We start from the raw sequence: 110,699 nt of genomic DNA on the forward strand, positions 1-110,699 counted from the left end.
CCCCGAAAGTGGCACTGGCCGCCACCGCCGAACTGTCCGGACAGGAGGCCGAGCGGCCTTTCTATCGGACGGTGTGGAACACCGACAACGGCATCATCTCAGCCGGTTTCGGTCAGGCCCGGGCGCAGGCGCTGGCCGGCGACCGGGAGGCCGCGGTGCACACTCTCGATGAAGTTCCGGCCACCTCAAGGCATTTCACGACGGCGCGACTGACCAGCGCCGTCACCCTGCTGTCGGCGCCGACCACCGCCGAGATCACCGAACGCCAAATCCGTGACGCCGCAAGGCGAGTGGAGGCGTTGCCGGAAACCGAACCGCGTGTGCTGCAGATCCGGACACTGGTCCTCGGCACGGCTCTGGACTGGCTGGCCGACCACACCGCCAGCACCAATCACATCCTGGGTTTCCCGTTCACCGAACACGGTCTCCGTCTGGGTGTGGAGGCCTCCCTGCGCGGGCTGGCCCGCGTGGCGCCGACCAAGGCGCACCGCTACGCGCTGGTGGATCTGGCCAACAACGTGCGGCCGATCAGTACGTTCTAGGTTGGCGTTGCACAGCAGCGTGATCGGGCGCCGGGTCACCGGTAACGGTCACGCAGCTGGGGATCGTTCTGCCACCAGAGTCCGCTCGACGGCGCCTCGAGTGCCAGCTCGGGAGCGTCCAATTCGGCATCGACCTCAGCCGCCTTGCGTCGTTCGTCAGAGCCCAGGGCGCGCATCAGCAGCAGGATGAACGGCACGCCCACGACGTCACCCAGAATCCACAGGATTCCGGCACCGTAGCTCTGGTCCTGGCGGATGGTCGGTCCGGAGTCGCGGTGCAGGCCGGCGTAGTAGTCGTGGGCGATCACCGGGCCCAGCCACAACACCAGTCCGAGAATGCCGTCACCGAGCCCTTCGGCCACGCTGATCCCGATGGACAGCAGCGGCGGGTAGCGCCGCGGCACCGGGTCGACCTGCAGGCGGGCGTAGAAGTAGCCGAACCCGATGCCCAGCAGGACAATTCGCGTCAGCGACGCGAGCGGACCGGTCATCGAGGCGACGTACCACGGCGTCAGATACAGCAGCCACGGCGTCACCAGCATCAGCACCGAGGTCACCGGCGGTGACAGGAGTACGCGCGCGACAACGGAATTCAGCACCGGGTCGAGTACTGCGCCCACCGTCGACACCGGCCGGCTCAGCGCCAGGAAGAACGGCACCACGTACAGCAGGAGCAGGACCTGCAGCGCGCGTACCCAGAACAGCAACGGCGCATAGACCGCGACGGCGCCGAGGGTCGCCACCGCCCAGACCGCGATGGCGATGCCGAAGCACCACCGCTGGGCCCGCGACATGCGTCGGCGCAGCCGCACCAGCGCACCGACGCCGAGCAGCATCAGCACCACGGCTACGGGGTCGAACGTCCCGGTCAGTAAGGGCACGAGCGCAAGCTACGCCCCCACCCTGGCAGGTTCCTTCAGTCCACCTGGCAGACGTCGGCGCAGGCCCGAGCGATGGCCAGTTCTTCATTGGTGGGAATGACCAGCACACTCACCGGCGAGGTGTCGGAGGAGATCCGCCGGGCGCCGCGGTTCGGGGAGAGGTTGCGCTCCTCGTCGACCTCGATACCGAGTGCCAACAACCCGGCCAGCGCATCGCGGCGGACCGCGGCGTCGTTCTCCCCCACCCCGGCGGTGAAGGTGATGACGTCGGCTCCACCCAGCAGCGCCAGGTATCCGCCGATGTACTTGCGCAGCCGGTGGATGTAGACGTCGTACGCCAGCTGGGCCGCACCGTCACCCGCATCCATCCGCTTGTGCAGCTCGCGGAAATCGGTGGCGCCACCCAACCCCGATACGCCCGAGTGGCGGTTCAGCAAGACGTCGATGTCCTCGACCGACATCCCGGCGGTGCGGGACAGGTACATGATGATGCCGGGGTCGACGTCGCCGGAGCGCGTCCCCATCACCAGACCCTCCATCGGCGTCATCCCCATCGAGGTGTCGATCGGCCGGCCACCGGCGATCGCCGACGCCGACGCGCCGTTACCCAGGTGCAGGACAATCTGATTCACCGATTCGAGGGGCAGGCCCAGGAACTGCGCGGCCTGCTCACTGACGTACTGATGCGACGTGCCGTGGAAGCCGTACCGGCGGATGTGCCACTTCTCGGCCACCTCCCGGTCGATCGCGTACTCGGCGGCGGCCGCGGGCAGGTCGTGGAAGAACGCCGTGTCGAACACCGCGACGTGCGGGACGTCGGGCAGCAGCTTGCGGGCCGCGTTGATGCCCAGCAGCCCCGGCGGATTGTGCAGCGGCGCCAGCGGGGCCAGCTCTTCGAGTTCGGCGACCAGCTCGTCGCCGATCAGGGTCGGCCGGTAGAACCGCCGGCCACCATGCACAACGCGGTGTCCGACGGCTGCGACCTCGTCAACCGAAACCCCGGCCGCGCTCACCGCATCGAAGACCTCCTGCAAGGCCTTCGGGTAGTCGTCCACCCGCTCGATCACGCCGTCGGCCAGCGACTCACCCGAAGCCGGTTGCACCAACCGGTATTTCACCGACGACGAGCCGCAGTTGAGTACCAGTACCGGCCCGCTCATTTCGCTCCTTGAGCCTGAATCGCCGTGATGGCAACGGTATTGACGATGTCCTCGACCAGCGCACCACGGGACAGGTCGTTCACCGGCTTGTTGAGCCCCTGCAGCACGGGGCCGATCGCGATGGCCCCGGCGCTGCGCTGCACGGCCTTGTAGGTGTTGTTGCCGGTGTTCAGGTCCGGGAAGATCAGCACCGTGGCACGGCCGGCGACCGGTGAATCCGGCATCTTGGTCGCGGCCACCGACGGCTCGACCGCGGCATCGTATTGGATGGGCCCTTCGACCAACAGCTCCGGCGCCCGCTTGCGGACCAGTTCCGTTGCCGCCCTGACCTTGTCGACGTCGGCACCGGTCCCCGAATCGCCCGTCGAATAGGACAGCATGGCCACGCGCGGCTCGATGCCGAACTGCGCGGCGGTCTGCGCCGAGCTGATCGCGATGTCGGCCAGCTGCTCGGACGTCGGATCCGGCACGATGGCGCAGTCGCCGTAGGCCAGGACCCGATCCGCCAGGCACATCAGGAAGATGCTCGACACCGTCGAGATGTCGGGTGCGGTGCGGATGATCTCGAATGCCGGCCGCACCGTGTGCGCCGTGGTGTGTGCGGCGCCGGACACCATGCCGTCGACCATGTTGTTGTGCACCAGCATGGTGCCGAAATACGAGACGTCGTGGATGATCTCGCGGGCCTGCTCGAGGGTCACGCCCTTCTTCTTGCGCAGTTCGGCGTACTGCGCCGCGAACTGGTCGCACAGCTCGCTGGTACGCGGATCGAGCACCACGGCGGCCGACAGGTCCAGGCCCAGTTCGGCGGCCCGCGCCCGCACCGCCGACTCATCGCCGAGGATCGTGAGGTCGGCAACGGAACGGGCGAGCAGCCGGCTCGCCGCGCGCAGAATCCGGTCATCGTCGCCTTCGGGCAGCACGATGCGCCTGCGGTCCGCGCGGGCCCGGTCCTGCAGCTGGTGCGTGAACATCTGGGGCGTGACGACCGATGGGATCGGAACCGCAAGCTGGGCAAGCAGATCCGCGACATCCACGTGCTCGTCCATCAAGGCCAGCGCGGTGTCGACCTTGCGCAGCGACGTCGCCGTCACCCGGCCCTTCGCCGTCGACGCGGCGCGGGCGGTGTCATAGGTACCCAGATCCGTGGCCACGATCGGCAGCCGCAGACCAAGGCCCGCAACCAGTTTGGCGATCGACGGGTGCAACGGCAGCCCGCCGTTGAGGATGAGACAGGAGATCGACGGAAAGCCGTCCGCCGCATGGGCACTGGCGATGGCCAGCACCACATCGGAGCGGTCGCCCGGCGTGATGACGGCCATGGAATCCCGCAGCCGCTCCAGACAGTGTTCGGCCGTCATGCCGGCGACCATCATTCCCATGACCTCGCGGGTCAGCAGCTCTTCGTCACCGCTGATCAACGTCCCCTGCACCGCATCGCGCAGCTCCGCGACCGTCGGCGCCGCCAGCAACGGCTCCTCCGGCAGCACATAGCTTTTCGGCGTGAACCGCTGCAGCGCGGCAGCGACATCGGCGAGCTCATCCGGAGCGCAGCGGTTGGCGACCACCGCAGCGGTGTGCGCGTGCTGAGCCGCGAGCTCGGCCAGGCACAGCTCGACCACGTGGGCCACCTCGGCGGGTGTGCGATCAGCGGCACGCACCGAGAGCAACACGGGCGCACCGAGATTCACGGCGATGCGCGCGTTCATCGACAACTCGCTGGGCGAGGCGACGTCGGTGTAGTCGCTGCCGACGATCACCACCGCTCCGCACTTGTCCGCGACGCGGTGGTAGCGGTCGACGATGTCGGCGATCGCCGCATCGGGATCGTCGTGCAACTGCTGGTAGGTGACGCCGGCACAGTCGTCGTACTCCAGGCCTGCGGTGCTGTGCGCGAGCAACAGCTCCAGGATGTAGTCGCGGTCGGACCCCGCGCGCACGATCGGGCGGAAGACCCCGACATTGGCGACCGTGGCCGCCAGTCGGTGCAACAGCCCTAGCGCGATGGTCGACTTGCCGGTGTCGCCTTCGGGTGAAGCGATATAGATCGCGGATGAGCGCTCGCGCGAAGACCATGTTCGGGTGGCGTCTGGCACTGAGTCAGCCTATCGAGCCCGGCCGCGCGTCAGCCGAGTTTGCGGAGGCGCGGCTCCAGGTCGGTCTTGAACAGCTCCAGGAAGCGGCGCTGGTCCTGCCGCGGGTCATGGAACACCAGGTGGTTCAGGCCCCAGTCGACGTACTGCTTGACCTTCTCGACGGCTTCGTCGGGGTCAGACGCCACGATCCACCGCTTGGCCACCTGCTCGATGGGCAGCGCGTCGGCGGCTGCCTCCATCTCGATCGGGTCGTCGATGGAGTGCTTCTGCTCGGCGGTCAGCGACAGCGGCGCCCAGAACCGGGTGTTCTCCAGAGCCAGTTCGGGATCCGGGTCGTACGAGATCTTGATCTCGATCATCCGGTCGATGTCATCGGGGTTCTTGCCCGCCGCCTCGGCACCCTCGCGCATGGCGGGGATGAGCTTGTCCTTGTACAGCTCCTCACCCTTGCCCGAGGTGCAGATGAAGCCGTCGCCGGCGCGGCCGGCGTACTTGGCCACCTGCGGCCCGCCCGCGGCGATGTAGATCGGGATACCACCCTCGGGCACGTCGTAGATCGAGGCGCCCTTGGTCTTGTAGTACTCGCCCTCGAAGTCGACGCGGTCGCCGAGCCACAGCTCACGCATCAGGCGCACCGACTCACGCAGCCGCGCGTAGCGCTCCTTGAACTCGGGCCATTCGCCTTCGTAGCCGGTGGCGATCTCGTTGAGCGCCTCACCGGTGCCGATGCCCAGGAAGATGCGGTCCGGGTACAGGCAGCCCATGGTCGCGAACGCCTGCGCGATGACCGCCGGGTTGTAGCGGAACGTCGGGGTCAGGACCGAGGTGCCCAGGACCAGCCGCTCGGTGCGCTCGCCCACGGCGGTCATCCAGGCCAGGGAGAACGGGGCGTGGCCGCCGGTGTGGCGCCACGGCTGGAAGTGATCACTGACGGTGGCGCTGTCCATGCCCGCCGCCTCGGCGGCCACCGCCAGCTCGACGAGTTCACGCGGGGCGAACTGCTCCGCCGACGCCTTGTATCCCAGTCTGAGTTCAGCCATGAGTCCCGTTCCTGTTCGTCGCCTCTGCCGCGGCCCTTTGCGCCTCGCGGGCGCAATTTCATTTCTACTCTGCCTACACTCGCGTCATGGCGGCAGCCCTGAGCGCGATCTCCGACAACATCCACTTCGCCCAGACCGACCTGGTGAACTGGACCCTGGTCAGCGATGACAGCGGGGTGATCCTGATCGACGCGGGTTTCCCCGGCCAGCGCGACGACGTCCTGCGTTCCCTGCGTGACCTGGGCTTCGAAACCGGCGATGTACGGGCGATCCTGCTCACCCACGCGCACGTCGACCACCTCGGCTCGGCCATCTGGTTCGCCAAAACCCATGGGACGCCGGTGTTCTGCCACGGCGCCGAGGTCGGCCATGCCAAACGCGAGTTTCTGGAACAGGTTTCACCGACGGATCTGCTGGCGCGCGCCTGGAACCCGCGGTACCTGGCCTGGTCCATGAAGATCATCGGCAAGGGCGCGCTGGTGCGCGAGGGCATCCCCACCGCACAGGCACTCACCGAGGACGTCGCGGCGACGCTGCCGGGCAGCCCGCAGGTGATCCCGAGCCCGGGGCACACCGGCGGGCACTGCTCGTACGTGTTCGGCGACGTGCTGGTCGCCGGCGACGCCGTGGTCACCGGTCACCCGCTCATCACCAAGGGCGGCCCCCAGCTGCTCCCGCACATCTTCAATCACGACGACGCGGCGTGTGAACGCAGCCTGTCGGCGCTCGGCCTGCTGGACACCCAGGTGCTGCTGCCCGGCCACGGACCGGCGTGGCGGGGACCGGTGCGGGAGGCGGCTGAACTGGCGTTGCAGCGGGTCTGACGCCGCCGGCGTCAGACGCCGTGTTTGACCAACTCCAGGAACAGCACGAACAGCCCGGCCAGGAGCAGCCCGCCGGCGACGACGACGGCGGGCAGGAAGAGCATGTGATCGAGCTCTTCGTCGTCAAAGGTGTTGTTGCCCTGGGCATCACGGTTGATGGGGCCGTAGAACACCTTCCCGAAAGTGGACCAGCGCACCGCGCGTGCGCGCCGGCGATGCGGGTGATCCTGAGGCGTCCTGCCGACATACGTGCGCGCCGCCATGCCGGTCCCCAACACCAGTACGGCGGCGACCAGCAGCAGACACCCGACGGCCCAACCGGTAAGCACCGATCAAGCGTATCCACCTGGTCGCCGGTGCGACCCGGATTCTGCCGCCTCTAGTGGATGTCCGGGGTGCGCACGTGCTCGGGACGGAAACCGCGGCCGACGAGCAGCGGCGGAATGTATTGCAGCGGGCCCTTTCCCACGAACGACGGCACCTTGATCGGCGACAGGTCGCCGGCCAGGTTGGGTTCGATGAACTGGTCCTGCGCCAGCACCTGGCCGGCCTGGATGATGCGGGTCGGCAACTCGCGGCGGCGCTGCACCTTGGCCAGGTCGGCATCGGCGAGCAGGCCGTTGCGCAGCGGGCCGCACAGGATGTTGGCGGCGGCGACCGCGTCGGCCACGGCCAGGTTGATGCCGACGCCGCCGGCCGGCGACATCGCGTGCGCGGCGTCGCCGATGCACAGGAGCCCCGGCCGCCACCAGGTCTCGAGCCGGTCCACCCGCACGTCGAGGTGGCTGGTGTCGTCCCAGGACTTCAGGTCGGCGACGTGCTCACGGAGTTGCGGGCGCACCGACACCAGCCTGGCCTTGAAGTCGTCGAGTGAGCCGCCCTGCGGATTGGCGCCCTTCGGCATCAGGTACGCGACCTGCCAATAGTCGCCGCGGTAGATCATCGCCATCAGCAGGCCCTTGCGGATGATCCCGAACAGCTCCTGCGGGTCGCCGGGGCGCCAGCCCAGCCGGAACCACAGCACGTCCATGGGGCTGTGCGCGCTCGCCATGGCGAGCCCGGACGCCTCGCGCACCGCGGACTTGCGGCCGTCGGCGGCCACCACCAGATCGGCGCGCACCTCCAACTCCGGTGTCCGCACTCCGGCGACGCGGCCGCCCTCGGTGATCAGGTCCGTCACCTCGGCGTTGCGGATCAACGTGAATTCCGGGTAGGCGGAAGCCTTTTCGGCGAGGAAGTCCAGGAAGTCCCACTGCGGCATGAGCGCGATGTACGGCTCGGGGAACCGCAGCGCCTTCAGCGCGCCGAAACTGCCGAAGGTCCGGAGGGTGCCGTCGGCGTCCATGCAGACCCGGGTGATCTTGGTGTGCGGCAGCTTCAGGAACTCGTCGATGAACCCCAGCTCGTGCATGACGCGCAACGTGGTGGGGTGGACGGTGTCGCCGCGAAAGTCGCGGAGGAAGTCGTTGTGCTTCTCCAGCACCACGACGTTGATCCCGGCGCGGGCCAGCAGTAGTGCATGCACCAGACCCGCGGGTCCACCACCGGCTACACAAACCTGAGTCCGCAGCGCGCGCGTCATGCCCCCGACAGTAGCCCGCCGAGAGGGCCGGATCAGGGCTTCATTTCAAAACTTGACACGTGTAAAGTTTGCGGCCATGGACAACATCCACGGCAAGACCATTGCGATCACCGGGGCCGCACGAGGTATCGGCTACGCCACCGCCAAAGCCCTTCTCGCCCGCGGCGCGCGGGTCGTCATCGGCGACCGCGACGTCGCAGTACTCGAGTCGGCCGTCTCTGAGCTGGTCAAACTGGGTCCGGCCACCGGATACCCGCTCGACGTCACCGACCGCGAGTCCTTCGAGGTGTTCCTGGACAAGGCCCGCAGCGACGGCGCCGGCCACCTCGACGTCCTGATCAACAACGCCGGCGTCATGCCCATCGGCCCGTTCCTCGACGAGACCCAGCAGTCCATCCGGTCGGCGATGGAAGTCAATCTGTACGGCGTCCTCACCGGGTGTCAGCTGGCCCTGCCGGAGATGGTCGCGCGCCGCCGCGGTCACATCATCAACATCGCGTCGCTGTCCGGCCTCATCCCGTTGCCGGGGCAGGTCGTCTACAACGCAACCAAGTTCGGCGTCGTCGGACTGACCACCGCGCTGGCCGACGAAGTCGCGCCGCACGGGGTCGAGGTGTCGGTGGTCATGCCGCCGTTCACCCGGACCGAACTGATCTCGGGCACGTCCGAGACCATGGCGGTCAAGCCCGTCGAACCCGAGGAGATCGCCGCGGCCATCGTCAAGACCCTGAACAAGCCCAAGACGCACGTCTCGGTGCCGGCCGCGCTCCGGTTCACCGCGCAGGCCGCGCAGCTGCTGGGCCCGCGCGGCCGGCGCTGGATGAACAAGAAGCTCGGTCTCGACACCGTCTTCATGACGTTCGACGCCGCCAAACGGCAGAGCTACACCGACCGCGCGCACGCCGCGCAGGGCGTCATCGAGAAAGACTGACCGCACCGCCGAGACTGAGGTTGTGTGCCAAATCCCTTGCGGTATCGACACATAACCTCACTTTCGACGCGCGCCGGCAAGCCTGCGCCGCTGAGACCTACAACTCCCTCAGTGCCTCAAGGGCTTTCGCGGAATCGCTGCCTGGCTCGGCACGGAACGTGATCACGTGCTGCCCACCGGAATGCGGCAGGTTCAACCGGTTGCGGCGCAGGAAGAGCTCCCCGACCACCGGATGGCGCACGTGCGTGACACCGGCCCGGTATCCGACGTCGGCCCGCGACCACAGTTCGCGGAATCGCGCACTGGCAGCAGACAGTTCACTGACCATGCGCTGCAGGTACGGATCGTCGGGATGACCACCGGTCACCTCGCGCAGACCACCGACCGCGATCTCCGTCGCCTCGTCCCAGTCGACGAAGAAATCCTTGGCCGCCGGGTCCAGGAGCCGCCACGCCAGAATGTTCTGTCCCGGACGGAAACCCGGCGCCAGCGCACATGCGAGTTGGTTGGCGGCGAGCACCACCTGGTAGCGATTGGCCACGAACGCGGGCATCGGGAACTGATCGATCAACTCGTCGAGCTCGTCGGCGACCTGCTCCAATTCTGATTTATCCCAACGGATTCCGGTGGGATTGGCCAGCTTGTGCAGATACTCCGTGCCGTTGATGTCGAGCTGCAGCGCACGGGCCAAGGCATCGAGAACCTGCGGCGACGGGTTTGTGTCGCGGCCCTGTTCGAGTCGCAGATAGTAGTCAGAACTGATGCCGGCCAGCAGCGCCAGCTCCTCACGGCGCAGGCCGGCCACCCGGCGGCGGCTGCCGGCGATCAATCCGACGTCCTCGGGACGGACCTGTTCCCGCCGAGACCGCAGGTAGTCGCCCAGCGCGTTCCCCTTCGCCATCGCTCGAGCCTAACCCTGCTAATACCAGGATCGCGGCGGCGTTCCTACAGAACTTGTCCCGGCCTGATGGTGGATATCAGCAGACAAGGAGCGTGGACCATGAAACGACAGGACGCCGAATTCACCGCCGCCGACGGAGTGACGCTGCGCGGCTGGCTGTTCGTTCCGGACGGCGCGGGTCCGCACCCCGCGATAACGATGGCACATGGCTTCGCCGGCGTGAAGGAACACGGCTTGGCGCGGTTCGCCGAACTGTTCACCGACGCCGGATTCGTCGTCCTGGTGCACGACCACCGGGGTTTCGGCGCCAGTGACGGGATGCCGCGCGGCGACGTCGACCCGTGGGTGCAGATCGCGGACTGGCGGCGCGCCATCTCGTTCCTGGAAAGCCACCCGTGGGTGGACCCGACGCGAATCGGCTTGTGGGGCACCAGCTACGCCGGTGGGCACGCGATCGTGCTGGGCGCCACCGACCGTCGGCTACGGGCCGTCGTGGCGCAGGTCCCGACCATCAGCGGCTATCAGCAGAGCCTGCGGCGTGTAGCCCCGGAACATGTGGCGGCACTGGAGGCCGCTTTCATCGACGACGACCGTCGCCAGTTCCGTGGCAAGGCGCCGGCCGTGCAGGCCGTCGTCGGTGACGACCCGGCGGTGCCGGCGGCGTACCGGTCCGCGGAGGCCATCTCGTTCTACACCCAGCCGGTGCCGGACGGGGTGTGGGACAACACGATGACGGTGCGGTCGTCGCGGGCCGCGCGCATGTACGAGCCGGGTACCTGGATCGCCCGGGTTTCGCCCACACCGCTGCTCATGGTCGTCGGGCTGCGCGACACCGTCACCATGACCGACCTGGAACTACAGGCCTACGAGCAGGCACTCGAGCCCAAGAAGCTCGTCACCGTCGACGGCGGGCACTTCGCCCCCTACCTCGACCAGTTCCCCACGGCCGGCGGCGCCGCCCGCGACTGGTTCACCGAACACCTCGCCTGAAAGGACCTAAGCATGACCGCCCTCAACTACAACGTGCTGGTGCACGACGGACTGCGCCGCCACCGCGAACAACGCCTGCCCGACGGCAGCCCCATCGTGTCTTCCCCGGTGTCATCCACGCTCATCTTCGGCGAGCACGACGCCGTCCTCGTCGACCCGCCGTTCACCCACGAGCAGATCAGCCGCGTCGGCGATTGGATCGAGCACTCCGGCAGACGTCTGACCGCGGTCTACGCCACGCACGGCCACGGCGACCACTGGTTCGGTACCGATGCTCTGCTGCAACGCTTTCCGGATGCCGTGGCCTACGCGACCGCGGGCACCATCGGCAAGATGCACGAGCAGGCCGTGGCGGGCCGCGCCCAGATGTGGGACGTCGACTTTCCCGGCATGATCCCGCCCAGCCCCGTTGTCTACCAAGAGGTTCCCGCCGACGGGTTCGAGTTGGAAGGTCAGCGCCTCGTGCCGATCGAGGTGGGCCACACCGACACCGACGACACCACCGTGCTCCATGTGCCGTCGATCGGCCTGGTCGTCGCCGGGGACGTCGTCTACAACGGCGTGCACCAGTACCTGCTGGAAAGCGACCACGGTGGCATCCACTCCTGGCTGCGCGCGCTCAACACGGTCTCGGCACTACAGCCCCGCGCCGTGGTGGCGGGACACAAGAACAAGCACCTGCCCGACGATCCCGCGGCCATCGACCAGACCCGTGACTACCTGCTCGACGCCCAGCGCCTGCTGGCCGGAAAGCCCAGTCCGCGTGAGTTTTTCGACTACATGATCCGCCTGTATCCGGACCGGCTCAACGTCGGGCCGGTCTGGTACAGCGCCCTGGCCCTCCTGTCCTGAAAGGCATGCCACCATGGTCATCGATCCCGCCGACCTCGATCCCACCTCGAGCTACAAGCTCCTGATCGGCAGCGTCCTGCCCCGGCCCATCGCGTGGGTCAGCACCACGTCGACCGAAGGCGTGGGCAACATCGCGCCCATCTCGTTCTTCACCGTCGTGGGCCGCTTACCGCCGGTGCTGTCCATCAGCCTGCAACCGCGGTCCGACGGCATGACGCTGAAAGACACGTTCGTCAACATCCGCGACACCGGCGAGTTCGTCGTCAACATCGCGACCATCGACAACGCCGATACCGTGCACCGCTCCGCGTTCGAATTCGACCATGACGTCGACGAATTCGACGCCCTCGGCCTGCACAAGGCCGCGTCGGAGACCATCGCGGCGCCGCGTATCGCCGAGGCGCCGATCTCGTTCGAGTGCGAGGTGGACCGCATCATCCCGATGCCGCCCCTGCCCGACCACGTCGTGTGGGGACGGGTGACGAAGATCCACATCCGCGACGAGCTCTATCTGCCGAACGGACGCATCGACGTCGGTGCGCTGGGCGCGTTCGGCCGCCTGGCCGCCGAATACTCGTTGATCGACAACATCTTCACGACGCCGCTGCCCGAAGACGTCGTGAAGACGCTCAGCACCCGGCGGGCCGCCCGCCTCGACGGGAAGCCGACCGACTTCTCCCCCATCGACACCGCGGCCTGGTCCGCGTCAGGAGCAACGAAATGAGCGGCTGGCAGGACGGTTTCGCACAGCAATCCCAGACCACGTTCGCGGCTGAGTTCGCCGACGACATCGTGCTGGACGCCACCGCTTTGGCGGCACCCGTCCAGGGCAGAGACCTCGTCGCCACGGTGATGGCCACCGCGAGCTCGATCTACGAAACCCTGGAGTTCACCGAGTCCGCGCAGGCCGGCTCGACGAGCTATCTGCAGTGGCGGGCAACGGCTTTCGGCGGCATGCAGATCCGCGGCGTGACCATTCTTGACCGCGACGCCGCGGGCAAGATCACCACCGCCGCCATCCATCACCGGCCACTGCCGGCGGTGTTGCGGTTCTCCGCGGAGATCCAGGATCGGCTGTCCGGCGTCCTTTCGGCCGAACATTTCATCGCGGACGCACCGTGACCGCTCCATTGCAGCACCAGACCTACGTCACCGCACAAATCCCGCAGTCGGGGCGCGGACCACTGCCCGACGGCAGCCCCCGGATGTGGTCGCCGATCACGTCGACCCTGGTGTTCGGTGCGCGCGACGCGGTACTTGTCGACCCGCCCCTGACCAACGCCCAGGCCGCCGAGGTCGGCGACTGGATCGAGGAAGCCGGCCGTCGATTGTCCGGCATCTATGTCACCCACGGCCACGGCGATCACTGGTTCGGCGCCATCCCGCTGCTGCAACGGTTTCCGGAGGCGACGGTATTCGCCACCGCCGGCACGGCCGCCCACATGTCGGCACAGAATGCCCCGGCGTTTCGCGAGTCATTCTGGGACAAGGTCTTTCCCGGGCAGCTGCCGGCGGGCCGCGTGGGGGTCTGCATCGTCGACGAGAACGGTTTCGAGTTGGAAGGCGTGCCGCTGCTCCCGATCGAGGTGGGGCACACCGACACCGACGCCACCACCATGCTGCACGTGCCCGCCACCGGTCTGCTGGTCGCCGGCGACGTGGTCTACAACGGCGTGCACCTGTACCTCACCGAGTCCGGCGGGGTCGCAGGCATCGACGAATGGCTCGCCGCGCTGGACATCGCCGAGTCCCTGCAGCCCGACGTCGTCATCGCCGGCCACAAGGATCCCGCTGCCGCGGACAAGCCGTCCCAGATCGCGGCGACCCGCGGCTATCTCACCGACGCCCGCGAACTGCTCACCACCGCCGCCGGGGCCGATGAGTTCTACGACGCGATGCTGGCCAGGCACCCCGGCCGCATCAACCCCGGCGCCTTGTGGGGCGCGGCCATCACACTGTTCCCCGCCGGCTGAGCCGTCTGCGAGGCAATTCCTCACAGCTGCAAGGAGACCGGTCCTGGCGAGCAAGAGCCGGAGCCACGCACCATGGGGCATGCCCACGTCCGCCTGGCTCTCGATCGCCCGCGCCGCGGCAGCCCTGGCCGCGGCGATGGGCATCGGCCGGTTCGCCTACACGCCGATTCTGCCGCTGATGACGGGCCACGCCGGCCTCACCGCGCAGGCCGCGGGGCAGCTGGCCACCGCCAACTACGTCGGTTATCTGATCGGCGCGGTGGGCGCCGCGGTCTCGCCGCGGCTGGCCCGGTCCGTTGTCGTGTGTCGGGCGTCGCTCGTGATCCTGGTCGCGACGCTCGCGGCAATGACGCTGAGCACCAACGTCATCGAGTGGGGCGCCCTGCGACTGGTGGCCGGTATCGCCAGCGCGCTGGTGTTCGTGATCGCCGTCAACACACTGATGGATCACGGGCATCGGGCCCACCACGCCGGCTGGGCGTTCAGCGGCGTCGGCATCGGCATCGCCTTGTCCGCGGCCCTGCCCGCCACGAAAGACTGGCACGTCGCCTGGTGGGCGGCGGCGGGCTTGGCGGCACTGCTCAGTGCGTTGGCCTGGCACCTGCATCCGGGCACCTCCGGCGACACCACGAAAGCACCTGCCGGGCAACAGGGCAGCGCCCGCGGTCCGCTGGCGTTGCTGATGGCGAGCTACAGCCTCGAAGGCGTCGGCTACATCATCGCCGGCACCTTCCTGGTCGCCGCAGTCGCGCAGCAGGCACCGGGCGGACTCGGCAGTGCGGTGTGGCTGCTGGTCGGTCTGGCTGCCGCGCCGTCAGCCGCACTGTGGGCGCGGTTCACGGGCCGCTTCTCGTATGCCGCACTGCTCGTCGCCGCGTTGGTGCTGCAGGCCGCCGGGATTGCTGGGGCGGGCCTAGGAAACGAGGCAACAGCACTATTCGGCGCCATCCTGTTCGGCGGCACCTTCATCGGCATCAGCACCCTGGCGCTCGCCGCGGGCCGTGCGCTGCAGTTTCCCGGCGCCGTCGCGCTGCTGACGACAGGTTACTCCGTCGGCCAGATCGTCGGCCCGGTCGCGGTGGCGCCCCTGCTGCACAACGGTTTTCAGCAGGCGCTGCTCGCCGGCGCCGCCGTCGTGCTAGTGGCGGCCCTGGCCGCGCTGTTGATGTGGATCAGTGGACGGCAGCCACGCCGCGTCGTCGATCCCCAGGACGGCGGCGTCCCGCGTGAGCGCCTCGACGACAGCGTGAACGGCAGGGTTGTCTTCTCCCCGCCGCCACACGAGTGACCACGTCCACAGCGGCGTCGGCTGAATCACCGGACGGCGCACCAGGTCTCGCGGCAGGGCATCCGTCTGCCCTCTGGGGTTGTTGAGCACCGGACGGCCCAGCTGGCGGACATGCTCGAAGAACGTCGGACCCGTGACGCCGCCGTCGTCGGTGCGCATCACCCGCGCACCGGTGTCCGCGGCGAACTGTTCGCCGTAGCGGTTCCACGACTCCCAGCTCGCGGTGTCCGAATCCACCAGCACCAGGGTGTCTTTCGCGTGCACGGGTGAGTCGTCGGTACCGACGCACAGCGCGAACAGCCGGTCCACCCCCATCAGCCGGGCTTCCAGTTCGAGCCCGGCCAGATCGTCGGTCTGCACCCAACAGATGGCCAGATCGAGGATGCCCTCGGCAACCCGGGCCGCCTGCGCGTGCGACGGCATCACCCAGGTATCCACGCGCAGCTGCGCGACGCCGGCCGCACGTTCGGCCAGGTCGGTCGGGCACCAGTTGACATAGCCGATGCGGATCGGTTCGGAGTTCGACAAACCGATTGCCCGCCTGCGGAATTCGTCGGCCTCGGCCACCAGGGACCGGGCGTGCGGCAACAACGACGCACCCGCCGCGGTGAGGCGCACCGACCGGCGGTCGCGATCGAACAATTCCACCTTGAGATCACGTTCGAGCGCCTTGATCTGCTGGGACAGTGACGGCCCGGCGATGTGCAGGCGTTCGGCCGCCCGCCCGAAATTCAGCGCATCGGCAACGGCAACGAAGTACCGAAGTTGCCGCAGCTCCATGTCGACAGCGTAGTAGGCACAGCCTCTCAGCAGAAAGCGAACAAGTCCCGGAGCGGCGGCATCGATGCGGCCCGGCCGAGGTTGTGAAGGGCAGCAACGTCAACCGAAAGGAACCACCCCGATGAGCACCACAACCCGCGTCGCGATCGTCACAGGCGCATCCCAGGGCATCGGCGAAGCCCTGGTGGCCGGCTACCGCAAGCTGGGCTACGCCGTCGTCGCCAACTCCCGGACCATCGCCGAGAGCGACGATCCCCTGGTCCTGACCGTCGCCGGCGACATCGGCCGTCCGGGCGTCGGACAACAGCTCGTCGACGCCGCGGTCGAGCACTTCGGGCGCGTCGACACCGTCGTCAACAATGCCGGCATCTTCATCGCCAAGCCGTTCACCGAGTACACCGACGCGGACTACGACGCGATCACCGGCGTGAACTCCCGCGGCTTCTTCGAACTGACCCGCGCCGCCATCAGGACCATGGAAGCCCAGGGCGACGGCGGGCACGTCGTCACCATCTCGACCAGCCTCGTGGATCAGGCCAACTCGCAGGTGCCCTCGGCCCTGGCGTCACTGACCAAGGGCGGCCTCAACGCCGCGACGCGCGCCCTGGCCGTCGAGTACGGCAGCCGTGGCATCCGCGCCAACGCCGTCGCGCTCGGCATCATCCGCACCCCGATGCACGCACCGGAGACCCACGAGTTCCTGTCGGCGCTGCACCCGGTCGGCCACATGGGCGACATCTCCGACGTCGTCGACGGTGTCCTGTACCTGGAGAACGCCAAGTTCGTCACCGGCGAGATCCTGCACGTGGACGGTGGTCAGAGTGCCGGGCATTGAGATGATCGACGCGGTTCATAGCGTTTTGGACCGGTGGCAGGCGGGCATCGCCGCCCACCGGCCGGACCAGGTCGCGGCGGTCTTCACCGACGACGCGATATTCCAGGGGCTTCGGCCCTACACCGTGGGGCGCCAGGGCGTCTTCGACTACTACGAGTCCCAGCCCGTCGGCCTGACGGTCGACTACCGCATCAACGAGATCCGGGAACCCGCCGCCGGCGTCGTGCTCGCGTACACCCGGGCCGACTTCACCCGCCCCGATGGGGAGGTGATCAGCCTGAACCTGAGTGTCCTTGTCACACGCGGCGATAGCGGCTGGCAGATCGCGCACTATCAGGTCTCGCCCGTCGGCTGACGGTCGAAATCAGAACTGCGGCGTGGGCTCCCCGACGCGGTAGGCCTCGATGACATCCAGGTTCGCCATCAACTGCTCGACGGTGAAGCTGTAGATCTCGCCGTCCTCTTCGGTGCCGACGAGGATGAGCTGCGGCCGGTCCGGATCGGAGACCCAGATCCTCGTCACCAACTCACGCGGATCGTCCTCGGTGGATTCGAAGCCCGACGGCGGGTAGTACCAGATGAGGTACTCGTCGTTGGAGTAGTCCGAATCGAAAACCCAACCGCGCGGCAGGATTTCGCCCGCGATCCGCCCGACAGCCTCGACTTCGGCATGCACCTCGTCGGGCAGCCAGTTGGCGTTGCGCGTGGTCTGCCGCTTCTTGCGACGGGCTTTCTTGGCCGCGGTCTGCTTGGACATCCGGCCCCCTAGCTCAGCGCCTGGTCGAGATCAGCCACGAGATCTTCAGTGCCCTCCAGCCCGACGGAAATCCGCACGACGCCGTCGCCCAGCCCGATCGCGGCCCGGCCCTCCGGCCCCATCGCGCGGTGCGTGGTGGTGGCCGGGTGGGTGATCAGCGTCTTGGAATCGCCGAGGTTGTTGGAGATGTCGATGACCTGCAGCTTGTCGAGCACCTCGAACGCCCGGTCCTTGCCGCCGTCGAGCTCGAAGGTGACGACGGTGCCGCCGCCGCGCATCTGCCGCTTGGCCAGGTCGTGCTGCGGATGTGACTGCAGGAACGGGTATTTCACCCAGTTCACGCCGCGCACACCTTCCAGGAACTCGGCCACCCGCTGCGCGGAACGGTTCGAGTAGTCGACCCGTATGGCCAGCGTCTCAAGGCCTTTCAGCATCGTCCAGGCATTGAACGCGCTGATCGCCGGGCCCGTGTGCCGCATCAGCTGCTGCACCGGCCCGGAGATGTACTCCTTGTCGCCGAGGATCGCACCACCCAGCACGCGGCCCTGGCCGTCGATGTGCTTGGTGCCCGAGTACACGACGACATCGGCGCCCAGTTCCATTCCCTGCTGCAGCAGCGGTGTCGCGAAGACGTTGTCCAGCACCACCTTTGCGCCGGCGGCGTGCGCCAGCTCCGACACCGCGGCGATGTCGACGAGCGACTGCATCGGGTTGGACGGCGTCTCGAAGAACACCGCGGTGGTCGGCACCGACAGTGCCTCCTCCCACTGCGACAGGTCGTCGCCGTCGACGAAGACGGTCTCGACGCCCCAGCGCGGGAGAATCTCGTTGCACACCACGAAGCAGGACCCGAACAGGCTGCGCGCCGCGACCAGCCGGTCGCCGGCGGCGAGCAGCGCACCCAGCGCGGTGAACACCGCCGCCATACCGGTGGCCGTCGCGAATGCGGCCGGCGCCCCTTCGATGAGACGCAGCCGTTCCTCGAACATCTGGATGGTCGGGTTGCCGTAGCGCGAGTACACGTACCGGTCGATCTCGCCGGTGAACGCCTGCTCCGCGGCCGCTGCCGACTCGTAGACGTAGCCCGAGGTCAGGAACATCGCCTCGGCGGTCTCCTCGAACTCGGACCGCAGCAGGCCGCCGCGCACGCCGATGGTCGCCTGGCTGACGCCATCGGGCAGCGGCGCGGGGACCCGGACGGAGGGGACGCCGTCGGCGTTCACGCCTCTCACGACTGCACCCACGGCAGTCCGATGGCGCGCCAGCCGCTGCCACCGCGATGCCCATGCTCGTCGAGGTGCCCCTCGAAGCCGTCGAGCACGTTGTATGACGGGCCGATGCCGGCTGCCGTCGCCGCCTCAGCCGCACCGATCGAGCGGTTACCCGAGCGACAGAGGAACACCACCGGCCGCTCGCCGGGCGTCACACCCGCGGCCAGCAGGTCGTCGACGAAGCTGGTGTTGCGCTTGCCGTCGTTCGACACCCACTCGATGTACACAACGTCCCGCCCGAGGCTGGAGATGTCGGGCACGCCCACCCAGCGCCATTCGGCGTCGGTCCGGCAGTCGACAAGCACCGCCTCGGGGTTCTCACTGAGCAGGTCCCAGGCCTGCTGCGGCGTGATATCTCCCGCGTAGCTCACGGATGCGAGTCTGTCACAAACTAGCTCGGGACCGGCGAGCACACCTTCCATGCGCTGTCCTCGTTCACCAGCACCACCGGCGCCGTGGGCTTCTGATCCGGTGTCTTGTCGAAGTGGTACACCAGCACGGCGGTGGCCTTCTGGCCGTCGAACTTGATATCCCGCACCTCGTCGACGTAGCGCTGCCCGTTCTTGGCAGCCGAATCCTCTTGTTTGGCAAGCACATCCGCCTCGGTGCCGGCCTGGGCCTTGCAGGTGTACGTCTGGAAGCGCGCGTAGTCCTTGCGCTGCAGCCCGTCGTTCTGGCCGACAACCGCGGTGCGCACCAGCTGCTCCGGCGTCGGATCATTGCGGCCGAACACCCCGATCGCGTTCAGGACGGCGATTATGACCACGAGGACCACAATCAACCCCAGCGCGGCCAGGAACGGCCCCAGCGTCTGCCGCGGCTGCGATTCCGAATCGGTCATGGTCACGTCCCTGTCTGGTTGATCGCGGCCGAGTGGTTGAGCACGGCGGCCACCTGATGCGCGCGGTCACGCGCCCGCACGACGTCCGGCGCCGTCGCCAATGCCACGCACACCTCGCCGGAGAGCCGCACGTCGCTCTCGGCGATGGCCAGCGCATCCGGCAGTGCGCGCGCGAGTGCGGCCCGGTCCGACGCCGGGCGGCTGACCTCGCCGGCCGCCGGCGAGATCATGATGGTGTCGACCGGCAGTCCGAGGATCGCCCGCGCGTGCAGGTCGAACTGCGACAGCCGCTGCGAGCGCGTCGTCACGAAGCCGGCGCCGGTCAGCATCGGATGGACCGTCGCGAAGTACACCTCCTCGGCCCCCGACTCCGGGTCGGCGCCGAGCAGCAGGTCGACCGTGAACAGCCCCGTGCCGCCGAGCTTGCCCGCGATCCGGGCCGCGATCGAGCGCGCCGCGTCCAGCGCCGATTCCGACAGCTGATGCGGCTGCCACAACTCCAGCGGACCGGCTGCCGAGAACGACGTGTCGCGGCGGTGTCCGATCGGCTCACAGAACTGCACCACCGGACCCGCCTGGCCCTGCGTCCGCACCGTCAGCATGGTGAACTCGGCCGCCACGTCGACAGCCGTCTCGGCCATCACGCGCTCACCGCCCGCCGCCACCGCACGGTGCCACGCGACGTCGACGTCCTCGAGGCGCGACAGCACCGAACGGCCCGCCCCCTCGGATCCGGGATGCGTCACCGGCGTGATGGTCAGCGGCAACCCGGCGTGCTCGGCCACCGCGGTGAGTTCGTCGACCGATCCGGCGAACCAGAACGGGGCCGTCGGCAGCCCGAGCTCGTCGGCCGCCAGGGTGCGCAGTGCCTCGCGATCGGACGCGAGCCGCAGGGCGGCCGGCGTCGGGAACACCGCGACTTCGTCGAGCCCGGCCAACGCCTGCACGACGTCGGCGCCGAGGTCCACAGCCGGGGTCTGCACCACGACCACCTGCGGGGTGTGCCGGCCGATCAGGGTCCGCAACGCATCCCCGCCGGCGGGCGCGGGCACCGCGGTCGCCCGCGTCCCCAGCCGCTGGAAGGACAGCACCAGTTCACTGCTCAGTTCACCGGTGCCGAGTACCAGAACCGTTGTCCGGTCTACCAAGTCACCAACCTCCCCCGTCGTCTGCTCGCCCCGTCGGCCAATCTCCCGTCAACCCAATCTGATGTCGACGTAGCACCACCGCCAGCTCTCCCCCGGCTCGACCGACCGCATCACGGGATGGCCCGTGCGACGGTAGTGCTCGTTGGCGTGTTGGTGCGGACTCGAATCACAACAACTGACCTGTCCGCAGGTCAGGCACATCCGCAGGTGTGCCCACGTATCCTCCCCAAGTGCCGCACAGTCACCACAGCGCCCGGGTGTCTGCGGCTCCGGTTCAGCTTGGCCGGCGGCGTCGGCGAGGTGCGTGCAGGTGGTCGGGGAATTTTCTTCACGCGGTCGCGTTGCCCGTGACTGCATCCATTTCCCCAGCATGTTGAACAAGGATAGGGCTGGCTGACCGAGGAGGTTCGAGGACGTGGGTGCCCCACTGCTGGCAGTGCTGGTGGCCTCGGTGTTGTTGGCCGCGCTGGCCCGCCGATACGACGTCTCCGCGCCACTGGGACTCGTCGTCGCCGGACTGGCCGTCGGGCTGATCCCCGGTGTGCCGGCCATCGAGATGCAGCCGCAGTTGGTCATGTTCGTGGTGCTGCCGCCGCTGCTGTGGTCGGCCGGACTCGAGAGCAGCTATCTCGCGCTGCGCAAGAACGTCCGCCCCATCGGACTGCTCGCGGTGGGGCTGCCGCTGGCCACCACGTTGGTGGTGGGCTTCGTCGCGTTTCACACCGTCCCGGAGCTGACGGTCGCCGCTGCCCTCACCCTGGGCGCCATCGTCGCGCCACCCGATGCGGTGTCCGCCGCGGCCATCGGCCGGCGACTCGGACTGCCGCGCCAGATCATGACGCTGCTCGGTGGCGAGAGCCTGCTCAACGACGCCACGGCACTGACGGCGTACAAGGTCGCGCTGGCCGCTGCCGTCGGCGCGGCGGCGACATGGCAGGGCGCTCTCGGCACGTTTGCGCTCGCCGCCCTGGGCGGGGTCGTGATCGGCGGCCTGATCGGCTGGCTCATCGAGTTCATCCGGACGTGGCTCGACGACCCGCTGGTGGAGAGCGCCATCGGGCTCGTCGCACCGTATTTCGTCTACTGGCTGGCCGAGGAGGCACACGGCTCCGGCGTGATCGCGGTGGTCGTCGCCGCACTGTTGCTCGGACAGCGCGCGACCCGGGCGTCGTACGCCACCCGGCTGCAGGACGACGCGGTGTGGAAGTCGATCCAGCTGGTGCTGGAGTCGTTCGCGTTCCTGATGATCGGCCTGCAGCTGCCGACGGTCATCGACGAGCTGACCGGCATCCGCGCCGTCACCCTGGCCGTGGCGTCGGCCGCGGTGCTGGCGACGGTGATCGCGGTCCGCATCGCCTGGGTGTACGTCATGGCCTACACGCCGCGAATGCTGTTCCGTGGCATCCGGAATCGCGAGCCCACGCCGACCCCGTCGCAGGTCTTCATCGTCGCCTGGGCGGGCATGCGTGGCGTCGTGTCACTGGCCGCGGCATTCGCCGTGCCTATGACGACGCTCGCCGGCGAGCCTTTCCCGGGCCGGCCGCAGCTGGTGTTCCTGACGTTCGTCGTGGTGATCGGGACGCTGCTGTTGCATGGCCTGACACTGCCGTGGCTCATCCGCATGCTCGACGTGCGCAGCGAGGCCGAGGCCCATCAGGATGCCCTCGAGCAGGCCGCGGCCTCGAGCCGCGCGGCGCAGGCGGCGGCCGACCGGCTCGACGAATTGCTGTCGCGCAGTAGCGATTCCAGCGCCCAACAGCATGTCGGCGAGGTACTGCGGAGCTGGAACGACAGGCGCCGCAACGCGGTGTGGGAGCGACTCGGCCGCAGCGACGAGGACATCGGCGAAAGCCCGGCGTCGGCCATGCGCCGGCTGCGCCTCGAGATGCTGGCGGCCGAGCGCGAGACATACATCGCCGAACGCGATGCCGGGAACATCGACGACGAGGTGCTGCGGTCGGTGTTGCACGGGCTGGACCTGGAAGAAGCGGCGCTCAACCGGGAGTAGGGCTCGGGCCCCGCGCCGAGAGTGCGGGAAATGGCCTACATCTCGGCGAATTCACGGCCATATCGCACACTGTCGAGGCGACCCTGCGCCCTGAGTTCAGGGTCACCGAGGTCGAGCCGCCGATTCAAGTTGAGCCTGTAGTGAGGGCGCAACCTACTCGCACAAGTAAGCCCTAGGTACAGGATCAACCGGTCTGCACTCCGATCCCAGGTTGAGCCTGTAGTGAGGGCGCAACCTACTCGCACAAATACGCCCTAGGTACAGGATCAACGGGCCACCGTGCACTTTCGACGCAACCAGCCCTTGACGCCGCCACGACGCCGACCTAACCTACAACCAAATGGTTGTAGATACTTACCCCGCGGCATTCACCGATGCGGAGATCGACCGGATCTTCCACGCATTGGCGGACGCCACCCGCCGCGACATCGTCGCCCGCACGATGCGCAGCGACCAGTCGGTCAGCGCGCTCGCCCGCGGCTATGACATGAGCTTCGCGGCGGTGCAGAAACACGTCGCGGTACTGGCCGGCGCCGCGTTGGTGCATAAAGAGCGGCGCGGCCGGGAACAACTCGTGCGTGCGGTGCCCGAAACCCTGCACCGGGCGGGCGTGCTCCTGGAGCGGTACGCGGCGCTCTGGCACGACCGTGCCGCGAGCATCGAGGCGATCCTCGCCGAAGACGGTTATCCACCCCACGAAAAATCAAGCAGCACAAGACGAAAGGACCACCGATGACGGTGATCAGCAGCGCCGCCGACCCGCAAGCCCTCACCATGACCTTCGTGGCCGAGTTCGCCGCGCCGCCGGCCCGGGTCTGGCAGGTGTGGGAGGACCCCCGGCAGCTGGAACGCTGGTGGGGTCCGCCGACCTGGCCGGCCACCTTCACCCGCCATGAGCTCACCCCGAGCGGGCAGTCGCGCTATCACATGACCGGACCCGAGGGCGAGAAGGCGCCGGGCTGGTGGACCACGCTCGAGGTCGACGCACCGTCGCGGCTTCTCATCGAGGACGGCTTTTCGCAGCCCGACGGCGAGCCCGACCCCGAGATGCCCACCATGCGCCTCGAGGTGTCGTTCGACGCGATCGACACCGGCACGCGGATGACGATCGTCACCCGGTTCACCGACCTCGAACAACTCGAGAAGGTGACCGCGATGGGCATGGTCGAGGGCATGACCGGCGCCCTGGGTCAGATCGACGCACTGCTGGCCGCCTGAACGAAAGCGACTGAAAGACAAGGAGAACGACGTGCCGACCGCCATCCAGCCATGTCTGTGGTTCAACGACCAGGCCCGCGAGGCCATGAACTACTACGTCGAGGTGTTTCCGAACTCCCGGATCGTCTCGGTGGAGGAGTACCCGGACGAGGCCCTCGACGAACATTTCAAAGGCATGGCCGGCAAGGTGCTCAACGGCCGATTCAATTTGAACGGTGTCGATTTCGTCTGCCTCGACGGCGGGCCGATGTTCACCTTCAACGAATCCATCTCATTCGTCGTCGAATGCGCCGACCAGGACGAGATCGACCATTACTGGTCCAAACTCTCGCACGTACCCGAATCGGAGCAATGCGGTTGGTGCAAGGACCGATTCGGGGTCAGCTGGCAGATCATCCCGGCCAAGATGGATCAGCTACTGGGCCGGCCCGAACAGATCCAGACGATGATGCGGCAGAAGAAGATCGTCATCGCCGAGTTGGAGAACGCCTGACCGAGCCCGGCCGCGAAATCGCGCTATCGTGGAAAGTGCCCTTCGACACAGACTGTGAACGAGAATCAAAGCGGGACAAGACCTCTACGGTAGAAGGCGAGGATTCGCTATGAACGCGGCGGGCAAACCCGAAGCACTCGGCGAGGTTTACGAGCAGGCGGGTGCGATCGCCACGGCGACGCATGACGCCGACGGACGGTTGCAGTGGACGGTGCAGTCGCACGACGGATCCAGCGCCGACACAAAGGCTTTGGCGAGCACGACGAGCTGGACGCCCGTGAATCCGGAGACAGTGCTGTGACCCTGTACGGACCGGACACGTCGAACAACAACTTCCGCTCGGCCGCCGATGCCATCGCCTTCGTCTCCCAGCTACCCGGCCAGGGTTTCTCCTGGATCGAGCAGAAGGTGTCCGAAGGCAGTTACTACCGGGATCCGTATTGGCCGGTGATCGCACAGTGGTGCCGGGACAACCACTTTCCGCACATCGGCTATCACTACGTCACCACCAACAGCCCGGCAGCGCAGGCCCAAACGTGGCTGAGCAACAACGGCGGCAAATACGCGATGTTGGACTTCGAGGCGAATTCCGGTGACATCCACAACTTCTGGGCCGTGGTCAATGCCTTCAACGCCGTCGGGGTGACGATCTCGCTGTCGTACATACCGCACTGGTACTGGCAACAGATCGGCTCGCCCGACATCTCTCAGGTACCCGGCCTCATCGCATCGAATTACGTCAACGGCACCGGCTACGCGTCAAACCTCTACCCCGGCAACGACAATCAGCGGTACTGGTTCCCCTACGGCGGTGCCACGCCGCAGATTCTGCAATTCACCGATGCCGCACTGGTCGGGAATCTGTCGGTGGACTGCAACGCGTTCCAGGGCACGCTCGACCAACTCATCGCACTGCTGAACGGAGGAACCGTGACTCAGCCCGACCCGACCACCGCAACCCTCAATCAGATCCTGGCCATCGTGCAGGACATCCAGACCCAGTTGCGCGGGCCGAACCTCAACGGCTGGCCACAGCTCGGCCAGAACGCCGCCGGCCAGAACCTCACGATCGTGGACGCAGTGGCCGCACTCCGGGCGGACGTGTACGCCCTCAAGGCCGCCTCGTCCGTGTGATCACGGCTCGCCGGGAGCGGGTTCGGCACGGAACGCCCGCATCGCACCGGTGAGCGCCACGAAGACGCGGTGCGCCGCTTCGAGGTCGGCGTCGGGCAGGTCGGCCAGGGCCCGCGTGTTGAGCTGAGCCAGCGGGCTGAAGAACTCCCGGCCGACGTCCAGCCCCTTGGCGTCGTTCCGCAGGATGACCTTGCGCCGATCGGCGGGATCGGCGTCGCGGCGCAGATGACCCGAGTTGATCATCCGCTCCACCAGGTACGTGATGGCCGCGCCTGATGTGCCCATCAATTTGCGCAACTCGCCCGCCGTCAGCGGCGTGCCGGCGGACTCGGCGACCATGACATGTAGCAGGGCGCGAAAATCATTGGCGCCCAGATCGTTTTCCGTCGCAAACACCCGCCCGATCTGGTCGGATTCAGCCGTCAGCGCGCGCACGTCAGCGGCGATCTGCGCCTCCAGTTCGGCACGGTCCAGCGGCGGCTTTGGCACGCGGAGAGCATAGCGCCCGCGATGTTCAGTTGATTAATAGTTAAGTATCTGAAATATTTTCCAGGTGTCCACTCGAGTCGCCTGGGCCGTGGCCCTGATCGTCCTGATGCTCTCCGGCGCCGCCATGGCGTTGTTCGGCGCCGGAGATTCGGCATCGCAGTCACCGGTGGCCGTGCCGGCCGGCGCGGAATCCGCCCGCGCCGACGCACTACGCGCACAGTTCCCCGGTGGTGAGACCGCGCCGGCGATCGTCGTCGTCTCCCGTACGGACGACGCGCCCTTGACCCCGGCCGACATCTCCGCGGCCGGAGCGGGTGCCCGGGTATCCGCAGACGGCAGAGCGGCAGTGCGGGTGGCGCCGCTGGCGGCCAACCTGTCCGGCTTCGGTCTCCGCGACGCCGTCCACGAGTTGCGGTCGCAGGTATCGGCCGCACTGCCCGAGGGATTGCGGGCTCAGGTGACGGGCGGGCCGGCGTTCGGCGCCGACATCGCCAATTCCTTTGCCGGAGCGAACTTCACGCTGCTCGCGGTGACCGCGACGGTCGTGGCGCTGCTGCTGATCGTCACGTACCGCTCTCCCATCCTCTGGCTGATCCCACTCTTGGTCATCGGGTTCGCCGATCAGGTGGGCGCGGTCGTCGGAACCGCGGTGGCCACAGCGACGGGCCTGAACCCGGATGGTTCGACGGCGGGTATCACCAGCGTGCTGGTGTTCGGCGCGGGCACCAACTACGCGCTGCTGCTGATCTCGCGGTACCGCGAGGAACTGAGCCGGCGCAGCGATCACCGGGACGCGCTGCGGGTGGCGTGGCGCGCCGCAGCCCCAGCGATCATCGCCAGCAACGCCACCGTCGTGTTGGCCCTACTGACTCTGCTACTCGCCTCGGCGCCGAGCAACCGCAGCCTCGGAGTACAGGCCGCGTCAGGCCTCGTGGTCGCCGCGGTGTTCGTCCTGTTGGTGCTGCCGCCGCTGCTCGGATTGTTCGGCCGCCGGCTGTTCTGGCCCTTCATCCCCGAAACCGGTTCGCACGCCATGCCGCTCACCGAGAGCGGCGTCTGGCACCGCGTCGCAGCAGGCGTGTCCCGCCGGCCGGGCCGCGTCGCCACCGTGGCGCTGGCGGGCTTGGCCGCGCTGTGCGTCGGGCTGGTGAATCTGCCCATCGGGTTGTCCCAGACCCAGCAGTTCCGGGTGCAGGCCGAGTCCGTAGCCGGCTATGACACCCTGGCCGCGCACTTCCCCAGCGGCCTGACGAATCCCACGACCGTCATCGCAGCGGACCCCGCGGTCGCCGACGTCATCACCCACTCCCCTGGCGTGGTGTCGGCGACGCCGGCCGGGCGCTCGGCGTCGGGCCTGACGCAGTGGTCGGTGGTGCTGGCTGCCGCGCCTGCTTCCCCGGAGGCATTCAAAACGATTGACGCCCTTCGCGACTCGGTGCACCAGATCGATGCGCAAGCAGTCGTCGGCGGCCCCGACGCACAGGCCCGCGATGCCGCGGCGGCAGCGCAACACGACCGGAAGATCGTCATCCCGGCGATCCTGCTGGTCGTCCTCGTCGTGCTGTACGTGCTCCTGCGCTCGGCCCTGGCCCCGCTGCTGCTCGTAGCGGTGACGGTGCTCAGTGCGCTGGCCGCGCTGGGCCTCGGTGGCTGGGCCAGCGTCCACCTGTTCGGATTTCCCGCGCTGGATAATGGGACCCCGCTGTTCGCGTTCCTGTTCCTGGTCGCGCTCGGTGTGGACTACACGATCTTCCTGGTGACCCGGGCCCGGGAAGAGACGCCCGAGTTCGGCAACCGGCAGGGCATCGTGCGCGCGGTGTCGGCGACGGGCGCGGTGATCACCAGTGCCGGCATCGTGCTGGCCGCGGTGTTCTGCGTGCTCGGCGTGCTGCCGCTGATCGTGCTGACGCAGCTCGGCATCATCGTCGGCCTGGGCATCCTGCTGGACACCTTCGTGGTGCGCACCGTGATCATCCCGGCGCTGTTCACACTCATCGGGCCCCGCATCTGGTGGCCCGCGCTGCGCGCCGAACCTTAGGGCTGGCCGGGCAGCAGGCTGACCATCAGGCCGTTGGCCTCGGCCAGCAGGTTGCCCTCGGGGTCGAACAGTTCGGCCGCGACGAACGTCTTACGGCCGTCGACCTCGGTGACGTGGGCCTTGGCGGTCAGCACCGTGTCGATCGGCGTGACCTTGCGGTAGTCGACGTGCAGGTACGCCGTACGGCTCATCGGTCGATTGACGGCGTGGATCAGCATGCCGAAGGCCTGGTCGAACAGCAGCGGCAGCACCCCGCCGTGCACGGCGTAGTTGCCGCCCACGTGGTACCGGCTGAACTCGACCTCCATCTCGACGCCCTCGGGCGAGAACTTGGTGACCGTCCACGGCGGCATCAGCAGACTGCCGGCACCCGGCAGCGACGGCACCCGGATGGCCGGGCCGACACCTTCGGCCGCCTCGAACGGCTTCAGCAGCTTGACGAGTTCCTCGACGCGATCGGCGGCGTCGTCCCAGGTGTCGCTGTCCGGGTTGGCCGAGACCGCCAGGTCCTGCAGCCGCCGCATGCCCTCGAGGAAGCGGCCGAAGCCGGGACCGGGGTCGGCAACCTCGAATCGTGGGAATCCGCCGTGCTGGTCGATGAAGCCTTCGGTTTTCCCCGTCGCTTCGCTCGCCCCGTGGGTCACCCGAGGATGTCCCGGCGCACGATCGTCTGATCCCGGCCGGGACCGACGCCGATGCACGACACGTGGGCGCCCGAGAGCTCCTCGAGCCGCAGGACGTAGTCCTGCGCCTTGGCCGGCAGATCGGAGAACTCGCGGGCCCCGGAGATGTCCTCCCACCAGCCCGGCAGTTCTTCGTAGATCGGCTCGGCGCGGGCGATGTCGGCCTGCGTCATCGGCATCTCGTCGGTGCGCTTGCCGTCGACGGTGTAGCCGACGCAGATCGGCACCGTCTCCAGGCTGGACAGCACGTCGAGCTTGGTCAGGAAGTAGTCGGTGATGCCGTTGACGCGAGTCGCGTACCGGGCGATGACGGCGTCGAACCAGCCGCAGCGCCGGGCCCGGCCGGTCGTCACGCCGACCTCGCCGCCCGTCTTGGACAGGTAGGCGCCGTACTCGTCGAACAGCTCCGTCGGGAACGGACCCGAGCCCACACGGGTCGTGTAGGCCTTCAGGATGCCCAGCACCGTCGTGATGCGGGTGGGGCCGATGCCCGAACCGACGGCCGCGCCGCCCGCCGTCGGGTTGGACGACGTCACGAACGGGTAGGTGCCGTGGTCGACGTCGAGCAGGGTGCCCTGCGAGCCTTCCAGCAGCACGGTCTCACCGCGTTCCAGCGCCTGGTTGAGCAGCAGCCGGGCGTCGGCGATGCGGTGCTTGAAGCCCTCGGCCTGCTGCAGCAGGCTCTCGACGACCTCGGCCGGGTCGAGCGCCTTGCGGTTGTAGATCTTGACCAGCACCTGGTTCTTGAACTCCAGCGCGGCCTCGACCTTGGCGGCCAGCTGCTCCTCGTCGAGGACGTCGGCGACCCGGATACCGATGCGCGCGATCTTGTCCTGGTAGCAGGGACCGATGCCGCGACCGGTGGTGCCGATCTTCTTGCTGCCCGCGTACCGCTCGGTGACCTTGTCGATGGCCACGTGGTACGGCATGAGCAGGTGCGCGTCAGCCGAGATCATGAGCTTCGAGGTGTCCACACCGCGGTCCTCGAGCCCGGAGAGCTCACTGAGCAGCACACCAGGGTCGACCACGACACCGTTGCCGATGACGTTGGTGACCCCGGGTGTCAGGATGCCCGAGGGGATGAGGTGGAGCGCGAAGTTCTCCCCCGTGGGCAGTACCACCGTGTGCCCGGCGTTGTTGCCGCCTTGGTAGCGGACCACCCATTGCACACGTCCACCGAGTAGATCGGTGGCCTTACCTTTGCCCTCGTCACCCCATTGGGCCCCGATGAGCACGATTGCCGGCATCGTTTTGCCTCCCGCATTACCTGCCTGAATACAGTGGCAGCCGGTGAGCAACCTTATCCCAGCAGGACGAGAGGAGAGGCCTTGACCGCCAGAGAGGCCTCCGGCGAGGTTTCCGGCCGGGTCGTGGCGCTGGTCTTCGGCGACCGCCGGACACCCCGCGCACTGGCGGATCTGACGGCTCTCCAGGTGCCCCCGGACGGCGCTCCGACGATCCCCGACGGCACGGTCCGGATCATCGTCGTCGGCGACCACGCCGACCTGTCGGCCACCCTGGCCCGGCTGTTGCGCGACGACCGGCTCGACGTCGAGGTCGGCTTCGTCCCACCCCTGACCCGCGGTGGGCTCGGTGCCGCGCGCCGCGCCAGAGACGGTGTCGCCCAACGCGTTCCGCTCATCCGCGACGAGACCGGCGCGGTGATCGTGCGGTCCGCGCGGTGGCTGCCGTCGGGCGGCGACGCCATCACCGGAGAGGCCGTCGTCGACGACACCGTGCTGTTCGACGGCGAGTCCGCGGGCGTCGTCATCGAACCCCTGCCCGGCATGCCGGGGCTGCGCGCGCGGGCCCTCGGGGCCGGGCGTTCGGGGCCGGGGCGGGGCTGGGTCGCCGGTCGTGCCGCGCAACTCGGCAGCACCGGAGTTTTGGTTGAGCGCGACGGCGTGGCGGCCGCCCGTCCGGCGCGCCGGTCGGCGTTCTACCGCCATATCCAGGGTTGGCTGCGGGTCGGCTAGTTTGCAGTCATGACCATGCCTGTGCGGCGCGCCGTCCGTCCCAGCCCTGTCTTCTGGGCGATCGTGGCCCTGACCGTCGCCGGTGGCGCTCTGGCCTGGTTCTGCGGCGCCGAGGTCCGGCCGCTGGCCTATGCCGGCGTCTTCGTGTTCGTCATCGCGGGGTGGACGGTCTCGCTGTGCCTGCACGAATTCGGCCACGCCTACACCGCCTGGCGGTTCGGCGACCGCGATGTCGAGCTGCGCGGCTATCTCACGCTCAACCCCGCGAAGTACGCCAGCCCGCTGCTGTCACTCGGGCTGCCGGCACTGTTCATCGCCCTCGGCGGCATCGGCCTGCCCGGCGGCGCGGTGTACGTGCGCACCGAGTACATGACGCCCCGGCAGCGCACGCTGGTCAGCCTGGCCGGTCCGTTCGCCAACCTGGTGCTCGCCGTCATCTTGCTGGTCGCGACGGCGGTGCTGTTCGACAACGACCATCCGGTGTTCTGGGCGGGGCTGGCCTTCCTGGGCTTCCTGCAGGTGACGGCGCTGTTCCTGAACCTGCTGCCCATTCCGGGGCTGGACGGCTACGGCGCGCTGGAACCGCACCTGAGCGCCGACACGCAACGCGCGTTGCTCCCCGCTCGGCAGTGGGGCTTCCTGATCCTGATGCTGCTGCTGATCGTCCCCGAGCTCAACCGGCTGTTCTTCAACGTCGTGTACTCCGCCGTCAGCCTCACCGGCGTGCCGCCGCGCCTGGCGATGATCGGCAGCGCCCTGACTCGCTTCTGGTCCGCCTGGTAGCAGGGATTTGTGCACGATTTTCCGCGCTGACCGCGGAAAATCGTGCACAAATCCCAGGGCGCCTTGCGACATATGCAGAGTTCTGCATATATTGCTGGCATGGGTGCCGGACACGACCACAGCCATGGCTCGAACGCACGCGCCAGCCGCATGATCATCGCCGCAGCCGTACTCAGCGTCTTCTTCGTCATCGAGCTGACCACCGCGCTGCTGATCAACTCGATCGCGCTGCTGGCCGACGCCGGCCACATGCTGACCGACCTGGTCGCGATGTTCATGGGCCTGGGCGCCGTCCTCCTCGCCCGCCGCGGGTCGACGTCCGCCGCCCGCACCTACGGCTGGCACCGCGCCGAGGTGTTCACCGCGGTCGCCAATGCCGTCCTGCTGATGGGCGTCGCGGCGTTCATCCTCTACGAGGCCGTCGAGCGCATCGGCAACGCGCCGGGGATCCCGGGTGTGCCGATGATCGTCGTCGCCCTCGCGGGGCTGCTCGCCAACCTGGTCGTGGTACTGCTACTGCGCTCCGACGCCGACAGCAGCCTCGCCGTCAAGGGTGCCTACATGGAGGTCGTCGCCGACACCGTCGGCAGCGTCGGCGTCCTGATCGCGGGCATCGTCAACGTCACCACGGGGTGGCCGTACGCCGACGTCGTCGTCGCCGTCCTGGTCGCGCTGTGGGTGTTGCCGCGCGCCATCGCGCTGGCCCGCGCCGCGCTGCGGATCCTGTCCGAGTCCTCACCCCGCCACATCGACGTCGACGAGCTGCGCGAAGCGCTGGCCGCCGTGGACGGCGTCACCGATGTGCACGACCTGCACGTGTGGACCCTGGTGCCCGGCAAGGACATGGCCACCGCCCACCTGACGTCCGCGGCGGATTCGGCACGCGTCCTCGAGTCGGCGCGCGCCGTGCTGGCCGCCCGCGGGCTGGACCACGCCACCGTTCAGGTGGAGCCGCCGGCCGGCGACTGCCACTGCGAGATGGACTAGTCAGAGACCCAGCTCGGCGCGCGCCGCGGGATCGCAGTCGTCCAACAGGTCCAGGCAGCGCAGGTACTCGTCCTGCTCGCCGATGGATTCCGCCGCCTTCGCCAGCACTGCCACGCAGCGCAGGAAGCCCTGGTTCGGTTCGTGCGCGAACGGCACCGGGCCGAAACCCTTCCAGCCGTTGCGACGCAGCTGATCCAGGCCGCGGTGGTAACCGGTACGCGCGTAGGCGTAGGCAGTGATGGTCTGACCGTCGGCCAGCGCGGCCTCGGCGAGGGCGGCCCACGCGACAGAGGCCGTCGGCTGCGCCGCAGCAACGTCGGTCGGCGATTTACCGGCGGCGAGAGCGTCCTCGGCCTCGAAGTTGGCAGGCAGCAACACCGGCTCCGGACCCAGCAGATCACCCATTCGCGTCATGAACGCCATTGTGCCGTGCGGCCGCTCACGGAGATCCCGCAGGCGGGAGATTAAGCTCCAGGTAGGACGTCGCGGCCTGCTCCAGGACGCATCGGCCCCAGTGCGCGATCTGATCTCGGGAGGACAGTCACCCCCATGTCGAACCCAGCCGCCATGTCGAACCCGACGGGACCGGACGGCCGTCGTGATGCCGATCAGCGCGCTGCCTCGACAGGCGACGACGCCGCGGCGGCAACCGAGATCTTCGAGCCCGCAGATCCAGCGACCGACCCGACGATCCCGGTGCGGCGCTTCACCGCGCCGTCGGGCTTCGACGGCAAGACGCAGATCATCACGCCGCTGCCGGATCCGGAAACCGAACTGATGCCGCCCGCCGCGCCGCAGGTGATCCCCGGCGCCGTCAAGCCACCGAAGGACCGTCGCAGCTGGGGCTGGGTCATCGCACTGGTGCTGGTGATCGCGGCCATCGCCGCCGTCGCGGTGCTGGGCACGGTGCTCCTCACGCGCGGCCACTCGGCCATGAACGCCGAATGGCCGGTCACGACACAGGGTTTCGCGATTCCTGCGTCATGACCGGCCAGTCGGCGGTGTCCAGCTTTGGCTACTTGCCGAGCCCCGCGGAGACGCTGCGGCCCGTGCTGTGCAGGTCGTTGCACGCTTCGATGACGCGCTGGGTCATCGAGGCCTCGGCCTTCTTCAGGTAGCTGCGCGGGTCGTAGACCTTCTTGTTGCCGACCTCGCCGTCGATCTTCAGGACGCCGTCGTAGTTGGTGAACATGTGCGCCGCCACCGGACGGGTGAACGCGTACTGGGTGTCGGTGTCGACGTTCATCTTCACGACGCCGTAGCGCAGCGAGTCCTCGATCTCGGACTTCAGCGAGCCCGAGCCACCGTGGAACACGAAGTCGAACGGCTTGGAGCCGGCGGGCAGACCGAGCTTGGCGGCGGCCACCTTCTGCCCCTCGGCCAGCACCTCGGGCTTGAGCTTGACGTTGCCCGGCTTGTAGACACCGTGGACGTTGCCGAAGGTGGCGGCCAGCAGGTACTTGCCGTTCTCGCCGGAACCCAGCGCGTCGATGGTCTTCTCGAAATCTTCGGAGCTGGTGTACAGCTTCTCGTTGATCTCGGCCTCGACGCCGTCCTCTTCACCGCCGACGACGCCGATCTCGACCTCGAGGATGATGTTGGCGGCCGACGTCAGCTTCAGCAGCTCCTGCGCGATCTCCAGGTTCTCGTCGATCGGCACCGCGGAGCCGTCCCACATGTGCGACTGGAACAGCGGGTTCTCGCCGCGGGCGACGCGCTCGGCCGAGATGGCCAGCAGCGGCCGGACGAAACCGTCGAGCTTGTCCTTGGGGCAGTGGTCGGTGTGCAGCGCGACGGTGATGTCGTATTTGGCAGCGACGACGTGGGCGAACTCGGCCAGCGCGACGGCACCGGTGACCATGTCCTTGATTCCGAGACCGGAGGCGAATTCGGCGCCGCCGGTGGAGAATTGGATGATGCCGTCGCTACCGGCGTCGGCGAAACCTTTGATCGCCGCGTTGACGGTTTCCGACGACGTGCAGTTGATGGCCGGGAACGCGAAGGAGTGTTCCTTGGCGCGGGCCAGCATCTCCGCGTAGACCTCGGGCGTGGCGATGGGCATGTTTTTCCTCTCGGCGAACCTGCAGTCTGGGCCAGTATGTCAGTCACGCGAAGCTGAAGTGCGGCACCGGGGGACACCCGACAGCTCATGCGGTCAGACGGTCAAGACCATCCGGTAGCGCGCGTGGCCGCTGTTCATCCGGTCGAAAGCTTCGGCGGCCTGCGCGAGAGGCCGTTCCTCGATGACGGCGCGCACGCCCGTCAGCGCGGCGAAGTGCAGCGTCTCCTCGATATCGCGTGAGGTGCCGGACGGATGCCCGATGACCGAGAAGCCACCGTTGATGAGGTCGAGCGGGCTGATCGGCAGGGCCTCGGGCGTGACACCGACCGTCACGAGCTGCCCCTCGGGCGCGAGCCCGGCAACCGTGGCGGCCATTGCCGTCGAGCTCGCGGCGGTCGCGAGCACGACGGTCGCCCCACCGAGGCGCCGCAGTTCGGCGGCGACGTCCGAGGCGTTCGAATCGATGTAGTGATGGGCGCCGAGCTCCTTGGCGGCGGCCTCACGCTCCGGCCCGCGCGCGATCGCGACGGTCTCGAAGCCCATCGCCCGGGAGAACTGCACGCCGAGGTGGCCGAGGCCACCGATCCCGATCACCGCGACCAGGTCGCCGGCCTTGGCGCGCGTCTTGCGCAGCCCGTTGAACGTCGTCACGCCCGCGCAGCCCATCGGGGCGGCCTCGGCGAACGAGAACTCGTCCGGGATTCGGGCCAGCGCGGTCGCGGGCGCCGTGACCGATTCGGCGTATCCGCCGGGGTAGTGCCAGCTCGGCACCTCCATGCGTATGCACTGCATGAAATGGCCCTGTCGACATGGGACGCAGCGGTTGCAGTTGCCGCCGAACCAGCCCACCGCCACCCGGTCGCCGACGACGAAGTCTTCGACGCCGTCGCCCAGTTCAGCGACGGTGCCGGCGATCTCGTGGCCGAGGGTGATCGGCCACGAAAGTCCCGGGAAGTGCCCCGCGTGGAACTCGCGGTCGGTGCCGCACACCCCGCACGCGGCGACCTCGATGCGGACGTGGTCGCGCGGCGGCGAGACGGTGTCGACGTCAGCGAGTGCGAGCGGGCCGTCGGCTTGCGCAACGTGAACTGCCCTGTGAGTGGCCATGCGCCGACCTTATGGGCGATGTGCGGTTAAGGGAACAGCCAACACACACCGGTATGTTGACCCCATGATCAGCACGCTGTCGCTCATGCCGGACTTCATGGATCCGGTGAAGCTCATCGCCTATTTCGGCACGTGGGCGCTGGTCGGACTGCTGGTCGTCATCTTCGTCGAGTCGGGCGTGCTGTTCCCGATCCTGCCCGGCGACACCCTGCTGTTCGTCGCGGGCATGCTGGCCGCCGGCACCGCCGCCCAGGCCGAGGTCGCCGCCCAGGCCAACTTCAACATCTGGCTGCTGATGGTGACCATCCCCGTTGCGGCCATCCTCGGCGGGCAGGTCGGATACTTCATCGGACGCTTCCTCGGTACCTCGATGTTCAAGCCCGACGCCCGCGTCCTCAAGCAGAAGTACCTCGATGAGGCGCACACCTTCTTCGAGGAACGCGGACCGTTCGCGATCCTGCTGGCCCGCTTCGTGCCGATCGTGCGCACCCTGGCACCCATCACCGCCGGCGCCGCCCGGATGGGTTATGGCGCCTTCACGCTGTACAACGTGATCGGCGCGATCGTGTGGGGCTGCGGCATCACGCTGCTGGGCTACTGGCTGGGGCAGTTCCCGATCGTGCAGAAGCTGCTCGAGCCGATCTTCATCCTGATCCTCGTCGCGTCCATCACGCCGATGATCTGGGAGTGGTACAAGCGGCGCAAGGCCGCCGCGACGGAGGGCTGAGCCGGCCCGACGGTCGGGTTCGAAAAACTTTGGTCACTTTGTTAGCGCTGGTCACGGTAGGTAACTAGCGTCACATTTCCGGCGGCTTCTTGTCGGTGATTCGAACTAATGTTCGATGTATGGGATTGACCGATCCAGCCGCTGTCGAGGAGGCGTACGCCGCCTACGAGGCGGCGCACGCGCGGCTCGCATCCCTGGACTACACCGGCCTGGACGTGGCGACATTGTTGGAATTGAAGTCCCGCCGCGAGAGGTTGAGGTGCGCCGCCGAGGCGGTCGATCACCGGATCTTGGTTGCGGCGCAGTCTCAGGTCACGGCCCGAGAACTGGGCGCGAAAAACTGGGCCGAGGTGCTGCGCATCCGGCTGCGCCTGGACACCACCGAAGCCCACCGCCAGGTCCGCGACGCCCAGCATTTGGCGGCCCGCACCGGGCTGACCGGCGAACCGCTGCCGCCGCTGTGGGAGTTCGTCGCCGCGGCCCAGGCCGACGGCGCGATCAACACCGAGCACGTCAAAGTGATCGGCCAGTTCATCAACAAACTCCCCGGCTGGATCGACCCCACCACCAGTTCACAGTTCGAACAGTCCCTCGTCGCTGGGGCGCGGCACCAGACCCCCGAAGAACTGCGCGCCGCCGCCGAGGCCCTGCTGTACCTGCTCGATCAGGACGGCCCCCTGCCCGATGACGCCGAACGCGCCCGCAAACGCAGCTTCCGCATCGGTAAACAACAACCCGACGGCATGTCCAAAGTGGACGGCTGGCTCGACCCCGAAGCACGCGCCACCCTCGAAGCAGTCCACGACAAACTCGGCGCCCCCGGCATGTGCAACCCCGCCGACCCCACACCCTGCCAATCCGGCACCCCCACCCAGGCCCAGATCGACCACGACACCCGCAGCACCGACCAACGCAACCACGACGCCCTGGCCGCCATGGGCCGCATCGCCCTCGGCACCGACCTCGGCGACCACAACGGCCTACCTGTGGCCATCGCGGCCACCTGCACCGTCGCCGACTTGGAGCGCGGCACCGGCCACGCACTCACCCTCACCGGCAGCCGGTTACCGATCCGCGATCTCCTCCGCATGGCTGCCCGCGGCGCCGACCACTACCTCGTCGTCTTTGACGACCACACCGAACAACCGCTGTACCTGGGCCGAGCGCGTCGCACCGCCACCGTCGCCCAACGATTCGCCCTCTTCGCCCGCGACCTGGGCTGCACCAAACCCAACTGCACCGCCCCCGCCACCCGCTGCCAAGCCCACCACGTCGACACCGACTGGCGCGATGATGGCCCCACCGACATCACCAACCTCGCCCTGGCCTGCGGCTGCGACAACCGCCTCGCCGACACCGGCGGCTGGCACACCACCATGGTCAACGGCCGCGCCCACTGGACCCCACCACCACCACTGGACGTCGGCCAACCCCGAACCAACCACTACTGGCACCCCACCCTCTACCCACAGGAGAGTGGCGATGATGGCGGCGAAAGTGACTGTGCAACAAACTGATTGGCCGACGCAGCAGAAACCCTTCGCTGCGGCGCTGATGGTCGCCTTACCGGGGACGGACTGAAGCGCACCCTGGCAGGCCGGTCCAACCGGCAGCCGACCTACAGCCCCAAGGCTGCGGCCAGCTCGCGCAGGCCCGGCCGCGGGTCGGCGGTCGGATGCTCGCCGAGCATCTGCACGACGACGTGGTCGGCGCCGGCATCGAGGTGCGCCTTCACCTTCGCCGCTGCGTCCTCGACGCTACCCATCCCGACCAGCGCGCGGGCCAGTCGTTCGGATCCGCCACGGACCAGATCGCTCTCGTCGAAGCCCTGGCGCAGCCACGAGTTCCGGTAGTTGGGCAGGCCGCTGTAGACGTTCAGGTGATCGTGCGCGCGGCGCAGCTGTTCGGCGTCATCACCGCCGACGACGACGGCCTGCTCGGAGACGATCCACTTGTCCTGCCCGAGGATTTCCCGCGTCGTGGCAGTGGCCGACGGCAGGACCAGGTACGGATGCGCACCGTCGGCCTGGCTGCCCGACAGCTCGATCATCTTGGGGCCCAATGCCGCAAGCAGTCGGGGCGGCCGGCCCACCCCGGGTTCGATGACCTCCGGCACGGCGGCCATGCGCTCCAGGTAGCTGCGCATCGTCGCGAGCGGCTTTTCATAGGTGCCGCCCATCCCCCGCTCCACCAGCGGGCCGTGACTGACGCCGAGGCCCAGCACGAACCGTCCCGGGTACAGCGCGGTCAGCGTGCGGGCACCGGCCTCGGCGGCCGACGGCAGGCGCACGTGAATGTTGGCAATGCCCGTACCGACCACCAGCCGGTCGGTGGCCGCGAGGAACGCCGCCGATTCAGTGAGGCATTCCTTGCCGACGGTTTCGGGCAGGAACAACGAGCCGTAGCCCATGGCTTCGATGTCGCGGGCCACAGCCTGAGCGTCCGGCATGGCCCAGCTGTCGCTGGCCCACCAGACGCCGATGCGGGACGGAAAGTCGATGCGCGCGCGTTCAGTCACCAGTCCACAATCGCCTACCGCCACCCGGACGGCGACGCGGGGTCACCCCTGCAGCCGACCCGACAGCTCGTGAGCCTGCTCGAGAAGCAGCCGCCCCAGTTCACGTCGACGCCCGGCACGGAACCGGGTCTCGACACCGGTGAGGCTCAGGGCCCAGCCGGGCAGGCCACGTCGGTCGAACACCGCGGCCGCCATGCCCCAGCTGCCTTCCACCAGGAGCGCGGGATTGACGGCATAGCCGGCGCGCCGGGTCTGCTCGATGCGCTTGCGGATGGCCGCTTCGGAATGATTTGGCCCCCAATTGGTTTCCGGCTGTTCGCGGGAGAAGTAGTCGTCGACGTCCGCGGCCGGTAGGTGGCTGAGGATCGCCAGCCCGGCGCTGGCCACCCCGAGCGGAAACCGGATACCGACCTGCAGGACGTGCGAGCGCAACGGGAAGCTGCCCTCCTCGCTCAGTACGCACACGGTCTGATCGCCGCGACGGGCCGAGAAGAACGCACTCTCGCCGGTCTCGCGTGCCAGCCGCGTCACCACCGCACGCGCCTGATCGGTCACGTCGTGGTGTTGGGCCGCACCGACCCCGAGCAGATACAGCTCGGGTCCGAGTGACCAGCGGCCGGTCTTCTGATCCCGGCTGACCAGATGTTCGTCGGCCAGCGCCGTGAGCAGCCGGTGTGCCGTCGGCCGGGCCAGCCCCGCCAGTTTTCCGAGCTCGGTGGTGGAGGCGCCTTCGGGTTCGGCCGTGGCCACTGCCCGCAGCATCGCCCCCACGCGGGCGACGACATTCGGACCGGTCATCACCACATCCTAGGCGTTCATCCAGTGAACGCACATGGCGTCAATGCTCACCATGTGAACACATTCGACCAGCTTCGAGCAGAGACTTGCCTTGTCAGCGGCGTGCCGTGTTGAGTGGGTCACGCGTTTACTGGATGAACGGAGTGTCATGACCTCGAAGGTGTACGCCTCGGCCGCCGCAGCGGTCGCCGACATCGGTGACGGCGCCACGCTGGCTGTCGGCGGATTCGGTTTGTGCGGCATCCCCGACCAACTCATCGATGCCATCGCCGCGTCGAGCGCCACCGACCTCGAGGTGTTCTCGAACAACTGCGGCGTCGACGGCGTCGGCCTCGGCGTGCTGCTGGGCCTCGGCAAGGTCCGTCGGGTCACCGCCTCGTACGTCGGCGAGAACAAGGAGTTCGCCCGCCAGTACCTGTCCGGCGAGCTCGAGGTGGAGCTCACGCCGCAGGGCACCCTGGCCGAGCGGATGCGCGCCGGCGGTGCCGGGATCCCGGCGTTCTACACCCCGGCCGGCGTCGGCACCCCGGTCTCCGACGGCGGTCTGCCGTGGCGCTATGCGGCCGACGGTTCCGTCGCTGTTGCCTCGCCGCCCAAGGAGATTCGCGAATTCAACGGCAAGCGCTACGTGCTCGAGGAGTCGATCAACGCCGACTTCGCGCTGGTGCACGCGCTGCGCGCCGACACCGCGGGCAACCTGGTCTTCAACAAGACCGCACGCAACTTCAACCCGCTGGCCGCGATGGCCGGGCGGATCACCATCGTCCAGGTCGAGGAACTGGTGCAGCCCGGGGAGATCGACCCCGACGACGTCCACCTGGCAGGCGTGTTCGTACAGCGCATCGTGCACACCGGACCGCAGGACAAGCAGATCGAGAAGCGCACGGTGCGAGAGGATGCCAAATGACCGGCTGGAACCGTGACCAGATGGCCGCGCGGGCCGCGGCCGACATGATCGACGGCGAGTACGTCAACCTCGGCATCGGCCTGCCGACGTTGATCCCCGGCTTCCTGACGGGCGACGTGCACGTCACGCTGCACTCGGAGAACGGCATCCTGGGCACCGGCCCGTACCCCACCGAAGACAACGTCGACCCCGACCTCATCAACGCCGGTAAGGAAACCGTGACGGTGAATCCCGGTGCGGCGTACTTCGATTCGTCGCTGTCGTTCGGGATGATCCGCGGCGGCCACATCGATACCGCGGTGCTCGGCGGCATGGAGGTCTCGCGCACCGGTGACCTGGCCAACTGGATGGTGCCCGGCAAGATGGTCAAGGGCATGGGTGGCGCCATGGACCTGGTGCACGGCGCCTCGCGCGTCATCGTGCTCATGGAGCACACCGACAAGGCCGGCAACCCCAAGATCGTCCCGGTCTGCACACTGCCGCTGACGGGTCAGGGTGTGGTCGACCGGATCATCACCAACCTGGCCGTCATCGACGTGCCCGGCGACGGCACGCTGATCCTGCGCGAGACCGCCCCCGGCGTGAGCGTCGACGATGTCATCGCAGCGACCGGCGCCGAGCTGACAGTGCAGCTCGACTAGGTAGTCAATTACGCCGTTCGGCTGATGTGTTGTCGCCCTCCTCGGCCCGATAGTGACTTCTATCGAAACCGAGGGAGACATCGATGACCATCGCCGCCAGCCATCCTGTCAGCGTCTTGGACGCCGGCCTTCCGGTCATCGACTACGAAGCCGTCGACGACCCGGCAACCGCACACCGGATGATCAAAGAGGTCCGCCGGCAGGGAGCCGTGGCCACCGGCCCGCACGCACCTGAGGTACTGAGCTACGAATTGGTCCGTACGGTGCTGCGCGACGCGCGCTTTCATGAGCCCGGCGTGCGCGGGCTGGTCCCGCGCGGCGTCACCGGCGGTCCGCTCTGGGACCGCATCGGCAGTGCGCTGCTCAGTCTCGACGGCGAAGAGCACACGCGGCTCCGGAAGCTGGTGTGCAAGGCCTTCACCAGCAAGGCCGTCGGCCGGCTGGATCCGCTGATCGACGCCGTCCTGGCCGAGTTGGTCGATCCCGTTGCCGCCGTGGGCAATTGCGACATCGTCGCCGACGTCGCCCAGCCGTACCCGATCCCGGTGATCTGCGCGCTGCTCGGCGTGCCGCGCACCGACTGGCGGATGATCTCGGATTGGACCGACGACATCTTCAAGATGTTCTGGTGGGATGTGGCCGCACACGAATCGGAAATCCTCACGGCCTGGCAGAAATTCGACGACTACATCGACGCGATGATCACGGAGCGTCGCACCACGCTGACCGACGACCTGCTGTCCGCCCTCATCCGCGCGGAGGACGACGGCGACCGGCTCAGCCATCCCGAATTGCTCATGCTGTCCATGGGAATCCTTGCGGCGGGCACCGATACCACGCGCAATCAACTGGCCGCTGCCGTGGACACCTTCTGTGATCACCCCGACCAATGGGCGCTACTCGCCACGCATCCCGAGTTGGTGCCCCAGGCAGTCGATGAAGTCATGCGGTTCGCGCCGATCGTCCTCAATGTGCCGCGATATGTCACCGAAGATGTGGAGCTGGCGGGGTACTTCTTCCCGCGGGACTCACTCGTCGTCGCCAATACCGCTGCGGCGAACCGGGATCCGCAGGTATACGAAAATCCCGATCAGTTCGACATCACCCGGCGTGATGCGCAGCCGATGCTCACCTTCGGCGGCGGCGTGCACTACTGTCTCGGCTCGCATCTGGCGCGGTTGGAACTGGTCAGAGCGCTCACGGTGCTGACGCAGCGGATGCCGAACATTCGCCGCACGGGTCCGGCGCCATGGAAGCCGCTGATGGCGGTCAGTGGGCCGCAGACGCTGCCGGTGGAGTTCGACGCCGGGCACTGATCATGTGAGTGGTTGCGATTCTTCCGCGCGGGTACTCCGAGTTCGGCAGGCTGTCAGGAGCCGGGGTCGGGGTCACGACGCAGAAGAGGAGCACTTCATGAGGATCGGCATCATCGTGGGATCGATTCGGGATGGGCGCAGCGGTGCCGGCGTCGGCGACTGGGTGGCCGAGCAGGCCGCCCACCGCGACGACGCCCAGTTCGAACTCATCGACCTGAAGACCTTCGACGTGCCGCTGCTCACGGCTGCGACGGTGCCGGCCGCGGCCAAGAAACAGTACGAGTCCGAGAACGTGCAGCGGTGGAGCGCGGCGATCGACGCCTGCGACGGGTTCATCTTCGTCACCCCGGAGTACAACCATGGCGTCCCGGGCGCATTCAAGAACGCTGTGGACTCCCTCGGTTCTGAATGGTTCGGCAAGACAGTGGGTTTCGTCTCCTACGGCGCCGACGGCGGGGTGCGCGCCGTGGAGCAGTGGCGACAGATCGTCGCCAACTTCCAGATGCTCGACGTCCGTGCCCAGGTGTCGTTGTCGCTGTTCACCGAGTTCGGCGCCGATGGCTTCACCCCGCTGGAGCGGCGTGCCGGAGAACTGGCAGGGCTGTTCGACCAGCTGATCACATTGACCGCGAAAGTGGCCGGCTGAACTCAGCCCGCCGCGCCCTGCAACACTTCTCGGCCCGGCGCCGTGCCGGCGATCAACGGCACGTCCCGCCGCGGTCGCGACGGCCGGCGCGTGAACGTCCGGGACACCACGCCACGCACCAGCGGAACCGGCGACCACCAGAACCACCGCCCGAGCAGCCCCGCGATGCCGGGCACCACGAACGTCCGCACGATCAGGGTGTCGATCAGCAGTCCGACGCCGATGGTGGTGCCGACCTGTTCGATGCTCAGCACGTCGCTGGACAGCATCGCGAACATGGTGATGCCGAAGACGATTCCGGCCGTGGTCACCACGCCGCCGGTACCGCCGAACGTCCGGATCATGCCCGTCTTCAAACCCGCGTCCGGCCGACTCACCTCTTCGCGCAGCCGCATGGTCAGCAGCAGGTTGTAGTCCGCGCCGACGGCCACCAACGCGATCAACGCGATCGACGGCACCGCCCAGTGGAGGTCTTTGCCCAAGAGGTCCTGCCAGATGAAGCTGCTGACCCCGAGCGCCGAGGCGTAGGACACCACGACGGTGCCGATCACCACCGCGGCCGCCACCGGGCTGCGCAGCATGATCAGGATGATCAAGAACACGAGCGCCAACGCGACAGCCGCGAGCAACAGGAAGTCGTCCGACACATAGCCGCGAAGCTCCGCCGTGCCGGTGCCGAAACCGGTGACAAAGACCGTGTTTCGGACCAGCGTGCCCTCTTTCGTGGCCTCCCGGACCGCGGTCAGGATTTCGGGCGAGCGCAGCGCGCCGTCCGTGCCGAACACCTTGCCGTCACCGTAGACGAGCAGGCGCGTCGACCGGCCGTCGGGCGCGAAGTACAACCCGGCCGCGCGCTGGAACCGCGGGTCCTGCCACGCGCGCTGCGGCAGGTAGAAGCCGCCCGAGCCACTGTCCTGGAAGTCGGCCCGCACCCCGCGCAGGTAGTCCGTCAGCCCGGAGAACATGCCCCGGGTCTCGCCCACCGTCTTGGTCAATTGTGTTGTGACGGCGCCGAGTTGGTCGACGGCGGCGCGCATCGAGCGCACCGACGCCTGCGCACCCGTCAGCGACCTGGCCATGTCCGTGGTCCCGGCGCCGAACTGCCGCGTGCTGTCGGTCAGGGTGCCGGTGGCCGCCACCACCGAATCCATGGGCTCGACCACCTTGAGCACCAGCGAGCAGATGGCATCGGCCGCGCAATTCGGGTTGGCGTTCGTGAAGCCGCGCAACGGATCCATGTACTGCGACACCGAGGTGACGTTGTCCCGCAACTGCTGCATGCCGCCGTGCATGGCGTCGATCCCCGAGCCGAGTTGCCCGAGACCGCGGACGCTGCCGCCCAGCCCGTTCTGCAATTGCGTTATCGCCGAGGAGAACTGGTCCAACGTCGCGGACAGCTGGTTGACGGCGCCGAGCCGCTTGCTCAGCTGGGCCACCCCGTCGTCGAGCTGGTCGGCGATGGTGCCGGCCTGGTCGGTCAACGCTGCCTGCTCGGGCACCGACCCCGCCGGCCGTGACGCCGACTGCACCATGCGAATGCCGGGAATCTCCATGATCTTCCGCGTCACCCGTTCGACCGCGATGACGCCCGCCGGGTTACGCAGGTCGTGATCGGTCTCGATGGACACGATCTCGGGCAGCAGCCGGTTGGGCGGGAAGTGCCGGTCCATGGCCTGGTAGCCCCGGTTGGCGTGGGTGGAATCAGGTTGTGCGGCAAGCTCATCGAAGCCCAGCCGGATACCGGCGAGCGGGATGGCGCAGACCAGGAGAATCACCGACGAGGCCACCAGTACCGGTCCCGGCCACCGGGCGACGACCGTCCCGACCCGGCGCCAGCTCCGGCCGGGCACCTTGGCCGCGGCACGGCTTCGCGGCTGCGCCAGGCCATGCCGGCCGGCCAGCCCAATGAACGCCGGCAACAACGTCAGCGATGCGAACATCCCGGTGAGAATGCCGATGGCGCAGGGTAATCCGGCGCTGCGCAGCATGCCGACCTGGGCGAACAGCAGGCATGACAGCGCCGCCGCGATGGTCAGACCTGACGCGGCGATCACCGGCGCGACGCTGCGGTTCGCGATCACCAGCGCGTCCTCGTGGTCGACCCCGGCGCGGCGCTGTTCGTGGTAGCGGCCCAGCAGGAAGATGCCGTAATCCGTTGCCGCCCCGAGCACCATCGCGGCCAGGAGCGACACCGAGAAGATCGACACCTCGATCACGTCCCGCTCCCCCAGGAACGCCACGACACCCCGCGCGACCCCGAGCCCCAGGCCGACGGTCAACAGCGGGATCGCCGACGTGATCACCGAGCGGTAGACGACGAACAACAGCACCGCGATCAGCACCACCGTGACACCGGTGATCATCAGCATCTGCTTGTCGATCGCGCTGAGCTCGTCGGCGATGGTGGCGCCGGGTCCGGTGACGTAGGCGTGCAGGCCCGCGGGTGCCGGCGCAGCCGCGACGATCCGCCGCACCGCATCCAGCGCGGCGTTCGCCTTGGCGGCGCCGAGCTCGCCGCGAATCCGCAGCATCGTGTAGACAGCCTTGCCGTCGGTGCTCTGCGCGCCGGCCGCCGTCACCGGGTCGGACCACAGGTCCATCACCGAATCCACATCCTCGGTGTCGGCGCGCAACGTGCTCAGCAGGCGGTCGTAGTAGGCCCGCTCCGGCGCACCGAGCGGGCGATCACCCTCCAGCACCAGGTAATTGAGATTGCCGCCGGATCCGTCGTGGAACTGCTCGTCCATCTGGACGCCGGCGAGGTTCACCGGGGCATCGGCGGGCAGGAAGCCCCGCGCGTGATTGTGCGCCGTGCTTTCCACCTGCGGGACAAGCAGATTGCCTGCCGCCGCGGCCAGCACCCACAATCCGATGATCAGGACCGCGAAGCGGCTGCAGAATCTTGCGATGACGTCCCACATGCGTCCGAAACTACGAGCGACCAGGGCCCGTAAACGTCGTGCTGCGGACGAGACCGGGCCTCCTACCGTGGTAGGAGGCCCGAGCCGTCCCGCGAATGATGTGTAAAACCCGGCACCGGCTCTACGCTGGCGGTATGGGCCGGCTCCGTGACTTCGCGCTGCGTCGGCGCGCCCTTGTGCCCTACGACTACCCCTTCACCGTGCCGGTAGTGATGTACAGCGGCACCCTGATGGCCCTCGGCGCCGCAGCGGTGCAGCGTGACTTCACACGTCCGTGGCTGCTCGTCGTCGCCAGTTTGCTTGCCCTGGCCCCGATCGTGGTGTTCATCTTCATCGGTGTGAAACCGCCCCCGTTGGCCGCCGCGGCCTTCGGTTTGTCCGCAGTGGCAGTACTGATGTCGTGGCCGCCGGTCAGCAACGACACCGCGCCGTGTCTGCTGCTGTTCGTGCTCGGCGAGATTTTTGCCCTCAGTTCGTGGCGAGACGGTCTCATCGTCGCCGCAGCATCTGCGGTGCTATTGCTCGTCGCATCCCACACCGGCCACCTCGTCACACCGCTGCTCTATGTCGCGTTCCTGCCGCTGGCCGCAATGATCGGCCGAATCCTGCAATTGCAACAGCGACTGGTCCTGCACGAACGCGAGCGCCAAGTTGCCCTCGCCGAGCAGGCGGCGGCAGACGAGCGCCGACGGATCGCCCGCGAGGTACACGACGTGATCGCGCACTCGCTGTCGGTCACGATGCTGCATCTGACCGGTGCCCGGCGCGCCCTGCAAGAGGACAACGACATCGACGACGCCGTTGACGGCCTGCTCGACGCCGAGCGCCTGGGACGACAAGCCATGTCGGACATCCGGCAGACTGTCGGTCTGCTCAGCGCAGGCGACATCACACCACTACGCGCCACACCCGAGCCCGGGCTGTCCGATATCCCTGAGCTCGTCGAGAGTTTCGCCTCGGCGGGCCTGCGCGTCGACTCGCGTCTGGAGGCCGACGAGGCGGACGTCACCGCGGGAGTCGGGCTGGCGCTCTTCCGGGTCACACAGGAGTCGTTGGCCAACATCGCTAAACACGCACCAACTTCGGCCGTTGAGTTGCGGCTCCGCCTCGATGAAGGTGTCGCCGATCTGTCGGTGCGCAATTCCCTGCCAGGCCCCGTGGCCGCGGTGAAGCAGGGCGCAGGGCTGCCCGGCATGCGGCAGCGCATCGAAACCCTCGACGGGCAGTTCGAAGCCGGCCCTGGACCGCAAGGCTGGACCGTGCAGGCCCGCGTGCCGGTCGCACCCGCCACCACCGGGCACTGCGCCATGCACCGAATCCTGATGCCACGCACCGAGGTTCGTCATGACTGACGGTGCGGTACTGAAAGACGGTGCCACCGTCGACGTCCTGCTGGTCGATGATCAGGAACTCGTCCGCTCGGGCCTGCGCCGGATCCTGCGCCGCAAGGACGGCTTCGCCATCGTCGGTGAATGTGCCGACGGCGACGAGGTGCCGCGCGAGGTGCTCCGGTGCCGTCCCGACGTGGTGGTGATGGACCTGCGGATGAAGCGCGTCAGTGGTGTCGACGCCATCCGCGCCTTGCGCACAGGCGGCGGTCCACCGGCCTTGGCGCTCACCACTTTCGACGACGACGACCTGTTGTCCGCGGCGCTGCGCGCGGGGGCGTCGGGCTTCGTCCTCAAGGACTCACCGGCCGAGGAACTGATCCGGGCCGTGCACGCCGTCGCACGCGGTGAGGCGTACCTGGACCCGGCCGTCACCGCCCGGGTGCTGAACGGTTACCGGCGCGCGCCCGGCGCACCGTCGGACGACGTGGTCGACCGGCTCACCGCTCGCGAGCTCGACGTGCTGCAGCTGATCGGTTCCGGCGCGACCAACGCCGAGATCGCCGACCGCCTGGTCATCTCAGAGGTGACGGTGAAGAGCCACATCGGGCGCATCTTCACCAAGCTCGACCTGCGGGACAGGGCGGCCGCCATCGTCTACGCCTACGACCACGGCGTGGTGGCGCCGAAGTAGCGGCTACTCATCTACCCGGCGGCGAATTCCTTCAACTTCGCATCCAGCTGGTCTTTATCGGGGTAGCCGTACATTTTGTGGTTCGAGCCGTTGTACAAAGCCACTACCGGGCAGCTGGTCGAAGGGCCTCTCACCGAACCGAGACTCTTGATTCGCTTGCCAGTTTTGGCCTCGCGCAACTCCACTTCGTAGTCGACCGAGTAGCGACTCACGCGGTCCTTGTCGCCCCCGCTGTCGTATTCGCAGGTGCCCTCTTTCTTCTCGGTAGCCGACTGCCGCGACAGGCACGCGACGACATTGATCGACGAAGGCGGCAAATTGGCCCCGGAATAGTCTGCTCCGGCCCCCAGCAAGGTCACTGCCGACCACCCGGTCACCGACTCGTAGAACGTGACGACCTTGTACGGCTTTTGGTAGTCGGCGGCATTGCTCACCGAACCGTTCTTACAAACGGCCTTGAAATCGTCGGCCGTGTTCGCAGTAATCGGCGGTTCGCCCCGAACGCCCGCTGTGATACCGACAATCGCCGCGATGACCACCGGTATGGCGAAGATCGCGGCGACGACACCGATAATGCGGCCGGTGGTCTTTTTGGGCGGTGGCGGATAGTGCGACCACTGGCCCTGCGGGACGTGACCGTACGGCGCCTGGCCATACGGAGCTTGCCAATAGGGTTGCGGCCCTTGATTACCGGCGCCCGGCTGTGCCGCCGCCGGCCACTGCGGAGCCGGCGGCCCGTACTGCTGTCCAGGCCCTGGATAGCCGGGCGGCGGGTACGGGGGCTGCGTCATTCGTCGATCGTAAGCACAGCCAATGCCGGGGTTTGACGCCAAAAACCGGCCACGGGCCCTGCGCGGACGCCGGGTACGGCCTCAGTCGGCGAACACCCCGCGCATGGCGTCGGCGCCGAACATCGGTTCCATCATGGCCGAGAAGTCCGGGCCGCGGCGCAGCTTCTGACCACCGTCGACGTTGATCAGCTGACCGGTGATCCATTGCGATGCGTCGCTGAGCAGGAACAGCGCCAGGTTGGCGACGTCCTCGACCTCACCGGCCCGGGGCAGCGGTGTGCACTGCTTGTAATCCTCACGCAGCGGCTCGAATTCGAAGATGCTGGCCGCCACCAGATCGGTGCGGATCAGGCCAGGACGGATGCTGTTGGCCCGCACCCAGGACGCACCGAGCTCGTCGGCCGCGAGCTGCACGAGGTGATCGAGCGCCGACTTGGTGACGCCGTACGGCCCGAACCAGCGGTGGGTGTTGCTCGCCGCGATCGACGAGATGCCGACGAACGAGCCGCCGCCACCGCGCACCATTTCCCGCGCGGTGTGCTTGACGACGTACATGCTGCCGTTGACGTTGAGGTCGACGGTCTGGCGCCACATCTCCGAATCCAGGTGAGTGACGGGCCCGACGGTCAGCGAGCCACCGGCACAGTGCACGGCACCGGAGAGCTTGCCGTTCCACGCGGCCGCGGTCGCGACGGCGCTGGCGACGTCGTCCTCGTTGGTGACGTCGGCGGTCTGGAAGCGGATGGCGCCCGGTCCCCCGGAGGCGGAGATCTCGTCGACGGCGGACTGCAACGTGGCCTCGGTGCGGCCCACGATGAGCGCGTTGCCGCCGGCGGCCACCACTCCTTGCGCGATGGCCTTACCGATGCCGCTGCCACCGCCGGTGATCAACACCGTCCGATCTGTCAGCCAACCCTGGACTGAAAACTGCACCGACGTACTCCTCTGGACAGATCAACGGGGAACACGTCTTGTATACACTTTTCAAAAGTTGTACACAACGCTGGTCGAGCGGCCAATTTTCCCGTTCGCGGCACAGCACGCGGGCGTACGCTGAAATTTTCGCCAACGAAAGCGTGACGCGATGAGCATTCAGATCCAGCGACGCCTCCTGGTGGCCGGCGGCTTCGCCTTCGCGACAGTCGCCGCACCCGCCGTATTCGCCCTGAGCGGCCCCGTGCCCGCCGCACTGCTCGGGGAGACCAACTGCCCGCCCGGCATGACGGAAAACCCCGTCAGCGGCTCCTGTTTCGAGGGCGGCAACGACCAGGCGCCGCCGCCGGTACAGGCGCCGACGAACCAGCTCGGCGAGATCAACGGCATTCCCTGCACCGGCCACAACACCGGCGAATGCATCGGCCTCTCGGAGGAACAGGTGCCCGAGGTACAGCCGCACTCGTCGGTGAGTTCCAGCCCGTAACAACAGTCGCCTAAGGTTGTGTAATGCCTGCAAAAACTGATCCCGCCGATATCGGCGACGTGGAGCCCCTGGCCGACAGCACCGCCCGTCAGGCCCGCCGCGTCGTGGCCGCGTACGCCAACGACGCCGACGAATGTCGCATGTTCCTGTCCATGCTGGGTATCGGGCCCACGAAGCTCGACGCGTGACGGCCCGCGGAGGCAACGACGCTTCTGCGGCGTCCACCGCGAGTCCCAAATCCTCCAAGGGCGGTAAGTCCGCCGCGAAGCCCGTGGGCAACTCCGACTTCGTAGTGGTCGCCAACCGGCTGCCCGTCGACATGGAACGGCTCCCCGACGGCTCCGTCACCTGGAAACGCAGCCCCGGCGGGCTCGTCACCGCACTGGAGCCGCTGCTGCGCAAGCAGCGCGGCGCCTGGATCGGCTGGCCCGGCGTCGCCGACAGCGACGAAGAGCTGATCGTCCAGGACGAGCTGACGATGTGCCCGGTCAAGATGTCGGCCGACGAGATCGCCGACTACTACGAGGGTTTCTCCAACGCGACGCTGTGGCCGCTGTACCACGACGTCATCGTCAAACCCATCTATCACCGCCACTGGTGGGACGCCTACGTCGCAGTCAACCAGCGCTTCGCCGAGGCCACTGCGCGCATCGCGGCGAAGGGCGCGACGGTCTGGGTGCAGGACTACCAGCTGCAGCTGGTCCCCAAGATGCTCCGGGAGCTGCGTCCTGATCTGACCATCGGCTTCTTCCTGCACATCCCGTTCCCGCCCGTCGAGCTGTTCATGCAGATGCCGTGGCGCACCGAGATCATCGAAGGCCTGCTCGGCGCCGACCTGGTGGGCTTCCACCTGCCCGGCGGCGCGCAGAACTTCCTGGTGCTGGCCCGTCGACTGCTCGACGCCAACACATCGCGTCACACCATCGGTGTCCGGTCCCGGCTCGGCGAGGTGAGCCACGACGGCCGCACGGTCAAGGTCGGCGCGTTCCCCATCTCGATCGACTCGGCGGCGTTGGACGCGCAGGCCCGCAGCCGCACCATCCGGCAGCGCGCCCGTCAAATCCGCGATGAGCTGGGCAACCCACGCAAGATCATGCTGGGCGTGGACCGGCTGGACTACACCAAGGGCATCGACGTGCGGCTGCGCGCGTTCTCGGAGCTGCTCGCCGAAGGCCGGGCCAACCGGCACGACACCGTACTGGTCCAGCTGGCCACTCCGAGCCGCGAGCGCGTGGACAGTTACAAGGTCATGCGCGAAGACATCGAGCGCCAGGTCGGGCATATCAACGGCGAGTACAGCGAGGTCGGTCACGCGGTGGTGCACTACATGCACCGGGCGATCGGCCGCGAGGAACTCATCGCGTTCTTCGTCGCGGCCGACGTCATGCTGGTGACGCCGCTGCGCGACGGCATGAACCTGGTGGCCAAGGAGTACGTGGCGTGCCGCAGCGACCTCGGCGGCGCCCTCGTGCTGAGCGAATTCACCGGCGCCGCAGAGGAATTGCGGCAGGCATACCTGACCAACCCGCACCACCTGGACGGGGTCAAGGACGCCATTGCCGACGCCCTGACCCAGTCCCCCGAAGAGGGACGACGTCGCATGCGCGCGCTGCGTCGGCAGGTTTTGGCCCACGACGTCGACCGCTGGGCCCGGGCGTTCCTCGACGCCCTGTCGCACACCCGCGACTGACGCACCAAGATTTCAGGCCCCGGAGCAACCGCTCCGGGGCCTGAATCATGTTGGGGTACTTAGAAGATCGGCGTCATCTCGTCGATCAACCACTTGCCGTCGATCTTGCGGTAGTCGACCTTCAGCCGGCTGCCCTCGTAGTTGGGCTGCTTGCGCTCGTCGGTGATGACCCGGTTCACGAAAGCGAGAACTGTGCCCGAGTCGCGGTGCGACGAGATCATGCCCGCGCCAACGACATTCACCTGACTGATGAGCTTGCGCTTCACCGCGTCGTTGAAGATGTTGTTCTTGGCCGTCAGTTCCTCGTACCGCTTCCGGAACGCCGGCGTCATCAGCGTCAGCGCCTGCGTCGTGGACCGCTGCACGCTGCTGTACTCATAGCCAAGGATCTGTGGGATCTGGGACCTGGCCAGGCTGGGCAACTCGTCGGCCGTCGCCTGTTCGCCGGAAAGCTCCACGTGATTCCAGAACGCCGACCCGCCGAGCGCCCCGAGCGCCACCACGGCGACCGCCAACAGTGCGCCGAGCGCCACCAGCAACCGGTTCATCAGTTGCCTCCGTCCGGGTACTTGATGTCATAGGCACTCATGTGGCCGCTGTCGTCCTCGCGGATGAACACCCGCTGCCGGTACGGCGTCGACGGCTGGTTCACCCCGTTCATGTCGGACAGCGTCACGCGGACCGTCACCAGCACCTTCGCGATGTTGGAGGTGTTGTCGATGCTCTCCAGCGCCGCCGCGGTGATGACGGCCTCCGAGTTGGCCTGCGTCTGCTTGAACAGGTACTTCAGATTGTCGGCGTTGTTGCTCTGGTTCATCATGTCGCGCAGCGGGCCGGGGCCGATGCCATTGACGAAGCGGTTCACGCTCTCGTCGACGGTGTTCTGCGTGTAACTGAACATGTTGACCACGGTCTGCTTCGCGGTGTCGACGAACCGCTGATCACGGTCCTGCGTCGCCTCGATCTGCCCGTTGCCGTGCCAGAGGAACCAGGTGCCGCTCGCCAGTGCCGCCACGAGCACGGCGACGACCGCCAGGCCGATGGTCATGACCAGCGACCGGTGCGGTTGCCGTCGCGGTGCCTGGATCGCGGGCCGCGCCTTGGTGGTCACCGATTCGGTTGATGATGTCTTGCTCGCGGTCGACGGAATCGCCACGTCGAGCACTGTTGCCTCTGCTGAACCGGCGGTGCCGGCGGGCCGTGAGGCCCGCCGCCGCGCGCGGCTCACCGGCGGCTTCGACGTCTCGTCCGTCGCAGCCGGTTCGTCACTCATTAAACCTGCCTTGGATCCTTCATCAGGTCGACCCAGGACTCGCCTGCGTCGCCGTTACTCGAGCCGGCGTTGAACACTCCCGTACCGCCGGCAGGGTCAGCGAAGACCCCGGTATTCGCATCGTACGTCGTGCTCTGCGGCCCCTTCGGCCCGCTTGCCTGCGGCTGGCCCTCGGGGCCGGGCGCCGGCGGGTTGTTGATCGCGTACGGCGGAGTCACCTGATCCGGCGGCGCGAAGAACGGCCAGGGCAGCGGCTGCGGACCCGGATCGCTCGGCGGGTACGGCAGCGGGAACGGCGCGTTGGGCGCAGGTCCCGGCCCGGCGGGCACCCCCGGCGGCAATTGCACCGACGGCGGGCCCGGGTCGTAGTCGGCGCCCGGCGGGATCATCGGGAACCGGTTCGGCGGGGTGATGTTCCGCGGGTCGTTGATCGGGGTGTCGTACGGCACTGGCGGACCGCGCCACGGGTTGCTGCCGAGCGGCACGTAACCACGCGGGTCACGGCAGATCTGCACCGTGGGGGCGCGCTTGCCCGGGTACTCCATGCACGGGTAGTTGCGGGCACCGCGGACGGTGCTCGGATCGCTCTGCGCGGTCTTGCAGTAGAGGTCCTTCGGCAGGTCGCGCACGGTGGTGTCGGCCGGTGTGCGGTTCTCCGGTGCCGGGATGAAGCCCGTCGAACATGCCGGCTGGCCGAGGCTGATCTTGAAGTCCAGCTTCGCACCTTCGTCGATGGGCACGCCACCGGCGTCGGTCAGTAGCGCCGCGATCAAGGCCGGGAAGATCACCAGCGCCTGCTCGATCGACTTGTGATAGATCACGCCGATCCGGCCGAAGTTGGCGAGGTTGGCCGCCAGCACCGGGAACGTCGGGCGGATGCCGTCGAACGTCTCGTTGACGGTGTCGACGGCGCCCGGGACGGTCTTGAGCACCGACCGAATCTGCGGGTCGGCCTGTGCGGCTTCACCGGTCAGCGTCGCGAGGCTGCTGGCCATGGTCTTGAGATCCGCGCCGGCGCGGATCTGCGCCTTCAGCAGCGGGCCGGCCTGATCGAGCAGCTTGTTGATCTCGTTGGTATTGGCGTTGGCCTCGTCCACCAGCAGCCGCGACGACTGGATCATCCGCGACAGCTCCGGACCCGATCCGTTGAACGCCTTGAACGACTCGCGCAGCAGGTCCTGCAACCGGGTGTTGCTGATGCTGCTGACCAGACTCTGGGCCTGGTTGAGCAGGTCCACGATGTCCTGTCCGACCGCGGTCCGGTCGACGCCGATGGTGGCGCCGTCCTTCAGCATGTTCTTCGAGGCGCTGGCGGGCGGCACCAGGTCGATGTACTGCTCACCGATCGCGGACACGCTCTTGACCGTGGCGGTGACGTTCTCCGGCACCGGGGTGTCGGTGTTGAGCCGCATCCGGGCCGTCACACCGTTGTCGGTCAGGCCGACGTTCGTCACGCGGCCGACCGTCACGCCGCGGTAGGTGACGTTGGCGTTCTGGTAGATGCCGCCACCGACGACGAACTTGGCGTCCACGTTGTAGACACCGAGACCGACAGCGGCCGGGAGGTGCAGGTAGGACGTCGTGATCAGGGCGAGGCAGATGACGGTGACGACACCGAAGATCGCCAGCTGGAAACGCGCAAGACGGGTCAACAACATTACGGCTTCGCCCCTCCATGTTGCGTCGCTGTGCCTGCTGGAATCTTGAACGGGTCGGCGGCCTGTCCGGACAGGTTCGCCAGCGCGCCCAGCAGGAAGTCCGGCGGGTTGATCACTTCGTCCAGGTGCCTCATGTTCGGGTCGAGACCCCCCGAGGTCGCAAAGATGGTCTCACCGAGGCGTCGCAGCGTCAGGTCGAACGTAACGTAGACGTTCAGGTAGTCACCGCGCACCGCGTTGCGGAAGTACTTGTTGGAGAACGGGAATGTGGGCAGCAGGTCCAGGTCGTGGATGAATTCGTCGGCGTTGTCGTTGAACGCCTTGATCACCGGGAAGATGTCCTTGAAGTCCGCGGCGAAGTCATCCTTGGTTGCGGACATGACCTTCGCGCCGACCACCGCGAGCTTCCGGAGCGCGGTGAACGCATCTACGATGTTCTTGCGGTTGTCGTTGAGGACCTTGATAGCACCGGGCAGCGTGTCCAGCGTGCGGCCAAGGCTGTCCGTGCTCTTCGCCAGGATCGAGGCGAAGCGGTTCAGCCCGTCCATGGCCCCGATGATGTCGGTGGTCTGCTTGTCCAGGGACTGGGTGAGCTCGGCCAACCGCGGGATGAAGTCGACGAACTGCCCCGCCCGGCCGGCGACCGCGGCATAGGCCTCATCGGTGATGTCCTGCAGCGCACCGAGATTGCCCTTGTTCACCACCAGGCCCAGCGACGACAGCACCTCTTCGGTGGTCGGATACCGGCCGGTGTGCGCCAGCGGAATCTCCGAGCCCTGCTTGAGCCGGCCCTGCGGCGCTTCCCCGACAGGTTCCGACAGCTGCACGTGCTGCGAGCCGAGCAGCGAGGTCTGGGCGACCTTCGCCCGCGCGTTCGCCGGCAGCTTCACATCGCCGTTGATCGACAGCTTCGCCGCGGCATAGAACGTGCCGTCCGCACGCTGGACCGCGTCCAGGCCCGACACGCTGCCGACGGTGACGTCGTTGACCATCACCGGCGAGTTCTGCGGCAACGTCGCGACGTCCGGCAGCTGCACCGTGACGGTGTAGGAACCGGCGCCGTGGCCCTGGGTACCCGGCATGTCCAGCGAGTTCAGGCCACCGAACTGGCAACCGGCGAGCACCACGGCACTCGATCCGAGTGCCAGGACTTTTCCAACCGTCTTCATCAGTTGCCTCCGGCTTCAGCGGGCAGCGGTGCGCCCACCGGGGCTGCGGGCGCCGGGGCGGGGCCGGGCAGCGGACCAGAACCGTTCAGCGGCGTCGAGCCCGGTCCCACCGGCGGCGTGGCCGGCGAAATCTGACCCGGAATGGCCGGCGGCGGCAGGATTAGGTCGCTGAGCGTCCCGTCCGGCTGGACCTTCGGCGGGACGACGCCAGGGGCGGCGTTCCACTGCAGGTACGGCACCGGAGTCTGCGCCTTGGCTTCAGTCTGCGGGGTGTCGTAGATGACCTGGCCCTTATATGCCGTGATGCTGTTGATCGGATGGAACAGCACGGGCGGGTAGTTCATCGCGATCCGGCGCAGCACCGGACCCATGCGCTGACGGCAGATTTCCGCCCGCTTGTAGTTGTCCGGAGAGGCACCGATGTCGAAGTTGCCGCCGCACAGGAATTGCACCGGGTTCGCGAAGTTTGGCAGCGACAGCAGACCGTCCAGCGAGCCCTGCGCCGGGTTGTAGATGTTGTAGAAGTTGGCCAGACCGTTCGGCGTGATATGCAGAACCTGCTCGATATTGTCGCTGTTGTCGGTCAGCACCTGGGTGAATTCGGCCAGCTTGCCGACCTGGTCGATCAGCGCCGCGTTGTTGTCCTTCAGCAGGCCCTTGACGTCACCCAGCGCCTGGTTCAGGGCGCCAAGGGTCTGGTCCAGACCGGCCGAGCTCTCCGCCAGCACCTGCGAGACGGACGCGACGTGGTCGGTGAACTGCACGATCTGCTCGTTGCTGCCGGACAGCGCGTTGACCAGAATCTGCAGGTTCTTGATGGTGCCGAACAGGTCGCCACGCGAATCACCAAGGCGCCCAGCGGTTTGCGACAGTTCACGCAAGGCGTTGCGGAACGAATCGCCCTTGCCATCGAGGGTGTCGGCGGCCTGGTTGATGAACGCACCGAGCGGACCCTGCGGGGCACCGTCCTGCGGGCCGAGCTGAGCGCTGAGCTGGGTCAATTGCTTCTTGACGTCGTCCCACTCGACCGGGACACCGGTCCGGGCCAGCGGCACCTCGGCGCCGTTGGCCAGCGCCGCTCCGCCGTTGTAGACGGGGGTGAACTGCACGAACCGCGCCGCCACCAGGTTCGGCGAGATGATGATCGCCCGCGCGTCGGCCGGGATCTTCACGCCGTCCTTGACGGTCATGCTGACCTTGACCGAATTAGCCTGCGGCTCAACCGAATCGATGGTGCCGACCGGAACCCCCAGCACTCGCACCTCGTCGCCGGCGTACAGGCCCACGGCGTTGGTGAAGTGAGCGACCACCTTGTGACCGCCATGTGACGGCCACAGCAGATAGGCGCCGGCAGCCACCAGCGCGACCACCACGGCTACGACCGCAAGGATCGCGCCCCGCGAGTTCATGTTCTTCATCATGGCGACTTCGGCCTCACGACGATCCGTTCAGAGATGTAGCCCTTCAGCATGTCGCCGAGGCTGGCCGGCAGCTTGCCCGGCTGGAAGTACGTGTCGAGCAGGACTTCCGACATCGTCGAGGGCGGTAGGCCGTACAGGTTGATGTTGAAGCCCGGGCCGTTACCGACCACCTCGCCGAGCGTGGTTGCGTAACCCGGCAGGCGCTTGAGCGCCTCACTGATGTGCTCTTTGCGTTTCAGCAGCTCGTCCAGCACCAGGTTCAGCTGCTTGAGCGCCGGCCCGAACTCGCGCTTGTTGTCCGCGACGAATCCGGAAAGCTGTTGCGACACACCGCGAATACCGGAGATCAGCGTGCTGATCGACTGGCGCCGCTCGTCCAGCGCGGCGAACAGCTGATTGCCGTCGATCACCAGTTTGTTCACCTGGTCGGCACGTTGCGCCAGGGTGTCGGACACCTTCTTGGCGTGGCCCAGCAGCTGCTCGAGCGCCTGGTCGCGCTTGTTGAGGCTCCGAGACAGGGCTGCCACCCCGTCCAGCGCGCCGCGCAACTGCGGCGTCGCGTCGTGCAGCGTGTCGGTCAGCACCTTGAGCGCCTGCTCCATCTGCGGCTTGTCCAGCTCGCTGCTGTTCTGGCCCAGGTCCTGCAGCGCGGTGTTGATCGTGTACGGAGTCGTGGTGCGGCCCAACGGGATAACCGTTGCTTCCTTCGTACCCTTCGGGGTCACCCAGAGGGACTTCTGACCCAGCACCGTGTCGGTCTTGATCGACACCAGCGACTGGTCACCGACCCGGATCTGGCGGTCGACGGTGAAGTTCACCTTCGCGGCCGTACCGGCGAGCTCCACGGTGCCCACCTTGCCGACCTTGATGCCCGACACCCGGACGTCGCTGCCCGGCGTGATGCCACCGGCGTCATTGAAGAACGCCGAGTAGTTCTTGCCCTGCGGAAAGAACGGCAGTCCGGTGTACCCGAACGAGATCAGCACGAGGCACGTCACGAGGAAGACGCCGAGTACGCCGGTGCGGACCGGATCCTTTTCCGGCTTAGCCATTTTCGGAGCACCTGCCCTTCGACGGATCCGCAGGACCACCGAACGGCACGATCAGGTCGCTGCCCGCGGGGCCGCTCATCTTGATCTTGACCGAGCAGTAGTAGATATTGAAGAACGCGCCGTACGCACCCAGGGCGTTGAGCCGCAGATAGTTCTCTGCGAGGTTCTCGATGACCGGGTTCACTTCGGCTCGGCGCTCGTACATGCGCTGCGCGAACGGGCGGGCGTTCTCGATGACGCCCTGCACCGGGCGCCGTGACTTCTGCAGCATCTCGGTCAGGTCGTTCTCGGCCGAGGCCAGCGGGCCGATGGCACCGGCGATCGGGTCACGCCCCTCGGCCAGGCCGCTGATGAGCTGCTGCAGCCGGTCGATGCTGGTGTTGAACTGGGAGCCCTTGGCGTCGACCGTCGTGAGCATCGTGTTGAGGTTGGTGATGGTGTCGCCGATCAGCTGGTCCCGCTCACCGAGCGTCTGGCCGAACGAACTGGTACTGGACAGCAGGTCGTTCAGCGCGCCGCCCTGCCCCTGCAGGGCCTCGATCATGGCGGCGGTGATCTCGTTGACCTTCTCGCCGTCCAGGCCCTTGACCACCGGGCGCAAACCACCGAGCAGCGCGTCGAGGTCAAGCGCCGGCTGGGTGTTGGCGAGGACGACGGTGCCGCCGGGGGGGAGCTTGCGCAGCTCGCCGGGGCCGGAGGCGATTTCCAGGTACCGGTCACCGACGAGGTTCTGGTAGCGGACGAGGGCACGGCTCGAGGTGTAGAGCTGGTACCGCTCGTTGAGGGTGAACTTGACGTCGACGGTGTTGTCGCTCTTGAGCTTGACGCTCTTCACCGAACCGACCTGCACGCCCGCGATGCGGACGTCCTCACCGGCCTTGAGCCGGGACGCGTCGGTGAAGTTGGCGTGGTAGGTGGACGTCGAGGCGAATCGGAACTGGCCGAACACCACTACCAGGCCGGCAGCGACCAGCAACATCACGACGGTGAACACCGTGACGTTGATCATTTCGCGCTTGTGTCTCATGGGCGGCCCCACTCACTCGCGGACATCAGTAGCGGTCCCTCTCTGCGTAGGCACCGGAGAACAGGAACTGCAGCGTCGAGGGAGCGTCGAACTGCAATTCGGTGTTCGGCTGGTATGGGATGTAGGCGTTGTCGGTCACCAGGAACGGCGTGTGGTACCACGAGCCGCCGTACTGTTTGGACGGGACGTCCGGAAGGCCACGGCAGTTCGGGCCACCGGAGGCGTTCACCATCGGCAGGCTCTCGGGGTAGGTGTAGTTGGGCGCACCCGGGAAGAAGTTCGAGGACACGAACAGACCCGGCTTGACGCCACCGAAGACCGGACCGAAGCGGTCCACTGCCTTCGACACACCTTGCAGCAGACACGGCAACTCGGGTGAATAGTCGCCCAGGACCTTCAGCGGCGCGCGCAGCCGCTGGATGGCGGCGATGTAGTCGTCGGCGGCCGGCGAGATGGTCGCGTACGCGTTGTTGGCGAACCCGGTGGATGCCAGCAGCGCCGCGTTCAGGTCGTCCTGCTCGTCGGTCAGTGTCTTGCTGACGGTCGGCGCGTTCTCGAAGACCTTGGCCAGGTCGGGCGCGGCGTCACCGTAGATGCCCGCGACCACGGCGGTGTCCTTGAAATCCTGCTGAAGGGTCGGCAGCTTCGGGTTGAAGTACTGCAGGTACTTGCTCAGCCCGGCAACCGCGGCGCCGGCGTCGTCGCCGTGGCCACGCAGGCCTTCACCGAGCGCGGTCACCGTGGCGTTCAGGTTGACGGGGTCGATCTTGTCGAGCAGGTCCGTCAGCGTCTGGAAGACGGTGTTCATCTCGATCTGGACATCCTTGGCCTGCACCTGCGCGCCGGGACGCATCGCATCTTTCGACGGATGCTCCGGCGGGAGGAACTCGACCGACTTGCCGCCGAACACCGTCGTGCTGCCGAGCCGGACCCGGGCGTTCGACGGGATGTACCGCATCTGGTCGCTCAGGACGGCGAGCTTCAGCTTCGCCTGGTCACCGGCGTACTCGATCGCCTCGACCTTGCCGACCTGGATGCCGCGGTACTTGACCTTGGCGTCGGGGTCCATGACCAGACCGGCGCGGGGCGCCATGACCGAAACGGTGTCGGTGGGGGTGAAGGCCGCGGTGTACGACAGGTACGTGAACACCACCGCGGCCACGATGATGCTGATCAGCACCGCTGCCGCGAGCCTCACATGGCTGCGTTTGGGACCACCGGAGGACATCGTCTACACCCCTATCCGGAGAGGTTGAAGTTGCCGGACGCGCCGTACACGGCCAGGGAGATGAGCAGGACGATGGTGACGACCACGATCAGCGAGGTGCGCACGGCCTGACCGACCGCGATACCCACGCCGACGGGTCCGCCGCTGGCGTTGTAGCCGTAGTAGGTGTGCACGAGCATGACCGCGACGGACATGACGATGGCCTGCAGGAATGACCACAACAGGTCGGTGGGCACCATGAAGGTGCTGAAGTAGTGGTCGTACAGACCGGCCGACTGACCGTTGATGTACACCGTGGTGGCGCGCGCCGCGAAGAACGACGCGAGGACGGCGAGGGCGTACAGCGGGATGACGGCGATCAGGCCCGCGATGATGCGCGTGGACACCAGGTAGGACACCGAGTGGACGGCCATCGATTCGACGGCATCGATCTCTTCGGCGACGCGCATGGCGCCCAGCTGCGCGGTACAGCCGGCGCCGATGGTCGCGGCCAGCGCGATGCCGGCGATGATCGGCGCGACGATGCGCACGTTGAGGAAGGCCGACAGGAAGCCGGTCAGGGCCTCGATACCGATGTTGCCCAGTGAGGAGTAGCCCTGGACGGCGATGACGCCGCCGGAGGCCAGCGTCATGAACGCGGCGACACCGACGGTGCCGCCGATCATCACCAGTGCACCGGTGCCCATCGTCATCTCGGCGATGAGCCGGATGGTCTCGCGGCGGTAGCGGGTCAGCGCGTTGGGGATGTACCGGAAGGACTCCCCGTAGAACAGGGCCTGCTCGCCGAGGCCGTCGACGATTCCGGGCACTGCCCGGAACATTCGTTTGAAACGGAGTGTTGCGTCGTAACTCATGGCCGAATCACCTCACCAGTACTCGGACGCCGATGGCGGTCATGATCACGTTGATGACGAACAAGCAGATGAAGGCGTAGACGACGGTCTCGTTGACCGCGATACCGACGCCCTTGGGGCCGCCCTTGACGGTCAGGCCGCGGTAGCAGCCGACCATGCCGGCCAGCAGGCCGAACAGCACGGCCTTGATCTCGGCGAGCATCAGCTCTCCCAGGCCCGTCAGCACCGTCAGGCCGTTGATGAACGAACCCGGGTTCACGCCCTGCAGGAAGACAGAGAACACGTAGCCGCCGGAGATGCCGATGGCGCACACCAGGTTGTTGAGGAGCACGGCGACGAAAGTCGACGCCAGGACGCGCGGCACGACCAGACGCTGGATCGGGTCGATGCCCAGCACCCGCATGGCGTCGATCTCTTCGCGGATGGTGCGGGCGCCGAGGTCGGCGCAGATGGCCGTGGCGCCCGCGCCGGCGACGACGAGCACGGTCACGACGGGTCCGAGCTGGGTGACGGTACCGAAGGCGGTGCCGGCGCCGGAGAGGTCGGCGGCGCCGATCTCACGCAGCAGGATGTTCAGCGTGAAAGCCACCAGCACGGTGAACGGAATGGCGACGAGCAGGGTCGGCACGAGCGATACGCGGGCGATCATCCAGGTTTGTTCGAAGAACTCCCGGAATTGAAAAGGGCGACGCCACATCTTTGTGAATGTGTCGAGGGCCATTTCGAAGAACCCGCCGACGGCCCGGGCCGGAGCCGCAAGCTGTTCGATCAACCTTCGACTCCATTCTCGGTGCGGGCTGAGCAGTCACGGCGAAGAGTGGGGTTTCCCTCTTCCACAGCGGCCTGATCACCACGTTGTAATGCATGGCTCTTGTGAGCCGGCTCATAGTAGCTAGAACATGTTCGCAGTGGCAAAAGAACAGCAAAATCACTGGGAAACGACATATAATCGCAGCTCAGGATATATTTTGACGTTGCCGCCACTGTAACAAGTTCTCGTGCCGACGCGGCGCTTTCGACGCCGCGTCAGCACTCGATCCGGGACGTTCAGTCCCTCGACTCCATCAGGGCAGTCGCCGAGAAATTCCGCTCCGGATCGCGGTCAGCAAAATATCCGCGCAACGTGGCACTCAGTTGTGTCATGTCCCACTCAGCGGACGACGCTGTGAAGTGGCTCTCCACGGTCGGGGCTGCTACCAGGGTCACAGTCGGACCATAAACGATGAAGAGCTGGCCATTCACGTTTTCCGACGCGGGCGAGGAAAGGAAACGCACCAATTTCACAACGTGTTCCGGCGACAGCGGGTCGACCTCTCCTTCACCAGGAGCCGCACCGAACACATCTGCCGTCATCGCGGTGCGCGCCCGCGGTGCGATCGCATTGGCGCGGACGCCGTAGCGCTCCAGACCGCGGGCCGCGGTCAGGGTCAGCGCCGTGATGCCGGCCTTGGCGGCGCCGTAGTTCGCCTGCCCCACCGGACCGGCGAGGCCGGCCTCGGACGACGTGTTGACGATCCGGCCGTACACCTTGCCGTCGGCCGACTCCTTGGCCTTGGCGCGCCAGTAGGTCGCGGCGTTGCGGGTCAGCAGGAAGTGGCCGCGGAGGTGGACCGCGATGACCGCGTCCCAGTCCTCGTCGGTCATGTTGAACAGCATCTTGTCGCGGGTGATGCCGGCGTTGTTCACGACGATGTTCAGCCCGCCCAGGCTGTCCGCGGTGGCGACCAGTTCGTCGGCGGTGCTGCGGGCGCTGATATCCCCGGCCACCGCAATGCCTTTGGAGCCGGCGGCCTCGATCTCGGCGAGCACGTCCGACTTGTCCAGTGCGCCGGCCATGTCGTTCACCACGACGGTGGCGCCGGCCTGCGCCAGGCCGATGGCCTCGGCGCGGCCCAGTCCCGCGGCGGCACCGGTGACCACGGCCACCTTGCCGGAGAGGTCGGTGGAGTCCAGTTCGCTAGTCAATTTATGAATACCTCTAGTCTTTGCGGAGAAGGGCGGCGCGGGGGCATTCCGCGATGGACTGCTCGGCCAGTTCTACCTGGTCGGCAGGCACCGGATCGGCCTTGACTACTGCATAGTCGTTGTCGTCGAGATCGAAAAGGTCCGGCGCAATTCCCACGCAAACCGCGTTTCCTTCACAGCGATCGTGATCAACTTCAACCCGCATGACACCCTCCTGAGAGCCCGGATTTCGACGGTGAGGCCAACATAACGACCCCGCCATGGCGATGCCAGTGTGGCACGCTCTGGACCCCAAGACTAGAACGTGTTACAAGTTTGAATAGGCACGGGTCGATGAAAGCGGCCCCAGCAACGTGACAAACGGACCAGAGACCTACCCCAATTCAACTGATAAAGGATGAGTTCGATGCGGATCGGCTACACGCCCGAGCAGGAGGAGCTGCGGCGCGAACTGCGCTCGTACTTCACCAAGCTCATGACCCCGGAGCGCGCCGAGGCGCTGGCGTCCAACGACGGCGAGATGGGACGCGGCAACGTCTACCGCGAGACCGTCGAGCAGATGGGCAAGGACGGCTGGCTGACGCTGAGCTGGCCCAAGGAGTACGGGGGCCAGGCCCGCCCGCCGATGGACGGCCTGATCTTCAACGACGAGGCCGCCATCGCCAACGTCCCGGTGCCGTTCCTGACCATCAACTCCGTGGCACCGACGATCATGCACTTCGGCACCGAGGAGCAGAAGAAGTTCTTCCTGCCCAAGATCGCCGCGGGCCAGCTGCACTTCTCCATCGGCTACTCCGAGCCCGGCGCCGGCACCGACCTGGCGTCGCTGCGCACCACCGCGGTCCGCGACGGTGACGATTACGTCATCAACGGCCAGAAGATGTGGACGTCGCTGATCGCCTACGCCGACTACGTCTGGCTGGCGGCCCGCACCAACCCCGAGGCCAAGAAGCACCGCGGCATCTCGATGCTGATCGTGCCGACCACCGCCGAGGGCTTCTCCTGGACGCCGGTGCACACCATGTCCGGTGTGGACACCAGTGCCACCTACTACCAGGACGTCCGGGTCCCGACCTCCAGCCTGGTCGGCGAAGAGCACGGCGGCTGGAAGCTGGTCACCAACCAGCTCAACCACGAGCGCGTGGCCCTGGTGTCGGCGCAGCCGATCTTCGTCGCACTGGACGGGGTTCGGGAATGGGCCCAGAACACCAAGGACCACCACGGCAAGCGCCTCATCGACTCCGAGTGGGTGCAGCTGAACCTGGCCCGGGTGCATGCCAAGGCCGAAGTGCTGAAGCTGATCAACTGGGAGCTGGCCTCGGCCACCGACTCCGCGCCCTCCCCCGCCGACGCATCGGCGGCCAAGGTCTACGGCACCGAGCTGGCCACCGAGGCCTACCGGCTGCTGATGGAGGTGCTCGGCACCTCGGCGACCCTGCGCCGCGACACCCCGGGTGCGCTGCTGCGTGGCCGGATCGAGCGCTGGCACCGGTCCTGCCTGATCCTGACCTTCGGCGGCGGCACCAACGAGATTCAGCGCGACATCATCGGCATGGTGGCTCTTGGCCTGCCCCGAGTGAACCGGTAAGGACTGACATGGATTTCAAGACAACCGAAGCATCTGAGGACCTCGGCGGCCTGGTCCGGTCCATCACCGAATCGGTGGTGACCCCGGAACGGCAGAAGGAGCTGGACAAGCTCGACGAACGGTTCGACCGTGAACTGTGGGACAAGCTGATCGATTCCGACATCCTGTCGACCACCGCACCGGAGTCGGTGGGCGGCGGTGGTTTCGGTCCGCTGGAGCAGTCCGCCGTGCTCGTGGCACTGGGCCGTCAGCTCGCGGCGGTGCCGTACCTCGAGTCGACCATCCTGGCCGCCGGTGCCATCGCCGAATTCGGTTCGGCCGAGCTGCAATCCGAGTGGGCCGCCCCGGCGGTCGCCGGCAGCAAGATCGTCGTGCCGGCGCTCGACGGCGAGATGGGCCAGGGCCCGGTGCAGGCCACCGGCAGCGATGAGACCGGCTACAAGCTCACCGGCACCCGCACCCAGGTCGCCTACGGCCCGGTCGCCGATGCCCTCCTGGTGCCGGCCGAAAGCGATTCCGGCGTCAAGGTTTTCCTGGTCGCGGCAGCCGACGCGGGCGTCACCGTCACCTCGCTCGACACCACCGGACACGGCAGCGTCGCGCACCTGGATCTGCAGGGCGTGACCGTCGCCGCTGACCGCATCGTCGGCGGCGCCGAGGTGCTCGCCTGGCTGCAGCTGCGGGGTGCCCTGGGCCGCACCGCATTCCAGCTCGGCGTGGTGGAGCGCGCGCTGGAGCTCACCGCGTTGTACGCCCGCGAGCGCGAGCAGTTCGACCGCCCCATCGGCAGCTTCCAGGCCGTGTCGTCCCGGTTGGCCGACGGCTACATCGACGTCAAGGCGCTGCGCCTGACGCTGACCCAGGCTTCCTGGCGCGTGGCCGAGGGGCTGCCAGCCGAGGTGGACGTGAACACCGCGGCGTTCTGGGCCGCCGAGGCCGGGCACCGGGTGGCGCACACCGCGGTGCACGTGCACGGTGGTGTCGGCATCGACATGGATCACCCGGTGCACCGCTACTTCCTGGCCGCCAAGCAGACCGAGTTCGCGGTCGGCGGGGCCACCGGGCAGCTGCTGCAGATCGGGCGCGAACTCGCCGAGACGCCCGTCTAGATTCGACCGATGTCCTCCCGGCCCACCGTCAGCGATCTGCTGCGCCCGCTCCTCGACGTCACCGACCGCGGGTTGTACGACTGCACAACGGCGCCGGACGACTCCTCACAAGAAAATGATGGCGGCCCAGCCGGTTTCACCAGCTGGGCCGACCACATCGTCGCGGGCGCGCAGTTGGCCGCGGCGCTGAAGGCGCGGCTGGACCCGGCCAAACCGCCGCACATCGGTGTGCTGCTGAGCAATACGACGTTCTTCTCGTCGCTGCTGGTGGCCGCCGCGCTGGCGGGGCTGGTTCCGGTCGGCCTCAACCCGACCCGCCGCGGCGCGGCGCTGGTCGGCGACGCCGAGCGCTCCGACTGCCAGTTGGTGCTCGCCGACAATCCCGACCTGGTCCCGGCCGGTCTGGAGGCCGCGGGCATCGACGTCATCGACGTCGAATCCGCTTCGTGGGCAACCGAACTCGCCGGATTCGCCGGCACCCCGGTGCACTTCGCCGACGTCGATCCCGACGACCTGTTCATGCTGATCTTCACCTCGGGCACCAGCGGTGACCCGAAGGCCGTCCGGGTCACCCACGACAAGGTGGCGTTCCCGGGCCAGATGCTGGCCGACCGCTTCGGCCTCGGGCGCGACGACACGTTCTACCTGGCCATGCCGCTGTTCCACTCCAACGCCGTCATGGCCGGCTGGGCCGTGGCGCTCGCCGCGCAGGGGTCGATTGCGTTGCGCCGCAAGTTCTCTGCCTCCGGATTCCTGACGGATGTGCGGCGCTACGGCGCCACCTACGCCAACTACGTCGGCAAGCCGCTGTCGTACATCCTGGCCACCCCGGCCCAGCCGGACGACGCCGACAATCCGCTGAAGTTCATGTACGGCAACGAGGGTGCCCCACGCGACCTGAACCGGTTCGCACAGCGCTTCGGTGTCATCGTCGTCGACGGTTTCGGCTCCACCGAGGGTGGTGTCGCGATCGCCCGCACCCCGGACACCCCGGCCGGCGCGCTGGGACCGCTGACCGACGAGGTGGCCATCGTCGACGTGGAGACCAGCCTGCCGTGCCCGCCGGGCGTCGTCGGCGAAATCGTGAACCCGACCGGCCGGGGCTGGTTCCGCGGCTACTACAACAACGACGCGGCCGAGGCCGAACGCATGGTCGGCGGCGTCTACCACACCGGCGACCTGGCCTACCGGGACGCGGCAGGGTTCATCTATTTCGCTGGGCGCCTTGGCGATTGGATGCGGGTCGACGGCGAGAACCTAGGCACCGCACCCATCGAGCAGGTGCTGCTGCGGCACCCTGACGTGGTCGAGGCAGCCGTCTACCCGATACCCGATCCCGCCGTCGGCGACCAGGTGATGTCGGCACTCGTCCTCCTCGACCACGCGGAGTTCTCCGCGGACGACTTCAGCGCCTTCCTTGCCGCACAGGAGGATCTGGGCCCCAAGCAGTGGCCCCGGTTCGTCCGCGTCGCCACGACGCTGCCGCGGACCGAGACGTTCAAGGTCATCAAGCGGCAACTGTCGGCCGAGGGTACCGACTGTGCCGACCCGGTTTTCGCGATCGCCCGCTAGTCGTGGACCGGGACGGCCTCGACGAGTGACATCGGGCCCGCCGTCTGGACCACCCGGGTCTGCCGAAAGCCGGCGCGTGCCAACAGGTCCGCGTATTCCGAACCGGTCCGCTCCCGGCCGCCGGCGGCGACCAGCATCTCCAGGTCGAGGAGCATGCCGGGATGGCTGGGCGTGCCTTCCGGCAGCACCAGTTCGACGAGGGCCAGGGTGCCATCGGGGTCGATCGCCTTGCGGACGTTCCGCAGGATCACCAGTGCGCTGTCCTCATCCCAGTCGTGGATGATCGTCTTCAGCAGATACGCGTCCCCGCCTTCGGGCACGGCATCGAAGAACGAGCCACCCGTGACGGTCACGCGGTCCGACACGCCGGCCGCCTTGAGCACCGGGCCCGCGCCCGCGACGACCGACGGCAGGTCGAACAGCACGCCCTGAGCGTCGGTGGCCTGCTGCAGCACCGCACTCAGCAGCGCGCCGTGGCCGCCGCCGACGTCGACGATGTTCTTGAAACGACTGAAATCGTATGCGGGCATGAGGGTTTCGATCGCCATGGCCGACACCGCGGTCATGGCGTTGTTGAACACGTCGGCGAGGTCGCGATCGTTCTCCAGGTATTCGAAGATCGGCATGCCCCGGAGCATCTCCGCGGACGTCTTACCGGTCTGCACCGAGTACAGCAACTGACCCCAGTGTTCCCAGTGCTTGGGGTGGCCGATGAACAGCAGCATCGGTGCCAGCGAGCCCGGCGCATCGGACCGCAGGGCCTGTCCCAGCCGGCTCAGCGCGAACCGGCCATCGCGCTCCCGCTTGAGCAGCGAATTCGCGGCCAACGCCCGCATGAGCCGGGCGGTGGCCTCGGGGTGCGAACCCACCCGGCGGGCGATGTCGTCCGCCGACGCGGGGCCGGCGGCCAGGGCGTCGAAGATGCCCAGCTTGGCGCCGACGTACATGGCCTGGGTCAGCCAGGCACCCTGGCCCAGCTCGAAGAGTGCGACGTTCGCCGGGACGACGGACCGGCGCAACTGGCCCAGTCCGTCACGGACCCGGCCGATGCCGTCGATGAGCCAGCCGGGCGGCGGTTTCTGTGCGTTTGCCACGGCGCTCACAGTAGTGCCACAGCTAATCCCCACGCTAGAGCCGGTTTCTAGTTGGTCCCCGCCCGGCTCACAGGATCACCGCGAGCGTTGTCGATTAGTCTCGGCCCTATGAGAACGTCCGCGATCACCGGCCTCGTCGCGGCAGCGACCGCACTGTCTGTGGTGCTGGCCGGTTGCGACTCCGGCAAAGACGCGAGCGCGTCGTCCGACAACGCGACAAGCGCCGCGCCGACCGCGGCGGACGCGGGCAACAAGCAGGCCGCCGACGGCCCCAACCCGACGATTGCCAGCTACATCAAAGACCACAAGATCACCGAACAGCAGGTGCACCGCACCGATCCGGGCGAGCCGAAGGTCGACCTACCCAAGCCCGACGGCTGGCGAGCCTCCGGCGACGACAACCCGCCGTGGGCCTACGACTCGATCATCTACACCGGACCGGTCGACGCGGCGAACTATGCGCCCAGCGTGGTCGCGCTGCTGTCGAAGCTGACGGGTGATGTCGATGCCAAGGCGCTGATGGCCACCGCTCCCGGAGAGATTCAGAACCTGCCGGGCTTCACGCCGTCGGGCCCCGGGACCGAAACCAAGGTGCGCAACTACCCCGCCTACCGGATCGCCGGTACCTGGGTGTCCGACGGCAAGACGAAGTTCGTCGCACAGCAGACGGTGATCTTCCCGTCGGACGGGGCAACCTATGTCCTGCAACTGAATGCGGACGGCGCGGCAGATCAGACGCCCATCATCCAGGCCGCCACCGATGTGGTGGCGCAGCAGGTGAAGATCACGCCGTAGCGCTGATCGTCACCTGCCGCGCGCGAAATCAGTTGTCGCGGATGGCGTCCAAGCGCTTGGTGGCGGCCTCGAACTCGGCGACGAGTTCGGCGATGATGACCTCGACCGGACGGATCTCGTTCATCCGGCCGACGATCTGACCGACGGGCATCGCGACCGCGGTCGGGTCACCCGACTCGTTCATCCGCTGGTGTGCCTCACTGACCAGGATGTTCTGCAACGGCATCGGCAGCGGGTCGGGCGCACCTTCGGCGTCCCAGGCGTCGGTCCAGCGGCTCTTGAGCAGCCGGGCCGGCTTGCCGGTGTAGATCTTGCGGCGGACGGTGTCGGCCGAGGTCGCGTTCAGCATCGCCTGCTGCACAACGGAAACGCCCGACTCCAGACGCACCCCGAGGTCGTATTCGGCCGACGTCAGGAACGCCGAGCCCATCCAGACGCCCTGCGCGCCCAGCGCCAGTGCGGCGGCCAGTTGCCGTCCGGTGCCGATGCCGCCGGCGGCCAGCACCGGGGCCGAACCACCAAGGGCGTCAACGATTTCCGGCCACAGCACCATGGAACCGATCTCACCGGTGTGGCCACCGGCCTCGTGCCCCTGGGCCACGACGATGTCGACGCCGTTTTCCACGTGCCGCGCCGCGTGCTTGGCCGAGCCGGCCAGTGCGGCCACCGGAACGCCCGCGGCGTGTGCCTGGTCGATGACGTCCTTGGGCGGCGAGCCGAGCGCGTTGGCGATCAGCTTGATCGGGTGCTTGAGCGCCACCTCGACGTGGCTGCGCGCCACCGAGTGGAGCCAGCCGAGCACGCCTTCGTTCTTCTCCTCGTCCGCCGGCAGCGGCGGCACCCCGAGCTCGGCGAGGGTCTTGGCGACGAAGTCCTTGTGCCCCTGCGGGATCAGCTTGTTGATGTCGACGCTGGTGCCCTCGGTGGGGACCTTGGCGGGCATCACGATGTCGACGCCGTACGGCTTGCCGTCGGTGTTGGCGTCCATCCACTGCAGGACGTTCTCAAGATCGTCGGCGTCGTTGAACCGGACGCAACCCAGCACACCCATGCCGCCGGCACGGGTCACGGCGGCGGCCACCTTCTCCGACGGCGTGAAGACGAAGATCGGGTACTCGATCCCGAAGCGTTCGCAGAGTTCGGTTTTCATTTCTCGTTCCTGACTAGGCTTGTGCGCCTGCGTGTTTCGCGTGAACCTCATCGGCGGGACGCGCCTCGGTCTGATCCTTGGCCCAGCGGTAGTCGGGCTTGCCGGCCGGGGAGCGCTTGACCTCGTCGACCAGCCACAGGCTGCGCGGCACCTTGTAGCCGGCGATCTCGCTCCGGACGAACGCATCCAGGTCTGCCAGCGCAGGCCTGGTGCCCTCGCGGGGCTGCACCACGGCCGCGACGTGCTGACCGAAGCGCGGGTCCGGCACGCCGACGACCAGGGCGTCGAACACATCCGGGTGTCCCTTGAGCGCGGCCTCGACCTCTTCGGGGTAGATCTTCTCGCCACCGGAGTTGATCGACACCGAGCCGCGGCCCAGCATCGTCACGCTGCCGTCGGCCTCGACCTCGGCGTAGTCGCCGGGGATCGCGTACCGGACCCCGTTGTAGGTGCGGAAGGTTTCGGCGGTCTTCTTCTCGTCCTTGAAGTAGCCGACCGGGATGTGCCCGCACTTGGCGATGATGCCGCGCACGCCCGAGCCCGGAACCACCTCGTTGCCGTCCTCGTCGAGGACCTTGGTGTTCTTGTCGATCGTGACGCGGGGACCGCCGGTGTGCGACTGGCCCTTCGCCACGATGCTGGTGCCGCCGAAGCCGGTCTCCGACGAGCCGATCGAGTCGGTGATCACGCGGTTCGGCAGCAGCTCGAGGAACTTCTCCTTGAGGCTGGTCGAGAACAGGGCGGCGGTGCTGGCGAGCAGGAACAAGCTGGAGAGGTCGTATTCGTTGCCGGCGTCCTGATGCGCCAGCAGCGCGTCCAGCAGCGGCCGGGCCATGGCGTCACCGGTGAAGAACAGCAGATTCACCTTGTGCTCGTGGATCATTCGCCACGCGGCGTCGGCGTCGAACTCCGGCATCAGCACCACGGTGTGGCCGGTGAACAGCGCCATCCAGGTGGCGGACTGCGTCGCGCCGTGGATCATCGGCGGGATGGGAAGCCGGATCATCGGCGGGTTGGCGGCGGCCTGCTTGGACAGGTCGTACTCATCGGCGATGGGCTCGCCGGTGGCGAAGTCGGTGCCGCCGAACAGCACTCGGTAGATGTCCTCGTGCCGCCACATGACGCCCTTGGGGAATCCGGTGGTGCCGCCGGTGTAGAGCAGGTAGATGTCGTCTTCGCTGCGCGGACCGAAGTCACGCTCGGGCGAGCTGTCGGCGATGGCGGAGTAGAACTCAACGCCGCCGTAGCGCTGGAAATCGTTGTCGGACCCGTCTTCCACGACCAGGATCGTCTCGAGCAGCGGCAACTCGGGCAGCACATTGGCGACCCGGTCGGAGTACTGGCGCTCATGGATCAGGGCGACCATGTCCGAGTTGTCGAACAGGTACTTCAGCTCGCCCTCGACGTAGCGGAAGTTGACGTTGACCAGGATCGCGCCGGCCTTGACGATGCCGAGCATGCCGATCACGATCTCGATACGGTTGCGGCAGTAGAGCCCAACCTTGTCGTCTTTCTTCACGCCCTGCGACTGGAGGTAGTGAGCGAGGCGGTTGGCCTTCTCCTCCAATTGGGCATAGGTCAGCTGTTCGTCGCCACAGATGAGTGCGACGCGGTCCGGCACAGCATCAATGGCGTGCTCGGCGAGATCTGCGATGTTCAGAGCCACGTTACATAAACTAGAACGTGTTACATTTTGTGACAAGTCTAACGATCTCGAGACCGGAAGTTGGTACCCGTGAGCGAACCCGAAAAAGGCCCCGACGCCCTCATTGAGCAGCGCGGACACACGCTGATCGTCACCCTGAACCGACCCGAGGCCCGCAACGCGCTCTCAGGCGAGATGCTCTCGATAATGGTTGAGGCGTGGGACCGCGTCGACAGCGATCCGGAAATCCGCACCTGCATCCTGACCGGTGCGGGCGGCTACTTCTGCGCCGGTATGGACCTCAAGGGCGCCACCAAGAAGCCGCCGGGCGACTCGTTCAAAGACGGCAGCTACGACCCGTCGCGCATCGACGGTCTGCTCAAGGGCCGCCGCCTGACCAAGCCGCTGATCGCGGCGGTCGAGGGCCCGGCCATCGCCGGCGGCACCGAGATCCTGCAGGGCACCGACATCCGCGTCGCCGGGGAGAGCGCCAAGTTCGGCATCTCCGAGGCCAAGTGGAGCCTGTACCCGATGGGCGGTTCGGCGGTGCGCCTGGTGCGCCAGATTCCGTACACCATCGCGTGCGACATGCTGCTGACCGGCCGGCATATCACCGCGCAGCAGGCCTTGGACTACGGGCTGATCGGCCACGTGGTTCCGGACGGCACCGCGCTGGAGAAGGCTCTCGAGATCGCCGAGGTGATCAACAACAACGGTCCGCTGGCGGTGCAGGCCATCCTCAAGACCATCCGCGAGACCGAGGGCATGCACGAGAACGACGCCTTCAAGCCCGATACCGCCAACGGCATCCCGGTGTTCCTGTCCGAGGACGCCAAGGAAGGCCCGCTGGCATTCAAGGAGAAGCGCGCACCGCAGTTCAAGATGCGCTGATGCACATCGCAGTGACGGGCGGCACCGGCTACGTCGGTGCCCACACCGTCCGCGCCCTGCTGGCCGCCGGACATACGGTCCGGCTGCTCGTGATTCCCGGCGGCAGCGACGACGCCGCGCTCGACGCGCTGGGCCAGATCGGCCCACTCGAAATCCTGACCGGCGACATCCGGGACCCCGCAACGGTTTCCGAGTTGCTGACCGGCTGCGACGCCGCACTGCACGCGGCCGGTGTCGTCGGCACCGACAGCCGGCGCACCCAGCTGATGTGGGACATCAACGCCTACGCCACCGAGGCCCTGTTGACGCGGGCCGCTGAGTTGGGCCTCGACCCGATCGTCTCGGTGTCGTCCTACAGCTCGCTGTTCCCGCCGACCGACGGCATCATCGGCCCCGACACTCCCCCGGCACCCGGCCGCAGCGACTACGCCCGCACCAAGGCCTACGCCGACAACGCCGCCCGCCGGCTGCAGGCCGAGGGTGCGCCCGTCGTCGTGACCTACCCGTCGTCGGTCGTCGGACCGGCGTTCCACACGGCAGTCGGTGTGACACAACGTGGTTGGGACCCCATCGTGCGCTACCGCGTCGCCCCGCGGCTGCGCGGCGGCATGCAGATGATCGATGTCGGTGACGTGGCCCGGGTACACACGGCGCTTATGCAGCCCGGCCGCGGCCCGAAGCGCTATGTCTGCGGCGGCGTGCTGCTGACGTTCGATCAGATGGTCGACGCGCTGCAGTCGGCGCTGGGCCGGCCGATCCGGCGGATTCCGCTGTCGCCCGGCATGTTTCGCGGCGTCGGCCGGGTGTCGGATGCCGCCGGGCGCTGGCTGCCCCTGGCCGAGGGGCTGAGCTATGAAGCCGCCCTGCTGCTGACGGCCGCCGTCCCCACCGACGACAGCCTGACCTTGTCCGACCTGAGCCTGACCTGGCGCGACCCCCGAGAGTCGATCGTCGAATCTTTTGCGTGATTCGTGCACGATTTTCCGCGGCCATCGCGGAAAATCGTGCACAAATCACGAAAGCCAGGGGGACTCAGATGCCAAGCACCGACACCTCGCTGGTGCGGGGTCTGCTGCTGCAGTTCGCCCTGCGGGCACTGCTGGCGGTGTTCGTCGGATTCGGCCTGCTGCTGGAGCCCCCGAACGCGAACCTGCGGCTGCACTGGGGCATCTTCGCCTGCTACGTCGCGATGGTCGCGGCGTGGGGTTGGTGGGGACGACGTTCGGCCGACCACGCCGATCGACGCACCCAGCGCGCCGTGGCGCTGCTCATGCTGTGCGCGGATCTGACTGTGGTGGCGGTCATTTCAGTGGACAGCGGGCTCAGTTCGCCGGAAACGTGGACGTCGGACGTGATGCAGCACGGGCTCTTCCTGATCCCGCTGATCGCGGCAGCTCAGCTCGATCCCGCCGTCAGCGCCATGATCGCGATTCCCACCGTCGCCACGTTCTTCGTCGTGAACTGGATCGACCGCGAGGCCAACGGTCACGAACCCTGGGCCTCGATCCTGTTGCGGACCGCCATCGTGTTCGGCCTGGCCGCCGGTTCGGTCGCGCTGTCGTGGGTGCAGCAAGCCAAGACCAGGACCATCGCCGGGCTGGCTCAGGAGCGGACCCGTCTGCTCGAAGAGGTCATCAGCCTGGAGAAGCGCGAACGCCAATCCCTCTCGGAGCGCCTGCACGACGGCGCCTTGCAGTACGTCCTGGTGGCGCGGCACGACATGGAGGACGTCCGCGACGGGTCGGTCGAGGGCATGGACCGTGTCGACTTCGCGCTCGCCGAATCCTCCCGGCTGCTGCGCGATGTGGTGCGTGAACTGCATCCCGAGGTGCTGGCCCGCTCCGGCCTCAAGGCCGCGATCACCGCGCTGGCCGACGGCATCGCCGCACGCACCAGCATCACGGTTCATCTGGACGCCGACGACTGGCCCGACGACCTGCGCACCGACGCCGACCACCTGCTCTACAGCGCGGCCCGCGAATTCTCGACCAACGCGATCAAGCACGCGCACGCCGACAACCTGCGATTCCGGCTGGCGCACAACGGAAGCCGGGCCGAACTACGCATCGCCGACGACGGCGTCGGCATCCCGCCGGACCGGCTCGCGCAGAGCGTCGAGGACGGTCACATCGGATTCGCGTCGATCTGCACGAAAGTGCTTGCCACAGGCGGCGAATTCACGGTCACCGGCGCACCCGGCACCGTCATCTCGATGGCGGTGCCGGCCACAGTGAGCGGCTAGCTCAGAGCACCCGGGCGGTCGGGGTGAACACCACCGGCATGGCTTCGGGGCCGCTGACGAAGTTGGCGGCGCGCAGCGGGATCTCGGCACCGTCGGCCAAGCGGAGGTCGGGCAGGCGCTGCAGCAGCCGCTCGGTCATCAGTCGCAGTTCCAGCCGGGCCAGCTGGTTGCCCATACAGAAGTGGGTGCCGAAGCCGAATGCCAAGTGGCTGTTGGGGTTCCGGTCGATGTGGAATTCGTCCGGGTTGGCGAACTGGTCGCCGTCGAAGTTCGCCGACTCGAACATCAGCATGACCTTCTCGTCCTTCTTCAGCTCGGTGCCGTAGAAGACGGTGTCCGCGGTCAGGGTGCGGCACATGTTCTTGATGGGCGAGGTCCAGCGCAGCATCTCCTCGATCGCGCCCGGCATCAGCGAGGGGTCGGCCACCAGCCGGTCCCACTGATCGCGGTTGCGCATCAGCTGCTCGGTGCCGCCCGACAACGTGTGCCGCGTGGTCTCGTCACCACCGATCAGGATCAGCAGCGTCTCCATGACGATCTCGTCATCGCTCAGCCGCTGGCCTTCGACCTCGGAGTTGATGAACACCGAGAACAGGTCGTCGGTGGGGTTGGCCCGGCGATCCTTGATGACGTCCATGGTGAAAGCGGTATATGCCGCAAAGGTTTCCATCAGCTTCTGGATCGACGACTCATCCAGGTGCGACGACAGGCCCGACACCAACTCGTCCGACCAGTCGAGCAGCATCTCCCGCTCCTCCGGCACGACACCGAGCATGTCGCCGATGACGGCCATCGGCAGCGGGGCCGCCAGGTCGCGGACGAAGTCGGCCTCGCCCTTCTCGCAGACGTTGTCGATCAGCGCGTCGACCAGACGCCCGATGGACGGCACCTTGTCCATGACGCGCTTGCGGGTGAAGCCGGCGTTGACGAGCTTGCGCCGCACCAGGTGCGCCGGATCGTCCATGTCGATCATGTACGGCATGCCGGGTTGGTCGGGGCGGATGCCACCGGCGTTGGAGAACAGTTCGGCGTTGCGCTCGGCGTCGAGCACCGACTGGTAAGTGGTCACCGCAGCCTGGCCGTTGCGGTCCCGGAACACCGGCTCATTGGCCCGCATCCAGCGGTACGCCTCGTGCGCGGCCGCCCGATCGGCATAGAACCGGCCGTCGGCCAGATCGACGTCGGGGCGGGTTATAACACTGGTCACTTGATCTCCTGAGCATCGGCGAAAGTCATGTCTACGTTGTCAGCGGAACCCGAGAGCATGGCGCGCTTCGGCAATCCGAGGGCCGCCAATTCCTGGGCATACGGGTGGTCACCGAGGCGCACCGTCACGCCCCCGGGCCGGTAACGCACGCCGGACGGCCTCATCACGCCGACGGTCTCGCGGGTTACGCCGTCGAGGTGCGAATAGGTCGGGGGCGCCTGGGGTTTCGACGGCGCGGGTACCGGGACGCCGGGCCGGAAGTCCATGCCGACGGCGAACCGGCCGTCGATGGTGACGTCGAAAGAGAACGTGCGGCCATCCCGAGCCCCAGCCGAATTGTCCGCTCCGCGGACGGTGAAGTCCGCCATCACCTTCGGGTAACCCCAGATGTTGCGGCCGGCCTCCAGCGTGAAGGCCTGGTCGACGGGCAGGTGGTGGATGAAGGCGCCGGCGGACTGCAGGGCGCGCACACCCGCGGCGTTCGAGCCGGGCGGGTTCACCATGATGTTGGTGCCGTACTCGTAGTACTCGCCGAGGTCGCTGTCGACGTAGTGCATGAGCATCAGCACAGCCACCGCGCGACGCGGGCGGAACCGGCACACCTGCAGGCCGCTGTAGTCGATCATGCGTTGTGCGGCATCGGCGTCGACCGAGAACATCGCCATGTGCTGCGTCGCCTTGCGGACGCGCACGGGCATGGTCAGCACGGTGCCCGCGATGGTGTGCTGCGAGGGCGCGGCCCCGGTGGCGTCTGTCACAGCACGAATCTAGAACACGTTGTAGACACTCCGCAATAAGTGTCTACTGCCGACTTCACGAACAGACGCAAAACTGCACCTTGGCACCACAAAAACGACAGTTTTGCGTCTGCTCGCGGAGAAACTAGACCACCTCGGTCGAGCACCGCTTACCTCCCCCGCAACAGGCGACCTCGCGCCATGCAAACACAACGGCCGCCGGCGACCGCCTACGCAGTCGGCCACACGTAGCAGCCCTTGACAAAATGTCATGTTCGACTGAATTATGAGACATCAGTATATCAGATGTCTCATAGAGCTGGAGGGTTTGGATGACGCGGGAGAACTCAGTTCACAAGGCCGGCAACTTGCTGGCCGCGGTGGAGGCGTCGCCGGCTGCGGTGGCCATTCACGACAAACAGGCATGGGTCAGCCTGTTCGCCGACACCGGCGAAGTGAACGACCCTGTCGGATCAACACCGCATGTCGGCGCCGAGGCGATCGGCCGATTCTTCGATACGTTCATCGCGCCGAACCGCATCGAATTCGATGTGGAGCACGACGTCGTTGCCGGGATGTCAGCACTCAGGGATTTGACCGTCCGGACGACGATGCCGACGGGCGTCACCCTCTACATCCCGATGCACCTGCGGTACGACCTGGTCGAAGACGAATCTGACGGCTCGCTTAAGATCCAGCGATTGTTCGCCCACTGGGAACTGCAGTTGATGGTTGCGCAGATGCTGATCCTGGGACGCGGCGGAATCATCGCGGCAGTTGGCTTGGGTCCGCAATTGCTCATCAAGCAAGGACCGCGCGGCACACTCGGGTTCTTCAAGGGCTTACTCGGAGTGCGGGAGACCGGGAAGCAACGCGTCCAAGAACTCGCTGCCGCTCTCGAAACCAATGATCTCGCTGCCCTGAGTGGACTCTTCGGGCCCGGCGCCACACTGAGCCCGGACGGCGTACACGAAGTCGGCCTCGATGAATTCGCCCACGGCGCCCGCGGCCTCACAGCGGACAAGCTCATCGCCTGCGGACGGTCCGTCACATCCACCATTCGCATCGGGGACCGACGCGGATTGGGCCTGTTCGAGTTCTCACGCAATTCGGCTGCGCCCGGCACCATGTCGGCTGCACGGCTGTACATCTGACCCGAATCCCAGGAAGGGGCCGATCGCGTTGGATACGCGATCGGCCCCTTGTTGGCAGACAAGACTAGAGACTAGAGGAGCCCGGGTATCAGCGCCTTTCGATTCCGGGGGTAGTCCGAAAACGTCCGCCGATACCACTTATGGGTAGCGATCGCGCGAGGCCCGAGATTCGCGATCGAGAAGAGCAAGAAGATCAGACCGGGCAGAGTCCACACCATGATGGCCCACCCCGTCCACAGCACGAGTTCGCCGAGATAGTTCCCAGACGACACCCAGCGGTACGCGCCCCCGTGCGGAATGCGGTAGCCGGTAAAGCCATCAGAGCGCAGATTGATCAGCACGCGGTCGGCATGGAAGTTGACCACCCAACCCCCCACTGCGACAACAACTCCCGCGAGAAAGCGTGGATCGGTGAACCATGCCGACTGTTGCAAGTGCGCGGCCACCGCAACGGCGTAGCCGTTGGCAAAGCCATTGACCGCGTTGAAAGTGAACCCGAATGCGACGCCGCTCGCCGGGAACTGCTTGCCCGCACTCTTCCTGGTCAGCGGGTAAATCAAACCCCGGTACAGGTAATGCGCCTGCCACAGCACGAAGAGAACTATCGCCGGCGCACCGTGCTCCGGCACCACCAGCCAGAACGTCAGAGCGAAGGCCCACCATTGCGGACATTCGAACAACAGCCAACCCGCCTTGGCAGGTAGCGCGAACCGCTGACCGTCGCCGGCAAAGCGACCGTACGGATTGACGTACCAAATGCCACTGACGAGCGTTATCACCGTCAGGACCGCGAGAAACGCCAGTGCGGCGTGGTATGCACTCACCATCCAAAAACCCTTTCACTAGTCTCGTTGACATTAATCAATGTAATGACTCTCAAACAAGACATTGTAGGCTTTTTGTCTCGTACGTATGCTTCCTCGCATGAGTTGGCTTTCGGATGCCCGGTCGACGGTGGCCGTCGAGAAGATTCTCGACGCCGCCGCCGGCCTCTTCGCCGAGGAGGGCGTCGCTAACGTCGGAATGAACGAGATCGCCTCTGCTGCGGGATGCTCGCGCGCCACCCTCTATCGATACTTCGACACGCGCGATGCAGTTCGCGAGGCATACCTCCACCGCGAGGCCAGGCTGATCAGCCGCGAAGTGAACGATTCCGTCGAGGGGATCGTCGACCCCCAAGAGCGGCTTACCGCGGCAATCCTCAACACGCTCAAGATAGTTCGCGAAAGCCCGGCATTGTCGGCATGGTTTCGCCCAGATGACGCACCCATCGGCGGCGACCTTGCCGCCCACTCGGACGTCGTCACCGCCATCGGTACCGCGTTTCTCGAATCCCTTGGCGCGACGCCAGACAACGCCGATCTACGTGCACGCTGGATTGTCCGTGTCATCGTGTCGCTGCTGACTTACCCGGAGGATGACCCAGCGGACGAGCGTGCCATGGTGAGTACCTACGTGGCTCCCGCCGTCGCCACCAGCAAGTGGTAGTCGACCAATAGGACTGCCCACCAACTCAATACTTCGCCATTGGAGTAGCCACCCGCGGGCGTGAACACCGCGATGTTCGAGCAGATCTCAGTCCGTGATCGGCATGGTCGACTCGAAGTCGGCAACGATCTGCCGGAACACTGTCGCCATGGTTCGGGCTTGGCTGACGCTGGCATGATCGGCGAAATGCCGGCGTACTCCGTCCGCGTGGGTGTGCCAGGCAGTCGAGAGGGCTTCGAAGCCGCGGTCCGTCAGGCTGACGAAGATGGCGCGCCGATTGTCAGGGTCGATGTCGCGGCGGGCATAGCCGTCACGCTCAAGATTGTCGACGATTCGAGTGAGGCCGCTGGTGCTGTAAACCAGCGCGTCGGCGAGGTCTTTCATCCGCAGGCGCCGCCCGGGCGCTTCCGACAGTTGCACCAGTGCGTCGTACGTCAGCAGCGTCAACCCGTGCGCGCGACGCAGTTCCGCGTCGAGATCACGCACCAGTAGCGCGTGCGCGCGCAACCAGGTCCGCCAAGCGGTTTCATGCTCGGCCGGCAGCTCGTCGCGCAATCCCGTCATGGCGGAATAGTAGAGCGCCGACACTCGTTATGCATATTGTCCTCATGCAAACTATCCGTATACGAAGAAAGGTCTTACCGATGAGCAGCAACGACAAGATGGAGATCTGTGAGCTCCTGGCTCGGTACGCAGCATCGCTGAACGCTGCCGATGCCGACTCCGCCGTCGCACAGTACGCAGCAGACGGGCTGTTCTACCCGTACAACCTCCCTACGGCCTGCGGCACCGACCAATTGCTGACGTCCTATCGACAGATTTTCTCGGCAATCAAGTTGGATGTCGCATTCACCGTCCACGACGTCGTGGTCGACGGCGATTTGGCTATAGCCACAACAAGTTCCGCGGGGCAGGTCACCGTACTCGAGCCAGGCATCACCACAGCCGAAAAGAACCGCGAGATATTCATCCTCAACCGCGTCGACGGCGCGTGGAAGATCGCGCGTTACATGTTCAACAAGGCCGAAGCACCCGTCGTCGCCGGTTCCTGACCGTCGCAGGTCCACATGGGTCGGTTGCCACGCGACAACGTCGACGCGTGGCAACCGCGCGGACCGCACGGCACCGCGGTGCCACAACCGAAGGAGACTCATGATGCGCGCAGACCGGTATGACCGTCGCGGACCTGCTGCCGACGCCCTCACCGTCGGTGAACTACCCGACCCTGAACCGGGGCCAGGCGAAGTTCGCATCAAACTGAGCTATTCAGCGATCAGCCCCGGCGACATCAAGAAACGCGCCGGCTGGCAAGGCGCACCCATGGCATATCCCCGCATCGTGCCGCAGAGCGACGGCGCCGGCGTGGTCGACCGTGTCGGCCCAGACGTCGACGCCGCATATCTCGGCCGCACAGTGTGGTGCTACGGCGCCCAGTCCTACCGGCCTTTCGGCACGGCTGCCGAATACACGGTCGTGCCAACTGAACTCGCTGTACCGCTACCTGACGACGTGACCTCACACAATCACCTCACAAGCCGCCAGCCTTGGCATCGCCGGCATCACGGGCCACCGCGCGATATTCGCCGACGGCCCCGTAGCGGGACTCAACGTGCTGGTCCATGGTGCGGCCGGTGGCGTCGGGTCCATCGCGGCGCAGCTGGCCGCAAGAGGTGGTGCCAATGTCATCGCGGTTGTCAGAACGGAGCGCCAGCAGGCGATCGCGCGCGGCTACGGTGTTGCCAGCGCCTTGCTGGACAATGACCCCGATCTGACCGAGCTGATTCGCGACGCCGCACCTGACGGCGTGCATCGCATCGCAGATGTCGACCTCGCCGGACACATCGATCTCGATGCCGAGATCGTCGCCAAGCAGGCCACCATCAGTTCGTACTACTCCGGTCTCGACAGGCCTGAAATCCCTTACTGGAAACTAGCTGTCGCCGACACCACACTGCGGTTGCTAGGCAGCGACGACTTCCCACCGGTCGTCAAATCCCAGGCTGCCCTGGAGCTCACCGAGGCACTGCTCGATCGGAGCCTGACCATCGCCGTGGGCGAGGAACTATCGCTGGACCAGATCGCCGCCGCACACGAGCACGTTGAGCACCATCCGCCGGGCCGCATCGTCCTTCGGCTCTGAGGCCGAGGGTTGTTCCGTCAGATTGCCCGGCCCACTATCCGGCTGTCGGGCGTAGGGCCCGCGACCCCCCGGAACAGCCCGGCTCCGGTGATAGCGACCAGGTCACCCACTGACAGCAGACCCGGTTTCGCGGCATGTACGGCAGGTATGGCGTTGACCATGTGCATGGCGCCCGCGATGCGAGCACCCAGATCGTGATCGTGGTCCTCGGCGAGTTCGAGCTCGCACCGGACAGTCGGTGATCCCTCGATCTCGACCCGATAAGTCCCCTGTCCGGACGCGGCACCGTAACCGAGGTCCTTGGGCGCGAGGGAGATCAGCGGCTGAGGCCACTGCGGCGCAAGGTCATCCCGCATCCGAGTGACGTGGTCGACGATGATCGCGGGCTGCCCGTCGACGTATCCGGTGAGCATCGACCGCATCGCGGCCACGGTCCCCGCCTCGATGCGCCCCGTAGGGGTATCGAATGCTTCATCGACGCACAGTCGCTCCACACTTTCCTCGACACGGTCGACCGCTACCCCCAAGCCGTCGGCGATCTGATGGACGATGGGTCCCCATCCGAAGGTGAAGATTCCGGGAGCGGCGGCAAATGCTTCGAACTCCGGTGGTTTTCCGAAGCCCAGGATTTCGTAGACCGCGCCCACCTCGGGGTACGTGGCATAGTTGAACATTTCGGTGACCCGCACCGAGCTGATCGTGCGGGAAACCCCTGAAAGGATCAGCGGGAGAACGTTGTTGGCGAAGCCGGTGTCGATACCCGTGGTGAAGAACGACGAGTTTCCTTCCCGGGCAGCTTCGGCCAACGGTGTCGTCAGAGCGGCGTCGACCGCCTGCGGGTACACCAGCGGAACGACCGAGCAGGAGACGACATCCTTACCGGCGCGCAGCAGGTTGGCCATGTCGACGATGGCTTCCAGCGGGCGCGAGTTCGCCGCCGCCGTGTAGACCACCACGTCAGAATCGCCTTCGAGGAGCTGCGCCGAGTCCGCTGTTGCAACAACGCCCACTGGTTCGATTCCGCACAGCTCGCCCGCGTCGCGACCAACTTTCGCCTCGCTGTGGACGACGAGATCGACGAGCTCAAGTTCAGGGTGGTCGATCACGCCACGTAGCGCGATGACGCCCATCGAACCGGGGCCCCACAAACCGACTTTGATCATTGGTATCCTAAAATTTGAAGTGTTTTCGAAATATTCGCAGGGATGATAGGAGCGGATCGCAATGGAGTCAACGGTCAAATCACCACCGACCGGACGCGTCATGGATGTCCTTGAGGGCCTGGCAGATTCGCCGCGCGGTATGACATCGACAGAGCTCGCGCGCTTGTGCGGAATCACCGCCTCGACGTGTTCGCTCCTACTCCACGACCTGGAGCAGCGCATGTGGGTTCACCGCCGCGATGACCGCCGCTACACCCTGGGCGCAGGACTACTTCCGATCGTGCGAGGCGTTCGCACCCAGTTTCCGCTGCTGGACCGGGGCCGCGAAGCGCTGACAACTCTGTACGACCAACTCGGTGCCGCCTGTTCACTAGCCAGGGTCGGGTCACGGCATCTGACCGTCGTCGACGTGATCGGACATGTTGGTGACGGCGATCATGATCTCGGACAACGTTTTCCGATCGATCCGCCGTTCGGCCTGGTGGCGATGGCGTGGAAGAGTACGGCCGACATCGACGACTGGCTCCAGCGCGTGGAACCTCGGCTGTCACGCAGCGATATCGATCGGCAGATCCAGGTCCTGGCCGACATCCGTGCACGCGGGTTTGGCGCCTGGCGCTTCAACGAGGACAGCCCCGGGCTGCACGACAGACTGGCATCCATCCTGGAATCCATGCAGCCGACCGCTCACCTGACCACCCGACTCACCACCCTGATGACCATGGTGAGCCTGCAATCAGTGACAGCCACGCTCGAAAATGACCTGAATACAACCGAATTCATCGTCCTACCGATATTCGGCAAGGACGATATGCCCGCCTATCAGATTCAGATCCACTTGGCCCAGAGTCCGGACCTCACGATGAGCTCGCTAACTTCTGCACTCTCCGCGGTGCAGCGCCGTTTGACCGATGTTTGAGCCCCAGTCGCATTGGGGCGAAGTGCGGCGATCGCTCACTTTCCGCGCATCCCAGCCTTGATAGGCACCGTCAGCGGCCTGCGAATGTAAGAACCGTCCGCCCAGGTGACGCCGTCGAGGTCGACCTCGAAGTCGGGGATACGCGTCAGCAGTTCCTCGAGCGCGACACAGGATTGCATGCGTGCCGCGGCCGCCCCCAGACAGTGATGGTTGCCATGACTGAAGGTGAGAATGTTGCGCGGATTTCGCGTCACATCCAACTCGGCCGCATCGGGGCCGTATTCGCGCTCATCCCGGTTGGCACTGCCGTACAACAACAAGGCGCGGCGCCCGGCGGGAATCGTGACATCGCCGATCGTGACATCGCGCGTTGCGGTGCGGGTAAGCCCCTGCACGGGAGAGGTCAGGCGTAGGAACTCCTCCACCGCGCCCGGGATCAGAGATCGATCTTCGGTCAACTTCTTGCGCTGTTCTGGGTTCTGTTGCAGCAATTGTATTGCACCACCCAACATTCCAGTGGTGGTGTCATTACCCCCACTGACCATCGTGAAGGCATAGCCCAGGATCTGAAGCAGTCCCGCGACATCGCCGTCAACACCCACGCCGGCGGCGACCAGGTGCGAGATCGTATCGTCCTCCGGCTCGGTTCGGCGACGTTCGATCAGTTGCGTGAAGTACGCCATCAATTCGCCGATGGTTTGAGCGGTGTCCGCGGCGACGCTAGTGAGATCGATCGCACCGCCCGACGCCGTGGAGACGATGACGTCCGTCCACACATCGAACTGCTGCCGATCTTCTTCGGGGACACCGAGGTAATGCGCGACCACCATCGACGGCAGCGGTTTGAAGAGTTCGATGACGATGTCACCCGCACCGCGATCCTTGAGTCGTTCCAGGCGTTCCACCACGAATTCGCGCACCTTGGGCTCCACGGCACTGACCTGACGCGGCGTGAAGCCTCGCGACACCAACTTTCGAAAATCGGTGTGGGAAGGGGGATCCTGCATCACGAACGGCGGATTGTCGGCCATCCCCGTCTTCTCCAGGTCGCCGTAGGTGAGAGTCAATCCCTTCGCCGAGGAGAACGTCTCCCAGTCACGAGCCGCGGCATAGACGTCTACATGCCGGGAAAGCACATAGTAATCGTCTTCCGGCGCATGCTCCGGCACCACGTGATGGACCGGATCGATGTCGCGCAAAGCGGCGTACATCGGCCACGGGTCGGCCCAGTTGTCAGCGGCACCCGGGGTGTAGATCGGGTCAACAGGATGAGACATTTCATCTATCATGTCTCGTATATAAGTCGTACGGTTGTCGAATGTCAACAGTTGGCCTGGACGCAAGACGGGCGCCTTGCTAGCGTTTGATAGTTAGGAACAACTGTTCAAATATTAGGAGCAACTGCATGTCTATCGAATCGCCATTGCGGGTCGCAGTCTGGGGCCCAGGCCCAATGGGTCTCATCGCGCTCAGATCAGTCATCGACGAGCCAGGACTGGAGCTGACCAGGCTCATCGTGCACAGCGACGCGAAAGCCGGTCGTGACGCAGGCGCGTTGTGCGGTATCGACCATGTCGGAGTTGTTGCGACGCAGGATGCTTACGCAGCGCTGGGCAACGACGTCGATGTCGTGGTCTACACCTGCTCGGGGAACACCCGCATCCAGGAAGCCCTCGACGACATGGCGCTGGCCCTGCGCGCGGGCAAAGACGTCGTGTCCGTGGCATTCGCCCCACTCGTGTACGCAGACGGCTTGCCCGAAGACTTGATCGCGCCGCTACGCCAAGCATGCGTCGAGGGCAATTCATCCCTGTTCACCACGGGCATCGATCCCGGTTTCGCCAGCAGCCTCATTCCACTGATGCTCACCGGCACGGCACGCACGATCACCCAGATTCGAATTTCCGAAATCCTCAATTACGGAACGTATCCCGGGACCGAGGCTCTAATGCTCTTCGGCCTGGGCGAGGCCCCGTACTACCCGGCATTTGCCCTGGCTCCGGGCTTACTGTCCTTCATCTGGGGACCGACCCTCCACGAGATCGCCGACGGAATCGGCGTGACGATCGACCGATTCGAGGAGAACCTGGAGCGCACCGTCACCGAGGAGGAGTTCGCCACCTCAACCATCACCGTGCCGGCAGGCCACGTCGCCGGTGTCCGGTTCTCCGTGATCGGTTACGTAGACGACCAGCCGATGCTGCAACTCCATCACGTCACCCGACTGCGTGACGATGCGCGTCCCGACTGGCCCCAGTTCCAAGTTGACCTGCCGCCCAAGGACTTTGGCCATCGAGGGGTCTCCAGCCAAGGCGGCTACCGCATCGAAATCGACGGGACGCCGATGATCCGCTGCAATCTCGAAATGGCGCATGGGACCGGGCAGGGACCCACCCACGATCATGAGTTCGGCCTGCGTCTCGCAGGCATCACCTACATGGTCAACGCCATCCCCGCAGTACACGCCGCTCCCCCGGGGATTCTCAGCTCGATCGACCTGCCACTCATCACCGGGAAAGGTCATGCACGAGCAGATTACGGGCCGATTCCGGACACGCGCACCGTGGATGCGCACTAGGACGCCGACGTTCAGGTCATTGCCACGTTCGGACTGCTCGATAATTTCTCGCTTGTACCCCTGGGCAACTCAGGGATTTCGTCTTCGACGCAGACCGGCAAAGTCGAACGGAGGTTTTGTGGTGACATCTCGCTACGGCCGCGCAAGCAACGCATGCGGGGTCTCGCTCTTGCCAGTCAGGTACTGGCGGGGACTGGCGACCGGAACACTCACCGCGGTAGCCCTAAAGAACAGCCATCCGCGCGGGAAGGCCGGTGCACAGCCAAGGGCTCGCACCCGATATCTCGAGGCCAGCGCCATGGAACGCGAAATGTGGCGGCTCTAGTCCGAACCACAGCCGGGGACGGTTCCAGCGTCCCCGGCTCCGCGGCGTCTAGACCAATTCAGCCAACTGCTTGATCTGCTCGACCGACTTGGCGCCGACGACCATCATGGTGACGCCCGAGGCCTCCCAGGCCTTGATCTGTTCCTTGACGTAGTCGAGGTCGCCGACGATCGCGGAGTCGTCGACCAGCTCGTCGGGAATGACCTTGGCCGCCTCGTCCTTGCGGTCGCTGCGGAACAGCTTGGTGACGTCGTCGACGACCTCGGAGTAGCCCATGCGGCGGTACACCTCGGCGTGGAAGTTGGTGTCCTCCGAACCCATGCCGCCCATGTAGAGCGCCAGGTGCGGCTTCATCATCTCCATGACCATCGGCCGGTCGTCGGTGACGATGATCTGCGCGGTGGCACAGATTTCGAACGTCTCGCGGGTCCGACGGGCGCCGGCGCGGGCGAAGCCCTCGTCGAGCCATTCGTTGTACATGCCGGAAATCCGCGGCGAGTAGAAGATCGGCAGCCACCCGTCGGCGATCTCGGCGGCCAGCGCGACGTTCTTCGGGCCTTCGGCGCCCAGCATCACCGGGATGTCCGCACGCAGCGGATGGGTGATGGGCTTGAGCGGCTTGCCCAGACCCGTGGTGCCCTCACCCGAGAGCGGCAGGGGGTAGTGCGGGCCGTCGCTGGTAACCGGTGCCTCGCGGGCCCAGACCTTGCGCAGGATGTCGATGTACTCGCGGGTGCGCGCCAGCGGCTTCGGGAACTTCTGCCCGTACCAGCCCTCGACGACCTGCGGCCCCGACACACCCAGCCCCAGGATGTGCCGGCCGCCCGACAGGTGGTCGAGCGTCAGCGCTGCCATGGCGCACGCCGTGGGCGTGCGGGCCGACATCTGAATGACCGACGTACCCAGGCGCATCCGCGTGGTTTCCCGGCCCCACCAGGCCAGCGGGGTGTAGGCATCCGAGCCCCAGGCCTCTGCGGTGAAGACGGTGTCGAACCCCGCTTCTTCCGCCGCGGCGACGAGCGTCGCGTGATCGGTGGGCGGCTTGGCGCCCCAGTATCCGAGCTGCAAACCGAGTTTCATGGGGCCGCCTTTCCGAACGTGCTTGCCACGATTGTTAGAACCTGTTCTACTCGATGCCGTGAGCGTTAGCCAAAGCAGCCCAGCCCAGATGGCAGGCCATGAGCCGCCCCTTTCGGCTCCGCTGAAACTGTCATTCGACTACACCCGTTCAGTCGGTCCGGTCCTGAGTCAGTTCTTCACCGCGCTGCGCGGCCGACGCATCGTCGGCACCCGCGGTTCAGACGGCCGGGTACACGTACCTCCCGCCGAGTATGACCCTGTCACGTACGAGGCCCTGACCGAGGTGGTTCCGGTCTCCAGCGTCGGCACCGTGGTGTCGTGGACCTGGCAGCCCGAGCCCCTGGAGGGCCAGCCCCTGCAGAAGCCGTTCGCCTGGGCGCTGATCAAGCTCGACGGCGCCGACACTCCGCTGCTGCACGCCGTCGACGCCCCTGAGGGTTCACTGCAGGCCGGTGACCGTGTCCGTGCGCACTGGGTCGACGAACCCGTCGGCGCCATCACCGACATCGCCTACTTCGTGCCTGGCGAAGATGCTGTCGAGCCGTTGCCGGCTGATGACCGCGACCCGGTGACCATGCTGGTCGTGCCGTCGTCCATCGAAATCCAGCACACCGCTTCACTTCCCGAGAGCACCTTCCTGCGTGGTCTGCAGGAGGGCAAGCTGCTCGGCGGCCGCACCAAGGTGGGCCGCGACGGCAAGCCCGGCCCGGTGCTGTTCCCGCCGAAGGAGGCCGACCCGGCCACCGGCCTGGAACTCGACGAATTCGTCGAGTTGGTCGATCGCGGCACCGTCACCACCTTCGCGATCATCAACATCCCGTTCGCCGGCCAGCGCATCAAGCCGCCGTATGTGGCCGCCTACGTGCTGCTCGACGGCGCCGACATCCCGTTCCTGCACCTGGTCACCGAGATCGACGCGGCCGATGTCCGGATGGGCATGCGGGTCGAGGCGGTGTGGAAGCCCCGCGAGGAGTGGGGCCTGGGCATCGACAACATCTCGCACTTCAAACCGTCCGGCGAACCCGACGCCGACTACGACTCGTACAAGCACCACCTGTAAAAGGAACTGCAACAATGACTTCCAGTGACGTAGCGGTCGTCGGGTTCGCGCATGCCCCGCATGTGCGACGCACCGACGGCACCACCAACGGCGTCGAGATGCTGATGCCGTGCTTCCAAAAGCTGTACACCGAGTTGGGCCTGAAGCAGACCGACATCGGCTTCTGGTGCTCCGGTTCGTCGGATTACCTTGCCGGCCGGGCATTTTCGTTCATCTCGGCGATCGACTCGATCGGCGCCATCCCGCCGATCAACGAGTCACACGTCGAGATGGACGCGGCCTGGGCGCTGTACGAGGCCTACATCAAGATTCTGACCGGCGAAGTCGACACCGCGCTGGTCTACGGCTTCGGCAAGGGCAGCGCCGGCACCCTGCGCCGGGTCCTGGCCCTGCAGACCGACCCGTACACCGTGGCACCGCTGTGGCCGGACGCCGTGTCGATGGCGGGCCTGCAGGCCCGATTCGGTCTGGACGCCGGCAAGTGGACCGCCGAGCAGATGGCGCAAGTGGCGCTCGACGCGTTCGCCGCCGGCGGTCGCACCGACCGCGAAGAGGTCACCGGCAGCATCGACGACCTGTTGTCGCGGCCGTTCTTCGCCGACCCGCTGCGCCGCCACGACATCGCCCCGATCACCGACGGTGCCGCCGCCATCGTGCTGGCGTCGGCCGACAAGGCCCGGGAACTGCGGGAAAACCCGGCCTGGATCACCGGTTTCGAGCACCGCATCGAGACCCCGATCCTGGGTGCCCGCGACCTGACGACCTCGCCCTCGACCGCCGCCTCGGCGCAGGTCGCCACCGGCGGCGACGCCGGTTCGATCGACATCGCCGAGCTGCACGCGCCGTTCAGCCACCAGCAGCTGATCCTCAAAGAGGCCATCGGCCTTGGTGAGTCGACGAAGATCAACCCGTCCGGTGGCGCGCTGGCCGCCAACCCGATGTTCTCGGCGGGTCTGGAGCGCATCGGCTTCGCCGCCGAACACATCTTCAACGGCACTGCGGGCCGCGTGCTGGCGCATGCCACGAGTGGTCCTGCGCTGCAACAGAATCTGATTGCCGTCCTGGAGGGTAAGAACTAATGGCGAACAAAGCCGCCGTCCTCGGCACCGGACAAACCAAGTACGTCGCCAAGCGGCTCGACGTCTCGATGAATGGCCTGGTGCGCGAGGCGATCGACCGTGCACTGGCCGATTCCGGCTGCACCATGGCCGACATCGACGCGGTCGTCGTCGGCAAGGCACCGGACTTCTTCGAGGGCGTCATGATGCCCGAGCTGTTCATGGCCGACGCCACCGGTGCCACCAACAAGCCACTGATCCGCGTGCACACCGCCGGTTCGGTGGGTGGCTCGACGGCGATCGTCGCCGCCAGCCTCGTCAAGTCCGGCAAGTACCGCCGCGTGCTGACCATGGCCTGGGAGAAGCAGTCCGAGTCGAACGCCATGTGGGCGTTGTCCATTCCGGTGCCGTTCACCAAGCCCGTCGGCGCGGGTGCGGGCGGCTACTTCGCCCCGCACGTGCGCGCATACATCCGCCGCTCGGGCGCGCCGGAGCACATCGGCGCCATGGTGGCGGTCAAGGACCGGCTCAACGGCGCCAAGAACCCACTGGCCCATCTGCACCAGCCCGACATCACCGTCGAAAAGGTGATGGCATCCCAGATGCTCTGGGACCCAATCCGTTTCGACGAGACCTGCCCGTCATCGGACGGCGCGGCCGCACTGGTGATCGGCAACGAGGAAGTCGCCGACGCCCGCGTCGCCGACGGCCATCCGGTGGCCTGGATCCACGCCACCGCACTGCGCACCGAACCGCTGGCCTACTCGGGCCGCGACCAGGTGAACCCGCAGGCCGGTCGCGATGCCGCCGCCGCCCTGTGGCGCGACGCCGGCATCACCAGACCCATCGACGAAATCGACTGCGCAGAGGTCTATGTGCCGTTCTCGTGGTTCGAGCCGATGTGGCTGGAGAACCTGGGCTTCGCCGCCGAGGGTGAGGGCTGGAAGCTGACCGAGGCCGGCGAGACCGCCATCGGCGGCAGGATTCCGTTCAACGCCTCCGGCGGTGTGCTGAGCTCCAACCCGATCGGCGCGTCCGGCATGATCCGGTTCGCCGAGTCGGCCATCCAGGTCATGGGCAAGGCCGGTGACCACCAGGTCGAAGGTGCCCGTAAGGCGCTCGGTCACGCGTACGGCGGTGGCGCACAGTACTACTCGATGTGGGTCGTCTCGAGCGACAAGCCGGGCAAGTAGTTGTCTGGCCGTACGCCGCGAGGGTCGCGCCGGACCCGACCGAAGTAGGTCGGGTCCGGCGCGGCCTTTGACGCCCTCATCGAAAAGAAGAAAGATTCACTGAAGCGGTACGCCGACATCCACATCCACTCCGGCTGGCAGGACTGACATGACAGTTTCCGATCCGAATCATCCCGCGCACCTGGCCGGCAAGCGTTCCCGCGACGCCGTCGCCGCCCGCGACAAGGACGCCTGGCTGGCCAACTTCGCCGACGACGCCATCGTGCAGGACCCGATCGGGCCGTCGTTCCTGGATCCCGAGGGCAAGGGGCACCGAGGCAAGGAAGCCATCTCGGGCTTCTGGGACAAGGCGATCGCTCCCACCGACAGTCTCGTGTTCAACTTCGAGACCACCTACCAGTGCGGTGACGAGGAGGCCAACGTCGGCAACATCGTGACCACCATCGGCGGGCACGACTTCACCACCCATGGCGTCTTCACCTACCGCGCCAACGAAGCCGGGCAGTTGGTGGCGTTGCGCGCGTTCTGGGAAGCGCCGCGCACTTCGTGATTTGTGCACGAAAATCCGCGGCCACCGCGGATTTTCGTGCACAAATCCCGGTCAGAAGGTCCAGGACCCCGTCGGCTGCAGCACGAAGCCGTGCCCGCCGTCGGTGGTGTCGATGCATGCGGTGACGCCACCGGGAGCGACGCCGCAGGTGGCCGTCCCCAGAGACACCTTCTGCTTGGGAGCGAGTACCGCGGCGCCCGCCATATCGGTCGGGCAGTCGCCGCGGTAACGGCTGATCGTCCCCTCGTTGGCCCCGTGTAGCTGCGCCAGCCCGAAATCGCACGGCGTCTTGGCGTTGGGGTCGGCAGTGACGGCCAGACCCGCCGTGCCCGGTACCGGCCCATGACAGCGGACGGTCGTCCCGACCGCGGCGAGGGCGCCGATGTCGCAGTACAGACCATCCGGGGTAGAGAACTGCACCACTTGTTGCGTGGTGTTCCGGTAGGCCGTCAGGTGCGTGTTGGTGACGACGTCGAAGTTCGCGAAGTCAGGAAAATTCGGGGGCGGCGCGGCCTGCGCGAGGGGGGCCGTGAGCACCACGACGGCACCGGCCAGGGTGATGAGCAGCAGCTTCATGCGCCCAGTCTCGGCCGAAGCTCGGCGGGAGTGTCAGATTTCGGCGAAATCCATGGCTACAGCTCCTCCAGGCCGGTCAGGTAGCGCTCGGCCAGTTCCCGGTAGGCCTGCGGGTTGGTGTTGATCCACGTCTCGGCGCCGGTTCCGGCGATGGGGCCGCGGATCTTGGCGGGCGACCCCACGACCAGAACCTCGTCGGGGATTTTGGTCCCGGCGACCACCAGCGAATGGGCTGCGACGAGCGTGCGCCGGCCGATCACCGCGCCGTCGAGAATCGTGCTGTTGTTCGCGATCAGCGCCTCGGCACCGACGTGTGCGCCGTGGACGACGCACAGGTGGGCGATGGTCGCGCCAGGCCCGATGTCCACCGGGATGCCGGGAGGGGCGTGCAGCACTGACCCGTCCTGCACGTTTGCCCCGTTGCGGATGACGACCGGCGCGTAATCGGCGCGCAGAACCGCGTTGAACCACACCGACGCCCCGGCCTCGACGCGAACATCGCCGATCAACACGGCGGTGGGGGCGATGAACGCCGTGGGGTCGACGACCGGGCTTCGGCCCTCGAAGGAGTAGAGCGGCATGGTCAAAACCTACCCCGTCGCTTCGCTCGCGCTCGCGACATACCGCAGGTCGGGACGCTTGCATTGCGCTGCACCGAGGAAAAACTGTAACGTGTTCTAGTTACTAGGCACAGATTGGGAGGCCAAGGTGAGCACCGAAACCGCGGGGGTTCGCGAGATCGATACCGGCGTGCTGCCGGACCGCTTTGCCCGTGGATGGCACTGCGTGGGTCCTGTGAAGAACTTCCTGGACGGCAAGCCGCATTCTTTCGAGGCGTTCGGCACCAAGTTGGTGGTGTTCGCGGACTCGAAGGGTGACCTGAAAATCCTGGACGGCTACTGCCGCCACATGGGCGGTGACCTGTCGCAGGGCACCATCAAGGGGGATGCGGTCGCATGCCCGTTCCACGACTGGCGCTGGGGCGGCGACGGCAAGTGCCAGCTGGTGCCCTACGCCAAGCGCACGCCGCGCCTGGCCCGTACCCGCGCCTGGCACACCGACGTCCGTGGCGGTCTGCTCTTCGTGTGGCACGACCACGAGGGCAACCCGCCTCAGGAAGAGGTGCGGATCCCCGAGATCCCCGAATTCCACAGTGACAACTGGACCGACTGGCAGTGGAACTCGCTGCTGATCGAGGGCAGCAACTGCCGCGAGATCATCGACAACGTCACTGACATGGCGCACTTCTTCTACATCCACTACGGCCTGCCGACGTACTTCAAGAACGTCTTCGAAGGCCACATCGCCAGCCAGTACCTGCACAACGTGGGCCGGCCGGACATCGGTGGCATGGGCACCCAGTACGGCGAGGCGCACCTGGATTCGGAGGCCTCGTACTTCGGGCCGTCGTTCATGATCAACTGGCTGCACAACAACTACAGCGGCTACAAGGCCGAGTCGATCCTGATCAACTGCCACTACCCGGTCAGCCAGGACGCGTTCGTGCTGCAGTGGGGCGTCATCGTCGAAAAGCCCAAGGGCATGGACGAAAAGACCACCCAGAAGCTCGCCGACGCCATGACCGACGGGGTCAGCAAGGGCTTCCTGCAGGACGTCGAAATCTGGAAGCACAAGACCCGCATCGACAACCCGCTGCTGGTCGAAGAAGACGGCGCCGTCTACCAGATGCGCCGCTGGTACCAGCAGTTCTACGTCGACGTCGCCGACATCACCCCGGACATGACCGACCGCTTCGAGCTGGAGATCGACACCACGGTCGCCAACGAGAAGTGGCAGGGCGAAGTGGCCGAGAACCTGCGCCTGCAGGCCGAGGCCAAGGAATCCGCAGAGCAGTCCAGCTGATGCCCCAGCACAGCGAGCGGGATCAGGCTCGGAGCCCATTCGTCGGCACCGCCGACGAAGCCGAGAGCCTGGCCCGTTCGATGCTGCAGCTGATGGGTCACGGCGAAGACGACGACCATGCCCATCCCGCATCCGATGCGCCGGCGAACGGATCCTGGTCCAAGGCACCGGATTTCGCCGGTGACCCGGTGCGCCTGGCCGCGGTTCGTGAAGCCACCGCGGCCGACCGGCAGCGGTACCTGACGTCGGGTCTGGTTCCGGTCGACTGCCGGTTCTGCCACTCGACGGTCTCGGTGAAGAAGTTGGGCCCGGAACACACTGCGGTGCAGTGGAATTCGGAGGCGACGCAGCGGTGCGCATATTTCAGCGAGATCCGCGCCGAAGGCGGCGATCCCAGTCGCAGCCGCTCGTGCCCCAAGATGTCCGACAGCATCAAGCACGCGGTCGCCGAGGGGTGCCTGGAGGAGTTCTCCACTGCACCCTCCCCCGGCGACGGCTAGGCAGACACCCACAGCGAAAGCCCCCTGAATCGTTTGATTCAGGGGGCTTTCGCAGCTGCTGGGCAGTTACAGATTCGCGAAGCGCTCCTTGACCTGTTCCTCGGTCAGCCCGTAGTCGGACAGCGAGTAGGTGTGCTTCGGTGCGCGCGGACCCTGCTGACTCTGGGCGTGGCTCTCGGTGATGGCCTCGCGTGCGGCGTCGGTGAACTCGATGTCGAACGTGCGGTAGATACCCTCGACGGCGCCGACCGGGTCCTTGATGAACTCGAAGTAGTCGACATCGCAGAACTGTTTGGGATCATGCTTGGCTCGTTCGGTATTGAACAGCTCCAGGCCGCGCGACCACGTTTCCATCGAGTCGTCGCCGATCACCTTGCCGGTGAACGTGTTCGACCAACCCTCCGTGGTGTGCTGCGCGAGCGAACACATCGACGCCATGATGGTCTCGGCCGGCCGGTGGCATTGCACCACCAGCGCGTCCGGGTACACCTTGAACAGCGCATCCAGCGCGAACAGATGGCTCGGATTCTTGAGCACCCAACGCTTCTCGGGCTCGTTCAGACCAATCAACTGCAGGTTCTTGCGGTGCCGCTGGTACGACTTGGTCCAGTCCTGCCGGGCCAGCCACTGGGCGTACGAAGGCACATGCGCCAGCGTCTCGTAAGACACCGAGTGCAGCGACTGACGCAGCAGCTGCCAGCATTCCTCGACCTCGTCGGCCGTCATGAAGTGCAGGCCCGTGTAGTCCGGGTTCTCCTCATGAGCCTGCTTGAACCGGGCGTCGAGTGCACTGAAAACCGGGTTGTCTGCCCAGGTTTCGCGTGGCGGCCGCGGCTGCGGGAACTCGGCCAGCCACATCTCCAGGCCCTGGTGCCGCGGGTCGGCCGTCAGCAGCCGGTGGATCACCGTGGTGCCGGTGCGCGGCAGGCCGGTGACGAAGATGGGCCGCTCGATCGGCACGTCGGCGTGCTGCGGGTACTGCTTGAACGCGGCGTTGGACACCAGGCGGGCCACCAGCGCGTTGCGGGTGAAGAACCGCTGCATCTTGCTGCCGAGCTCGGTCAGGTCGGCCTCGCGCTGGTACGAATCCAGCAGCACGCCAAGAGCTTCCAGGTAGTTGTCGTCGTCGCCGCCGAAGTCGTCCAGGCCACAGGCCTTGACGGCCGAGGCGTGCAGATCCTCGACGGTTCCGACATTTGTACGCACCGCGCTCATGCCTTGTACTCCCCGCAGTTGACGTCGAGCGACTGGCCGGTGATGCCACTGGACAGGTCGCTGGCCAGGAACAGGATGGCAGAAGCCACCTCGTCCTCGGTCGGCAGCCGCTTGAGGTCGGAGCCGGCAGCCGACGCCGCATAGATCTGCTCGACGGTGGTGCCGTACTTCTGCGCCTGATGGCTGAAGTAGCCCTCCAGCGTCTCGCCCCAGATGTAGCCCGGCATCACGGAGTTCACCCGGATGCCCTTCTCGCCCAGCTCGGTCGAGAGGGTCTGGGACATGGCCAGCAGCGCCGACTTGGCCATCTTGTAGGCGCCGTACTTGGCCTGCGAATGCCGCACGACCATCGAATTCACGTTCACCACAGAACCTTTGGCGGTCTCGAGCGCCGGGGTGAAGCCCTGGGTCATGCGCAGCGCACCGAACACCGTCAGCTCGATGGCATCCCGCATGTGCTCAAACGTCGTGTTCGCGAAGGGCTTCATCGACGGCACCCGGAACGCGTTGTTGATCAACACGTCTGCCTTGCCGAACTCCGCCGTGGTGCGCGCGACCACATTGGCGACCTGCTCCTCGTCGGTGATGTCGGCGCCCACCACCAGCGCGCGACGGCCCAGCTCCGTCACCTCCTTGGCGACGACCTCGAGCCGCTCCACCGTGCGGGCGACCAGCACCAGGTCGGCACCGTTCTCCGCACATCGGCGCGCCAGCGTCGTCCCGAGCCCAGGCCCGACGCCGCTGATCACCACCACCTTGCTCGTCAGCAGTCCGCTCACGGTCAGCCCACCATCCTCTCGCCAATAAGCCTCTGGCGCAGCGCAATCCGCGCGCGCCAATCTTCGTCGGAAATCTTGTTGGTCTCGTAGAACGGCAACTTCGACGCCACCTCATCGAGGCCGACGACCTCGCACGTCGGGCCGTCCTCGGCCGTCAGCTCGCGGGACACCCGCTGCCAGCGGAACTGCAGGTAGCCCTTGGCGTGGCCCAGCGTCTCGCACCAGTTGGTGACGCCAGGGTTGTTCTCGGACACGACGATCCGAATCTTGCCGTCCGGATCAGCCTGCGCCTGAGTACCGTTCAGCGACGTCTGGTGGTTGATGTAGTCCAGCGAGATGTACCAGAGGCTGCCCAGCTGGAAGCCCAGGTACGGCGCGTCCGACACCGGCAGCGTGATGACCATGGCCTGGTCCGGCGTCATGTCGTAGTGCCCGACGGACGAGTACTGGGTGGCCAGGCCACCGGGGGTCAGCCGCGGCGCGGTCAGGGTGTTGACCGGGAGGTTGTCGTAGAACCACTTGGGGAACTGCAGCCAGGTCTTGACGCGCTGCACCAGCTGCTTGCCGGCGACGGCGTAGCGCTTCTCGATCAACTCACGCGTCAGCGGCTCCGGTGCGGTGCCCGCGGTGTCGGTGCGGGAGATCGCGAACGTACCGCGCTGCGCCGACCAGTCGTTGTAGACCTCGCGGATGACCAGCTGTGCCGGGGTGGCCGGAGTGAACCGCCATTCGAACGTGCCGTCGGCGGCGATGTCGAGCTTGCGGTCGTCGAACGCCGTCTCGCTGTCCGGCACGTTGGCGTCGGTGTACTCGCCGCCGAGCAGCTGGAAGCTGACGTCCGTGGTGGTGCCGCGGCGTCCGGTGACGACGTACTCGTGGCCCGGCTGCACACGGGTGCCGAAGTACATGGTGTCGGGATTGTCGAGGCCCATCTTCTCGAACGGGCCGGTGCCGCTGTGCAGGAACGGGTGGTCCTTGTCGAAGTCGAAGGCAACGTGCGTGCACGACGCGATACAACCGGCGAGGTATTGCAGGCCTTCGAGCAGGTCGGCCTCGGTTTCGATGAACGGCGCCGCGGCGACGAGGCGCTCCGCCTCGGCGACGGCGTCGACGAACGACTGCGTGAACATACGGTCAACACCCTTCCGTTCCAATATTGGAACGCATCGGTAGATATTCCGACCGAAGAGTAGAACGTGTTGCAGTCGTCGTCAATGCCGCGCAGTGCAGTCGTGCCGCTCGACCTGCGGCTTCACCTCAGGCCTCTCCCTACATTCGTTACGACAGAACGGTCCATATTTGGACCGATGTCGTACATTCCTTGCCATGACCGACACCGGCCGCGCGTCGCCGCCCACCGCCCGCGTCGTCGCGGTGCTGGATTTCCTGGCCAGTCACCCCCAGGAACAGTTCGGGCTGTCCGAGTTGGCGCGCCGGCTCGACCTCAGCAAGCCGACCTGCCTGGGCATCGTCACAACGCTCGCCGACGCCGGCTACCTGGTGCGTGACGCGGCCGAGAAGACCTACCGGCTGGGCCCGCGGTTGATCACGCTGGGCCATACCGCGCAGGAGTCCATGCGCATCAGCCCCGCCGCACGGGCGGAACTGCGCCGGCTGTCGGAGGCCTTCAACGCCACGGCGGCGTTGTCGGCGGTCGTCGACGACCGCATCACCCTGCTGGAACTCGTTGCCCCACACGGCAGTCCGGAGCCCGTACAGGTCGGACAGAGCTATCCGTTCGCGCCGCCGGTCGGCCTGATGTTCGTGCTGTGGGATGAGCGCGCGGTGCGCGACTGGCTGGCCAAGGAACCGACGATCCCGCTGCGCACCGACAGCGCGCGGCTGGAACGGGTCATCACTGAGTGCCGCGAATCCGGCTACCTCGTGGAGCGGCTGACGCCGGGCGGCCGGCGGCTGTACGCCATGATGGCCGGTATGTCGAGCAACCTGCCCGACGAATTACGGGTGCTGCTGGGCGAATTGGTCTCGGACATCGGTGAGCGCGTGTATCTGCCCAGCGAATCGAGCGCGGCGTCGGGCGGGCGGACCAAGCACGACATCAGCGTCATCGCCGCGCCCGTCTTCGACCACCACCAACGCCAGGTGATGGTGCTGTCACTGCAGATCGGACACGCCCTGACCGACGCGGAAATCAGCAAGCGAGCGCGCGGGCTGGTGGCCGCCGCCGCGACGCTGACGGCGCAACTCGGCGGTTCCCAGCCCGGCCGAACGTGAGCATGTGCGCGAAATCCGTTGAGACAGTGGCACACAAGCTCACGTTCGGAAAGCGATGACTAAACCCCGTTGAGGACGGCCAGGGCGTCGGTCGGCGCCACCTGCAGGCCGCAGCGGTCCTTGAACGCGGCCAGCGGAGCCTGGATGCCGCGCAGCGCGTCGGCCTGGTCCGGGTGCTCCTTGAAGTAGTTGTCGAACTGGCTCATCGCGGTAAAGGCCGGCTGCCGGGTGGCGTCGAGCAGCGAGCTGTCGGCGTCCGGGTGTGCGGCGAAGTAGTCCGACAGCTGCAGCGTGACCGAGCTGATGGTCTTGGCGAGCGTCGCGGTGCTGCAGTCGGCAACGGTCGCGGCCGGGGCGACGGTGGTCGTCGTCGTGGTCGACGGCGCCGTGGCGGACGTCGTGGGCGTCGCCGAAGTCGTGGGGGTGGCGGCGGTGGTCGCGGTGGTGCTCGGCGACGCGGTGGCCGTCGTGGTCGGCGCCGTCGGGCTCACAGGATCGGCCGATGCCCGAGGCACGACAACCGCGGCACAGGCAGCGCCCAGGGCGATGAAGCCGAGGGTGGAACGGCCGAACGGAACGGCACGAGTCATGGAATCCTCCTTTGTTCTGGCCGCATCCGTCTTCCCCGGCCTCTGGGTGTGTTTCGCTCGGCCCGGTGCAGCTGTTACACATGCGGCCAAAGTTGCAGGTCAGCCCGGCTCGGGACAGAGAATATTCGCTTTCGTGAATTAGCTCGGCTGTGTTGGTATTGAGGCATGCGTCCTTCGCCCTGGCCCCTGGCGGAACTGGAGGTGATCACTCCGGTTCTGCGGCTCTGCCATGTGACCGACGACCTCGCCGACGCACTCGCCCAGCTGGCCGCCGAGGGCATCCACGATCCGGCCACCATGCCGTTCGCGGTCCCGTGGACCGACGCGGTCTCCCCCGAACTGGAGCGCAACACCGTCGCGTACTTCCAGCAGACCCGTGCCGAGGTGTCGACGGAGCACTGGGACGTGCCGCTGGCCGTCATCGTCGGAGACGAGGCCGTGGGCGTCTGTGCGGTGACCGCCGACGGTTTCCCCGCCCGACGGACCGTGTCGACGGGCTCGTGGCTCGGCCGCCGCCATCAGGGTCGCGGTCTGGGCCGGGAGATGCGCACGGCCGCGCTGCAGCTGATCTTCGCCGGGTTCGACGCCGATGTCGCCCGCACCGCCGCATGGCATGACAACGCGGCATCACTCGGCGTCACGCGGTCACTGCCCTACGTACAGACCGGCTCGTCACGGCAATCGCGGCGCGGGGTTTTCGACACCATGCTCGAGTTCACCATGACCCGTGCGCAGTGGGAAACGCTGCGGCGCCGCGACATCGAGTTGATCGGCGTCGACGCCGTGATCGACCAATTGGCGCTGCGGCGTGCGTAGCCCACTCAGCTGACCGATGCCATCGCGAACGGCAGCACTGCCGGCGCCCCGGCGGTGCGCAGTACCTGCGTCGCCATGGTCACGGTCCAGCCGGTGTCGACCAGATCGTCGACGAGCAGCACCGGACCGCTCACGTCCAGCGTGGGTGCCTCCCACGAATCCACCAGCGCCGCAACCCGATACGCCGAGTTGGCCGCCGTCACGGGTCGCCGCTGCGGCCGGTAGTAGAGCGTGCCCAGGTTCTGCAGCCGGCCCAGCTCCGCCAGTCGGGTGACGAGCGATCCGATCAGCAGAGGATGCCGCTCGGAATCCAGGCCCAGCACGGCCACCGGACGCTCTTTCCAGTTCCACGCCTTGAGGACCGCGACGGCGGCCTGCACGACGGCGTCGGGAACCTCGCCGTCGGGCCCGTCGAGCAACTGGCGCAGCCGGGCGCCCCACCCCAGGTCCGTGAGGCGCCCGATGACGCGGCCCGGTTCAGCACCACCGGAGATGCGTCCGGACAACCCGATTCCCAACGAACCCAGCCCCGTCGGCCATTGTTTGCGCGGGGCGATCTCGACACCCGGCCGCATCAGTTGATCACGCACCGCCGATGCCGCCTCCACATCGACGTCGGCGGTGTAGCGCGCACCCGCACAGTTGTCACACCGGCCGCAGCCCTGGCCGTCGAGCTCGGGATCGTCGAGCTGGCTACGCAGGAACACCATTCGGCACTCGGTCGTCGATTGGTAGTCCAGCATCGCCTGCTGCTCACGCTGCCGGGCGGCGTCCAGATTGCGGTACCGCTCCTCGTCGTACGACCACGGCTGGCCGGTGCTGATCCAGCCGCCCTTGACGCGGCGCACCGCACCGTCGACGTCCAGCACCTTGAGCACCATCTCGAGCCGCGACCGGCCCAGGTCCACCAGCGGTTCCAGGGCCGCCGTGGACAATGCCCGATCGGGTTCGAGTTCGCCGATCACCTTGCGCACCAGGGCTTCCGACGGGAACGCGACCGACGCGAAGTACCGCCAGATGTCGGCGTCCTCTTTGCCCGGCAATAGGATCACCTCGGCGCTCGAGGTGGCGCGGCCGGCACGGCCGACCTGCTGGTAGTACGCGATGGGCGACGACGGAGCGCCCAGGTGCACGACGAAGCCCAGGTCCGGTTTGTCGAACCCCATGCCCAGCGCCGAGGTGGCAATGAGCGCCTTGACCCGGTTACCCAGCAGATCGGCTTCCAGCTGTTCACGCTCGGCGGTCTCCGTGGAACCGGTGTAGGAGGCCACGGTGTGCCCCTGCTCGCGCAAGAGCGCGGCGATATCGTGCGCCTGCGACACCGTCAGGGTGTAGACGATGCCCGAGCCGGGCAGCGAATCCAGATGCGCCGCAAGCCATGCCGCCCGCTGCGCCGGTCCCCCCGCGTGCACCACCGACAGGCGCAGCGACTCCCGGTCCAGCCCGCCGCGCAGCACCAGGGTATCCCCGCCCCCGACCCCCAGCTGCGCGGCGACGTCCTGCACCACGCGGTCATTGGCGGTCGCGGTGGTGGCGAGCACCGGTATACCCGAACCCAACTCGCCGATCAGGGTGCGGATGCGCCGGTAGTCCGGGCGGAAGTCGTGCCCCCAGTCGGACACACAGTGCGCCTCGTCGACCACGACCAGCCCGGCATCAGCGGCCAATGCGGGCAGGACGGCGTCACGGAAGTCGGGATTGTTCAAGCGCTCCGGACTCACGAGCAGCACGTCGAGATCGCCGGAGGCGACGCGCTGATGCACCTCGTCCCATTCGGTGACATTGCTCGAGTTGATGGTCGCGGCTCGGACGCCCGCGCGTTCGGCGGCCGCCACCTGGTTGCGCATCAGGGCCAGCAGCGGCGAGACGATGACGGTCGGGCCGCGGCCGGCGGCCCGCAGCAGCTTGGCGGCGATGAAGTACACCGCGGACTTGCCCCACCCGGTGCGCTGCACGACGAGCGCCCGGCGGCCCTGGACGACCAGGGCCTCGATGGCCACCCACTGGTCGTCACGCAGCACCGCGCCCGGGCCGGCGAGCTGTTCCAGCAGGGCCTGCGCGTCAGTACGCGTAGGTGTTGCGGGGCTTGGGTATTGGGTCGGCACTGGTCACTTCCATGGTCGGGACGAAATTCGTGGACGGATTGGACGTCCCGGGTATCACCTTGCCCTGCACCTTCAGCCAGGTGTCGTTCGGGTGCGCACCGAGTGCGCCGGTCAGGTGAATGCGGGCCAGTTGCGCGTCGGCGGCACAACACACGATTACGACCCGGGCCAGATCGTCGCCCATGGTGAAACCGGTGACGGTGATGGTCCGTCCCTCAAGGCTTTTCGTGGAATCGGCAGCGGCCCGCAACACGACTTCCGGCAGCGGCACCGCGCCGTCGGCCGGCAACGGCGGGAACGCCCGTTTGGGCGGCGCCACCGCGGCGGTGACCGTCTCCGCGCCGACCGCGCTCATCGGCGGCACACTGACGAACGCGGTGAGCGCCACCGGGACGAGCAGCAGCCACGCCAGCAGTCCCCGGTGGTGATGCCCGGCCGGCGGCCCCCGGCGCAGATCCCGCACCAGGCACACCACGGCGAGCGCCACCAGCAGGACCGCCGCCACCAGCAGCCACGGGAACAACGCCGGCTTCACGAAATTCAGGTACGTGCCCTTGACCGCGATCAGGCCCGTGCTGAGCCCGATCAGCAGCACCAGAATGTTCTGCGTTTCCCGGCTCACGACGCGCCCCCGAGCACCAGCAGCCCAACGACCGTCGCACATACCGTCGCCACCACCAGCGTCACCGGTGCGAATCGCACGGCGAACGGCCGGCCGAACACGCCGGCCTGCATCGCGAACAGCTTGACGTCCACCGCCGGACCGACCACCAGAAACACCAGACGCGGCACCAGCGGGACCATGGTCAGGCTCGCCGCGACGAACGCGTCGGCCTCCGAACACAGCGCCAGTACGACGGCCAGCAGCGCCATGGTCACCACACCGACCACCAGGTTGCCCGCGACGTGCTCGAACACCCACGGCGGCACGGCCGCGCGCAGCACCGCGGCCGCTGCGGCGCCGACCACCAGATACGCCGCGGACTGCAGGAAGTCGTGGCGGGCCGCCTCGGTGAACACGGTGAACCGGGAGGCGCCCTCGTCGTGATGCGCGGGCAGCGTGCGGGTGACCCATTCGGTGCGGCCCCAGCGCTGCCACAGCAGCCCCATCACCACGGCCGTCGCCAGCGACGCCACGCAGCGCGCCACCACCATCTGCGGCTGGCCGGGGAAGGCGACCGCCGTCGCCACCAACACCACCGGGTTGATCGCCGGTGCGGACAACATGAAGGTCAGGGCGGCCCCGGCCGTCTCCCCGCTGAACAACCTGCGGGCCACGGGCACCGAGCCGCATTCGCATCCGGGCAGCGCGGCACCACCGACACCGGCGACCGCCACCGCGAGCGCCGGCCGGCGCGGCAATCGGCGGGCCAGTCGCTCCGGCGTGAGGTACGCGGCCACCAGGCCGCTCACGATGACGCCCAGCACCAGGAACGGCAGGGCCTGCACGAAGACACCGCAGAACACCGTGGCCGCGGCGGCCAGGCGAGCATGGTCGGTCAGGACACCGCTGACCCAGGAACCCGACAGTGCCAGTGCGGTGAGGGCGATGAGCAACAGTTCCATCGACCCGGCCCGCCGCCGGCGAACCGGCGCCAGTGTGGATTCGTCCCCGGCCATGCGCCCATCTTGCCGGGCAAGTCTGACAAGTCGCTCGCTACGTCGCTTGTGGCCGGGTGGGCACGACCGGGATCCGGCCCGCGCTCGCGCCGCCGTCGACCGCCAGGTCCGCACCCGTCATGTACGACGACGCGTCCGACGCCAGGAACGCCACCACCTCGGCGACCTCCGCGGGGTCGCCGACGCGCGTGAGCGGCGCACCGGGGTGCCCGCCGGGGCCGCGTTCGATCGGCAGATGCGCCACCATCGGGGTGTCGATCATGCCGGGGTAGACGGTATTGACCCGAATTCCCATGGGGCCCAACTCGATTGCGGCGACCTTGGAGAAGCCCCGCAGGCCCCACTTCGACGCGCCGTAGGCGCTGTAACCGGCCAGCCCCAGCAGACCGGCCTGCGAGGAAACGTTGATGATCGAGCCGCCGCCGACCGCTCGCATGGGCTCGGCGACAGCCTTGGTACCCAGGAAAGGCCCGATCAGGTTGACCCGCAGCTGCCGTTCCCACGACTCGGCGGTGTGGTCCAGCAGCGGTTCGACGGTACAGATCGCGGCGTTGTTGACCAGCGCGTCGATCCGGCCGAACTCGCTCAGCGCCAGCTCGACCGTTGTGCGCCAATCACTTTCGCTGCCGACGTCATGCCGCTGGAATCGGGCGGCGGCGCCGATCGACGCGGCGACCGCCTCCCCCTCGTCGACCAGGACGTCAGTGAGCACGACCTGCGCGCCGCGCTCGGCGAACAGCCGCGCCTCGGCCTCACCCTGACCGCGCGCCGCGCCGGTGATGATCGCGACCTTGCCGGAGAGATCCATCGTCAGTCGCTGTCCTGGTCGATGCCGGTCAGCATGAGCTCGGAGACCCGGCGCGGGGTCTCGGTGAGGTAGGCCATCGCCGCGATGCGCTTGGGCAGGATGACGTGCTTCTTTTCCTTCTCGACGGCATCGGCGATGGCTTCGGCGACCATGTCGGCGTCCAGCGGCTCCTGCGGGATCATCCGGAATTTCAGGGACCGCTCGATGGTGCGCCGGGCCGGCCCGAACGACCGGATGTGGTCGATCATGTCGGTCTTGACCTCTCCGATCTGCACCAGCGTCGTGCCCACCGGCTTGTTGCGCAGCTCGGAACGGATGCCTGCGGTGAAGTGGCTGAGGCCGGCCTTGGAGGCACCGTACAGAGTGACGCCCGGCCCGGTGGAGATGGCGCCCATCGAGGACACATTGACGATGTGCCCGCGGCCGCGCTTGATCATCCCCGGCATCACCTGACGACACAGCTCCATCGGAGCAATCAGGTTGACCTGCAACAGGTCTCGCACGTCTGCCGAAGACGCCTCGTAGAAGCGGCCGACCCGGTCCACACCGGCGTTGTTGATGATGACGTCGACGGGGCCGTCGGCCTCGACGCGGCCGATCAGTTCCTCGACCGCCGCCGGATCCATCAGGTCCGCGGGATATGCCTTGCCGCCCAACTCTTTCGCCAGCTCTTCGAGCTGCTCGGCGTTACGGGCGACGAGTGCGACGTCGGCGCCGCGGCGGGCCATCGCCTGCGCGATGTTCCGGCCCAGGCCACGGCTGGCACCGGTGACCAGAACCCGGCTGTTCCTCAGTTGCATATCCCTGCTCCATTCACGATCGTGCCGTCCCGGCGGAGCCCTCGAGCTCCGCGTCGCGACGCCGAGTCAGCTCATGGTGAGCACGCTAAACGCGGGACGCGCCGAAATTCAGAGGTAGTTCCCAATCAACGAGACAACATGTCCGCTGGCTCACATTTTTGGCTTCATAGTGATGTATGCGACGTTTATCGGGCGAGGACAACAGCTTCCTGGCGTGGGAAAGTGCCGTCCAGCCGCAGCACACCATCAAGGCCGTCGTCCTCGATCCGGCACAGGGCCACGAGCCCATCACCTTCGAGGCCGTGCGGGCCGCGCTGTTCGGCCTCGTCGACCGCGTCGAGCCCATGCAGTGGCAGTTGATGTCGCCGCGATTCGGCGCCGGCCGGCCGTGGTGGATCACGCGCGCCCGGGGCGACCTGAATTACCACATGAAGCGCGCCACGGCCGCTGCGCCCGGAACCGATCGCGAGCTGGGCGCGGAGATCGCCAAGCTCTTCGAGGAGCCACTCGACCGGAACCGTCCGGCCTGGCAGCTGTGGTACATCGACGGCCTGGCCGACGGCCGCGTCGCGCTCGTGCTCAAGATCCACCACGCAGTGGCCGACGGCATGGCGTCGCTGAACCTGCTCGAGCAGTTCTACAGCCAGGATCCCACCGACCGACTGCCTGAGCCGTCGGCCCGGCCCGCGCCCGACGAGCACCGGCCGCCGACCGCAGAGTGGCTGCCGATGGTGGCGCGTCAGCAGGTCAGGTCGCTGGCCAAATTCCCGAAGGTCCTGGCGCGCACGGCGAAGGTCACGCGCACCATCCAGAACCGGCAGAAGGCGGGCAAGCCCGGCTACGCCGAGGCCTTCATCCCGCCGGCCCTGCCGTTCAACGAGCCGCTGACCGCCCGGCGCGGCTTTGCGTTCGTCAATGTCGAGATGGATCAGATCAAGCGGGTGTCGAAGACGTTCGGCGTGAGCGTCAACGACGTCTTTCTCGCCATGTGCAGCACCGTCCTTCGCGAGTACCAGGCGTCCCGCGGCCCCGTCGGCGACGACACCATGACCGCCGTGGTGCCGGTGTCGATGCGCCCGCAGGACGGCGACCGGTGGGGTAACAAGGTCGCCCGCTGGAACGTCGAACTCGCGACCAACATCGCCGATCCGGTGGCGCGGCTGAAAGCCATCTCGGCGAACACCGCCACGGCCCGCGAAGTGCAGAGCGAGCGCGACGCCTGGCTGCAGCACGACTGGATGGAGTACTGGCCGCTGTTCAAGGTCTACTCGCGGGTGCTGCCGACCATCGGGGCGAAGGTCAAGAAGCGCCCGATGTTCAGCATGATCGCGTCGAACATGCGTGGCCCGCAGCAGACGCTGTACTTCGGCGGCGCCCCGGTCGAGAAGCTGATCTCGACCGGCCCGCTGGTCTTCCCGATGGGCATGAACATCACCGGCTGGAGCTACGAAGGCGGCATGCAGATCTGCGTACTCACCTGTACTGACCAGGTGAAGGATCCGCAGGCCATCGCCGACCGGCTGCCGGCGGCACTGGCCGAGCTGGTGGCCCGCTGCGAGACCGCGACGGATTCCGTCACCAGCTGACCCGGCTACGCAAAACGCCGGCCGTCCCTTTCGGGGCGGCCGGCGTTTTCGCTTGCGGCAGTTAGGCTTTGCCCTCGGCCCGCTCGCGCTGGATCTCGAGAGCGATGTCGATCAGCTGGTCCTCCTGGCCACCGATCAGCTTGCGCTGGCCGACACGGAGCAGCAGCTCGTGGGCGGGCACGCCGTAGCGTTCGCCCTGGCGCACCGCGTGCTTGAGGAAGCTCGAGTACACGCCCGCGTAGCCCATCACCAGTGCGTTGCGGTCCAGCAGGCACTCGGCCGGCATCGCCGGGGCGACAACCTCTTCCGCGGCGTCCGCGATGTCGAAGAAGTCGATGCCGGTCTTGACGCCGATCTTGTCGAACACGCCGACCAGCGCCTCGACCGGCGCGTTACCGGCACCAGCACCGAACCGGCGGCACGAACCGTCGATCTGCTTGGCACCCGCACGCACGGCCTCGACCGAATTGGCAACGCCCAGACCGAGATTCTCATGGCCATGGAAACCGACCTGCGCGTCGTTGCCGAGTTCGGCGACCAACGCGCCGACGCGGTCGGCGACACCTTCGAGCACCAACGCACCCGCGGAGTCCACCACGTAGATGCACTGGCAGCCGGCGTCGGCCATGATGCGGGCCTGCGCGGCCAGCTTCTCGGGAGAGATGGTGTGGCTCATCATCAGGAAGCCCACGGTCTCCAGGCCCAGTTCGCGGGCGAAGCCGAAGTGCTGGATCGAGACGTCGGCCTCGGTGCAGTGCGTGGCAATGCGGCAGATGGAGCCGCCGTTGCCCTGCGCGATCCGGATGTCTTCCTTGGTTCCGACACCCGGCAACATCAGGAAGGCGATCTTGGCGTTCTTCGCGGTCTCGGCCGCGATGGTGATCAGCTCCTGCTCCGGGGTCTTGGAGAACCCGTAGTTGAAGCTCGAACCGCCCAGTCCGTCGCCGTGGGTCACCTCGATGACCGGGACGCCGGCGTTGTCGAGGGCGCCGACGATGGCGCGCACCTCGTCAGCGGTGAACTGGTGGCGCTTGTGGTGCGAACCGTCGCGCAACGACGTGTCCGTCATCCGGACGTCCCACGCGGCGTCGAAGAAGATGTCTCCGGGCTGAAGTGCAGTGCTCATGCGTTCGCTCCCACGATTTCCTTGGCGATCTCTTCGCCCACCTTGGTGGCCGCAGCGGTCATGATGTCCAGGTTTCCAGCGTAGGTCGGCAGGTAGTCGCCGGCACCTTCCACCTCGACGAAGATGCTGACGACATGCTGGCCACCGTTGACCACCGACGGCTCGTCGAACTGCGGCTCGTTGAGCAGCCGGTAACCGGGCACGTACGTCTGCACCTCGGCGACCACGTCCTTGACCGACTGCGTGATGGCAGCGTGGTCGGCATCTTCGGGGATGGCGCAGAAGATGGTGTCGCGCATGATCATCGGCGGCTCGGCCGGGTTCAGGATGATGATGGCCTTGCCGTCGCGAGCGCCACCGATGTTGCGCACACCGGCGCTGGTGGTCTTGGTGAACTCATCGATGTTGGCCCGGGTGCCGGGGCCGGCCGACGCCGACGACACCGACGCCACGATCTCGGCGTAGGGCACGCCGCCCTGCGCCTCGACGGCACGCGACACGGCGTAGACCATCGGGATGGTGGCCTGGCCACCGCAGGTGACCATGTTGACGTTCATCGAATCCAGGTGCGCCCGCAGGTTGGCCGGCGGGATGACGCCGGGGCCGACGGCGGCCGGGGTCAGGTCGATGGCGCGGATGCCGGCTTCCTCGTACCGCGGCGCGTACGCCTTGTGCACGTAGGCGCTGGTGGCCTCGAAGATGAAGTCCGGCTTCTCGCTCTGCGCCAGCAGCCAGTCCGCCCCTTCGGCGCTGGTCTCCAGACCCAGCTTGCGGGCACGGGCCAGGCCCTCGCTCTCCGGGTCGATACCGATCATCCAGCGCGGCTCGAGCCAGTCCGACCGCAGCAGCTTGTACAGCAGGTCAGTACTGATGTTTCCCGAGCCGACGATCGCGACGCTCGCTTTGGACGGCATGCTCACTCCTCTATAGAAACTTGGGTATTACGCGAAAGACAGGTGGACAGAACCCAATCCGGCGAATTCGGCGACGAAGTCGTCACCCGGCTTGGCATCGAACGCCCGCATGCAGGCGCCCGGCAGCACCACGTCGCCGGCCTTGAGACGCACGCCGAACTGGTCGACCTTGCGGGCCAGCCAGGCGACCGCCGTCACCGGGTTGCCGAGTACCGCGTCGCTGCGGCCCTCGCCCAACACCTCGCCGTTGCACTTGAGCACGGCGTCGATGTTCCGGATATCGATGTCCTTCGGGGACACCCGCTCCTTACCCAGCACCCAGCCGGCCGAGGACGCGTTGTCGGCGATGGTGTCGCACAACTTGACCTGCCAGTTGGTGATGCGGGTGTCGATCAGCTCGATGGCCGGCGCGAACGCGGCGGTGGCGGCCAGCACGTCGTCCTCGGTGCAGCCGGCGCCGGGCAGATCGTCGGCCAGCACGAACCCGACCTCGACCTCGACCCGCGGCAACAGGTACTTCGAGGTCAGCACGGGCTGGTCCTCGAATACCTGCATGTCGTCGAGGAGGTGCCCGTAATCGGGTTCGTCCACATTCATCATTTTCTGCATGGCCTCGCTGGACAGACCAACCTTGTGTCCCACCACGCGGGCACCTTCCGCGACCCGCTGACGAATGTTGATCAGCTGGATCTCGTACGCGTCGACGACGTCGAT

Annotated in this window: 114 protein-coding genes and 2 pseudogenes (2 of these 116 running past the window's edge); 55 read left to right on the plus strand and 61 right to left on the minus strand. The window is 67.0% G+C overall.

Going from position 1 to position 110,699, the window contains the following annotated elements; genetic code table 11:
• Window positions 1-542, plus strand: the 3' portion of a protein-coding gene (locus VXD91_RS17925; protein WP_212807152.1) for a serine/threonine-protein kinase PknG. 1,747 nt of this gene lie to the left of the window's left edge; only the last 542 of its 2,289 coding nucleotides appear in the window; the start codon falls outside the window, past its left edge; its stop codon occupies window positions 540-542.
• A 35-nt stretch (window positions 543-577) separates the two neighbouring features.
• Here the strand turns inward: VXD91_RS17925 and VXD91_RS17930 are convergent, their stop codons facing one another.
• From VXD91_RS17930 to fgd, 4 genes are all read right to left on the minus strand, one after another.
• Window positions 578-1,387, minus strand: coding sequence for a cytochrome c oxidase assembly protein (locus VXD91_RS17930; RefSeq protein WP_346416093.1), 810 nt, complete (start codon window positions 1,385-1,387; stop codon window positions 578-580).
• Window positions 1,388-1,458: 71 nt separating this feature from the next.
• On the minus strand, window positions 1,459-2,583 hold the full coding sequence (locus VXD91_RS17935; protein WP_346415985.1) for an acetate kinase: 1,125 nt from the start codon (window positions 2,581-2,583) through the stop codon (window positions 1,459-1,461).
• Entirely contained in the window at window positions 2,580-4,679 is a 2,100-nt protein-coding gene (pta, locus tag VXD91_RS17940) for a phosphate acetyltransferase (protein ID WP_318986972.1), read from the minus strand. Before pta ends, VXD91_RS17935 begins: the two co-directional genes overlap by 4 nt.
• Before the next feature lie 29 nt (window positions 4,680-4,708).
• Window positions 4,709-5,719, minus strand: a complete 1,011-nt coding sequence (fgd, locus tag VXD91_RS17945; RefSeq protein ID WP_318986971.1) for a glucose-6-phosphate dehydrogenase (coenzyme-F420) — start codon at window positions 5,717-5,719, stop codon at window positions 4,709-4,711.
• An 86-nt stretch (window positions 5,720-5,805) separates the two neighbouring features.
• Between fgd and VXD91_RS17950 the strand changes: the two genes are divergently transcribed.
• Window positions 5,806-6,543 carry an MBL fold metallo-hydrolase gene (locus VXD91_RS17950; protein ID WP_212807156.1) on the plus strand — a complete coding sequence of 246 codons (738 nt, stop codon included), beginning with the start codon at window positions 5,806-5,808 and terminating at the stop codon, window positions 6,541-6,543.
• Window positions 6,544-6,554: 11 nt separating this feature from the next.
• Here VXD91_RS17950 and VXD91_RS17955 read toward each other — a convergent pair whose 3' ends face one another.
• The gene (locus VXD91_RS17955; protein WP_212807157.1) at window positions 6,555-6,872 is read right to left on the minus strand and encodes a hypothetical protein; all 318 of its coding nucleotides are present in this window, start codon (window positions 6,870-6,872) and stop codon (window positions 6,555-6,557) included.
• A 50-nt stretch (window positions 6,873-6,922) separates the two neighbouring features.
• Window positions 6,923-8,125: an FAD-dependent oxidoreductase gene (locus tag VXD91_RS17960; RefSeq protein WP_318986970.1), complete on the minus strand. Its 1,203-nt coding sequence runs from the start codon at window positions 8,123-8,125 to the stop codon at window positions 6,923-6,925.
• 76 nt (window positions 8,126-8,201) lie between these two features.
• Here VXD91_RS17960 and VXD91_RS17965 point away from each other — a divergent pair, with 76 nt between their 5' ends.
• Window positions 8,202-9,056 (plus strand): SDR family oxidoreductase, encoded by an 855-nt coding sequence (locus tag VXD91_RS17965; RefSeq protein ID WP_318986969.1) that lies wholly within the window; start codon window positions 8,202-8,204, stop codon window positions 9,054-9,056.
• Between the two features lie 97 nt (window positions 9,057-9,153).
• Here VXD91_RS17965 and VXD91_RS17970 read toward each other — a convergent pair whose 3' ends face one another.
• On the minus strand, window positions 9,154-9,957 hold the full coding sequence (locus tag VXD91_RS17970; RefSeq protein WP_318986968.1) for a helix-turn-helix transcriptional regulator: 804 nt from the start codon (window positions 9,955-9,957) through the stop codon (window positions 9,154-9,156).
• Between the two features lie 99 nt (window positions 9,958-10,056).
• Here VXD91_RS17970 and VXD91_RS17975 point away from each other — a divergent pair, with 99 nt between their 5' ends.
• The 6 genes and pseudogenes from VXD91_RS17975 to VXD91_RS18000 all read left to right on the plus strand — a co-directional run.
• Window positions 10,057-10,947 carry an alpha/beta fold hydrolase gene (locus VXD91_RS17975; RefSeq protein WP_318986967.1) on the plus strand — a complete coding sequence of 297 codons (891 nt, stop codon included), beginning with the start codon at window positions 10,057-10,059 and terminating at the stop codon, window positions 10,945-10,947.
• Window positions 10,948-10,959: 12 nt separating this feature from the next.
• The gene (locus VXD91_RS17980; RefSeq protein WP_318986966.1) at window positions 10,960-11,799 is read left to right on the plus strand and encodes an MBL fold metallo-hydrolase; all 840 of its coding nucleotides are present in this window, start codon (window positions 10,960-10,962) and stop codon (window positions 11,797-11,799) included.
• 13 nt (window positions 11,800-11,812) lie between these two features.
• Window positions 11,813-12,523 carry a flavin reductase family protein gene (locus tag VXD91_RS17985; protein ID WP_346415987.1) on the plus strand — a complete coding sequence of 237 codons (711 nt, stop codon included), beginning with the start codon at window positions 11,813-11,815 and terminating at the stop codon, window positions 12,521-12,523.
• On the plus strand, window positions 12,520-12,921 hold the full coding sequence (locus VXD91_RS17990) for a nuclear transport factor 2 family protein (RefSeq protein WP_346415988.1): 402 nt from the start codon (window positions 12,520-12,522) through the stop codon (window positions 12,919-12,921). Before VXD91_RS17985 ends, VXD91_RS17990 begins: the two co-directional genes overlap by 4 nt.
• Window positions 12,918-13,772 carry an MBL fold metallo-hydrolase gene (locus VXD91_RS17995; protein WP_346415989.1) on the plus strand — a complete coding sequence of 285 codons (855 nt, stop codon included), beginning with the start codon at window positions 12,918-12,920 and terminating at the stop codon, window positions 13,770-13,772. Before VXD91_RS17990 ends, VXD91_RS17995 begins: the two co-directional genes overlap by 4 nt.
• 178 nt (window positions 13,773-13,950) lie before the next feature.
• Window positions 13,951-14,871, plus strand: a pseudogene (locus VXD91_RS18000) (YbfB/YjiJ family MFS transporter); the annotation flags it as partial.
• Window positions 14,872-14,910: 39 nt separating this feature from the next.
• Here the strand turns inward: VXD91_RS18000 and VXD91_RS18005 are convergent.
• Window positions 14,911-15,840, minus strand: coding sequence for a LysR family transcriptional regulator (locus tag VXD91_RS18005; protein WP_346415990.1), 930 nt, complete (start codon window positions 15,838-15,840; stop codon window positions 14,911-14,913).
• A 121-nt stretch (window positions 15,841-15,961) separates the two neighbouring features.
• On the opposite strand from VXD91_RS18005, the gene VXD91_RS18010 reads away from it, so the two are divergent.
• Complete coding sequence (locus tag VXD91_RS18010) at window positions 15,962-16,675, plus strand: SDR family oxidoreductase (protein ID WP_318986962.1); 714 nt, start codon at window positions 15,962-15,964, stop codon at window positions 16,673-16,675.
• Window positions 16,662-17,030, plus strand: a complete 369-nt coding sequence (locus VXD91_RS18015) for an SgcJ/EcaC family oxidoreductase (protein WP_346415991.1) — start codon at window positions 16,662-16,664, stop codon at window positions 17,028-17,030. Before VXD91_RS18010 ends, VXD91_RS18015 begins: the two co-directional genes overlap by 14 nt.
• A 9-nt stretch (window positions 17,031-17,039) precedes the next feature.
• Here VXD91_RS18015 and VXD91_RS18020 read toward each other — a convergent pair whose 3' ends face one another.
• From VXD91_RS18020 to VXD91_RS18045, 6 genes are read right to left on the minus strand one after another with little or no spacing between them, the layout of a single operon-like run.
• Window positions 17,040-17,432 (minus strand): hypothetical protein, encoded by a 393-nt coding sequence (locus VXD91_RS18020; RefSeq protein WP_346415992.1) that lies wholly within the window; start codon window positions 17,430-17,432, stop codon window positions 17,040-17,042.
• Between the two features lie 8 nt (window positions 17,433-17,440).
• Window positions 17,441-18,655 (minus strand): O-succinylhomoserine sulfhydrylase, encoded by a 1,215-nt coding sequence (locus VXD91_RS18025; protein WP_346416094.1) that lies wholly within the window; start codon window positions 18,653-18,655, stop codon window positions 17,441-17,443.
• A gap of 5 nt (window positions 18,656-18,660) precedes the next feature.
• A complete protein-coding gene (locus VXD91_RS18030; RefSeq protein WP_212807169.1) occupies window positions 18,661-19,074 on the minus strand; it encodes a rhodanese-like domain-containing protein in 414 nt (137 codons plus the stop codon).
• Between the two features lie 20 nt (window positions 19,075-19,094).
• On the minus strand, window positions 19,095-19,544 hold the full coding sequence (locus tag VXD91_RS18035) for a lumazine-binding protein (protein ID WP_346415993.1): 450 nt from the start codon (window positions 19,542-19,544) through the stop codon (window positions 19,095-19,097).
• A 2-nt stretch (window positions 19,545-19,546) separates the two neighbouring features.
• The gene (locus tag VXD91_RS18040; protein ID WP_346415994.1) at window positions 19,547-20,692 is read right to left on the minus strand and encodes an ATP-grasp domain-containing protein; all 1,146 of its coding nucleotides are present in this window, start codon (window positions 20,690-20,692) and stop codon (window positions 19,547-19,549) included.
• A gap of 48 nt (window positions 20,693-20,740) precedes the next feature.
• Window positions 20,741-21,049 carry a UBP-type zinc finger domain-containing protein gene (locus tag VXD91_RS18045; protein ID WP_346416095.1) on the minus strand — a complete coding sequence of 103 codons (309 nt, stop codon included), beginning with the start codon at window positions 21,047-21,049 and terminating at the stop codon, window positions 20,741-20,743.
• A 58-nt stretch (window positions 21,050-21,107) separates the two neighbouring features.
• Here VXD91_RS18045 and VXD91_RS18050 point away from each other — a divergent pair, with 58 nt between their 5' ends.
• From VXD91_RS18050 to VXD91_RS18075, 6 genes are all read left to right on the plus strand, one after another.
• On the plus strand, window positions 21,108-22,700 hold the full coding sequence (locus tag VXD91_RS18050; protein WP_346415995.1) for a Na+/H+ antiporter: 1,593 nt from the start codon (window positions 21,108-21,110) through the stop codon (window positions 22,698-22,700).
• Window positions 22,701-23,040: 340 nt separating this feature from the next.
• A complete protein-coding gene (locus VXD91_RS18055; protein WP_346415996.1) occupies window positions 23,041-23,436 on the plus strand; it encodes an ArsR family transcriptional regulator in 396 nt (131 codons plus the stop codon).
• A complete protein-coding gene (locus VXD91_RS18060) occupies window positions 23,433-23,918 on the plus strand; it encodes an SRPBCC domain-containing protein (RefSeq protein WP_020100678.1) in 486 nt (161 codons plus the stop codon). Before VXD91_RS18055 ends, VXD91_RS18060 begins: the two co-directional genes overlap by 4 nt.
• Before the next feature lie 31 nt (window positions 23,919-23,949).
• Entirely contained in the window at window positions 23,950-24,411 is a 462-nt protein-coding gene (locus VXD91_RS18065) for a VOC family protein (protein ID WP_346415997.1), read from the plus strand.
• A 109-nt stretch (window positions 24,412-24,520) separates the two neighbouring features.
• Entirely contained in the window at window positions 24,521-24,712 is a 192-nt protein-coding gene (locus VXD91_RS18070; protein ID WP_020100680.1) for a hypothetical protein, read from the plus strand.
• Window positions 24,709-25,545 (plus strand): GH25 family lysozyme, encoded by an 837-nt coding sequence (locus VXD91_RS18075; protein WP_346415999.1) that lies wholly within the window; start codon window positions 24,709-24,711, stop codon window positions 25,543-25,545. Before VXD91_RS18070 ends, VXD91_RS18075 begins: the two co-directional genes overlap by 4 nt.
• Here VXD91_RS18075 and VXD91_RS18080 read toward each other — a convergent pair whose 3' ends face one another.
• Window positions 25,546-26,034 (minus strand): MarR family winged helix-turn-helix transcriptional regulator, encoded by a 489-nt coding sequence (locus VXD91_RS18080; protein ID WP_346416001.1) that lies wholly within the window; start codon window positions 26,032-26,034, stop codon window positions 25,546-25,548.
• A gap of 64 nt (window positions 26,035-26,098) precedes the next feature.
• Between VXD91_RS18080 and VXD91_RS18085 the strand changes: the two genes are divergently transcribed.
• On the plus strand, window positions 26,099-28,072 hold the full coding sequence (locus VXD91_RS18085) for an MMPL family transporter (RefSeq protein ID WP_346416002.1): 1,974 nt from the start codon (window positions 26,099-26,101) through the stop codon (window positions 28,070-28,072).
• On the opposite strand, the gene VXD91_RS18090 is transcribed toward VXD91_RS18085, so the two are convergent.
• Window positions 28,069-28,716 (minus strand): PaaI family thioesterase, encoded by a 648-nt coding sequence (locus VXD91_RS18090; protein ID WP_346416004.1) that lies wholly within the window; start codon window positions 28,714-28,716, stop codon window positions 28,069-28,071. The genes VXD91_RS18085 and VXD91_RS18090 overlap by 4 nt on opposite strands.
• A complete protein-coding gene (locus VXD91_RS18095) occupies window positions 28,713-30,002 on the minus strand; it encodes an adenylosuccinate synthase (RefSeq protein WP_020100685.1) in 1,290 nt (429 codons plus the stop codon). Before VXD91_RS18095 ends, VXD91_RS18090 begins: the two co-directional genes overlap by 4 nt.
• A gap of 171 nt (window positions 30,003-30,173) precedes the next feature.
• Here VXD91_RS18095 and VXD91_RS18100 point away from each other — a divergent pair, with 171 nt between their 5' ends.
• The 3 genes from VXD91_RS18100 to VXD91_RS18110 all read left to right on the plus strand — a co-directional run bounded on the left by VXD91_RS18100 (window position 30,174) and on the right by VXD91_RS18110 (window position 32,501).
• On the plus strand, window positions 30,174-30,731 hold the full coding sequence (locus VXD91_RS18100) for a peptidase M50 (protein ID WP_346416096.1): 558 nt from the start codon (window positions 30,174-30,176) through the stop codon (window positions 30,729-30,731).
• 9 nt (window positions 30,732-30,740) lie between these two features.
• Window positions 30,741-31,514: a site-2 protease family protein gene (locus VXD91_RS18105; RefSeq protein WP_346416006.1), complete on the plus strand. Its 774-nt coding sequence runs from the start codon at window positions 30,741-30,743 to the stop codon at window positions 31,512-31,514.
• A gap of 99 nt (window positions 31,515-31,613) precedes the next feature.
• Window positions 31,614-32,501 (plus strand): cation diffusion facilitator family transporter, encoded by an 888-nt coding sequence (locus VXD91_RS18110; protein WP_346416007.1) that lies wholly within the window; start codon window positions 31,614-31,616, stop codon window positions 32,499-32,501.
• Here VXD91_RS18110 and VXD91_RS18115 read toward each other — a convergent pair whose 3' ends face one another.
• A complete protein-coding gene (locus VXD91_RS18115) occupies window positions 32,502-32,915 on the minus strand; it encodes a DUF3151 domain-containing protein (RefSeq protein ID WP_346416009.1) in 414 nt (137 codons plus the stop codon). It lies immediately after the preceding gene.
• A gap of 153 nt (window positions 32,916-33,068) precedes the next feature.
• Here VXD91_RS18115 and VXD91_RS18120 point away from each other — a divergent pair.
• Window positions 33,069-33,425: pseudogene (locus VXD91_RS18120) on the plus strand (DUF4878 domain-containing protein); the annotation flags it as partial.
• A 91-nt stretch (window positions 33,426-33,516) separates the two neighbouring features.
• Here VXD91_RS18120 and fbaA read toward each other — a convergent pair.
• Together fbaA and VXD91_RS18130 are read right to left on the minus strand one after the other, a co-directional pair.
• Window positions 33,517-34,563, minus strand: a complete 1,047-nt coding sequence (fbaA, locus tag VXD91_RS18125) for a class II fructose-bisphosphate aldolase (protein WP_346416011.1) — start codon at window positions 34,561-34,563, stop codon at window positions 33,517-33,519.
• A 93-nt stretch (window positions 34,564-34,656) separates the two neighbouring features.
• Window positions 34,657-35,670, minus strand: a complete 1,014-nt coding sequence (locus VXD91_RS18130) for an alcohol dehydrogenase catalytic domain-containing protein (protein ID WP_346416013.1) — start codon at window positions 35,668-35,670, stop codon at window positions 34,657-34,659.
• A gap of 64 nt (window positions 35,671-35,734) precedes the next feature.
• Between VXD91_RS18130 and VXD91_RS18135 the strand changes: the two genes are divergently transcribed.
• A complete protein-coding gene (locus tag VXD91_RS18135; RefSeq protein WP_318985489.1) occupies window positions 35,735-36,397 on the plus strand; it encodes a VTT domain-containing protein in 663 nt (220 codons plus the stop codon).
• 119 nt (window positions 36,398-36,516) lie between these two features.
• Window positions 36,517-37,914, plus strand: a complete 1,398-nt coding sequence (locus VXD91_RS18140; RefSeq protein ID WP_346416015.1) for a DUF222 domain-containing protein — start codon at window positions 36,517-36,519, stop codon at window positions 37,912-37,914.
• A gap of 101 nt (window positions 37,915-38,015) precedes the next feature.
• On the opposite strand, the gene VXD91_RS18145 is transcribed toward VXD91_RS18140, so the two are convergent.
• Together VXD91_RS18145 and VXD91_RS18150 are read right to left on the minus strand one after the other, a co-directional pair.
• Window positions 38,016-38,915: an LLM class F420-dependent oxidoreductase gene (locus VXD91_RS18145; protein ID WP_346416017.1), complete on the minus strand. Its 900-nt coding sequence runs from the start codon at window positions 38,913-38,915 to the stop codon at window positions 38,016-38,018.
• Window positions 38,916-38,957: 42 nt separating this feature from the next.
• Window positions 38,958-39,713, minus strand: a complete 756-nt coding sequence (locus VXD91_RS18150) for an IclR family transcriptional regulator (protein ID WP_346416019.1) — start codon at window positions 39,711-39,713, stop codon at window positions 38,958-38,960.
• Between the two features lie 148 nt (window positions 39,714-39,861).
• Here VXD91_RS18150 and VXD91_RS18155 point away from each other — a divergent pair, with 148 nt between their 5' ends.
• The 4 genes from VXD91_RS18155 to VXD91_RS18170 all read left to right on the plus strand — a co-directional run bounded on the left by VXD91_RS18155 (window position 39,862) and on the right by VXD91_RS18170 (window position 43,223).
• Window positions 39,862-40,620, plus strand: a complete 759-nt coding sequence (locus tag VXD91_RS18155) for a CoA transferase subunit A (RefSeq protein WP_020100731.1) — start codon at window positions 39,862-39,864, stop codon at window positions 40,618-40,620.
• On the plus strand, window positions 40,617-41,261 hold the full coding sequence (locus tag VXD91_RS18160) for a 3-oxoacid CoA-transferase subunit B (RefSeq protein ID WP_212807180.1): 645 nt from the start codon (window positions 40,617-40,619) through the stop codon (window positions 41,259-41,261). The genes VXD91_RS18155 and VXD91_RS18160 overlap by 4 nt, the downstream gene beginning before the upstream one ends.
• Window positions 41,262-41,344: 83 nt before the next feature.
• Complete coding sequence (locus tag VXD91_RS18165; RefSeq protein WP_212807181.1) at window positions 41,345-42,577, plus strand: cytochrome P450; 1,233 nt, start codon at window positions 41,345-41,347, stop codon at window positions 42,575-42,577.
• 97 nt (window positions 42,578-42,674) lie between these two features.
• Window positions 42,675-43,223 (plus strand): NAD(P)H-dependent oxidoreductase, encoded by a 549-nt coding sequence (locus tag VXD91_RS18170; protein ID WP_212807182.1) that lies wholly within the window; start codon window positions 42,675-42,677, stop codon window positions 43,221-43,223.
• A 2-nt stretch (window positions 43,224-43,225) separates the two neighbouring features.
• Here the strand turns inward: VXD91_RS18170 and VXD91_RS18175 are convergent, their stop codons facing one another.
• The gene (locus VXD91_RS18175) at window positions 43,226-46,144 is read right to left on the minus strand and encodes an RND family transporter (protein ID WP_212807183.1); all 2,919 of its coding nucleotides are present in this window, start codon (window positions 46,142-46,144) and stop codon (window positions 43,226-43,228) included.
• Between the two features lie 134 nt (window positions 46,145-46,278).
• Here VXD91_RS18175 and VXD91_RS18180 point away from each other — a divergent pair, with 134 nt between their 5' ends.
• Window positions 46,279-47,496 carry a histidine kinase gene (locus VXD91_RS18180; protein ID WP_212807184.1) on the plus strand — a complete coding sequence of 406 codons (1,218 nt, stop codon included), beginning with the start codon at window positions 46,279-46,281 and terminating at the stop codon, window positions 47,494-47,496.
• On the plus strand, window positions 47,489-48,166 hold the full coding sequence (locus VXD91_RS18185) for a response regulator transcription factor (RefSeq protein WP_212807185.1): 678 nt from the start codon (window positions 47,489-47,491) through the stop codon (window positions 48,164-48,166). Before VXD91_RS18180 ends, VXD91_RS18185 begins: the two co-directional genes overlap by 8 nt.
• 11 nt (window positions 48,167-48,177) lie before the next feature.
• Here the strand turns inward: VXD91_RS18185 and VXD91_RS18190 are convergent, their stop codons facing one another.
• Both VXD91_RS18190 and VXD91_RS18195 read right to left on the minus strand, forming a co-directional pair.
• Window positions 48,178-48,957, minus strand: coding sequence for a hypothetical protein (locus VXD91_RS18190; RefSeq protein WP_212807186.1), 780 nt, complete (start codon window positions 48,955-48,957; stop codon window positions 48,178-48,180).
• Between the two features lie 81 nt (window positions 48,958-49,038).
• On the minus strand, window positions 49,039-49,890 hold the full coding sequence (locus VXD91_RS18195) for an SDR family oxidoreductase (RefSeq protein WP_244872759.1): 852 nt from the start codon (window positions 49,888-49,890) through the stop codon (window positions 49,039-49,041).
• 151 nt (window positions 49,891-50,041) lie between these two features.
• On the opposite strand from VXD91_RS18195, the gene VXD91_RS18200 reads away from it, so the two are divergent.
• The 3 genes from VXD91_RS18200 to VXD91_RS18210 are packed head-to-tail and all read left to right on the plus strand — an operon-like array spanning window position 50,042 to window position 52,067.
• Entirely contained in the window at window positions 50,042-50,377 is a 336-nt protein-coding gene (locus tag VXD91_RS18200; RefSeq protein WP_346416025.1) for an intersectin-EH binding protein Ibp1, read from the plus strand.
• Between the two features lie 23 nt (window positions 50,378-50,400).
• A complete protein-coding gene (locus VXD91_RS18205; protein WP_090562895.1) occupies window positions 50,401-50,565 on the plus strand; it encodes a hypothetical protein in 165 nt (54 codons plus the stop codon).
• Window positions 50,562-52,067 (plus strand): trehalose-6-phosphate synthase, encoded by a 1,506-nt coding sequence (locus VXD91_RS18210; protein ID WP_071285613.1) that lies wholly within the window; start codon window positions 50,562-50,564, stop codon window positions 52,065-52,067. The genes VXD91_RS18205 and VXD91_RS18210 overlap by 4 nt, the downstream gene beginning before the upstream one ends.
• Before the next feature lie 59 nt (window positions 52,068-52,126).
• On the opposite strand, the gene VXD91_RS18215 is transcribed toward VXD91_RS18210, so the two are convergent.
• From VXD91_RS18215 to VXD91_RS18270, 12 genes are all read right to left on the minus strand, one after another.
• Window positions 52,127-52,615, minus strand: a complete 489-nt coding sequence (locus VXD91_RS18215) for a mammalian cell entry protein (protein ID WP_043984613.1) — start codon at window positions 52,613-52,615, stop codon at window positions 52,127-52,129.
• On the minus strand, window positions 52,615-53,340 hold the full coding sequence (locus tag VXD91_RS18220; protein WP_043984612.1) for a hypothetical protein: 726 nt from the start codon (window positions 53,338-53,340) through the stop codon (window positions 52,615-52,617). The genes VXD91_RS18215 and VXD91_RS18220 overlap by 1 nt, the downstream gene beginning before the upstream one ends.
• Complete coding sequence (locus VXD91_RS18225) at window positions 53,340-54,995, minus strand: MCE family protein (RefSeq protein WP_043984679.1); 1,656 nt, start codon at window positions 54,993-54,995, stop codon at window positions 53,340-53,342. The genes VXD91_RS18220 and VXD91_RS18225 overlap by 1 nt, the downstream gene beginning before the upstream one ends.
• 2 nt (window positions 54,996-54,997) lie before the next feature.
• Window positions 54,998-56,167, minus strand: coding sequence for an MCE family protein (locus VXD91_RS18230; RefSeq protein WP_043984611.1), 1,170 nt, complete (start codon window positions 56,165-56,167; stop codon window positions 54,998-55,000).
• A complete protein-coding gene (locus tag VXD91_RS18235; protein WP_043984610.1) occupies window positions 56,167-57,585 on the minus strand; it encodes an MCE family protein in 1,419 nt (472 codons plus the stop codon). Before VXD91_RS18235 ends, VXD91_RS18230 begins: the two co-directional genes overlap by 1 nt.
• Window positions 57,585-58,640, minus strand: coding sequence for an MCE family protein (locus tag VXD91_RS18240; RefSeq protein WP_043984609.1), 1,056 nt, complete (start codon window positions 58,638-58,640; stop codon window positions 57,585-57,587). Before VXD91_RS18240 ends, VXD91_RS18235 begins: the two co-directional genes overlap by 1 nt.
• Window positions 58,633-59,667, minus strand: a complete 1,035-nt coding sequence (locus tag VXD91_RS18245) for an MCE family protein (protein ID WP_043984608.1) — start codon at window positions 59,665-59,667, stop codon at window positions 58,633-58,635. Before VXD91_RS18245 ends, VXD91_RS18240 begins: the two co-directional genes overlap by 8 nt.
• A gap of 25 nt (window positions 59,668-59,692) precedes the next feature.
• Window positions 59,693-60,895, minus strand: coding sequence for an MCE family protein (locus VXD91_RS18250; protein WP_346416026.1), 1,203 nt, complete (start codon window positions 60,893-60,895; stop codon window positions 59,693-59,695).
• 11 nt (window positions 60,896-60,906) lie between these two features.
• The gene (locus VXD91_RS18255) at window positions 60,907-61,749 is read right to left on the minus strand and encodes an ABC transporter permease (RefSeq protein WP_346416027.1); all 843 of its coding nucleotides are present in this window, start codon (window positions 61,747-61,749) and stop codon (window positions 60,907-60,909) included.
• A gap of 7 nt (window positions 61,750-61,756) precedes the next feature.
• Window positions 61,757-62,521 (minus strand): ABC transporter permease, encoded by a 765-nt coding sequence (locus VXD91_RS18260; RefSeq protein WP_029105067.1) that lies wholly within the window; start codon window positions 62,519-62,521, stop codon window positions 61,757-61,759.
• A 275-nt stretch (window positions 62,522-62,796) separates the two neighbouring features.
• Entirely contained in the window at window positions 62,797-63,714 is a 918-nt protein-coding gene (locus VXD91_RS18265; RefSeq protein WP_212807193.1) for a 3-oxoacyl-ACP reductase, read from the minus strand.
• 13 nt (window positions 63,715-63,727) lie between these two features.
• Window positions 63,728-63,919, minus strand: coding sequence for a ferredoxin (locus VXD91_RS18270; RefSeq protein ID WP_138250779.1), 192 nt, complete (start codon window positions 63,917-63,919; stop codon window positions 63,728-63,730).
• A 201-nt stretch (window positions 63,920-64,120) separates the two neighbouring features.
• Here VXD91_RS18270 and VXD91_RS18275 point away from each other — a divergent pair, with 201 nt between their 5' ends.
• Genes VXD91_RS18275 through fadD17 form a run of 3 tightly spaced genes read left to right on the plus strand, consistent with a single transcriptional unit; the run spans window position 64,121 to window position 67,983 of the window.
• The gene (locus VXD91_RS18275; RefSeq protein ID WP_029105069.1) at window positions 64,121-65,302 is read left to right on the plus strand and encodes an acyl-CoA dehydrogenase family protein; all 1,182 of its coding nucleotides are present in this window, start codon (window positions 64,121-64,123) and stop codon (window positions 65,300-65,302) included.
• 8 nt (window positions 65,303-65,310) lie between these two features.
• Window positions 65,311-66,411, plus strand: a complete 1,101-nt coding sequence (locus VXD91_RS18280) for an acyl-CoA dehydrogenase family protein (protein ID WP_212807194.1) — start codon at window positions 65,311-65,313, stop codon at window positions 66,409-66,411.
• Window positions 66,412-66,420: 9 nt separating this feature from the next.
• Window positions 66,421-67,983 (plus strand): long-chain-fatty-acid--CoA ligase FadD17, encoded by a 1,563-nt coding sequence (gene fadD17 / locus VXD91_RS18285; RefSeq protein ID WP_212807195.1) that lies wholly within the window; start codon window positions 66,421-66,423, stop codon window positions 67,981-67,983.
• Here fadD17 and VXD91_RS18290 read toward each other — a convergent pair.
• Entirely contained in the window at window positions 67,980-69,077 is a 1,098-nt protein-coding gene (locus VXD91_RS18290) for a methyltransferase (RefSeq protein WP_212807196.1), read from the minus strand. The genes fadD17 and VXD91_RS18290 overlap by 4 nt on opposite strands.
• A gap of 108 nt (window positions 69,078-69,185) precedes the next feature.
• Between VXD91_RS18290 and VXD91_RS18295 the strand changes: the two genes are divergently transcribed.
• Window positions 69,186-69,872 carry an LpqN/LpqT family lipoprotein gene (locus tag VXD91_RS18295; RefSeq protein ID WP_212807197.1) on the plus strand — a complete coding sequence of 229 codons (687 nt, stop codon included), beginning with the start codon at window positions 69,186-69,188 and terminating at the stop codon, window positions 69,870-69,872.
• Window positions 69,873-69,900: 28 nt separating this feature from the next.
• Here the strand turns inward: VXD91_RS18295 and VXD91_RS18300 are convergent, their stop codons facing one another.
• Both VXD91_RS18300 and VXD91_RS18305 read right to left on the minus strand, forming a co-directional pair.
• Window positions 69,901-71,022 carry a nitronate monooxygenase family protein gene (locus tag VXD91_RS18300; protein WP_212807198.1) on the minus strand — a complete coding sequence of 374 codons (1,122 nt, stop codon included), beginning with the start codon at window positions 71,020-71,022 and terminating at the stop codon, window positions 69,901-69,903.
• A 13-nt stretch (window positions 71,023-71,035) separates the two neighbouring features.
• Window positions 71,036-72,688: an acyl-CoA synthetase gene (locus tag VXD91_RS18305; protein WP_318985476.1), complete on the minus strand. Its 1,653-nt coding sequence runs from the start codon at window positions 72,686-72,688 to the stop codon at window positions 71,036-71,038.
• A 69-nt stretch (window positions 72,689-72,757) separates the two neighbouring features.
• Between VXD91_RS18305 and VXD91_RS18310 the strand changes: the two genes are divergently transcribed.
• The 3 genes from VXD91_RS18310 (at window position 72,758) to VXD91_RS18320 (ending at window position 75,800) form a co-directional block, all read left to right on the plus strand.
• A complete protein-coding gene (locus VXD91_RS18310) occupies window positions 72,758-73,558 on the plus strand; it encodes a crotonase/enoyl-CoA hydratase family protein (protein WP_346416028.1) in 801 nt (266 codons plus the stop codon).
• On the plus strand, window positions 73,558-74,526 hold the full coding sequence (locus VXD91_RS18315) for an NAD-dependent epimerase/dehydratase family protein (protein WP_346416029.1): 969 nt from the start codon (window positions 73,558-73,560) through the stop codon (window positions 74,524-74,526). The genes VXD91_RS18310 and VXD91_RS18315 overlap by 1 nt, the downstream gene beginning before the upstream one ends.
• A 68-nt stretch (window positions 74,527-74,594) precedes the next feature.
• Window positions 74,595-75,800, plus strand: a complete 1,206-nt coding sequence (locus VXD91_RS18320; protein WP_346416030.1) for an ATP-binding protein — start codon at window positions 74,595-74,597, stop codon at window positions 75,798-75,800.
• A gap of 1 nt (window position 75,801) precedes the next feature.
• Here the strand turns inward: VXD91_RS18320 and VXD91_RS18325 are convergent, their stop codons facing one another.
• The gene (locus VXD91_RS18325) at window positions 75,802-77,007 is read right to left on the minus strand and encodes a cytochrome P450 (RefSeq protein ID WP_346416031.1); all 1,206 of its coding nucleotides are present in this window, start codon (window positions 77,005-77,007) and stop codon (window positions 75,802-75,804) included.
• The gene (locus VXD91_RS18330) at window positions 77,004-77,705 is read right to left on the minus strand and encodes an acetoacetate decarboxylase family protein (protein WP_346416097.1); all 702 of its coding nucleotides are present in this window, start codon (window positions 77,703-77,705) and stop codon (window positions 77,004-77,006) included. The genes VXD91_RS18325 and VXD91_RS18330 overlap by 4 nt, the downstream gene beginning before the upstream one ends.
• A 371-nt stretch (window positions 77,706-78,076) precedes the next feature.
• Between VXD91_RS18330 and VXD91_RS18335 the strand changes: the two genes are divergently transcribed.
• Window positions 78,077-78,898 carry a nuclear transport factor 2 family protein gene (locus VXD91_RS18335; protein ID WP_346416032.1) on the plus strand — a complete coding sequence of 274 codons (822 nt, stop codon included), beginning with the start codon at window positions 78,077-78,079 and terminating at the stop codon, window positions 78,896-78,898.
• Window positions 78,899-78,969: 71 nt separating this feature from the next.
• Here VXD91_RS18335 and VXD91_RS18340 read toward each other — a convergent pair whose 3' ends face one another.
• Entirely contained in the window at window positions 78,970-79,725 is a 756-nt protein-coding gene (locus VXD91_RS18340; RefSeq protein ID WP_346416033.1) for a 3-oxo-5-alpha-steroid 4-dehydrogenase, read from the minus strand.
• A gap of 97 nt (window positions 79,726-79,822) precedes the next feature.
• On the opposite strand from VXD91_RS18340, the gene VXD91_RS18345 reads away from it, so the two are divergent.
• Window positions 79,823-80,386: a TetR/AcrR family transcriptional regulator gene (locus VXD91_RS18345; RefSeq protein WP_346416034.1), complete on the plus strand. Its 564-nt coding sequence runs from the start codon at window positions 79,823-79,825 to the stop codon at window positions 80,384-80,386.
• 87 nt (window positions 80,387-80,473) lie between these two features.
• Here the strand turns inward: VXD91_RS18345 and VXD91_RS18350 are convergent, their stop codons facing one another.
• Complete coding sequence (locus tag VXD91_RS18350) at window positions 80,474-80,950, minus strand: MarR family transcriptional regulator (protein ID WP_346416035.1); 477 nt, start codon at window positions 80,948-80,950, stop codon at window positions 80,474-80,476.
• An 80-nt stretch (window positions 80,951-81,030) separates the two neighbouring features.
• On the opposite strand from VXD91_RS18350, the gene VXD91_RS18355 reads away from it, so the two are divergent.
• Together VXD91_RS18355 and VXD91_RS18360 are read left to right on the plus strand one after the other, a co-directional pair.
• Window positions 81,031-81,438: a nuclear transport factor 2 family protein gene (locus VXD91_RS18355; RefSeq protein WP_346416036.1), complete on the plus strand. Its 408-nt coding sequence runs from the start codon at window positions 81,031-81,033 to the stop codon at window positions 81,436-81,438.
• Window positions 81,439-81,995: 557 nt separating this feature from the next.
• Window positions 81,996-82,526: a zinc-binding dehydrogenase gene (locus VXD91_RS18360; RefSeq protein ID WP_346416037.1), complete on the plus strand. Its 531-nt coding sequence runs from the start codon at window positions 81,996-81,998 to the stop codon at window positions 82,524-82,526.
• A 17-nt stretch (window positions 82,527-82,543) separates the two neighbouring features.
• Here the strand turns inward: VXD91_RS18360 and VXD91_RS18365 are convergent, their stop codons facing one another.
• Complete coding sequence (locus VXD91_RS18365) at window positions 82,544-83,689, minus strand: dihydrodipicolinate reductase (protein WP_346416038.1); 1,146 nt, start codon at window positions 83,687-83,689, stop codon at window positions 82,544-82,546.
• A 61-nt stretch (window positions 83,690-83,750) separates the two neighbouring features.
• Between VXD91_RS18365 and VXD91_RS18370 the strand changes: the two genes are divergently transcribed.
• A complete protein-coding gene (locus VXD91_RS18370; RefSeq protein WP_346416039.1) occupies window positions 83,751-84,608 on the plus strand; it encodes a helix-turn-helix domain-containing protein in 858 nt (285 codons plus the stop codon).
• Window positions 84,609-84,643: 35 nt separating this feature from the next.
• Here the strand turns inward: VXD91_RS18370 and VXD91_RS18375 are convergent, their stop codons facing one another.
• Window positions 84,644-85,897, minus strand: a complete 1,254-nt coding sequence (locus tag VXD91_RS18375) for a cytochrome P450 (RefSeq protein WP_346416040.1) — start codon at window positions 85,895-85,897, stop codon at window positions 84,644-84,646.
• A 116-nt stretch (window positions 85,898-86,013) separates the two neighbouring features.
• On the opposite strand from VXD91_RS18375, the gene VXD91_RS18380 reads away from it, so the two are divergent.
• Window positions 86,014-87,186 carry a dihydrodipicolinate reductase gene (locus VXD91_RS18380; protein ID WP_346416041.1) on the plus strand — a complete coding sequence of 391 codons (1,173 nt, stop codon included), beginning with the start codon at window positions 86,014-86,016 and terminating at the stop codon, window positions 87,184-87,186.
• 373 nt (window positions 87,187-87,559) lie between these two features.
• Here VXD91_RS18380 and VXD91_RS18385 read toward each other — a convergent pair whose 3' ends face one another.
• Window positions 87,560-88,591, minus strand: a complete 1,032-nt coding sequence (locus tag VXD91_RS18385) for an LLM class F420-dependent oxidoreductase (protein ID WP_267324111.1) — start codon at window positions 88,589-88,591, stop codon at window positions 87,560-87,562.
• An 88-nt stretch (window positions 88,592-88,679) separates the two neighbouring features.
• On the opposite strand from VXD91_RS18385, the gene VXD91_RS18390 reads away from it, so the two are divergent.
• The 4 genes from VXD91_RS18390 (at window position 88,680) to VXD91_RS18405 (ending at window position 92,452) form a co-directional block, all read left to right on the plus strand.
• Window positions 88,680-89,651, plus strand: coding sequence for an OB-fold domain-containing protein (locus VXD91_RS18390; protein ID WP_346416042.1), 972 nt, complete (start codon window positions 88,680-88,682; stop codon window positions 89,649-89,651).
• A gap of 14 nt (window positions 89,652-89,665) precedes the next feature.
• Window positions 89,666-90,730 carry a thiolase domain-containing protein gene (locus tag VXD91_RS18395; protein WP_138250792.1) on the plus strand — a complete coding sequence of 355 codons (1,065 nt, stop codon included), beginning with the start codon at window positions 89,666-89,668 and terminating at the stop codon, window positions 90,728-90,730.
• Window positions 90,730-91,902 carry a thiolase domain-containing protein gene (locus tag VXD91_RS18400; protein WP_346416043.1) on the plus strand — a complete coding sequence of 391 codons (1,173 nt, stop codon included), beginning with the start codon at window positions 90,730-90,732 and terminating at the stop codon, window positions 91,900-91,902. The genes VXD91_RS18395 and VXD91_RS18400 overlap by 1 nt, the downstream gene beginning before the upstream one ends.
• 148 nt (window positions 91,903-92,050) lie before the next feature.
• The gene (locus VXD91_RS18405; RefSeq protein ID WP_138250794.1) at window positions 92,051-92,452 is read left to right on the plus strand and encodes a nuclear transport factor 2 family protein; all 402 of its coding nucleotides are present in this window, start codon (window positions 92,051-92,053) and stop codon (window positions 92,450-92,452) included.
• 51 nt (window positions 92,453-92,503) lie between these two features.
• Here VXD91_RS18405 and VXD91_RS18410 read toward each other — a convergent pair whose 3' ends face one another.
• The gene (locus tag VXD91_RS18410) at window positions 92,504-93,028 is read right to left on the minus strand and encodes a hypothetical protein (protein WP_346416044.1); all 525 of its coding nucleotides are present in this window, start codon (window positions 93,026-93,028) and stop codon (window positions 92,504-92,506) included.
• Window positions 93,029-93,084: 56 nt separating this feature from the next.
• The gene (locus VXD91_RS18415; protein WP_346416045.1) at window positions 93,085-93,609 is read right to left on the minus strand and encodes a gamma carbonic anhydrase family protein; all 525 of its coding nucleotides are present in this window, start codon (window positions 93,607-93,609) and stop codon (window positions 93,085-93,087) included.
• A gap of 127 nt (window positions 93,610-93,736) precedes the next feature.
• On the opposite strand from VXD91_RS18415, the gene VXD91_RS18420 reads away from it, so the two are divergent.
• A complete protein-coding gene (locus tag VXD91_RS18420; protein ID WP_346416046.1) occupies window positions 93,737-94,891 on the plus strand; it encodes a Rieske 2Fe-2S domain-containing protein in 1,155 nt (384 codons plus the stop codon).
• Window positions 94,891-95,391 carry a hypothetical protein gene (locus VXD91_RS18425; protein ID WP_318985466.1) on the plus strand — a complete coding sequence of 167 codons (501 nt, stop codon included), beginning with the start codon at window positions 94,891-94,893 and terminating at the stop codon, window positions 95,389-95,391. Before VXD91_RS18420 ends, VXD91_RS18425 begins: the two co-directional genes overlap by 1 nt.
• A gap of 66 nt (window positions 95,392-95,457) precedes the next feature.
• Here the strand turns inward: VXD91_RS18425 and VXD91_RS18430 are convergent, their stop codons facing one another.
• The 3 genes from VXD91_RS18430 to VXD91_RS18440 are packed head-to-tail and all read right to left on the minus strand — an operon-like array spanning window position 95,458 to window position 98,515.
• Window positions 95,458-96,606 (minus strand): sulfotransferase, encoded by a 1,149-nt coding sequence (locus tag VXD91_RS18430; protein WP_346416047.1) that lies wholly within the window; start codon window positions 96,604-96,606, stop codon window positions 95,458-95,460.
• Complete coding sequence (locus VXD91_RS18435; RefSeq protein WP_138250799.1) at window positions 96,603-97,385, minus strand: SDR family oxidoreductase; 783 nt, start codon at window positions 97,383-97,385, stop codon at window positions 96,603-96,605. The genes VXD91_RS18430 and VXD91_RS18435 overlap by 4 nt, the downstream gene beginning before the upstream one ends.
• A 2-nt stretch (window positions 97,386-97,387) precedes the next feature.
• On the minus strand, window positions 97,388-98,515 hold the full coding sequence (locus tag VXD91_RS18440) for a hypothetical protein (protein WP_346416049.1): 1,128 nt from the start codon (window positions 98,513-98,515) through the stop codon (window positions 97,388-97,390).
• 196 nt (window positions 98,516-98,711) lie between these two features.
• Between VXD91_RS18440 and VXD91_RS18445 the strand changes: the two genes are divergently transcribed.
• Entirely contained in the window at window positions 98,712-99,620 is a 909-nt protein-coding gene (locus VXD91_RS18445) for a helix-turn-helix domain-containing protein (protein ID WP_346416050.1), read from the plus strand.
• A 59-nt stretch (window positions 99,621-99,679) separates the two neighbouring features.
• Here VXD91_RS18445 and VXD91_RS18450 read toward each other — a convergent pair whose 3' ends face one another.
• Complete coding sequence (locus tag VXD91_RS18450; protein ID WP_346416052.1) at window positions 99,680-100,210, minus strand: hemophore-related protein; 531 nt, start codon at window positions 100,208-100,210, stop codon at window positions 99,680-99,682.
• 165 nt (window positions 100,211-100,375) lie between these two features.
• Here VXD91_RS18450 and VXD91_RS18455 point away from each other — a divergent pair, with 165 nt between their 5' ends.
• Complete coding sequence (locus tag VXD91_RS18455) at window positions 100,376-101,026, plus strand: GNAT family protein (RefSeq protein WP_346416053.1); 651 nt, start codon at window positions 100,376-100,378, stop codon at window positions 101,024-101,026.
• Window positions 101,027-101,031: 5 nt separating this feature from the next.
• Here VXD91_RS18455 and VXD91_RS18460 read toward each other — a convergent pair whose 3' ends face one another.
• From VXD91_RS18460 to VXD91_RS18480, 5 genes are read right to left on the minus strand one after another with little or no spacing between them, the layout of a single operon-like run.
• The gene (locus VXD91_RS18460; protein WP_346416054.1) at window positions 101,032-103,131 is read right to left on the minus strand and encodes a RecQ family ATP-dependent DNA helicase; all 2,100 of its coding nucleotides are present in this window, start codon (window positions 103,129-103,131) and stop codon (window positions 101,032-101,034) included.
• Window positions 103,088-103,753, minus strand: a complete 666-nt coding sequence (locus VXD91_RS18465; RefSeq protein ID WP_346416055.1) for a TIGR03943 family protein — start codon at window positions 103,751-103,753, stop codon at window positions 103,088-103,090. The genes VXD91_RS18460 and VXD91_RS18465 overlap by 44 nt, the downstream gene beginning before the upstream one ends.
• On the minus strand, window positions 103,750-104,751 hold the full coding sequence (locus VXD91_RS18470; protein WP_346416056.1) for a permease: 1,002 nt from the start codon (window positions 104,749-104,751) through the stop codon (window positions 103,750-103,752). The genes VXD91_RS18465 and VXD91_RS18470 overlap by 4 nt, the downstream gene beginning before the upstream one ends.
• A gap of 37 nt (window positions 104,752-104,788) precedes the next feature.
• Window positions 104,789-105,559, minus strand: coding sequence for a glucose 1-dehydrogenase (locus tag VXD91_RS18475; protein ID WP_346416057.1), 771 nt, complete (start codon window positions 105,557-105,559; stop codon window positions 104,789-104,791).
• A gap of 2 nt (window positions 105,560-105,561) precedes the next feature.
• The gene (locus VXD91_RS18480) at window positions 105,562-106,359 is read right to left on the minus strand and encodes an SDR family NAD(P)-dependent oxidoreductase (protein ID WP_346416058.1); all 798 of its coding nucleotides are present in this window, start codon (window positions 106,357-106,359) and stop codon (window positions 105,562-105,564) included.
• Window positions 106,360-106,535: 176 nt separating this feature from the next.
• Here VXD91_RS18480 and VXD91_RS18485 point away from each other — a divergent pair, with 176 nt between their 5' ends.
• Window positions 106,536-107,945 carry a wax ester/triacylglycerol synthase family O-acyltransferase gene (locus VXD91_RS18485; protein WP_346416059.1) on the plus strand — a complete coding sequence of 470 codons (1,410 nt, stop codon included), beginning with the start codon at window positions 106,536-106,538 and terminating at the stop codon, window positions 107,943-107,945.
• A 61-nt stretch (window positions 107,946-108,006) separates the two neighbouring features.
• Here VXD91_RS18485 and dmpG read toward each other — a convergent pair whose 3' ends face one another.
• The 3 genes in view from dmpG to VXD91_RS18500 are tightly spaced (at most 27 nt apart) and all read right to left on the minus strand, a layout consistent with a single transcriptional unit that may run on beyond the window.
• Complete coding sequence (gene dmpG / locus VXD91_RS18490) at window positions 108,007-109,071, minus strand: 4-hydroxy-2-oxovalerate aldolase (RefSeq protein ID WP_064861053.1); 1,065 nt, start codon at window positions 109,069-109,071, stop codon at window positions 108,007-108,009.
• A complete protein-coding gene (locus tag VXD91_RS18495) occupies window positions 109,068-109,985 on the minus strand; it encodes an acetaldehyde dehydrogenase (acetylating) (RefSeq protein WP_318985453.1) in 918 nt (305 codons plus the stop codon). The genes dmpG and VXD91_RS18495 overlap by 4 nt, the downstream gene beginning before the upstream one ends.
• A gap of 27 nt (window positions 109,986-110,012) precedes the next feature.
• Window positions 110,013-110,699, minus strand: the 3' portion of a protein-coding gene (locus tag VXD91_RS18500) for a 2-keto-4-pentenoate hydratase (protein WP_064861052.1). It continues 99 nt past the right edge of the window; 687 of the gene's 786 nt are visible here — the last part of the coding sequence; its start codon lies off the right edge, out of view; it ends in the stop codon at window positions 110,013-110,015.

The organism is Mycobacterium sp. SM3041, from assembly GCF_039668335.1.
GTDB lineage: Bacteria > Actinomycetota > Actinomycetes > Mycobacteriales > Mycobacteriaceae > Mycobacterium.

Excerpts from the sequence above, each read along its gene's own strand:
- VXD91_RS17970 (WP_318986968.1), bottom strand. The coding sequence starts at position 9,957 with ATGGCGAAGGGGAACGCGCTGGGCGACTACCTGCGGTCTCGGCGGGAA.
- VXD91_RS18055 (WP_346415996.1), top strand. The coding sequence starts at position 23,041 with ATGGTTGTAGATACTTACCCCGCGGCATTCACCGATGCGGAGATCGAC.
- VXD91_RS18300 (WP_212807198.1), bottom strand. The coding sequence starts at position 71,022 with ATGAAAACCGAACTCTGCGAACGCTTCGGGATCGAGTACCCGATCTTC.
- fbaA (WP_346416011.1), bottom strand. The coding sequence starts at position 34,563 with ATGCCCATCGCCACGCCCGAGGTCTACGCGGAGATGCTGGCCCGCGCC.
- VXD91_RS18380 (WP_346416041.1), top strand. The coding sequence starts at position 86,014 with ATGTCTATCGAATCGCCATTGCGGGTCGCAGTCTGGGGCCCAGGCCCA.
- VXD91_RS17935 (WP_346415985.1), bottom strand. The coding sequence starts at position 2,583 with ATGAGCGGGCCGGTACTGGTACTCAACTGCGGCTCGTCGTCGGTGAAA.
- VXD91_RS18430 (WP_346416047.1), bottom strand. The coding sequence starts at position 96,606 with ATGAGCGCGGTGCGTACAAATGTCGGAACCGTCGAGGATCTGCACGCC.
- VXD91_RS18240 (WP_043984609.1), bottom strand. The coding sequence starts at position 58,640 with ATGGCTAAGCCGGAAAAGGATCCGGTCCGCACCGGCGTACTCGGCGTC.
- VXD91_RS18320 (WP_346416030.1), top strand. The coding sequence starts at position 74,595 with ATGCCAAGCACCGACACCTCGCTGGTGCGGGGTCTGCTGCTGCAGTTC.
- VXD91_RS17960 (WP_318986970.1), bottom strand. The coding sequence starts at position 8,125 with ATGACGCGCGCGCTGCGGACTCAGGTTTGTGTAGCCGGTGGTGGACCC.
- VXD91_RS18330 (WP_346416097.1), bottom strand. The coding sequence starts at position 77,705 with ATGCCCGTGCGCGTCCGCAAGGCGACGCAGCACATGGCGATGTTCTCG.
- VXD91_RS18060 (WP_020100678.1), top strand. The coding sequence starts at position 23,433 with ATGACGGTGATCAGCAGCGCCGCCGACCCGCAAGCCCTCACCATGACC.
- VXD91_RS18395 (WP_138250792.1), top strand. The coding sequence starts at position 89,666 with ATGACTTCCAGTGACGTAGCGGTCGTCGGGTTCGCGCATGCCCCGCAT.
- VXD91_RS18230 (WP_043984611.1), bottom strand. The coding sequence starts at position 56,167 with ATGAAGACGGTTGGAAAAGTCCTGGCACTCGGATCGAGTGCCGTGGTG.
- VXD91_RS18350 (WP_346416035.1), bottom strand. The coding sequence starts at position 80,950 with ATGACGGGATTGCGCGACGAGCTGCCGGCCGAGCATGAAACCGCTTGG.
- VXD91_RS18475 (WP_346416057.1), bottom strand. The coding sequence starts at position 105,559 with ATGGATCTCTCCGGCAAGGTCGCGATCATCACCGGCGCGGCGCGCGGT.
- VXD91_RS18275 (WP_029105069.1), top strand. The coding sequence starts at position 64,121 with ATGCGGATCGGCTACACGCCCGAGCAGGAGGAGCTGCGGCGCGAACTG.
- VXD91_RS18390 (WP_346416042.1), top strand. The coding sequence starts at position 88,680 with ATGGCAGGCCATGAGCCGCCCCTTTCGGCTCCGCTGAAACTGTCATTC.
- VXD91_RS18255 (WP_346416027.1), bottom strand. The coding sequence starts at position 61,749 with ATGAGTTACGACGCAACACTCCGTTTCAAACGAATGTTCCGGGCAGTG.
- VXD91_RS18495 (WP_318985453.1), bottom strand. The coding sequence starts at position 109,985 with ATGCCGTCCAAAGCGAGCGTCGCGATCGTCGGCTCGGGAAACATCAGT.
- VXD91_RS18335 (WP_346416032.1), top strand. The coding sequence starts at position 78,077 with ATGACGCGGGAGAACTCAGTTCACAAGGCCGGCAACTTGCTGGCCGCG.
- VXD91_RS17950 (WP_212807156.1), top strand. The coding sequence starts at position 5,806 with ATGGCGGCAGCCCTGAGCGCGATCTCCGACAACATCCACTTCGCCCAG.
- VXD91_RS18280 (WP_212807194.1), top strand. The coding sequence starts at position 65,311 with ATGGATTTCAAGACAACCGAAGCATCTGAGGACCTCGGCGGCCTGGTC.
- VXD91_RS18110 (WP_346416007.1), top strand. The coding sequence starts at position 31,614 with ATGGGTGCCGGACACGACCACAGCCATGGCTCGAACGCACGCGCCAGC.
- VXD91_RS18220 (WP_043984612.1), bottom strand. The coding sequence starts at position 53,340 with ATGAGTGACGAACCGGCTGCGACGGACGAGACGTCGAAGCCGCCGGTG.
- VXD91_RS18205 (WP_090562895.1), top strand. The coding sequence starts at position 50,401 with ATGCCTGCAAAAACTGATCCCGCCGATATCGGCGACGTGGAGCCCCTG.
- VXD91_RS18165 (WP_212807181.1), top strand. The coding sequence starts at position 41,345 with ATGACCATCGCCGCCAGCCATCCTGTCAGCGTCTTGGACGCCGGCCTT.
- VXD91_RS18175 (WP_212807183.1), bottom strand. The coding sequence starts at position 46,144 with ATGTGGGACGTCATCGCAAGATTCTGCAGCCGCTTCGCGGTCCTGATC.
- VXD91_RS18180 (WP_212807184.1), top strand. The coding sequence starts at position 46,279 with ATGGGCCGGCTCCGTGACTTCGCGCTGCGTCGGCGCGCCCTTGTGCCC.
- VXD91_RS18315 (WP_346416029.1), top strand. The coding sequence starts at position 73,558 with ATGCACATCGCAGTGACGGGCGGCACCGGCTACGTCGGTGCCCACACC.
- VXD91_RS18455 (WP_346416053.1), top strand. The coding sequence starts at position 100,376 with ATGCGTCCTTCGCCCTGGCCCCTGGCGGAACTGGAGGTGATCACTCCG.
- VXD91_RS18190 (WP_212807186.1), bottom strand. The coding sequence starts at position 48,957 with ATGACGCAGCCCCCGTACCCGCCGCCCGGCTATCCAGGGCCTGGACAG.
- VXD91_RS18160 (WP_212807180.1), top strand. The coding sequence starts at position 40,617 with ATGACCGGCTGGAACCGTGACCAGATGGCCGCGCGGGCCGCGGCCGAC.
- VXD91_RS18135 (WP_318985489.1), top strand. The coding sequence starts at position 35,735 with ATGATCAGCACGCTGTCGCTCATGCCGGACTTCATGGATCCGGTGAAG.
- VXD91_RS18200 (WP_346416025.1), top strand. The coding sequence starts at position 50,042 with ATGAGCATTCAGATCCAGCGACGCCTCCTGGTGGCCGGCGGCTTCGCC.
- VXD91_RS18235 (WP_043984610.1), bottom strand. The coding sequence starts at position 57,585 with ATGAAGAACATGAACTCGCGGGGCGCGATCCTTGCGGTCGTAGCCGTG.
- VXD91_RS18340 (WP_346416033.1), bottom strand. The coding sequence starts at position 79,725 with ATGGTGAGTGCATACCACGCCGCACTGGCGTTTCTCGCGGTCCTGACG.
- VXD91_RS18355 (WP_346416036.1), top strand. The coding sequence starts at position 81,031 with ATGAGCAGCAACGACAAGATGGAGATCTGTGAGCTCCTGGCTCGGTAC.
- VXD91_RS18170 (WP_212807182.1), top strand. The coding sequence starts at position 42,675 with ATGAGGATCGGCATCATCGTGGGATCGATTCGGGATGGGCGCAGCGGT.
- VXD91_RS18185 (WP_212807185.1), top strand. The coding sequence starts at position 47,489 with ATGACTGACGGTGCGGTACTGAAAGACGGTGCCACCGTCGACGTCCTG.
- VXD91_RS18095 (WP_020100685.1), bottom strand. The coding sequence starts at position 30,002 with ATGCCGGCAATCGTGCTCATCGGGGCCCAATGGGGTGACGAGGGCAAA.
- VXD91_RS18470 (WP_346416056.1), bottom strand. The coding sequence starts at position 104,751 with ATGGCCGGGGACGAATCCACACTGGCGCCGGTTCGCCGGCGGCGGGCC.
- VXD91_RS18480 (WP_346416058.1), bottom strand. The coding sequence starts at position 106,359 with ATGCAACTGAGGAACAGCCGGGTTCTGGTCACCGGTGCCAGCCGTGGC.
- VXD91_RS18215 (WP_043984613.1), bottom strand. The coding sequence starts at position 52,615 with ATGAACCGGTTGCTGGTGGCGCTCGGCGCACTGTTGGCGGTCGCCGTG.
- VXD91_RS18410 (WP_346416044.1), bottom strand. The coding sequence starts at position 93,028 with ATGAAGCTGCTGCTCATCACCCTGGCCGGTGCCGTCGTGGTGCTCACG.
- VXD91_RS18250 (WP_346416026.1), bottom strand. The coding sequence starts at position 60,895 with ATGTCCTCCGGTGGTCCCAAACGCAGCCATGTGAGGCTCGCGGCAGCG.
- VXD91_RS18010 (WP_318986962.1), top strand. The coding sequence starts at position 15,962 with ATGAGCACCACAACCCGCGTCGCGATCGTCACAGGCGCATCCCAGGGC.
- VXD91_RS18155 (WP_020100731.1), top strand. The coding sequence starts at position 39,862 with ATGACCTCGAAGGTGTACGCCTCGGCCGCCGCAGCGGTCGCCGACATC.
- VXD91_RS17980 (WP_318986966.1), top strand. The coding sequence starts at position 10,960 with ATGACCGCCCTCAACTACAACGTGCTGGTGCACGACGGACTGCGCCGC.
- VXD91_RS18450 (WP_346416052.1), bottom strand. The coding sequence starts at position 100,210 with ATGACTCGTGCCGTTCCGTTCGGCCGTTCCACCCTCGGCTTCATCGCC.
- VXD91_RS18485 (WP_346416059.1), top strand. The coding sequence starts at position 106,536 with ATGCGACGTTTATCGGGCGAGGACAACAGCTTCCTGGCGTGGGAAAGT.
- VXD91_RS18365 (WP_346416038.1), bottom strand. The coding sequence starts at position 83,689 with ATGATCAAAGTCGGTTTGTGGGGCCCCGGTTCGATGGGCGTCATCGCG.
- VXD91_RS18345 (WP_346416034.1), top strand. The coding sequence starts at position 79,823 with ATGAGTTGGCTTTCGGATGCCCGGTCGACGGTGGCCGTCGAGAAGATT.
- VXD91_RS17990 (WP_346415988.1), top strand. The coding sequence starts at position 12,520 with ATGAGCGGCTGGCAGGACGGTTTCGCACAGCAATCCCAGACCACGTTC.
- VXD91_RS18140 (WP_346416015.1), top strand. The coding sequence starts at position 36,517 with ATGGGATTGACCGATCCAGCCGCTGTCGAGGAGGCGTACGCCGCCTAC.
- VXD91_RS18245 (WP_043984608.1), bottom strand. The coding sequence starts at position 59,667 with ATGAGACACAAGCGCGAAATGATCAACGTCACGGTGTTCACCGTCGTG.
- VXD91_RS18400 (WP_346416043.1), top strand. The coding sequence starts at position 90,730 with ATGGCGAACAAAGCCGCCGTCCTCGGCACCGGACAAACCAAGTACGTC.
- VXD91_RS18150 (WP_346416019.1), bottom strand. The coding sequence starts at position 39,713 with ATGACCGGTCCGAATGTCGTCGCCCGCGTGGGGGCGATGCTGCGGGCA.
- VXD91_RS18405 (WP_138250794.1), top strand. The coding sequence starts at position 92,051 with ATGACAGTTTCCGATCCGAATCATCCCGCGCACCTGGCCGGCAAGCGT.
- VXD91_RS18445 (WP_346416050.1), top strand. The coding sequence starts at position 98,712 with ATGACCGACACCGGCCGCGCGTCGCCGCCCACCGCCCGCGTCGTCGCG.
- VXD91_RS18385 (WP_267324111.1), bottom strand. The coding sequence starts at position 88,591 with ATGAAACTCGGTTTGCAGCTCGGATACTGGGGCGCCAAGCCGCCCACC.
- VXD91_RS17965 (WP_318986969.1), top strand. The coding sequence starts at position 8,202 with ATGGACAACATCCACGGCAAGACCATTGCGATCACCGGGGCCGCACGA.
- VXD91_RS18035 (WP_346415993.1), bottom strand. The coding sequence starts at position 19,544 with ATGACCGATTCGGAATCGCAGCCGCGGCAGACGCTGGGGCCGTTCCTG.
- VXD91_RS18375 (WP_346416040.1), bottom strand. The coding sequence starts at position 85,897 with ATGATAGATGAAATGTCTCATCCTGTTGACCCGATCTACACCCCGGGT.
- VXD91_RS18130 (WP_346416013.1), bottom strand. The coding sequence starts at position 35,670 with ATGGCCACTCACAGGGCAGTTCACGTTGCGCAAGCCGACGGCCCGCTC.
- VXD91_RS18070 (WP_020100680.1), top strand. The coding sequence starts at position 24,521 with ATGAACGCGGCGGGCAAACCCGAAGCACTCGGCGAGGTTTACGAGCAG.
- dmpG (WP_064861053.1), bottom strand. The coding sequence starts at position 109,071 with ATGAGCACTGCACTTCAGCCCGGAGACATCTTCTTCGACGCCGCGTGG.
- VXD91_RS18295 (WP_212807197.1), top strand. The coding sequence starts at position 69,186 with ATGAGAACGTCCGCGATCACCGGCCTCGTCGCGGCAGCGACCGCACTG.
- VXD91_RS17985 (WP_346415987.1), top strand. The coding sequence starts at position 11,813 with ATGGTCATCGATCCCGCCGACCTCGATCCCACCTCGAGCTACAAGCTC.
- VXD91_RS18425 (WP_318985466.1), top strand. The coding sequence starts at position 94,891 with ATGCCCCAGCACAGCGAGCGGGATCAGGCTCGGAGCCCATTCGTCGGC.
- VXD91_RS18270 (WP_138250779.1), bottom strand. The coding sequence starts at position 63,919 with ATGCGGGTTGAAGTTGATCACGATCGCTGTGAAGGAAACGCGGTTTGC.
- fadD17 (WP_212807195.1), top strand. The coding sequence starts at position 66,421 with ATGTCCTCCCGGCCCACCGTCAGCGATCTGCTGCGCCCGCTCCTCGAC.
- fgd (WP_318986971.1), bottom strand. The coding sequence starts at position 5,719 with ATGGCTGAACTCAGACTGGGATACAAGGCGTCGGCGGAGCAGTTCGCC.
- VXD91_RS18370 (WP_346416039.1), top strand. The coding sequence starts at position 83,751 with ATGGAGTCAACGGTCAAATCACCACCGACCGGACGCGTCATGGATGTC.
- VXD91_RS18115 (WP_346416009.1), bottom strand. The coding sequence starts at position 32,915 with ATGACGCGAATGGGTGATCTGCTGGGTCCGGAGCCGGTGTTGCTGCCT.
- VXD91_RS18045 (WP_346416095.1), bottom strand. The coding sequence starts at position 21,049 with ATGCAGTCACGGGCAACGCGACCGCGTGAAGAAAATTCCCCGACCACC.
- VXD91_RS17975 (WP_318986967.1), top strand. The coding sequence starts at position 10,057 with ATGAAACGACAGGACGCCGAATTCACCGCCGCCGACGGAGTGACGCTG.
- VXD91_RS18440 (WP_346416049.1), bottom strand. The coding sequence starts at position 98,515 with ATGTTCACGCAGTCGTTCGTCGACGCCGTCGCCGAGGCGGAGCGCCTC.
- VXD91_RS18020 (WP_346415992.1), bottom strand. The coding sequence starts at position 17,432 with ATGTCCAAGCAGACCGCGGCCAAGAAAGCCCGTCGCAAGAAGCGGCAG.
- VXD91_RS18415 (WP_346416045.1), bottom strand. The coding sequence starts at position 93,609 with ATGCCGCTCTACTCCTTCGAGGGCCGAAGCCCGGTCGTCGACCCCACG.
- VXD91_RS18005 (WP_346415990.1), bottom strand. The coding sequence starts at position 15,840 with ATGGAGCTGCGGCAACTTCGGTACTTCGTTGCCGTTGCCGATGCGCTG.
- VXD91_RS18105 (WP_346416006.1), top strand. The coding sequence starts at position 30,741 with ATGACCATGCCTGTGCGGCGCGCCGTCCGTCCCAGCCCTGTCTTCTGG.